This window comes from Acidaminococcus nyctereutis, assembly GCF_052216985.1.
GTDB lineage: Bacteria > Bacillota > Negativicutes > Acidaminococcales > Acidaminococcaceae > Acidaminococcus > Acidaminococcus fermentans_A.
The window spans coordinates 1-100,498 of sequence record NZ_JBQOUY010000006.1; the positions used below are offsets into that span (position 1 = coordinate 1).

83 protein-coding genes, 7 tRNA genes, 1 riboswitch and 1 other annotated feature are annotated in these 100,498 nt (G+C 54.1%); of the genes, 17 read left to right on the plus strand and 73 right to left on the minus strand.

Annotated elements, in window-relative coordinates:
- A partial coding sequence (locus tag ACTUHY_RS04570) for a hypothetical protein (protein WP_442826751.1) occupies positions 1–184 on the plus strand: 184 nt, incomplete at its 5' end.
- Here the strand turns inward: ACTUHY_RS04570 and ACTUHY_RS04575 are convergent.
- From ACTUHY_RS04575 to ACTUHY_RS04605, 7 genes are all read right to left on the minus strand, one after another.
- Positions 172–759 (minus strand): hypothetical protein, encoded by a 588-nt coding sequence (locus ACTUHY_RS04575; RefSeq protein WP_442826752.1) that lies wholly within the window; start codon positions 757–759, stop codon positions 172–174. The two genes, ACTUHY_RS04570 and ACTUHY_RS04575, sit on opposite strands and share 13 nt — an antisense overlap.
- A 202-nt stretch (positions 760–961) precedes the next feature.
- Complete coding sequence (locus tag ACTUHY_RS04580; protein ID WP_442826753.1) at positions 962–1,405, minus strand: hypothetical protein; 444 nt, start codon at positions 1,403–1,405, stop codon at positions 962–964.
- Between the two features lie 105 nt (positions 1,406–1,510).
- Complete coding sequence (locus ACTUHY_RS04585) at positions 1,511–4,426, minus strand: DEAD/DEAH box helicase (RefSeq protein WP_442826754.1); 2,916 nt, start codon at positions 4,424–4,426, stop codon at positions 1,511–1,513.
- A gap of 3 nt (positions 4,427–4,429) precedes the next feature.
- Positions 4,430–5,833: an EH signature domain-containing protein gene (locus ACTUHY_RS04590; RefSeq protein WP_442826755.1), complete on the minus strand. Its 1,404-nt coding sequence runs from the start codon at positions 5,831–5,833 to the stop codon at positions 4,430–4,432.
- Positions 5,826–6,533, minus strand: a complete 708-nt coding sequence (locus tag ACTUHY_RS04595; protein ID WP_442826756.1) for an OmpA/MotB family protein — start codon at positions 6,531–6,533, stop codon at positions 5,826–5,828. The genes ACTUHY_RS04590 and ACTUHY_RS04595 overlap by 8 nt, the downstream gene beginning before the upstream one ends.
- Before the next feature lie 12 nt (positions 6,534–6,545).
- The gene (zorA, locus tag ACTUHY_RS04600) at positions 6,546–8,345 is read right to left on the minus strand and encodes an anti-phage ZorAB system protein ZorA (protein WP_442826820.1); all 1,800 of its coding nucleotides are present in this window, start codon (positions 8,343–8,345) and stop codon (positions 6,546–6,548) included.
- Positions 8,285–8,509, minus strand: coding sequence for a hypothetical protein (locus tag ACTUHY_RS04605; protein WP_442826823.1), 225 nt, complete (start codon positions 8,507–8,509; stop codon positions 8,285–8,287). The genes zorA and ACTUHY_RS04605 overlap by 61 nt, the downstream gene beginning before the upstream one ends.
- A 12-nt stretch (positions 8,510–8,521) precedes the next feature.
- Between ACTUHY_RS04605 and ACTUHY_RS04610 the strand changes: the two genes are divergently transcribed.
- The gene (locus ACTUHY_RS04610) at positions 8,522–9,397 is read left to right on the plus strand and encodes a hypothetical protein (protein WP_442826757.1); all 876 of its coding nucleotides are present in this window, start codon (positions 8,522–8,524) and stop codon (positions 9,395–9,397) included.
- Between the two features lie 402 nt (positions 9,398–9,799).
- On the opposite strand, the gene ACTUHY_RS04615 is transcribed toward ACTUHY_RS04610, so the two are convergent.
- From ACTUHY_RS04615 to trpS, 4 genes are read right to left on the minus strand one after another with little or no spacing between them, the layout of a single operon-like run.
- Positions 9,800–10,228, minus strand: a complete 429-nt coding sequence (locus tag ACTUHY_RS04615) for an FKBP-type peptidyl-prolyl cis-trans isomerase (RefSeq protein WP_442826821.1) — start codon at positions 10,226–10,228, stop codon at positions 9,800–9,802.
- A gap of 25 nt (positions 10,229–10,253) precedes the next feature.
- Positions 10,254–10,874: a DUF2271 domain-containing protein gene (locus ACTUHY_RS04620; RefSeq protein ID WP_442826758.1), complete on the minus strand. Its 621-nt coding sequence runs from the start codon at positions 10,872–10,874 to the stop codon at positions 10,254–10,256.
- A 52-nt stretch (positions 10,875–10,926) separates the two neighbouring features.
- Positions 10,927–12,285: an MATE family efflux transporter gene (locus ACTUHY_RS04625; protein WP_278675289.1), complete on the minus strand. Its 1,359-nt coding sequence runs from the start codon at positions 12,283–12,285 to the stop codon at positions 10,927–10,929.
- Positions 12,286–12,298: 13 nt separating this feature from the next.
- Complete coding sequence (trpS, locus tag ACTUHY_RS04630; protein ID WP_278675287.1) at positions 12,299–13,360, minus strand: tryptophan--tRNA ligase; 1,062 nt, start codon at positions 13,358–13,360, stop codon at positions 12,299–12,301.
- A 199-nt stretch (positions 13,361–13,559) separates the two neighbouring features.
- Between trpS and sstT the strand changes: the two genes are divergently transcribed.
- Positions 13,560–14,825 carry a serine/threonine transporter SstT gene (gene sstT / locus ACTUHY_RS04635; RefSeq protein WP_442826759.1) on the plus strand — a complete coding sequence of 422 codons (1,266 nt, stop codon included), beginning with the start codon at positions 13,560–13,562 and terminating at the stop codon, positions 14,823–14,825.
- A gap of 243 nt (positions 14,826–15,068) precedes the next feature.
- Here sstT and ACTUHY_RS04640 read toward each other — a convergent pair whose 3' ends face one another.
- From ACTUHY_RS04640 to ACTUHY_RS04655, 4 genes are all read right to left on the minus strand, one after another.
- On the minus strand, positions 15,069–16,076 hold the full coding sequence (locus ACTUHY_RS04640) for a bile acid:sodium symporter family protein (RefSeq protein ID WP_442826760.1): 1,008 nt from the start codon (positions 16,074–16,076) through the stop codon (positions 15,069–15,071).
- A gap of 46 nt (positions 16,077–16,122) precedes the next feature.
- Positions 16,123–16,365 (minus strand) — a binding site (T-box leader).
- Between the two features lie 110 nt (positions 16,366–16,475).
- Positions 16,476–17,870 (minus strand): magnesium transporter, encoded by a 1,395-nt coding sequence (gene mgtE / locus ACTUHY_RS04645; protein ID WP_278675281.1) that lies wholly within the window; start codon positions 17,868–17,870, stop codon positions 16,476–16,478.
- A 90-nt stretch (positions 17,871–17,960) separates the two neighbouring features.
- Positions 17,961–18,293, minus strand: a complete 333-nt coding sequence (locus ACTUHY_RS04650) for a hypothetical protein (protein ID WP_278675280.1) — start codon at positions 18,291–18,293, stop codon at positions 17,961–17,963.
- Between the two features lie 38 nt (positions 18,294–18,331).
- The gene (locus ACTUHY_RS04655; RefSeq protein WP_442826761.1) at positions 18,332–19,561 is read right to left on the minus strand and encodes a class I SAM-dependent rRNA methyltransferase; all 1,230 of its coding nucleotides are present in this window, start codon (positions 19,559–19,561) and stop codon (positions 18,332–18,334) included.
- A gap of 389 nt (positions 19,562–19,950) precedes the next feature.
- Here ACTUHY_RS04655 and ACTUHY_RS04660 point away from each other — a divergent pair, with 389 nt between their 5' ends.
- From ACTUHY_RS04660 to ACTUHY_RS04670, 3 genes are read left to right on the plus strand one after another with little or no spacing between them, the layout of a single operon-like run.
- The gene (locus ACTUHY_RS04660; RefSeq protein WP_278675278.1) at positions 19,951–20,925 is read left to right on the plus strand and encodes a TAXI family TRAP transporter solute-binding subunit; all 975 of its coding nucleotides are present in this window, start codon (positions 19,951–19,953) and stop codon (positions 20,923–20,925) included.
- Positions 20,926–20,943: 18 nt separating this feature from the next.
- Positions 20,944–21,501: a DUF1850 domain-containing protein gene (locus ACTUHY_RS04665; RefSeq protein WP_442826762.1), complete on the plus strand. Its 558-nt coding sequence runs from the start codon at positions 20,944–20,946 to the stop codon at positions 21,499–21,501.
- A 4-nt stretch (positions 21,502–21,505) separates the two neighbouring features.
- Entirely contained in the window at positions 21,506–23,458 is a 1,953-nt protein-coding gene (locus ACTUHY_RS04670) for a TRAP transporter permease (RefSeq protein ID WP_442826763.1), read from the plus strand.
- Positions 23,459–23,694: 236 nt separating this feature from the next.
- On the opposite strand, the gene ACTUHY_RS04675 is transcribed toward ACTUHY_RS04670, so the two are convergent.
- The 3 genes from ACTUHY_RS04675 to ACTUHY_RS04685 all read right to left on the minus strand — a co-directional run bounded on the left by ACTUHY_RS04675 (position 23,695) and on the right by ACTUHY_RS04685 (position 26,553).
- Complete coding sequence (locus ACTUHY_RS04675) at positions 23,695–25,140, minus strand: serine hydrolase domain-containing protein (protein ID WP_442826764.1); 1,446 nt, start codon at positions 25,138–25,140, stop codon at positions 23,695–23,697.
- Between the two features lie 205 nt (positions 25,141–25,345).
- Positions 25,346–26,101, minus strand: a complete 756-nt coding sequence (gene yaaA / locus ACTUHY_RS04680; RefSeq protein ID WP_442826765.1) for a peroxide stress protein YaaA — start codon at positions 26,099–26,101, stop codon at positions 25,346–25,348.
- Entirely contained in the window at positions 26,098–26,553 is a 456-nt protein-coding gene (locus tag ACTUHY_RS04685; RefSeq protein ID WP_442826766.1) for a peroxiredoxin, read from the minus strand. Before ACTUHY_RS04685 ends, yaaA begins: the two co-directional genes overlap by 4 nt.
- A 294-nt stretch (positions 26,554–26,847) precedes the next feature.
- Here ACTUHY_RS04685 and ACTUHY_RS04690 point away from each other — a divergent pair, with 294 nt between their 5' ends.
- Together ACTUHY_RS04690 and ACTUHY_RS04695 are read left to right on the plus strand one after the other, a co-directional pair.
- The gene (locus ACTUHY_RS04690) at positions 26,848–30,033 is read left to right on the plus strand and encodes a DEAD/DEAH box helicase (RefSeq protein WP_442826767.1); all 3,186 of its coding nucleotides are present in this window, start codon (positions 26,848–26,850) and stop codon (positions 30,031–30,033) included.
- Positions 30,034–30,336: 303 nt separating this feature from the next.
- Positions 30,337–30,714 (plus strand): RpnC/YadD family protein, encoded by a 378-nt coding sequence (locus tag ACTUHY_RS04695; RefSeq protein WP_442826768.1) that lies wholly within the window; start codon positions 30,337–30,339, stop codon positions 30,712–30,714.
- A gap of 101 nt (positions 30,715–30,815) precedes the next feature.
- Here ACTUHY_RS04695 and ACTUHY_RS04700 read toward each other — a convergent pair whose 3' ends face one another.
- From ACTUHY_RS04700 to ACTUHY_RS04720, 5 genes are all read right to left on the minus strand, one after another.
- Positions 30,816–31,853, minus strand: a complete 1,038-nt coding sequence (locus ACTUHY_RS04700) for an NAD/NADP octopine/nopaline dehydrogenase family protein (protein WP_442826769.1) — start codon at positions 31,851–31,853, stop codon at positions 30,816–30,818.
- An 83-nt stretch (positions 31,854–31,936) separates the two neighbouring features.
- Complete coding sequence (locus tag ACTUHY_RS04705) at positions 31,937–33,295, minus strand: sodium/glutamate symporter (RefSeq protein WP_442826770.1); 1,359 nt, start codon at positions 33,293–33,295, stop codon at positions 31,937–31,939.
- Positions 33,296–33,324: 29 nt separating this feature from the next.
- Positions 33,325–34,611, minus strand: coding sequence for an L-cysteine desulfidase family protein (locus tag ACTUHY_RS04710; RefSeq protein WP_442826771.1), 1,287 nt, complete (start codon positions 34,609–34,611; stop codon positions 33,325–33,327).
- Positions 34,612–34,865: 254 nt separating this feature from the next.
- Positions 34,866–36,293 (minus strand): YfcC family protein, encoded by a 1,428-nt coding sequence (locus ACTUHY_RS04715; RefSeq protein WP_442826772.1) that lies wholly within the window; start codon positions 36,291–36,293, stop codon positions 34,866–34,868.
- Positions 36,286–37,494, minus strand: a complete 1,209-nt coding sequence (locus tag ACTUHY_RS04720) for a M20 metallopeptidase family protein (protein WP_442826773.1) — start codon at positions 37,492–37,494, stop codon at positions 36,286–36,288. Before ACTUHY_RS04720 ends, ACTUHY_RS04715 begins: the two co-directional genes overlap by 8 nt.
- Positions 37,495–37,778: 284 nt before the next feature.
- On the opposite strand from ACTUHY_RS04720, the gene ACTUHY_RS04725 reads away from it, so the two are divergent.
- The gene (locus tag ACTUHY_RS04725; RefSeq protein WP_442826774.1) at positions 37,779–38,729 is read left to right on the plus strand and encodes a LysR family transcriptional regulator; all 951 of its coding nucleotides are present in this window, start codon (positions 37,779–37,781) and stop codon (positions 38,727–38,729) included.
- On the opposite strand, the gene ACTUHY_RS04730 is transcribed toward ACTUHY_RS04725, so the two are convergent.
- The 5 genes from ACTUHY_RS04730 to ACTUHY_RS04750 form a co-directional block, all read right to left on the minus strand.
- Positions 38,707–39,894: a M24 family metallopeptidase gene (locus ACTUHY_RS04730; protein ID WP_442826775.1), complete on the minus strand. Its 1,188-nt coding sequence runs from the start codon at positions 39,892–39,894 to the stop codon at positions 38,707–38,709. The two genes, ACTUHY_RS04725 and ACTUHY_RS04730, sit on opposite strands and share 23 nt — an antisense overlap.
- 27 nt (positions 39,895–39,921) lie before the next feature.
- Positions 39,922–40,920 carry a uroporphyrinogen decarboxylase family protein gene (locus ACTUHY_RS04735; protein ID WP_442826776.1) on the minus strand — a complete coding sequence of 333 codons (999 nt, stop codon included), beginning with the start codon at positions 40,918–40,920 and terminating at the stop codon, positions 39,922–39,924.
- A gap of 256 nt (positions 40,921–41,176) precedes the next feature.
- Complete coding sequence (locus ACTUHY_RS04740; RefSeq protein WP_442826777.1) at positions 41,177–42,562, minus strand: C69 family dipeptidase; 1,386 nt, start codon at positions 42,560–42,562, stop codon at positions 41,177–41,179.
- Positions 42,563–42,575: 13 nt separating this feature from the next.
- Positions 42,576–43,967, minus strand: a complete 1,392-nt coding sequence (locus ACTUHY_RS04745; protein ID WP_442826778.1) for a YfcC family protein — start codon at positions 43,965–43,967, stop codon at positions 42,576–42,578.
- Between the two features lie 213 nt (positions 43,968–44,180).
- A complete protein-coding gene (locus tag ACTUHY_RS04750; protein ID WP_442826779.1) occupies positions 44,181–45,152 on the minus strand; it encodes a LysR family transcriptional regulator in 972 nt (323 codons plus the stop codon).
- A 173-nt stretch (positions 45,153–45,325) separates the two neighbouring features.
- Between ACTUHY_RS04750 and ACTUHY_RS04755 the strand changes: the two genes are divergently transcribed.
- From ACTUHY_RS04755 to ACTUHY_RS04775, 5 genes are read left to right on the plus strand one after another with little or no spacing between them, the layout of a single operon-like run.
- Positions 45,326–46,345, plus strand: coding sequence for a C45 family autoproteolytic acyltransferase/hydrolase (locus ACTUHY_RS04755; protein WP_442826780.1), 1,020 nt, complete (start codon positions 45,326–45,328; stop codon positions 46,343–46,345).
- Positions 46,346–46,401: 56 nt separating this feature from the next.
- The gene (locus ACTUHY_RS04760; RefSeq protein WP_442826781.1) at positions 46,402–47,778 is read left to right on the plus strand and encodes a YfcC family protein; all 1,377 of its coding nucleotides are present in this window, start codon (positions 46,402–46,404) and stop codon (positions 47,776–47,778) included.
- Positions 47,779–47,814: 36 nt separating this feature from the next.
- Positions 47,815–48,627, plus strand: coding sequence for a hypothetical protein (locus tag ACTUHY_RS04765; protein WP_442826782.1), 813 nt, complete (start codon positions 47,815–47,817; stop codon positions 48,625–48,627).
- A gap of 7 nt (positions 48,628–48,634) precedes the next feature.
- A complete protein-coding gene (locus ACTUHY_RS04770; RefSeq protein WP_442826822.1) occupies positions 48,635–49,228 on the plus strand; it encodes a Na+/H+ antiporter NhaC family protein in 594 nt (197 codons plus the stop codon).
- Between the two features lie 29 nt (positions 49,229–49,257).
- On the plus strand, positions 49,258–50,598 hold the full coding sequence (locus tag ACTUHY_RS04775; RefSeq protein WP_442826783.1) for a M20/M25/M40 family metallo-hydrolase: 1,341 nt from the start codon (positions 49,258–49,260) through the stop codon (positions 50,596–50,598).
- Between the two features lie 368 nt (positions 50,599–50,966).
- Here the strand turns inward: ACTUHY_RS04775 and ACTUHY_RS04780 are convergent, their stop codons facing one another.
- The 21 genes from ACTUHY_RS04780 to ACTUHY_RS04880 all read right to left on the minus strand — a co-directional run bounded on the left by ACTUHY_RS04780 (position 50,967) and on the right by ACTUHY_RS04880 (position 75,246).
- Positions 50,967–51,914 (minus strand): hypothetical protein, encoded by a 948-nt coding sequence (locus tag ACTUHY_RS04780; RefSeq protein ID WP_442826784.1) that lies wholly within the window; start codon positions 51,912–51,914, stop codon positions 50,967–50,969.
- 478 nt (positions 51,915–52,392) lie between these two features.
- Positions 52,393–53,829, minus strand: coding sequence for a Na+/H+ antiporter NhaC (gene nhaC, locus ACTUHY_RS04785; protein ID WP_442826785.1), 1,437 nt, complete (start codon positions 53,827–53,829; stop codon positions 52,393–52,395).
- Between the two features lies 1 nt (position 53,830).
- Entirely contained in the window at positions 53,831–54,385 is a 555-nt protein-coding gene (locus tag ACTUHY_RS04790; RefSeq protein ID WP_442826786.1) for an L-2-amino-thiazoline-4-carboxylic acid hydrolase, read from the minus strand.
- A 204-nt stretch (positions 54,386–54,589) separates the two neighbouring features.
- On the minus strand, positions 54,590–54,712 hold the full coding sequence (locus ACTUHY_RS04795; protein WP_442826787.1) for a hypothetical protein: 123 nt from the start codon (positions 54,710–54,712) through the stop codon (positions 54,590–54,592).
- Positions 54,713–54,856: 144 nt separating this feature from the next.
- Positions 54,857–57,616: a magnesium-translocating P-type ATPase gene (mgtA, locus tag ACTUHY_RS04800; RefSeq protein ID WP_442826788.1), complete on the minus strand. Its 2,760-nt coding sequence runs from the start codon at positions 57,614–57,616 to the stop codon at positions 54,857–54,859.
- Between the two features lie 259 nt (positions 57,617–57,875).
- Positions 57,876–58,037: riboswitch (M-box (ykoK) riboswitch) on the minus strand.
- A 67-nt stretch (positions 58,038–58,104) separates the two neighbouring features.
- Positions 58,105–59,100 (minus strand): hypothetical protein, encoded by a 996-nt coding sequence (locus ACTUHY_RS04805; RefSeq protein WP_442826789.1) that lies wholly within the window; start codon positions 59,098–59,100, stop codon positions 58,105–58,107.
- 564 nt (positions 59,101–59,664) lie between these two features.
- Positions 59,665–60,951: a glycosyltransferase family 2 protein gene (locus ACTUHY_RS04810; protein WP_278675621.1), complete on the minus strand. Its 1,287-nt coding sequence runs from the start codon at positions 60,949–60,951 to the stop codon at positions 59,665–59,667.
- A gap of 22 nt (positions 60,952–60,973) precedes the next feature.
- The gene (gene pssA, locus ACTUHY_RS04815; protein ID WP_442826790.1) at positions 60,974–61,663 is read right to left on the minus strand and encodes a CDP-diacylglycerol--serine O-phosphatidyltransferase; all 690 of its coding nucleotides are present in this window, start codon (positions 61,661–61,663) and stop codon (positions 60,974–60,976) included.
- On the minus strand, positions 61,660–62,307 hold the full coding sequence (locus ACTUHY_RS04820) for a phosphatidylserine decarboxylase (protein WP_442826791.1): 648 nt from the start codon (positions 62,305–62,307) through the stop codon (positions 61,660–61,662). Before ACTUHY_RS04820 ends, pssA begins: the two co-directional genes overlap by 4 nt.
- A gap of 129 nt (positions 62,308–62,436) precedes the next feature.
- Entirely contained in the window at positions 62,437–63,180 is a 744-nt protein-coding gene (locus ACTUHY_RS04825) for a WecB/TagA/CpsF family glycosyltransferase (protein ID WP_442826792.1), read from the minus strand.
- A 12-nt stretch (positions 63,181–63,192) separates the two neighbouring features.
- Positions 63,193–64,803 carry a peptide chain release factor 3 gene (locus ACTUHY_RS04830; protein ID WP_442826793.1) on the minus strand — a complete coding sequence of 537 codons (1,611 nt, stop codon included), beginning with the start codon at positions 64,801–64,803 and terminating at the stop codon, positions 63,193–63,195.
- Positions 64,804–64,957: 154 nt separating this feature from the next.
- A tRNA-Pro gene (locus ACTUHY_RS04835) sits at positions 64,958–65,034 on the minus strand.
- A gap of 60 nt (positions 65,035–65,094) precedes the next feature.
- A complete protein-coding gene (locus ACTUHY_RS04840) occupies positions 65,095–65,676 on the minus strand; it encodes a flavodoxin family protein (protein ID WP_442826794.1) in 582 nt (193 codons plus the stop codon).
- Between the two features lie 91 nt (positions 65,677–65,767).
- Positions 65,768–65,938, minus strand: a complete 171-nt coding sequence (locus tag ACTUHY_RS04845; protein WP_442826795.1) for a hypothetical protein — start codon at positions 65,936–65,938, stop codon at positions 65,768–65,770.
- Entirely contained in the window at positions 65,895–67,055 is a 1,161-nt protein-coding gene (locus ACTUHY_RS04850) for a M20 family metallopeptidase (RefSeq protein ID WP_442826796.1), read from the minus strand. Before ACTUHY_RS04850 ends, ACTUHY_RS04845 begins: the two co-directional genes overlap by 44 nt.
- Before the next feature lie 15 nt (positions 67,056–67,070).
- Positions 67,071–68,240, minus strand: a complete 1,170-nt coding sequence (locus ACTUHY_RS04855) for a hypothetical protein (protein WP_278674983.1) — start codon at positions 68,238–68,240, stop codon at positions 67,071–67,073.
- A gap of 9 nt (positions 68,241–68,249) precedes the next feature.
- Entirely contained in the window at positions 68,250–69,548 is a 1,299-nt protein-coding gene (locus ACTUHY_RS04860; protein ID WP_278674981.1) for an amidohydrolase, read from the minus strand.
- A gap of 58 nt (positions 69,549–69,606) precedes the next feature.
- On the minus strand, positions 69,607–71,178 hold the full coding sequence (locus ACTUHY_RS04865; protein ID WP_442826797.1) for a DUF4127 family protein: 1,572 nt from the start codon (positions 71,176–71,178) through the stop codon (positions 69,607–69,609).
- Positions 71,179–71,320: 142 nt separating this feature from the next.
- Entirely contained in the window at positions 71,321–71,647 is a 327-nt protein-coding gene (locus ACTUHY_RS04870; protein WP_442826798.1) for a hypothetical protein, read from the minus strand.
- A 99-nt stretch (positions 71,648–71,746) separates the two neighbouring features.
- Positions 71,747–73,489 (minus strand): ABC transporter ATP-binding protein, encoded by a 1,743-nt coding sequence (locus ACTUHY_RS04875; protein WP_442826799.1) that lies wholly within the window; start codon positions 73,487–73,489, stop codon positions 71,747–71,749.
- Positions 73,489–75,246: an ABC transporter ATP-binding protein gene (locus ACTUHY_RS04880; RefSeq protein ID WP_442826800.1), complete on the minus strand. Its 1,758-nt coding sequence runs from the start codon at positions 75,244–75,246 to the stop codon at positions 73,489–73,491. The genes ACTUHY_RS04875 and ACTUHY_RS04880 overlap by 1 nt, the downstream gene beginning before the upstream one ends.
- Before the next feature lie 108 nt (positions 75,247–75,354).
- On the opposite strand from ACTUHY_RS04880, the gene ACTUHY_RS04885 reads away from it, so the two are divergent.
- Complete coding sequence (locus ACTUHY_RS04885) at positions 75,355–76,209, plus strand: LysR family transcriptional regulator (RefSeq protein WP_442826801.1); 855 nt, start codon at positions 75,355–75,357, stop codon at positions 76,207–76,209.
- 4 nt (positions 76,210–76,213) lie between these two features.
- Here the strand turns inward: ACTUHY_RS04885 and ACTUHY_RS04890 are convergent, their stop codons facing one another.
- From ACTUHY_RS04890 to ACTUHY_RS04935, 10 genes are all read right to left on the minus strand, one after another.
- Positions 76,214–76,483, minus strand: coding sequence for a helix-turn-helix transcriptional regulator (locus tag ACTUHY_RS04890; protein WP_442826802.1), 270 nt, complete (start codon positions 76,481–76,483; stop codon positions 76,214–76,216).
- A 10-nt stretch (positions 76,484–76,493) separates the two neighbouring features.
- Entirely contained in the window at positions 76,494–77,318 is an 825-nt protein-coding gene (locus tag ACTUHY_RS04895; protein ID WP_442826803.1) for a MetQ/NlpA family ABC transporter substrate-binding protein, read from the minus strand.
- 272 nt (positions 77,319–77,590) lie between these two features.
- Positions 77,591–78,841, minus strand: a complete 1,251-nt coding sequence (locus ACTUHY_RS04900; RefSeq protein WP_442826804.1) for an NAD(P)-dependent malic enzyme — start codon at positions 78,839–78,841, stop codon at positions 77,591–77,593.
- Between the two features lie 18 nt (positions 78,842–78,859).
- On the minus strand, positions 78,860–79,360 hold the full coding sequence (locus ACTUHY_RS04905) for a metallophosphoesterase family protein (RefSeq protein WP_442826805.1): 501 nt from the start codon (positions 79,358–79,360) through the stop codon (positions 78,860–78,862).
- Positions 79,339–79,932, minus strand: coding sequence for an RdgB/HAM1 family non-canonical purine NTP pyrophosphatase (rdgB, locus tag ACTUHY_RS04910; RefSeq protein ID WP_278674613.1), 594 nt, complete (start codon positions 79,930–79,932; stop codon positions 79,339–79,341). The genes ACTUHY_RS04905 and rdgB overlap by 22 nt, the downstream gene beginning before the upstream one ends.
- A 183-nt stretch (positions 79,933–80,115) precedes the next feature.
- Positions 80,116–80,760 (minus strand): coenzyme F420-0:L-glutamate ligase, encoded by a 645-nt coding sequence (locus ACTUHY_RS04915; RefSeq protein ID WP_278674612.1) that lies wholly within the window; start codon positions 80,758–80,760, stop codon positions 80,116–80,118.
- On the minus strand, positions 80,753–81,292 hold the full coding sequence (locus tag ACTUHY_RS04920; RefSeq protein WP_442826806.1) for a hypothetical protein: 540 nt from the start codon (positions 81,290–81,292) through the stop codon (positions 80,753–80,755). Before ACTUHY_RS04920 ends, ACTUHY_RS04915 begins: the two co-directional genes overlap by 8 nt.
- A complete protein-coding gene (locus tag ACTUHY_RS04925) occupies positions 81,289–81,690 on the minus strand; it encodes an acyl-CoA thioesterase (RefSeq protein WP_442826807.1) in 402 nt (133 codons plus the stop codon). Before ACTUHY_RS04925 ends, ACTUHY_RS04920 begins: the two co-directional genes overlap by 4 nt.
- A 180-nt stretch (positions 81,691–81,870) precedes the next feature.
- Positions 81,871–81,945, minus strand: a tRNA-Arg gene (locus ACTUHY_RS04930).
- 65 nt (positions 81,946–82,010) lie between these two features.
- Positions 82,011–82,448, minus strand: coding sequence for an Rrf2 family transcriptional regulator (locus ACTUHY_RS04935; RefSeq protein ID WP_442826808.1), 438 nt, complete (start codon positions 82,446–82,448; stop codon positions 82,011–82,013).
- A gap of 248 nt (positions 82,449–82,696) precedes the next feature.
- Here ACTUHY_RS04935 and ACTUHY_RS04940 point away from each other — a divergent pair, with 248 nt between their 5' ends.
- Positions 82,697–83,842 carry a M20 metallopeptidase family protein gene (locus tag ACTUHY_RS04940; RefSeq protein WP_442826809.1) on the plus strand — a complete coding sequence of 382 codons (1,146 nt, stop codon included), beginning with the start codon at positions 82,697–82,699 and terminating at the stop codon, positions 83,840–83,842.
- 5 nt (positions 83,843–83,847) lie between these two features.
- A complete protein-coding gene (locus ACTUHY_RS04945; RefSeq protein WP_442826810.1) occupies positions 83,848–85,197 on the plus strand; it encodes an MATE family efflux transporter in 1,350 nt (449 codons plus the stop codon).
- 48 nt (positions 85,198–85,245) lie between these two features.
- Here the strand turns inward: ACTUHY_RS04945 and ACTUHY_RS04950 are convergent, their stop codons facing one another.
- The 14 genes from ACTUHY_RS04950 to ACTUHY_RS05015 form a co-directional block, all read right to left on the minus strand.
- Positions 85,246–85,809 (minus strand): chromate transporter, encoded by a 564-nt coding sequence (locus ACTUHY_RS04950; protein WP_442826811.1) that lies wholly within the window; start codon positions 85,807–85,809, stop codon positions 85,246–85,248.
- A complete protein-coding gene (locus ACTUHY_RS04955) occupies positions 85,806–86,390 on the minus strand; it encodes a chromate transporter (RefSeq protein WP_442826812.1) in 585 nt (194 codons plus the stop codon). Before ACTUHY_RS04955 ends, ACTUHY_RS04950 begins: the two co-directional genes overlap by 4 nt.
- Positions 86,387–86,710, minus strand: a complete 324-nt coding sequence (locus ACTUHY_RS04960; protein ID WP_442826813.1) for an ArsR/SmtB family transcription factor — start codon at positions 86,708–86,710, stop codon at positions 86,387–86,389. The genes ACTUHY_RS04955 and ACTUHY_RS04960 overlap by 4 nt, the downstream gene beginning before the upstream one ends.
- 237 nt (positions 86,711–86,947) lie before the next feature.
- Positions 86,948–87,982 (minus strand): threonine aldolase family protein, encoded by a 1,035-nt coding sequence (locus tag ACTUHY_RS04965; protein WP_442826814.1) that lies wholly within the window; start codon positions 87,980–87,982, stop codon positions 86,948–86,950.
- An 83-nt stretch (positions 87,983–88,065) separates the two neighbouring features.
- Positions 88,066–90,579 (minus strand): excinuclease ABC subunit UvrA, encoded by a 2,514-nt coding sequence (locus ACTUHY_RS04970; RefSeq protein ID WP_442826815.1) that lies wholly within the window; start codon positions 90,577–90,579, stop codon positions 88,066–88,068.
- A gap of 414 nt (positions 90,580–90,993) precedes the next feature.
- Positions 90,994–91,947 carry a DUF542 domain-containing protein gene (locus tag ACTUHY_RS04975; RefSeq protein WP_442826816.1) on the minus strand — a complete coding sequence of 318 codons (954 nt, stop codon included), beginning with the start codon at positions 91,945–91,947 and terminating at the stop codon, positions 90,994–90,996.
- Between the two features lie 555 nt (positions 91,948–92,502).
- Positions 92,503–94,047: a glutamine-hydrolyzing GMP synthase gene (guaA, locus tag ACTUHY_RS04980; RefSeq protein WP_442826817.1), complete on the minus strand. Its 1,545-nt coding sequence runs from the start codon at positions 94,045–94,047 to the stop codon at positions 92,503–92,505.
- A gap of 78 nt (positions 94,048–94,125) precedes the next feature.
- Entirely contained in the window at positions 94,126–95,394 is a 1,269-nt protein-coding gene (uraA, locus tag ACTUHY_RS04985; protein ID WP_442826818.1) for a uracil permease, read from the minus strand.
- Positions 95,395–95,507: 113 nt separating this feature from the next.
- A tRNA-Leu gene (locus ACTUHY_RS04990) sits at positions 95,508–95,596 on the minus strand.
- Between the two features lie 8 nt (positions 95,597–95,604).
- Positions 95,605–95,678: transfer RNA gene (locus ACTUHY_RS04995), tRNA-Cys, on the minus strand.
- Between the two features lie 9 nt (positions 95,679–95,687).
- Positions 95,688–95,762: transfer RNA gene (locus ACTUHY_RS05000), tRNA-Gly, on the minus strand.
- A gap of 8 nt (positions 95,763–95,770) precedes the next feature.
- Positions 95,771–95,846 (minus strand) — tRNA-Phe (locus tag ACTUHY_RS05005).
- A 2-nt stretch (positions 95,847–95,848) separates the two neighbouring features.
- Positions 95,849–95,925: transfer RNA gene (locus tag ACTUHY_RS05010), tRNA-Asp, on the minus strand.
- Positions 95,926–96,114: 189 nt separating this feature from the next.
- A complete protein-coding gene (locus ACTUHY_RS05015; protein WP_442826819.1) occupies positions 96,115–100,173 on the minus strand; it encodes an autotransporter outer membrane beta-barrel domain-containing protein in 4,059 nt (1,352 codons plus the stop codon).
- Between the last annotated feature and the right edge of the window lie 325 nt (positions 100,174–100,498).

Consider the following 100,498-nt stretch of genomic DNA (forward strand, 5'->3'; position numbering starts at 1 on the left):
GATTCCGTTCTCGGATTTTACTGCTTTCGATGGTGAAATTAAAATAAAAACAGACGTGAGCAAAAATCGCTCACGTCCGTGTGTGGTAGATGAATTGGAGCTTACCCCAACATTTGACAAAGAACCAAAAAAAAGGACGGATGCATGTTTTTTGCAGCCGTCCCCTCTTTGTCACTCCGCCTGATGGATATGGATTTCCCGGATGACGCCCCTGGTTACCCTGAAGGCCAAGGTGGTGGTTTTGTTGGCGTGGTATTCGTAGATGGTTTCATCCAGCCTGGCGTGGTTTTTGGCGTTTTCCTCCGCCGGAATCTTGGGAGAATCATACTGCCGGGTCCATACGGAATCCGCCTGGCCGTACACATCATTCAACACCGTTTCCCCCATGCCCACCTGCACCCCGTCAGGAGTCCCATCTCCCCATTTGGACGTTTTCAGGTCCGTCAGTACATAGGGCCTCTCCGGACTGAAATGCACCAGCAGCAAGGTCCTGGAGGGATAGGAATATTCCATGGTCCCCCGGCCGTATTGCACGGACTGGGGCATACCCAGGATCTCTTCTACCTGGCTCTGGGTGGATCCAGTGGTCACCCCTGCCACGGCAGCCTGGTCCCGGTGGATGGAACAGCTGATAGCCAGGCCTCCCAGATTAGACGTAATCACCGGCTCCCGGGCCAGGACCGTCCGCCCTGCCCCAAGAGAAACCAGCAGGCAGCCCAGGAGCAGCCCCCGCCCCACGATTCGGTTCACTGTCAGCATAGGAAAACACCTCTTTCTATAAGCAAGATGTCAGATCGGCCCGCCAGGCCTTTCAGGGATCAGAAATCAGACCAACCCTGGCGGGTCTTTCAGGAGTCAGATGAAAGCTTGTTGGCGATAAGCAGTCCGGACCTGCTGCTAAATCGGACAAGGCTGACGTCTGATGTCTCAAGGCCCGTCAGGACCGTGTCTGACGTCTTAATCAGCCCCTCTCATCGAGCCGTTTCAGCTGCAGGGCCACAATATTGCCGAAATCACACTGGTCTGCGATGAAGTCACAGGTCACATGCAATTTCCCCTCCGGGTCCATTTTATCGATGAAGTCCAGCGCCCTGCCTTCCTCCATCCAATCTCCATCGATGGCCACAGGCCCTAAGAGACAGGCGGTGAACACGATGGTCCCCGGGTTTTCCTCGTCCCCTTCCCGGTAAATGGCCTGTTCCAGAGGTCCGGACTGGGGATCCAGCTTCTGCAAAACACCGTTAAGCCCAGCCAGTGCCTCATCGATTTTATCTATAAAAGGCCGTGCTGCCTCCGGACTCATCCGGAATTCATAGAAATCCGGTCCCTGGCAAAAATTCACATACCCATAGACCGCCGTTTCCACCGTACCAAAATCCATATCCTCCGCCAATACAAAGCTCATGATAACCCCCCCTTTTGTTTTCCTGCTTCCAGTATAGCAGAAGAAGTGGGGAGAATTGGGTACAGAATATCGTTTATCGTTACGGAAAAGATGCTCTGTTGCTTTTCACCCTGCGGCCTTTTCGATCCGCTTCAGGATGGCCATGGCATTTTCTTCACTGGCTTCCGTGGGATACAGGGCGCTCCGGCTCAAGTCCCGCTTGTACTGCAGCAGGGCATCCAGATTCAGATCGAAAGATGCGTCTTCCGGAAAATCCGTATCCACAGCCATGGGCAAATATACGGTCACAGCCTTTTTCTGTCCGATCCGGTACGCCCGGTCCGTGGCCTGATCTTCCTTGGCTGGATTCCAACAACGGCTGAGATGGATCACATGATTGGCTCCGGTAATATTCAGTCCTACCCCGGCTGCTTCCGGGGACAGCAGCAGCAACTGGAACCCTTCGGACCGGTTGAACTGGTCCACCATTTTCTGTCTGGCCACAGCCTGTGTGGTCCCGTTGATGGGAGGCTGCACCTGAACTCCATAGGCCTTTTCCAGAAAAGTCCTGAGCAGCAGCTGCAGTTTCCTGCTTTCCAGAAAAATCAGGGCTTTTTCCCCTTTGGCCCGCACCTCATCCAGGATTTTTCGGGTCCGCATCAGCCGGGCGGACGATCCGAAGAAAAGATCCGGATCGCCGAGAGGATAGTTCTTTGTCTTCTCCCTGCCAAGGAAAGGACACAGAGAAATATCCCGCAGCCTGGCAATGGCCTGAAGCATGGTCATGGAATTTTCTCCAGGCTGAATTTCCTGCCGTGCCGTCCGGACCACTTCCCCATACATTTTCCGCTGTTTTTCCGGCATGGGATCTTTGAACCGAAGGATTTCTTTGGCAGGAAGCCCTAGATTTACATCTTCCTTCAGCCGCCGGATGAAACAGGGATCCAGATTCTTCCGCAGTTGGTCCCCCAGCTCTTTCAGCAGGGCTCCATCGTTTTCCATGTTCTTCAGCTGGCTCTGGTAATGGCTGTTGAAATCCTTCAGGGATTCCAGCTTGCCCGGTTCCACAAAGTCCATAATGGTCCACAGATCCGTCCAGGAGTTTTCCACAGGAGTCCCTGTCAGCGCAAGACCAAAATCGCAGTTCATGGCCCGTGCTGCTACAGAGGTCCTGGTGGCCGGATTCTTGATTTTCTGGGCTTCATCCAGGATCATAACGCTCCAGGCCACCCGGCCGAAAGAAAGCTGCAGTTCCCGCAGAGTTTCATAGGTGGTCAGAATCAGATGGTTATGACTGTAATCAATCTGCCGTTCCCGGTCCTGAAAATCCAGCATGGAAACTTCTTTCAGATTGGGGTCCGGGGGCCGGAAATAACAGCGGCTTCCGTCCGGATTCCGGGCCCAGTGTTTTTTCAGCTCACTGCCATACATGGGCACAATACCATCGAATACGCCCTCTGCCACAAATTTCCGGTATTCTTCCATCCAGTTCTGGAGCAAGGAAACCGGTGCTACGATCAATACCGATGCCATGTCCCTGCTGCCATAGGCTTTCTTCAGTGCTGACAAGAATCCAAAAGCCTGCAGGGTTTTCCCCAGACCCATATCATCTGCCAGCAACACCCCATGACAACCACTCTCCCAGCAGGCCGCCAGTTGTTCCATTCCCACCTGCTGATGGGGCATGGGGCGGATACCCTCTTTGAGTCCCTTGCCCAGAAAGCTTCCCAGACGGTTCCCGTCTAGCTGCTTTTCCCGTTTTGCTTTCCGGAAATGATATTCCTGAGAAAGGAAATTCTCCTGGATTTGCAGAGACGCGTCTTTTTTCTTTTCTCCGGTATTTTCTAGTCCCTGTACCTGTTCCGTTTGTTTTTCTGCAGCTTTTGCCTTTAGCTGATCCACATAGTCCAAAAATTCTGGTGTCAGTTCCACTTCCTGACTGCCCAGGACAATCCGTTTTTCTCCCCGGTCCAGAGCATCGCTGACCTTCAGGAACAATTCCGGATAGTCCTTTTCCTCCAGATGAAGTGTCTCCGTCTTATGGACTGAACCTTTCCGGCCATCTTCTTCAACGGTTCCTTCCGGAGGCAGCCAGTTCCGTCCGGAGCTAAGAGAAAAAGGCAGATCCGGAGCCAGGAATTCCCCAATGGAAACCACCCTGTCCCCGTACACACCCAAATCAAAATCAAAGGCTTCAGAGCCGAAAACCTCCCGGGGATGTTCTGCCACCTGTCGGGCCGCCTCCGGAGAAAGCCGCTGGCACTGGCGCATTTGACGGATGCCTTCCGCCTGTTCTGGAGTGAAAACATACTGGGTCTTATCCGGCCCATAGATTTTCCGTGTGTTGTAGGGATTGCTCCGAAACCCCTGGTCCAGCGAATCTGCTTCGATCCGGGTATAGGAATCCCCATCCCTCCGCAAGAGGACCGGCAGTACGGAAAAAGAACCGTCCGGATTCTTTTCCAGCCGCACGGAAAGCTTGTCAGCCGTAACAACTTTCTGCCGTTCCATGAATCGGTCCAGGGTGGCATGGATTTTTACCGCCCGTTCCTTGATCCGGGCCAGCTGAAGAGTATTGTACTGACTGACTTCCCCTCTGTCCTGGATTTTCTGGCTCTCCCGGTTGCTTTCTTCCACCAGGCTCAGCAAATCATACTGGTCACGGTTGAACCGGTAACAGGTTTCCCGGCTCAGCTCCACAAAGGAACCCACCACTTTGATTCCATAAAAAGGTGTTCCGTCCGGACGCAGATATTCCTCTTCATATCGAAAGGACGGGGAGCCCAGGCTGCCATGACTGCGAAGGGTGATTGTATAAGGGAAATAATCCGGCAGTTCCAGGATTTCCGAAATTTCCGGATCAAGGTCCACCGCCTGGACATGGGGCAGCAGGAATCCTTCCGATTTCTCCTCCACTTTCCCTTCAGAGGCCAGGATTTCCAGCTGTCCCTGGATCAGTGGCCAGTCTCCTGCAGGTTCTGTTTGGTGACAGGGATAAAAATATCCTTTCTCTTGGGCTATCCAAAAGTGGTGGTTGGTCATATTTTACCTCCATCGGCTTTCTTTGGGCTGTACTCCACAGTGTCTCCGCACCCATTCATTGACCTTCCGCTGCCAGGAACCGGTTTCTGAACTGGAATGGACAAAATCCGCCTCCACATTGGAAGCCTGTGTTACGTCCGAATAAGAAAAACCTTTATACGTATATTTCGCCTGATAAAAAGGCAGGGGCTCTTTTCCCCTTTTCCAAATTCTTAGTTTGCCATTGTGACTGGCTTCTATAAAAACATAATCTCCAATGCTGAACATCAGCAGACTTCTCATTGAATCTCCTGACCCGTTTAGCCGTCCAAAGCCCATTCCCTGTTTGGCCAGCTCCATGCGCCAGGCGATCCGTTCTGCATCGGGGCCTAGGAACACCCGGGTATAGTACATGGCATCCAGATACTTTTCCCAAAAGTTTTTCCGGTATTTCCACATGTTTTCCGATGTGGCCACCTGGCGTACCGTCTTGGAAATAATGGTAAAGAACAGGTTCAGATCGTTCTTTTTCAACCAGGACAGGAAAATATCCCGGGCTCTTTCCTCCACATCCACCCAGTTCAGGCTGGCACCCGGATCCCGGGGATCTCCCAGCGCCTGGAACAGCAGGATCCGCACTTCTTTTTCCCGGTTTCCGTCACCGGATCGGTCTGTCAGGTAAATCATCTTTGCCGCAGCATAAGGGACCATGTTCCCACAGGCTTTGTCCTCACAAATTTCTTTCAGCACGCCGAACAGTTCATCCCAGTCGTCCTCTTCCTCCAGCTGGAAAAAATCTTTGACGGCCCACTGGGAAAAGGATCCATACCACAGGTTCACCGGCCAGCAGAATTCCTCCAGCGCCTTCCGGAAGCTTCGCTGTTTCTGGATTTCCCGGGTCAGCAGCTTGTGTCCGTTGGGTTTCAGCAGCTGCTTCCGGTTCCGGAGATACAGCACCGATTGCAGCAGTTCAGGATCTTTCTGGAGAAACAGGGAGATGCATTTCTGCAGCCGTTCCCCCTTGTAAGGCTGTCCGTATACGGTGAAGTAGGCAAATACCAGATTCCGGAAGGTGTTCCGCCGGGCGGAACGGGGAGTTCCCTCTTGGATGACCTTCAGGATGTCCTGGAGCAGGGCTTCATAGAAACGGGGTTTTTCCTTCTTATCCTGAGTCAGCAGGACCGGCAGAAAAGGGACTTCGCGTTTCAAGTCCAGCGGCACTTTCTTCCCTCTTTCCTGTCCTTTCACCTTGGTATAGAGTTCTTCCATGGTCACCGGATCCAGTGCCGGCCGTCTTCCGGAATCGGATACGGTCTTTTTCAGCCATTTTTCCAGTTCCACCGGCTTTCCGGGATGCTGGCAGACTTCGGGCAGGAGGATTTTAAAAGATTTCAGCCGTTCCAGACTGTTCCGCAGCGATTTATCCATGGCCGCCTCCGGAAGGCTTTTCCCTGGGATCCTGAGGAGGCATCATGACGAAACGGATGTCGATCCGCCGGTTGGCGGCTCTTCCTTCTTCCGAATTGGGATCCAGCCCGTTTTCCCGTACCGGCCGAGTTTCCGCATAGCCGGAGCAGGAGAAGATGGGCTCTCCCCGGGGATTCACCAGCCAGTTGAATTCCGGTACATCATTCCGCATAAGGTTCCAGGTATTGATAGCCCGCTGGGTGGAAAGTTCCCAGTTGGACTGGAAAAACTCGTTGTGGATGGGTACATTGTCCGTATGGCCTTCGATGAAAACTGTTTCCAGAGCTTCCCGGTATTCCGGACGGGTCATGGTTTTCAGCAGGGACTGGCTCAGCTTGCCCACAGCCGCCTGGCCCTGGTCCTTGATGTTGGCTTCCCCAGATTCAAACAGCACACTTTCCGGAATCCGCAGCACCCCCTGCTTGGTATCGATCCGCACCTGGAGCCCCTGGGCCTGGAGATCCTTCCCCACGTCCTTCAGCAGTTGGTTCCGCAGTTCCGTATTCCCGGTGTATTTGTTGGTCACCGTCTGGAAATTCAGCATGAAATAGCACAAGGCCAGGATAAAGATGCTCAGGAGCCCGGCCATCAGGTCACTGACCGAGGTGGTAAAGGCATCCCCCTGCTGTCCTGCCCGTTGTTCCTTCTTTTTCTTCCACATTCAAAAGTCTCCTTAATGCCGTCTGTTCTTTTCCATGGCGTCTGACAGATCCTGGATGGAATCACTCAGGCTCTGGTTGATGGTGGACACGGAATTCATAGCCTCTTTGATGCTCTTGTCATACTGACTGAGGGTTTCAGAAAGCCATTTGCTGGTGGAGGTATTGTACTGTTCCAGAGAATGGCCCAAGGTTTCGGTGGCTTCCCGCATTTCCCGGCTGACTCCCTGGAAGGTCTGCTGATAGTTTTCCCAGGCACTGCGTATGGTGCTCATGGAATCCCGGATCAGTTCCAGGTCTTTCTGGTTGCTCTGGCTGGCCTGGACCAGCTTCTGGACATTCTGGTCCACATGGCTGTTGAACTGGTTGCTAGCGCTGACCACCAGGTTCAGATGACTGCCCAGGGTATCCGCCACCTTCTGCATGGGTGTGCTGGCCAAAGCAAACTTGTCCGCCGTTTTCCCGGCCGAATCCATGATTTTCCGGTTGTGGCCCAGCATTTCCTTCAGCCCGGCCATATAGGCATCCATGGTCCGGTTCCGTTCCTGCATATCGTGCTGGAGCTGTTTCAGCACTTCCAGTACGGAATCTTTCATATTGGCCGTCACCTGGAGCATTTCTTCCTTCTGGGTCCGGGTGCTCCGGCTCATGGTATCCGTGATTTCCTGGATGGTACCCCGGGTGGCTTCCGTGGTCTGGAGCAGTGCCTGGTTGGCTGTCCGGCCAGCTTCCACCATCTGGTCCAGAGCTGCTTTCAGGTTGGCATTCATTTCTTCCACTAGCTGCTTCATGGCAGCCTGGCTGGCATCGCTGGTACTGGCTTGTTTCTGGATATTGGCGTCCATGGCTTCGTTCAGCTTGGTCACCATCAATTCCACCGAACTTTGGAGACGGGCTGCATTTTCCGCATTCAACCGTTCAGAGACTTCCATCATATTGCCCATTTTCCCCTGGAAATCCTGGAGGGTCACGGCCAGTCCCTGGATCTGGTCCCCTGCACCCTGTTCGATGGATTTGGACAGGGTATCCCCGGCACTGGTGCCCAGTTTGTCAATGGACTGGTTCAGATCCTGGAAAACCGGTTCCAGACTCTGGGTGAAGGATTCTTTCAAATTGTTTTTCAGAGCTACATCGATGCTCTGGCTCAGTTTCACAAACATGTCTTCCAGACGGCCCACCAGTTCTCCGTTCAGTTCCCGCATAGCATCGGTCTGTTCTTCCGCCTGCTCTGCCTGATGGGACAGGAATTCTTCCAGGCTCTTGGAGGGAAAAAGGGCGTTGAGCTGATCGATCAAGGCATCCAGCTTTTTGGTGTAAGGACGGTAAATCCAGTTGTCGAGAAGACTGTAGCAAAGCGCCAGAATCAGGCCGACAACAGAAGTCAGGAAGGCCGTCTTTGTCCCGCTGAGCAAAACTTCAATCCCATTTTTCATGGTTTCCACATTGCCCAGATCGATACCACTGATCCCCACTGTAATCCCGGCAAAAGTCCCCAACAGACCCAGGCCGGTAAAGATTCCTGGCATAGCCCGTAACAGGTCCAACGGCAGATTCTCCAGCAAAGTTCTGTCGTTGTAAAAGGTTTCCGGATCCTGGGTCATCAGTACCCCTTCAAAACGGGTTTTGAACAGGGTCCGTTCCAATTTCTTCCAGAGATTCCCATAGGGTGCCTTTGCCATTTCCTCCTGCAGATTCCCATAATTTTCCCTGATGGATTCCAGAGAATACTTCTGCAGTACCGAAAGCACCTGGTCTATGGAAGCCCCTGCTTTCCGGATTCGGTAGAACCAACGATAGCAGAAAACAGCGCCCACTGCAAATAAAAAACAAAAGCCCCATAAAATCCAAGAAAGCCAATTCCCCATGAAAAATTCCTCACCTTCATTTTTTTAGCTAATTTATCGTATATAAATTCATTATACACGGAAATGTCTATTTTTTCTCCATGATTCTTTCTTATTGGCAGGTATCCAATCAAACAGTTTTTCTCATGATGATTCTAGATGTGCCTTCCAAAAGGTCATTGCTGCAGATGATATTTTTTACGGGATGCCCTTTGCGTATCGCTGTAAATCAGCATCTTTTCCACCTTGTTGACACCTATCACCTCCCAACGTTGCTGCAGGCAGAAAAACATGGTAGAATGAAAAAAACTCTTTACGGAGAAATCCCCATGCGCTATTTCAATTTAACAGAAAAAAGATTAGCCGAAGAATATCACCATATGAAGCTAGGTACTTGCAAAATCTGTGAAGGATGTCACAAAAAGCAGAGTTTATCCATGCCGATTGGCTGCTGGTGCATAGGTTGCGATTTCAATAAAACTTCCAAGAGGATCCTATTTGTCGGTAAAAATGCCAGAAACAATCCCGGTACGATTGAATCCGGTTTTCGCAATCCCTTTCAATATACCCGTGAATCTCTGTGGAACAAAAGCTGGCCGTATTGGAGCTATACCCGTGCTATCACTCAGAAGATATTCGGTGACGATTCCATAGAACACATTGCATTTACCAACATTGTCAAGTGCAATAATTCCGGGGGAAAGGATACTACCTCAGATTTTATAAAAGACAGCTGTATCCTGAACCTGAAAGTCCTTCAACAAGAATTAAAGGTCATACATCCTACTCATATCATTTTTTATACATCCTGGTATTATGACGATTACATCCCTAAAGTATTTGACAGCTATAATATTCATTACAACGGTTTTAAAAATATAGGAAAAAGAAAAATGCCCTGGCAGGAAGCTGCTTCCACTCTGGGCCATCAACTCTTCCATGTGCTTCGTGTCGGCCATCCCCAATGCAAGAAAAAAGACAGCTTTGTCAATGAAATAGCTAATTGGATTGAGACTACCTGATGATTTCATCCCAGCTGGCCGTATCTTCAGCATGTAATCTTACAATGCTGAAGATACTTTTTTTATTGCATCCTTCCACCTCGATCATTAACAGTAATTCCATTAATGTATTTTGGATTTTTTAGCTCCCTTCTTGCGTCTCATTGCCCCTGCCGTCTCTTTTCCTGATTTCATTATACTATACGTACTGTATAGATTTTGGGACAGTTACTCCGTATCCCCTCTCATTCCCTCTTCAATCTTTTGTTAGAATAAAAAGGAGCTGCTGCATGAAGCAACAGCCCCCCAGAAATATCATTTCGTCCACGAAGGCCACTGTGTAGGGCCATCGGCCGATTTCTTCCAACATCTCCTCCTTAGCCATCAGGGGGTACTGCACCGATCATGCAGCACCCCCTGTCTTCAGTCTTCCACAGAGACCAGTTCGATTTTGAAATTCAGTTCTTTGCCGGCCATTTCGTGGTTGGCATCGAAAGTGATGGTGGTATCGGTCTTTTCCGTGACCCGCACCGGGATCTGCTGGCCGTTGGGAGTGCTCAGAGCCACCCGCTGGCCCACTTCCAGCGCCTCTGAGCCGGGCATCTGGGCAAATTCCACCGTAAGGATGTTCTGGGGATTGGGCTGTCCATAGGCCTCTTCCGGCATCAGGTGGATGTTCTTCACTTCCCCCACAGCCATATCCCGGACAGCGTCATCGAATCCCTTGATCATCATGCCGGCCCCCACTACGAATTCCAGGGGCTCGCCCCGATCGTAGGAAGAATCGAAGCGGGTCCCATCGTTCAGGGTCCCTTCATAATGGACTTTCACTTTCTTGTTCTCATTGCTCATATCTTGCTCCATTCTATTTTTTCTCTTACGGCTTGTACACCGCTTTCACGTTGGTGACCATATCTTTGTTGGCCGCCTGGTCCGGGTCTTTGGTGCGTTTTTCTTTCATCGCTACGGTCTGTTCCTTGCCGCCTTTCTGGAAGGTGCCGGTGTACACAGCGTCGCTGTCCTGGAACAGGGTGGCTTCCAGCACCACTTGATAGGTGCCGTCGGGAGCGGTCTTGCCGCTGTCATCCTTGCCGTCCCAGGCCACTTTCACCTGGCCGGACTGCGGGGTTGCCTGGGTAAAGGCGTCTACTTTCTTTGCGTCCAGCTGGGCCACGCCGGATTTCTTCACCCATACGGGCAGGGCCTGGTCCCGTTTCTTGAAGCCGCCTTTGGCTACGAATTTGGTGGCGAACAGGGTCCGGACCACTTTCCCATCCTTGTCCTCGATCCAGGCAGCCATCTGGTTAGCTGCTTTGCCGTCTTTCCGGCTGTAGGTATATTCCAAAGTCAGAGGCCCTTTGGCCTGAGCCGCTGCGGGCGCCTTTTCCTGGGCTGCCGGAGCGGTCTTCTTTTCACTGCCGCAGCCGGTGAAGAGCCCCAGGGCCGTCACGCCGGCCAGCAGCAGGCCCGTCAATCTGCGATCCAATTTACAATCCATAAACAATTCTCCTTTAGGCAATTTTCAGAGTTTCTTTGCCCGACCTCATCCTTCAGGCGCTTTCCAGCCGGGTGATCCGCTTCTCCCACCCGCTCTTGTTGTAATAGAGCCACTGGAGCAGGTTGCACATCATCCAGCCCATGGGATAGCCCAGGGCGATGGGGATGACGCTGGGGGTCAGATGGCTCACCACCAAGAGATACAGCTGCCGGAACAGCACAAAGGAAAACAGCATGATCACCATGGGAGCCCGGGCGTCCCCGATGCCCCGCAGCATCCCGGCCAAGATCTGGTTCATGCAGGCGAAGATATCGAAGAGACACACACAGCGGATGAAGAGCACGCCTTTTTCCACCACCCCCGGCTCCTGGTTGAACAGCCGCACGATGTGGGGAGCCAGGAAGAATTCCGGGATCACCAGGCAGGTGGTAGCCGCAAAGGCCATGGCCATAGCCACCCGGATCCCCTTATGGATCCGGTCCGGATTCCCGGCACCGGCGTTCTGTCCCGTAAAGGTGGTGATGGCCAGGGCGATGCTCTGCATGGGCATGATCACGAACATATCCATCCGGATATAGATGCCCCACCCTGCCGTATAATCAGCGCCGAACGCATTCACATAGGACTGGACGAAGATGTTGGAGAAAGCCGTCAGGGCCATCTGGACCCCGGCCGGCAGCCCCACATCCACGATCCGTTTCAGCATCACCGTATCTAGGCGCATTTCCTTCCAGGTGAGGGAATAGATCTCCTGGCTGCGGAAGAGCACTACCAGCACCAGCACCGCCGAGACGAACTGGCTCAGGATGGTGGCATAAGCCACACCGGCCACTCCCCAATGGAGCCCGATGACGAAATACAGGTCCAGGGCTACGTTCAGGCAGGAGGTCAGGGCCAGGAAGTACAGCGGACGTTTGGAATCCCCCACTGCCCGCAGGATGGCGGACCCCATGTTGTAGATCATCAGACCAGTGATGCCGGAGAAATAGATCCGCAGATAGGTGATGGAATGGGGAGCCACCGTAGGCGCCGTCTGCATGCTCTTGACCAGGAAGGGGGTGATGGCCCAGCCCAGGGCCATGAATACCAGGGACAGGAGGAACGTCCCCACCAGGGAGGTATGGACCGCCCGGCGCAGTTCCGGCCCCAGCTTCGCCCCGAAATACTGGGCGATCACCACGCTGGCCCCGGTGCTCATCCCCAGGAAAAAGCCCACCAGGGTATTGATGCAGGGCATGACAGAAGTCACCCCGCCCAGAGCAGCGGATCCCACGAAATTCCCCACTACCACAGAATCCACCGCATTGTACAGCTGCTGGAACAGATTCCCGAACAGGAGAGGCAGGGCAAACCAGAACAGATGGCGGAAGATCCCGCCTTGGGTCATATCCTTCGTGGAAGTCTTGGCCAAGGAATCACTCCCTTTATTTCAGCAGGTTATCGTTCTCGAAGTAATTGATCTTCATGGCCGCGCGGACTTCAGCCAGGGTCTGGGCCGCTTTGGCTTCCGCCCGGGCCGTACCTTCTTTCAGGATCTCTACCACTTCCGGTTTCCGGGCTTCCCAGTATTCCCGGCGTTCCCGGATGGGCTGCAGCACGGACTGGAGCACTTCGTTCAGGAAGCGTTTGATCTTCATATCCCCCAGGCCGCCCCGCTGGTAATGGGCCTTCAGTTCATCCAGGTTGGCGTATTCCGGCAGGAAGGCAGCGAAGTGTTCCGGTTTGCTGAAGGCGTCCAGGTAGGTGAACACCGGGTTCCCTTCCACATGGCCCGGGTCGCTGACCTGGATATGGGTGGGATCGGTGAACATGCTCATGACCTTCTTCTTGATGGTATCCGCATCGTCGGACAGGTAGATGCAGTTGCCCAGGGATTTGGACATCTTGGCTTTCCCGTCCAGGCCGGGCAGGCGCAGGCAGGCTTTATTGGAAGGCAGTACGATATCTGGTTCCGTGAGGGTTTCCCCATAGACGCTGTTGAACTTGTGGACGATTTCCCGGCACTGTTCCAGCATGGGTTTCTGGTCCTCCCCTACGGGCACATGGGTGGCATGGAAGGCTGTGATATCCGCTGCCTGGCTCACCGGATAGCAGAAAAAGCCCAGGGGTACGCTGGCTTCGAAGTTCTTTTGCTGGATTTCTGCCTTGACGGTGGGATTCCGCTGGACCCGGGCCACTGTGACCAAGTCCATATAATAGGTAGACAATTCGAAGAGCTCTGGGATCAGGCTCTGGATGAAGATGGTGGCTTTCTGGGGATCGATGCCCACCCCCAGGTAATCCAGGGCTACCTGGAGCACGTTCTGCCGGACTTTTTCCGGGTTTTCCGCATTGTCCGTCAAAGCCTGGGCATCGGCGATCATGAAGTAGATTTCATCGAATGTGCCGCTGTCCTGGAGCAGGACCCGTTCCTGGAGCGAGCCTACGAAATGGCCTACATGGAGATGACCGGTAGGACGATCCCCGGTCAGGATGATTTTTGACATAGTGATACCTCTCCTTCTACGATTGTTACAGATTGGAAAAATCTGGTGCACTTCTTATAAATATACTATGAAAGGAGATTTTGTTCAAGTGGAGGGAAAAGTACATCCAGAAAAAACACTTGTTTTTTCCATGTGAATTCATTATACTTAGAAACGGTGAATTGTCATTATTTTCTCAATCCTAGAAAGGAAGTCTAGTATGAACTCTATGATCCGCACACTCCGTAAAATCCCATTGATCCACCAGATTGCCGTGGGCCTCGTCATCGGCATCCTGATCGCCGTGTTCCTGCCCGCTGCCGTCCCTGTTGTAGGCATCTTCGGTGACCTGTTCGTCCGGGCCCTGAAGGGGGTAGCCCCGCTCCTGGTGTTCGTCCTGGTGATGAATGCCATGGTCCAGCGGAAAGAAGGGGGCGACACCCAGATGAAGCCCATCATCACCCTCTATGTGATCGGCACCTTTGCCGCTTCCATCGTAGGCGTGGTCCTTTCCTTCCTGTTCCCCCAGACCCTGATGCTCCAGCTGGGGAACGCCAAAGTGAACCCGCCCAGCGGTATCGCGGAAGTGGTCCACAACCTGGTGCTGAATATCGTGGACAATCCCCTGAACGCCATCCTGAACGCCAACTACATCGGCATCCTGGCCTGGGCAGTGATCATCGGCCTGGCCCTCCACAAATCCGCCAGCCCGGAGACCAAACAGGTGCTGGAAGACCTGTCCGGCGGCATCACCAAGGTGGTCACCTGGGTGATCCATTTCGCTCCCCTGGGGATCATGGGCCTGGTGACCCAGTCCATCAGCGCCAGCGGCCTCTCCGCCCTGATTTCTTACTTCAGCCTGCTGGGGGTACTGCTGAGCTCCTATTTCCTGGTGGCTCTGGTGATGAACCCCCTCATCGTATACCTGAACGTCCGGAAGAACCCCTATCCTCTGGTCTGGGCCACCATCAAAGAAAGCGGCATCTATGCCTTCTTCACCCGTTCTTCTGCAGCCAACATCCCGGTGAACCTGACCCTGTGCAAACGGCTGGGGCTGAACCCGGATACCTACACCATCTCCATTCCCTTGGGGGCTACCATCAACATGGCCGGGGCCTCCATCACCATTTCTGTGCTGAGCCTGGCCGCCGCCCATACCCTGGGCGTATCTGTGGATCTGCCTACCGCCCTGCTCCTGTGCATCGTTTCTACAGTCGGTGCCTGCGGAGCGTCCGGTGTGGCCGGAGGTTCTCTGCTGCTGATCCCGGTGGCCTGCGCCTCCTTCGGCATCAGCAATGATATCGCCATGCAGGTGGTAGGCGTGGGCTTCATCATCAGCATCATCGAAGACGCCTGCGAAACGGCCCTGAACAGCAGCAGCGACGTGCTGTTCACCGCCACCGCCGAATACGCCAAACGGGCCCGGATGGGGACCCTGAAGGCGGAAGATATGGTACCGAAGGAATTGGAAGAAGACGACGAATAAAAATGGGGTGTTGCCCGTGTGAAAATCACACACGGGCAACACCCCATTCGTCATACGTCATTCGTCATACGTCATACGCTTTTGGAAATCAATTTATACAAATTGATTTTGAAATTTCAAAACCTGTTCCAAAAATCAACTGATTTCCTCAAATTCAGAGCCAGCAGAGCGGGCTTCCATCGGCGTATGACGTATGACCTATGACGTATGACGGTGCTGCTGCACTTGCAGCAGCACCTTTTTTCATTTCACCCTCACCGCTACCGGTTCCATTCCTTCTTCTTCATACTGGGAATCGAACTTTTCATTCAGGTAGTTGCTGTAGAGGTAGGCCAGGACGGCGCCGGAGATGTTGTGCCAGGCGCTGAAGATGGCTCCCGGGACGCCAGCCATGGGCATAGCGGCGAAATGGGCTTTGGCCAGGCCGGTGGCCAGACCGGAATTCTGCATCCCCACTTCGATGGAGAGCGCCACCATCTGTTTCCAGCTCATGCCGGTGAGCTTGCCGATGGCAAAGCCCAGCAGGTAGCCCAGCACATTGTGGAGCACTACCACCAGGAGGATCAGTCCGGCACTGTTCAGGATGGCATTCCGGCTGGCTCCGATGATCCCGGCGATCAGGAAGCTGATCACCAGGCTGGAAACGGCGGGCAGATAATCCACTGCTTCTTTGGCGAATTTGGGGAAGAAGTTCTTCACCGCCAGGCCCACGCCGATAGGTACGAATACGATCTGGAGGATGGAAACGAACATGCCCATAGGATCAAAGGCGATCTGCTTGCCCACCAGCAGCCAAGTCAGAAGCGGGGTCATGATGGGACTCAGCACCGTAGAGCAGCTGGTCATGGTCACGGAAAAGGGCACATCCCCATGGCTCATGAAGGTGATCACGTTAGAAGAAGTCCCGCCGGGGCAGGTGCCCACCAGCACTACCCCCACCGTCAGGGCCGGATCCAGATGGAAGGCCTTGGACAGCAGGAAGGCCAGGAAGGGCATGACGAAATACTGGGCGCAGACCCCGAAGAAGATGTTCTTAGGCTGCTTCAGCACCAGGGCGAAATCGTGGAGACTGGTTGTCATCCCCATGCCGAACATGATGATCCCCAGCATCACGCTGAGGATGGAGACCCCGTAGGCCTTCCCCAGCACCCAGGCAAAAGCGTGGGGGGCAAAGAGCCCGATGCCCAGGAACACCACGGCGATGACGCCGAAATACTTGCCGATCAATCCGCAGACTTTCTTTAAATCCATTTTCCTCATCCTTTCTTTTTCCGGAAACAAAAAAGCCCCGTCCCTCGAAAGGGACGGAGCATGCTCCGCGATACCACCCAATTTCCCGCAGACTTGGCAGTCCACAGGCTCTCTCAACGTACCAACATACGCGTTTCCACTAACGGGGATCAGCCGTACGGACTTAATCTTGCTTCAGTCCGTCTCTTCCGGGAGGATTTTCCTTTCGGCCAGGCCGCCGGTTCACACCATCCACCGGCTCTCTGGAGGCACGCATCCAGAAAGTACTCTTTCCCATCATCAGATTTCCTTATGCAATTGAGCTGCTTCTCTTTGAAAAGCATGCCCTTATCTTACGAGGATAGGGGCAGTTTGTCAAGGAAATTTTCTTTTTTTAAGAAAAACTTTTTTATTCTTCCGTTATTGTAACAAATATGGCAAAAACACCTTGGCCAGGCCCAAGAAGATGAAGAACCCGCACACATCGGTGAAGGTGGTGATGAAGATGCTGGAGGCCACGGCCGGGTCGTAGTTCAGGGCCTTCAGGATCACCGGTACCAGGAAGCCCACCAGGGCCGCGATCATCAGGTTGCAGATCATGGCCACCAAGATGATGAGGCCCAGGGCCAGGTTGTGGTTCATCCACACGATCACCGCTCCGGCGATCACCCCGTTCACCAGGCCATCGATGAAGCCTACGGTGATGCCCCGGAGGATCCGGACTCCATTGCCGTGGAGCTTGATATCCCCCAGTGCGATGCCCCGGACCACCACGGCCAGGGTCTGAGTCCCCGCATTGCCCCCCATGCCAGCTACGATGGGCATGGCGGCGGCCAGGGCCACTACCTGGCTGATGGTATCTTCGAACAGGGATACCACCGAGGAAGCCAGGAACGCCGTCACCAGGTTGATCAAGAGCCAAGGCAGCCGGAGCTTGACACTTTCCAGCACGGTGCTGTCCACATCTTCTTCCTTGCTGACACCGCCCATCTTCAACATGTCTTCGGTATTCTCTTCTTCGATGACGTCGATGATGTCGTCAACGGTGATGATCCCCAGCATGCCCTTCCGCTTGTTCACTACCGGGATGGCATGGAGGTCATATTTGGATACCAGCCGGGCCACGTCTTCCTGGTCCGCTTCCGGCTCCACGGAGATCACGTTATCCTCCATGATGTCCTGGAGGGTGTCATAGTTCTTGGCCACCAGGAGTTCCCGGAGGGATACGGTCCCCACCAGCTGTTTCTTTTCGTTGAGCACATAGAGGATATTGATTTCTTCCGTCTTGGGAGCGATTTCCTTCACTTTTTCCAGGGCCTGGCTCACGGTCAGGGAGCTGCGCATGGAAATGTATTCGGTGGTCATGATCCCGCCGGCGGTGCTTTCCCCATAGCCCAGCAGGTTCCGGATCACTTCCTGATCGCTGGATTTCATCAGCTTGACCAGCTCTTTCCGCCGGTTGGCGGGCATATCCCCCAGGATATCTACGATATCATCCTTGGACATATGCTGGAAGATCCGGATGATCTTGTTCAGATCGAACAGCTTCATGATCCGGACCTGGAGCTCGTCATCGGCCTGTTCGATGATCTCGGCCATCTGCTGGTCCGGCAGGATGGCGGCCAGGAACACGATATCGCTGTCGCTGGCTTCTTCCAGAGCATAGGCCAGGTCGATGGGGTGGGAATCTTCCACCAGTTTCAGGACGGCCTCTTGATCTTTTCGGTTCAGGGCGGAAATCAGTTCATTCTCTACCCGTTCTTCCAGTTCTTCCTGTTTTTCTTCTACAGAATGGTTCTCTTTCTGTTCATCCATGCTGCACACTCTCCCCTCATGGGTCCCCGTCCTCCCCGGGGCCCGGATGGTGGGAAAGGCCGACCCTCGTCAGTCAGCGTTCCCCCGCTTTTACTTCCGCGTCAAAGCCACGTCGTCCGACGAAAGCCATCCCACGGCACCGTCAAAGCGGATGCATAGATTATAGACTTTATTTTCCACCGTATTCCGGGTCTGGTTGATGGGCACGAAAATCGTCCCTTTGGGATAGAAACCCAGGGTCAGGCTGTCCTTCCCCGGTTCCGCATAGAAAGGCACACCGTTGCGGGTGGTCATCATGATGATCTTGGACTGCTGGAACCGTTCTTCCGTGGAGGCAGCATGGGCCGTACCGGAAAAGACCGGCAGGGATCCGATGCCCGCCAGGGTACAGAACGCCAGCATCAGGCTGATTTTCTTGAACATGGGACACCTCGTTTCTCAGGCAGCCGCCCCCAAAGGGCTTACACCACCTGGAAGATATAGAATTTCAGATAATCGGTTTCCGGCACATTGTACAGAATCGGATGATCCGGTGCCTGCTGCCGGGCTTCCACCTGCCGGAGGGATACCGCCGCATCCCGGGCCGCCTCATGGAGCATCTCCACGAACAGCTCGCTCTTCATGAAATGGCTGCAGCTGCAGGTGGCCAGGTAGCCTCCCCGGGGCAGTAGCTTCATGGCCTTCAGGTTGATCTCCTTATAGCCCCGGAAGGCGCTCTTCACCGTGTGGCTGCTCTTGGTGAAAGCGGGCGGATCCAGGATGATGAAGTCGAAGGGATGCTGCTTCTTTTCCTCCAGTTCCGTCAGATATTCGAACACATTGGCTTCCACGGTCTGGATCTTCTCCTCGTAACCATTGAGAGCGAAATTTTCCCGGGCCCGTTTCAGGGCTTCCCCGGAGATATCCACCGCTGTGACGCTGGCAGCGCCTCCTTTGGCCGCATTGAGAGCGAAGGGACCGGTGTGGGTGAAGCAGTCCAGCACGTGTTTCCCGGCACAGATCCGGGACACCGCCAGCCGGTTGTATTTCTGATCCAGGAAATAGCCGGTCTTCTGGCCGTCCACCACGTCCACCTGGTATTTCAGGCCATTTTCCGTGATGATGGGCATCAGGTCTTTTTCCGTCAGGGTGCTGCCGGGGATATCCGCGATGCCCTGGCCTTCCGTCAGGCCTTCCAGTTCCCGGATCTTCACATCATTCCGTTCGTAGATGCCCTTCACCTCTTCGCCCATGGCCCGGAGAAGCTGCAGCAGCAGGGTGAAGATCAGCTCCTTCCGCTGCTCCATACCCAGGCTCAGCACCTGTGCCACCAGCACATCCCCGAACCGATCCACGGTGAGCCCCGGGAAACCGTCCGCTTCCCCGAAGATCAGCCGGCAGTCCTTGAAATCGTCTCCCGGCATGACGGTCTTCCGGTAATCCAGGGCGTACTGGAGCCGCCGTTCGAAGAAGGCCTCGTCGAACTTGTCATTGGCGTTCCGGGACAGGAGACGTACCCGGATCTTGGAATGGTCGTTGTAGAAGCCAGTGCCGATGTATTTGCCCTTCTTCTCGCTGACCACATCCACCAGATCCCCGTTTTCCACAGGGCCGGCCACGTCCAGCACTTCATCCCCGAACACCCAGGGATGCCCGCCCCGGGCCATTTTCTCCCCCTTGCGGGTGATGGTCACTTTTGTATATCCACGCATGCGCTTATCCGTCCTCCCGGTTGTTGTCGTATAGTTTATTGTACCATAGGTTACGGTTGATGGGAACAGGATTCGGCAGGCAAAAGTTGTCAGTACCGCAGCTCTTTTTCCTTTATGGAATCAGATAAGTGTGAGTTTCCTCCGACAGCGCTGAAATTCCAATTTTAACCTCTTTTGCTATTTTGCAGACTATATTGAATATTGTATACAGTATAATCTAATGTAAATTGTAACCTTTGTAACGTTACACCTTCACATTCTTGCCTTGACAAAATGTTACACCGGGGATATACTTTAATTGTAAAATGAAAGAAGGCTGGGGTTCGTAGATGCAGGCCTGATTTCCTTTTGTAGTCCTGTTCAAATTTATTCAAATGGAGGAGAGAGCTATGAAAGCAAAGAAACTTGTACTTGCGGTATTAGCGATGGCTACAGCAGTTTCCCTGTTCGCCGGCTGCGGCGGCGGCGGGGGCACCAAGAGCGGCGGCGGTGAAAAGAAATTCATCAATATCGCAACGGGCGGCACTTCCGGTACTTACTATCCCCTGGGCGGTGCCCTGGCTGACATCCTGAACAAGAACGTGAAGGGCGCCAATGCTTCGGCTCAATCCACCGGCGCATCCGTGGCCAACATCAACCTGCTGAAAGAAGGCAAAGTGGACATCGCCTTCGTCCAGAACGATATTTCCTACTATGCCGTCAAGGGACTGGAAATGTTCAAGGGCAAAGAAGTCAAGAACCTGAAAGGCCTGGCTACCTTATATCCGGAAACCATCCAGATCGTGACCACGGCTAAGACCGGCGTCAAGACCCTGGCCGACATCAAAGGCAAACGGGTGGCTGTAGGGGCTGCAGGCTCCGGGACGGAAGCCAACGCCCGTCAGATCCTGGAAGCTGCCGGGATCACCTATGATGACATCAAAGTCCAGTATCTTTCCTTCGGGGAAGCTGCTTCTGCCCTGAAAGACGGCAACGTGGACGTAGCGTTCGTAACCGCTGGGTTCCCCACCGCTGCCATCCAGGATCTGGCGACCCAGCATGATGTGGTCCTGGTCCCTGTAGATGCCGCCATGGCGGATAAACTGATCAAGAAGTATCCGTACTACACCAAGATCAAGATCCCCGCAAAGACCTACAATAAGCTCAATGCTGATGTAGAAGCCGTAGCCGTGAAGTGCATGCTGGTAGTCACCGACAAATTCAGCAACGACCTGGGCTATGACGTATTGAAAGCCCTGTACGGCAACCTGGACCGGATGAAAGCAGCCCACAACGTGGCCAAAGCGATCACCAAAGCATCCGGCAAAGATGGGATGTCCATCCCTCTCAATGGCGGGGCTGAAAAGTTCTTCAAAGAAAAATAAAAAGCCTGCGTGATTGCCATGGACAATCGGATAGACCGGACGCCACCCTCCCGTGGGGTTCGGTCTTTTTTTAAGAACCAATTGAAATCCCTGCTCCTGCTGCTGGTCCTGCTCCTGGCTGGCTCTCTCTGGTATGCCAGCCAGCTGGTGCTGGCCATCCTGCCGGAAAACGGTCAGGCCCTGGCGGTCCCTGTGCGCCCTGGAGACGTGTGGCGCTATCATTATAAACATTCCGTCCAGCAGACCCCCTGCGACGAATATTTCCGGGTGGAGGGACCCCACGCTATGACCATGACCCACACCATCTATGAATCCTTCGGAGTGGGCCTCCCCTATGATGCTTCAGAAGGCCAGTTCGTCTCCCTGAAGGAAAAAGGGAAGTTCGAGATGATCCTCAACCGTCCCTACTCCTCAGTGACCTTCCGGACTGCAGTCCAGGCCAGGCCGGCCCTGTACTGCAAGGACCGGGCCTATGACCTCTGTACCCTTTACGGACAAGGAACCAAAGTCAGTGTAACAGTCATGGAGCGTTATGCATTCTGGCTGTCACAGATTTCTACCCATGGAAGGATGTGATTGTATGACTGAAGAAGAAAAAAAGACCCAAGCGGCCGGTATGTCTGCCGAAGAGGTCATGCAGAAATTCGACAAAGAATCGGACAAACGGGATCCTGTAGGGATCTGGCACTACATCATCTGTGCCGTCTGTATCCTGTTTTCCTGCTTCCAGCTGTATACCGCCATCTTCGGCGTGCTGGATGCCCATCTCCAGCGGACCATCCACCTGTGCTTCGGCCTGGTGCTGATCTACCTGCTCTACCCGGCCCGGAAATCCTGGTCCCGGAAAAAGATGAATCCCCTGGACGCGATCCTGGCCATCCTGTCAGTGGTAGCCACCATGTATCTGGTGATCAACTATAAGGAACTGGTCACCCGGGCCGGGATGAACACCCCCACGGATATCGTGATCGGGGTCATCGGCGTCCTGCTGGTGTTCGAAGCTACCCGCCGTACCGTTGGGTGGCCCATGCTCACCGTAGCCCTGGTCTTCCTGGCCTACGCCTTCCTGGGTCCCTATATGCCTGGGATCCTGGCTCACAGAGGCGTTTCCTTTGACGAACTGGTGAGCCACCTGTATTTCACCACCGAAGGGATCTTCGGAGTCCCCATGGGGGTCTCCTCCACCTTCATCTTCCTGTTCATCCTGTTCGGGGCCTATCTGGATGCCACGGGCCTGGGCAAGTTCTTCATCGACTTTGCCAACGCCCTGGCCGGCTGGGCCGTAGGTGGGCCCGCTAAAGTGGCCGTGCTCTCTTCCGGCCTCATGGGCACTGTATCCGGTTCCTCCGTGGCCAACGTGGCCGGTACCGGTTCCTTCACCATCCCCATGATGAAGAAGCTGGGCTACCGTCCTTCCTTTGCCGGAGCCGTAGAAGCCGCCGCCTCCACCGGCGGTCAGCTGATGCCCCCGGTCATGGGCGCCGCCGCCTTCCTGATGGCGGAATTCGTAGGCGTCCCCTACATCGATGTGGTCAAGGCAGCTGTGATCCCGGCCGTTCTGTATTATACTGGCATCTGGCTCAGCGTCCATTATGAAGCGAAGAAATACGGCCTGAAAGGGACCCCTCGGGATGAACTGCCCAAGTTCGGTCCTCTGCTGAAAGAAAAAGGCCACCTGGCCCTTCCCCTGATCGTCATCGTCTATCTGCTGGTCACCGGGTACACCCCCATGCGGGCTGCCCTGTACGCCATCGGCCTGACCATCGTCTGTGCCTGCCTGCGGAAGAACACCCGCATCACCTTCAAACAGTTCGTGGATGGGCTGATCACCGGCGCCCAGTCCGTACTGGGTGTGCTGATTGCCTGTGCCTCTGCTGGCATCATCATCGGCGTGGTCACCAAGACCGGTGTGGGCTTGAAGCTGGCCACCGCCCTGCTGGATCTGGCAGGCGGGCAGATGCTCCCGGCCATGTTCTTCACCATGGTCACCTCCCTGATCCTGGGCATGGGCGTACCCACCACTGCCAACTACGTCATCACCTCCACCATCGCCGCTCCGGCCCTGGTCCAGATGAAGGTCCCTGTGCTGGCCGCCCATATGTTCGCCTTCTATTTCGGGATCGTAGCTGACGTGACGCCTCCTGTGGCCCTGGCTGCCTATGCAGGCGCCGGGATCGCCGGTGCCAACCCCATGAAGACAGGGGTCACCGCTGCGAAACTGGCCATCGCCGCCTTCGTGGTGCCCTATATCTTCGTCCTGGCGCCCCAGCTGCTGATGATCAATGCCACCGCGCCCACCATCCTCATGGCCATGATTACGGCCATCATCGGCATGTGGGGCTTGTCCCTGGCTATGATCGGCTTCTGCCAGCATCCGCTGAACGCCTTCCAGCGGATCGTGTTCTTCATCGGAGGGCTCTGCCTGATCATCCCCGGCAACATGACCGACTTGATCGGCATCGTCATCCTGCTCCTGGCCTACCAGTGGCAGAGAAGGAACAGCGGCGGACCGCTGCCTAATGTGGGAGAATAAAAAAGAAGGGGGTGTTGCACTTTCTGTGCAGCCCCCCTTCGTCATACGTCAATCGTCATACGTCATACGCTTTTGGAAATCAATTTTCACAAATTGATCTTGAAACTTCAAAACCTCATTCCATAAATCAATTGATTTTCTTAAATTCGACGCCAGCAAAGCTGGCTACTATCGGCGTATGACGTATGACCTATGACGTATGACAGGGCTGTTGCGCATGCAACAGCCCCTTTTTTTCATTTTCTCCAAACCAACGTAGGCCGGCTGGTATCTTGGGAATTCATATTCACCCATCGGTCGATGAGCACCTGGTTTTCCTGGAAGGAAATCTTCACCTGGTCGAAGAAGGGCATCCCCGGGTACCGCCATTTCAGCAGCAGGGTCCTGGCATCTTGCCAATGGGCCTCCGCCCAGACCGGGAGGTCCTCATTTTCGTATTGGTGGTGGAGATAGGCTCCGGTCATGGAGGTGGTCCCCTGGATCCAATGGTCCCACCCATGGAGGATCCTATGGATGCCCCGTCCGTCTTCCATTTCAAATGAGAACGTCTTCTCCTTGGACTCCAGCCAGATGCGCCGGATCCCGTCCGGATTCTCTTCCGGTTCGAAGACCAGGGTATCCGGCAGTTCCAGGTGGTTCTCCACGGAAATATCCTGGTCCAACAGGGAAAGCCGCAGTCCCTTTTCCCGCAGCACCTGTTCCATGGCCGTTTCTTCCTGGGAAACCGCCTTTTTCTGTAGGGGATCCATCCGGTCCAGGATCGTTCTCTGGAACAATTCTTCCGCCTGGTAGGATTCATCGGCTGCCGTCATGGCAAAGACCATATCATACTTGGGGATCACCCCGCAGATCTGGTCGAACATCCCTTTAGCCGCCCAGATATCCAGTCCATCCTTCCGTTCCCAGTGGAAATTGTACTGTTTCCCCTCGAACGAAGGCAGGGGATCCCGGAACCCGAAGGCATAGTCCACCCATGCAGCAGGCAACAGCTGCTCTCCCCGCCAATTGCCCTTGTGGAGGTACAGCAGCCCGATCCGCAGCATATCCTCCACCGTCAGTTCTGCTCCCGTTCCCCCGGAACAGACTCCTTCCGGGCTCTTCATCCAGGGGAAGTCTTTGATACCGATCTTCCTCCCTATCCGTTCCTGGAACAGTTCCTGGGCCGTCCTGCCCTCCACCTGCTGGACGATATAAGAAAGGATGTAGGAATTCCCACTGGAATACAGGAAAGTCTTCCCCGGTTCCTTGTCGAAAGGCACCTGGAAATACGCATCTTTCCAGCTGGTCTTCAGAGGCCGCCATGCATTGCCTCCGATGGACCGCTCCTGCCCGTTCCGCATGGTCAGAAGGTCCCGGAGGGTGCATCTCTGGAGATATGCATTGGCACCTTGGGCCTGTTCCGGAAAGTATTTCAGCAGTGGATCATCCAGCTGCAGCAGTCCGTCTGCAAAAGCCAGCCCCACCGCCGTATTGGTCAGTGTCTTGGTAAAAGAATGCATGATATGGGGCGTTTGGGCATTGTAAGGTGCGCTGTACCCCTCGAAGATGACCCGGTCATGGACGGCGATCATAAGGCCATGGACCTCCAGCTGCGTCTTTTCACAGGCATTCAAAAAATCGATGATATGCTCTGGATCCACCCCTTCCTGCCAGGGCCGTACCCGTTCCAATGGTTCTTGCATGGAAACACCTCATTTCAAGACTGAATCTATCTGACTGTTCTAAAAAAAATAATATATCTTTACAAAATAGATTAACAATCCCTATCTGCATTTTTTTAATCCATAACATCTTCTTTGCACATAATGACAGTCTTTTTCAAATGAGGCAAACTCCAAAGTCAGACCGACCCCTTCAGAACTCAGCTTTAAGAAGTCAGACTTCTTTTCAATTCTCTTCTTTCTGCCGGATAAAGACATACTTGTTTTCCTGAGACAGTTCCGGACTCCAGGCATAACCGCTCCAGCAGAACCCTTTCATGTCCTCTGGCTTTGTGGCTCCTTTTCCGGCCAGGTACCGGACCATTTCTCCCCGGGCCATTTTCACATAGACCCCTTTCTGAACCACCCGGTCTCCTTCCCGTTCTCCGAAAACCACCTGGATCATCCGGTCCCCTGGCTGCAGATAAGGCGCCACTGCCCGGCTGTATTCTTTGGAGGCCAGATCGATGATCACCCCGTCCTCATCCCGGCAGGCCCTGTATAGCCGGTCTCCCCAGAATCCATAGAGGTTCCGGAACCCTTCCGGGGCCCCCTTGGCCTGCATTTCCAGCCGGTAGGGCACTACGCCGTCGAAAGGCCGCAGGACACCATAAAAACCCGAAAGGATCCGGACCCGTTCTCCCACCCAGTCCATCTGTCCGTCTTCGAATACCGCAGGAGCCATGTACTGGTACTGGATCCCCTCATAGGCCAGCAAAGCCGGCGTAACGCCCCGGTCCAGATCCATCTGCCGGAGCCGTGTATAATTTTCCTCCACCAGAGCCCGGCTGCAGGCCCACAATGCCTGGAGCTCCTCAAAGGAAAGCCCCCGGAGCCAGGTCAGCAGTTTCCGGGTTTCCGGAAGAAAAGAAGGCGGGGTGCAGCTGCACCCCGATTCCAGATCCACCTGCATTTTCTTGGCCGGAGAAATGATCACCCTCATCCCAGTGCCTCCAGCATCTGGGCAGGATTTTCTGCCGGTTTCACTTTCCCCATAGCCTTGACGATGATTCCCTGTTCATCGATCAGATACGTGCTGCGCACCACACCCATGGATACCTTGCCGTACAGCTTCTTTTCTTTCCACACATCATAGGCCTGGAGTACGGTCTTTTCCGTGTCAGAAAGCAGGGGAAAAGGCAGGCCGTATTTCTCCTCGAACTTTTTATGAGAGGCCACAGGATCCTTGCTGACCCCCAGCACTACAGCCCCCTTCTCCTGGAACTGGGGATACAGATCCCCAAAGGCACAGGCCTGTTTGGTGCAGCCGGTCGTGTTATCCCGGGGATAAAAATACAGGACCACTTTCCGTCCCCGATAGTCGGACAAAGAATGCATCTCCCCATTTTGATCCGGAAGCGTAAAATCCGGCGCAGTCATTCCAATTTCCAGCATGGCAAACCCTCCTTAAGAAAAGAAATAGATCACTTTGTTTGGAAGATATTATAGCATAGATCGGGTTGGAAAAGGGCAATGATACAAGACGTCAGACTGGCCCTGCGGACCTATTAGATGTCAGACGTCAGCTTGTTGGCGATGAGCCGCATGGACCTGCTGCCAGGCCGGACAGAGCTGACGCCTGATGTCTCGAGGGCCCTTGGTCCGTGTCTGATTTCTTTACAAAGCCTTCTCCCCCGCCTCTCCCCCATCCATGCTATAATATCCCTATCATCACAGGGAGGCCGGGCCATGGACGAATACAAAGACGGACTGTATGAAAAAGTCATTTCTCAACGACTGGGACGGAAGCTGCAGCAAGCGTTAGACAGCCAGGAAATCTGGGCTACGATTTCTGACAAGGTAGATCCCCAAGAAGCCGTAGGCTATCTTTCAGACTATATCCGAAAGCTGGTCCATCTTTGCTTGAAAGACCTGGCGGATCAGAACGGGGATAGCCTGCTAGAACAGGAACTGGCCCTGACCAATGGGCTGATTGGCTATCTCACGGAAAAGGCCCCGGACCTAGCTGCCAATAGCCAGGTGGACCGGGAAGATTTTCTCCTGCTGGAACTCCAGCACCGGCTGAACCATCTGAAAGAAACACATCGTCCTCGCCCAGCTACGTCCCTGTCCCATTCGTTTCTTTTTACCAATAGCCAGAAGGATGTATCCATGGTGTCGGAACTCCGACGGGAAATTGCCTCCAGCGACCGAATCGATTTTCTGGTTTCCTTCATTAAATTTTCCGGTCTTACCCTGATTCTCCCTTACTTACGGACCTTTACAGCAGCAGGAGGCCATTTGCGGATCCTGTCCACCACCTATATGGGAGCTACGGATCCCAAGGCCATTGAACTGCTCTCCCAGCTGCCCAATACGGAAGTCCGGATTTCCTATAATGTGAAGGAAACCCGACTCCACGCCAAGGCCTATCTGTTCCAGCGGAACAGCGGATATTCCACGGCCTATGTAGGTTCTTCCAACCTGTCCCATGCGGCCATTGCCGATGGTCTGGAATGGAACATGAAGGTGACCCAGCAGGACATGCCGGAAATCATGGCCAAAATGAATGCCACTTTCGAAACCTATTGGCATTCCACGGATTTCCAGCCCTACACCTCCCAGGACCTGCCCCAGCTCCAGGAAGCCATCCGCCAGCAGCGGTATCAGGGAACAGCCAAGGGCAACAGTGTTTCCTATTCTTTTACTATCCGTCCCTACCCCTACCAACAGGTGATCCTGGATGCCCTGGATGTGGAACGGAAGGAACGGGGCCGCTGGCATAATCTGATTGTAGCCGCTACGGGAACGGGGAAAACGGCCATTTCCGCCTTTGATTACCGGCGTTTTGCCGCCAGCCGTCCAGAAGGGGCCCGACTGCTTTTTATTGCCCATCGGAAAGAAATCCTGGAGCAGAGCCTTTCCTGTTTCCGGCAGGTGTTGAAGGACCCCAATTTTGGCGAACTGGCGGTAGCGGGCAGCCGGCCGGAGCACCTGGAGCATGTGTTCATGTCCATCCAGACCTGCAACAGCCTTGCCTTGTGGGACCATGTAGCAGCGGATTTTTACGATATGATCATTGTGGATGAATTCCACCATTCGGCAGCCCAATCCTACCAAAAACTGCTCCATTGGTTCCAGCCGAAAATCCTGCTGGGACTGACGGCGACTCCAGAACGGGTGGATGGGAAAGATATCCTCCACTGGTTTGATGACCATATTGCCGCGGAAATCCGTCTCCCGGCGGCCATCGAACGGCGGCTGCTGTGTCCTTTCCATTATTTCGGGGTGGCGGACACGGTGGATCTGTCCCATGTGAAATGGACCAACGGCCATTACGATACAGGAGCCCTGACCAATCTGTACGTAATGGAATCCCATACTGCCAATAACCGGGCCCAGGCCATTCTCCAGGCTGTGGAACGCTATACCGCAGATTGGCAGGGCATCCACGGGGTGGGATTTTGTGTTTCCCAGGACCATGCTCATTTTATGGCGGACTATTTCAATGACAAAGGAATCCCCTCCCTGGCCCTGGATGCCCATTCTTCCGAAGAGGACCGGCAAAGTGCCCGGCAAAAGCTGGAAAGCGGAGCCCTGACCTTTTTGTTTGTGGTGGACCTGTTCAATGAAGGGGTAGACATTCCCTGCATCAACACCATCCTGTTTTTGCGGCCCACCAACAGTATGACGGTATTTTTGCAGCAACTGGGTCGGGGACTTCGCCTGGACCAGGGAAAAGATTGCCTGACCGTTCTGGACTTTGTGGCTCAGGCTAACCGGAAGTATGATTTTGCCAGCCGGTTCCAGGCCCTGGTGGGACGAGAGACGGTTTCCGTACCCCGGGAAGTAAAGGAAGGGTTCCCCCACGTGCCTAAAGGCTGTTCTATCCAACTGGAAGAAATCGCCCAGAAACGGGTGCTGGACAATATTCGCTCCCGGCTGCGGGGAGATGCGTTCTATCAAGAATGTATCCGGGAGCTGTACGAAGCCACTGGCCACCAGGTTCCCACTCTGGCTCAGTTCTTGAAAGCCGCCAATATAAAGCCTGAAGTCTTTTACAATGGCAAGCGGACTTATGCCCGGCTGTGTGCTCAGGCCCAGGTGATCCCGGATTTTCCGGAAACCCCGGAAGAAAAAGTATTGGAACGGGCCTTGCCCCGGTTGTTGGGTATGGATTCCCCCCATTGGCTGGAATTCTTACAACAGGCTTTCCAGAAAAACACCCACCCCGTTGCCCTGGAGCCTGTGACCCAGCAGTATCTGCGGATGTGGCAGTTTACCCTATGGGGTAAAGACTGGCAGGACGCCGATCTTGCTGATCCCTGGGAAGCGGTGACCCTGTGGAAAAAGACCCCGGAACTGGCCCGGGAAATCCAGGCCGTACTGGCTTTCCAGTTCGACCGGTTCACCGTGCTGCCCCAAAAGCCCAGGCTACCCTATCCCTGTGCTCTGGAAGTATACTGCAATTATTCCCGGGACCAGATCTTCGCGGCCCTGGGGCTGGCCAAACCCAACAGCGTCCGGGAAGGGGTGAAATACCTGCACCGAGAAAACAGCCAGGTGGTCACCCGGGATACGGATGTGTTCCTGGTCACGTTGAACAAATCCGAAAAAGAATTCTCCGAATCCACCCGGTACGAAGATTATTCCATCAACGACCGGCTTTTCCACTGGCAAAGCCAGAACGCCACCACCCCCGATTCTCCCACCGGGCAAAGGTACATCCACCAGCGGGAAAAAGGAAATATTGTGCTGCTGTTCGTCCGGGAACAGAAAAAAGACGCCCAGGGAACATCCCAGAATTACACCTTCCTGGGAACCGCCCAACTATCCAGCTGGAGCGGCAGTCAGCCCATTACCATTCTCTACCACCTGGACAACCCCATCCCGGCCAAGTATATTACGACCACAGATAGCAGTGGAGTGTTGTGAAAAAAGCAGACATCAGACCAGCCCTTTCGGACCTATCAGATAACAGACTTAAGAAGTCAGACACGGCCCTAGCGGGCCTATCAGATGTCAGATTTATGACGTCAGAACCGGCCCTTGCGGGCCTCTCAGAAGTCAGACGTCAGATTGACCCGCGATAAGCAAATCGGGCTACCGTAGAAGACTACCAGGCCTGTTCTATTGAGGAAATCATGGACTGCAGCCTGGCAGAATACCATTACGGTATTTTCTCTGGAGCCAAAATCTTTGGTCGGTGCGGGGAAATATGATAAAATGGAGTATGATATGGAAACAGTAGCAGTCCTTGGATTGGGGAACCATGAAAGCCCCCGGAAGGGTATCCTGAAACTCCTGAGCGTACTGCTGACGCCGAAAATAGAACCTGAAGAAAAACGGAAAATCCTGGAACGGGAATACAACATTCCCATGACCGTTGAAATGAAGAAGGAGGCGGACACCATGTGTACATACGGACAATCGATTTTAGAAGAAGGCATGGAAAAAGGCATGCAGAAAGGCGAGCAGAAGGGCCGCCTGGAAGAACGGGAATCCAATATTGTTGCCATGCTGAAGGAAAAAATCCCCATGGAAACCATCTCTCGGATCACCCACTACTCCCTGGACCAGATTCAGGAACTGGGAAAATTGCATGGACTTCTTTAGGTTGGGGGTGTTGCGTATGCAACACCCCCTTTTTTATGGAAAAAGCTCATGCTATGAGATTTCAGGCCGACCTTGTCGGCTTTATTCCACAGCCCTTTTTCCTATTCCATATACTTTTTCAAATCCACCCCAGCCAGATCCGGTTCTCCCCGGCCGAATCCATCTCCCAGTACCAGCTGATACAGGTTCAGCATGGCATCGATATAGGGCGTTTCTACCCCATGTCTTTGGGCCAGTTTCTGGATCGGCAGGATGCCGAAGGGGATATCTTCTGTAAAATGGCGGGACGCAAAATCGGTGGGTGATTTGGCCGTCTGATAGCTTTTGATTTTCTTGAACGCGGTGTAGAGATCCGTATAAGCGCTCTGCCAGGATTTATTGAACAGCTGCAGCAGGCTCTGGCCTTTGACGCCGATCCTTTGCAGTACGGCAAGACGTTCCCGATCCACCTGTTCCGTGTAGGCAACTCCCCTGGGAGAGGTATATTCTGAAGCAAACATCAATTTTTCCACCCCGGCGTCGATATCTGCCAGATTGAACAGGTCCAAAGGACAGTGGGCCACCGGGTTCGACATATTCAAAGAGGTTTCCAGCACATTGCCCACTGGGTGCAGCTGGGGAAATACTGTAGACAGTTCGGTGCTGACTGCTTCTGCACAGGAAGCCGGGTAGGTACTGAAATCGACGGCTTTCTTCAAGGATTTCAAATAGCTCTGCCCCGTCGTTTTGAGAGAAGCAGCAAAGATCTGTGCCCCCGTCTCTCCCAGGATGATCTTTTTTTCAGCAAGTTCTCCTCCCAGACATTCCGCAAATTCTACGGCACCCCAATTCCCGTTGAAGATCAGGATCCGCTGTCCTCGCTGCAGTTTTCCCTTTACCGCTTCCGCAATGGGCCGATGTCCGATTGCCGTGGTGAACACCAGGAGATAACGGCTCCCTCTGATGGCTTCTCCGATATCCTGGCAGGCTCCAGGACGGAATTCTCCAACGATCTGCCCATAAATAGAGATTCCATTTTCCTGCAGCGCTGCAATCTTATCCGGATTCCGGTCCCAAACAGTGACCTTATGGCCCTGCTGCAGCAAGTAACAGGCTGCTGCATGGCCGGTCTTCCCCATACCTAAAATCGTAAAATCCATGATCCATCCCTCCCATGGCTGAAAAGAGGTGTGAATCCCATGGCTCACACCTCTTCTTGTCCAACTTGTTTTTCAATGCTCCATCAAGCAGCTTGTTTGGTAAACTTCAGCAGTCCTGCCGCCCGGGCAATCAGGACGATTCCCACGAAGGCTGCGGTCCAGGCAAGGCCCACAGTCAGGTTGCCATACTGGGCGATCAGGTTCGGCATCATACTGGTCAGGATACCGCCAGCAATGAAGGGAGAACAGAAAGGCCGGCTGGCGGCAAAGGCTTCAGCGGATTCCGTCTTCAATTCCGGATCCACCAGACGTAGCAGCAGGAAACCGGTTGCCACTACGCCGCAGGCCGTGCCGAATACCACGATGGTATTTTCGAACCAGTTAGTCTTGAACAGACGAGGTCCGAAGAAGAACAGCAGAGCCGGCATGATGATCATGAAGGCCCCCTGCTGGATGATCAGCGGCAGGGCATATTTCACGATGACGGTAATCTTGACGGAAGCGATAGCTCCGGCTACCAGGAATTCCAGAGCCAGTCCCTGGATCCGGCTCATGGTAGGACGGTCGATGCATTTGTTGTATTTCGTCTTGATGATCAGGGCCTGTACCACCAGTCCGCCCAGCATGGCGGCGATGAACCAGTACAGATTGAAATTGAAGAACAGTTTCATGGCCCGCATCAGCAGATAGCCGATGACGATAGCCCCGCCCACCAGTCCGGCATGGAAAGCAAAGATATCGATGACGTTCCGGCTGATGGTGATGTTGGAGCCGACTTCACTGTGCTCATGGCCCAGCAGTTCATCCACTTTTTCATCATGGGTGGTGACATTATGGATGTACCCTTTCCGGGCTGCATAGTTGATGGCAATGGTCCCACCGATGACCCCGTACAGCAGACCGACGGTAGCAGAAGTAATGCCCAAAGAGGACCCGTCCATATACTGCAGGGATTCGAACACCATCTTCATGCCGCCAGCCGTACCATGGCCTCCGGCCCAGCCTTCTTCCAGGATAGAAGCAAACAGAGGATTCACCCCCATGAGCGGCGTGAAGAGCAGGGCACTCATCAGGCAGGGAACTGCATATTGGGCGGAAGTGGCCAGCCAGGACCAGACTGATTGAGAGGCCGTGACCCGTCCCAGTTTCCCTAATTGGGGGAAGCCCCCTGTGATCAGCATAGGAGCCAATACCACGATGATCAGCCGTCCGCTGAGAGCTCCCCAGGAGCTGATGACCTCTTTAGGGATGACTCCCAGGACTTCCGGCCCCAGGATGAGGCCGATGAGACCGGCAATCAGTGAAGCTGAAATATAGTACTTTTTCAAGAATTGGAAGCGTACCCGGATAAAGGTCGCAAACAACAGCAAAATCCCCAGCAAAGAGGCTGACCACAATAAGGAATCGATCATCGCCCCCGTAATCGGTTTCATTCCAAACATTTTTACTCCCCCTTTATTTTCTGCAGCTGCTATACTTTCTTTTTGTCCAGCATCAGGTTCAGGATTTCTACATCAGTGGCTTTCATGCCGACCCGGCCCATGTCCCCGATGGTGGCAATGGTTTCTTCGACGTTTCCCTTGACCAGGCCTTCCCCATCTTTAAAGGCTCTGTGCTTCTTGGCCATGTGGACGGCCACCAAAGCTGCCTCCACAGAAGCCGCGATTTTGGCTGCACAGGAAGATTTGGCTCCATCACAGACCATCCCGCCGATGGTAGCGATGCTGTTGGTGATCACATCACAGATTTCTTCGTAGGACATGCCAAGGAGATAGGCGATGCCGGCGCCGCTGCCGCAGCCTGCACTGGTGGCACCGCAATAGGCGGACAGGCTTCCGATGAACCGTTTCTGATGGATGGAGATCAGGTTGCTGACACAGAGAGCCCGGTAGATCTTTTCCTGGGGCAAATGGTAATAACGACCGTATACAATCACGGGGAGGGAGGCGGTGATCCCCTGGTTCCCGCTCCCGGAATTGATGACCACAGGCAGCGGACAGCCGCTCATCCGGGCATCAGAGCCGGCTGCTGCAAATGCCTTGGCTTGGAGCTTTACATTGCTGTGATCGAAATCTTCCATCAGCGTCCGGCCAATTTCTGCTCCATAGGGATGCTCCAGCCCTTCCTGGGCTATGGCCATATTGTATTGGATCTGCCGGTCCAGGAGTTCTTTCACATCGTCGATCTGCACAGTATCGGCAAATTCCAGGATATCCTTTACATTCAGCAGCGTCTTATCCGGTTCGCCGGGATCCGGTTGCTGATTTTCTTCCTCTTTGGCAAAGATCACCTCTCCATTTTTCACGATCTTCGTGATGTTCGAATGGTACTCTTTGACTTCCACCTCTGCAGATCCATCGCCTGCCGTGGCTTTGATGGCAACGTACAGATTGGCCACATCTTCCACCAGATGGGTATCCACGAAGTTTTCCTGTAACAATTTCTTGCAGAGCTGGATATCTTCCGGTTTGACGGATTCCAATACCGCCAGTTCCAGAGATGCATCCCCGCCGATGACCCCTAAAGCAGCAGCCACGTCGATGCCCCGCTGTCCATCTGAATTGGGGACCACCACGGCTTTGACATTTTTCACGATATTCCCGCTGCAGTATACATCGATATGCTCCGGCATCTTGCCCAGGACTTCCCGTACCTTCGCTCCCACATAAGCGATGGCAATGGGTTCTGTACAGCCCAGAGCGACCTTTAATTCATTTTTCAGGATGGCAACATAAGTGTCATAGACTTTTTGTTCCATCGGACTCCCTCCCGCTCAAGCGTCTAAAATCGTATTATTTTCTGATTTCACATTCAGTTTACTTAAATTCCAGCGAGACTTCCAACGGATATTTTTCTCCCTATTAACAGGTTTATACCTGTTAATAGGGTTTTTTTAACGAATCTTACTATAACGTTACCGGACAATTTTCACATAAAAATTGTCTGTGCCTCCTTTTTAAAAGAAGGACACAGACAACTTCTGAAACAGTGACAGGAACATCTGCTTTTTCATTACAACCCAGTCCAGCCAATATACTGGAGGTACATGGTAATGATGGACGCAATAATGACCTGTGTCCCTATCACTTTAATGGCATATTTGAAATATCGTGGGAATTGGACATGGACCATTGCAAGTCCTCCCATCAGCGTTCCATTTAAAGGCGTAATCAGATTCGTCAAGCCATCACCGAATTGGAAAGCTTGGACAGAAACCTGGCGAGTGATCCCGATGATGTCCCCGATGGGTGTCATTAGTGGCATGACGACTGCCGCTTGTCCCGATCCAGAGGGAATCAGGATATTGATGAGAGCATTGACATAAACCATAAATCCTGCCCCTGCAACAGCGCCTAAACTTCCTAAAGGCATACTGAGCCAGTTGACGATCGTATCCAAGATTTTACCATTCTTCAAGATCAGGGACACAGCGCTGGCAATCCCTACCACAAAAGATGCATTGACCATGGGACCGCAGCCCTTAATGATTTTCTTTGCAATTTCATTCATATCAAATCCTGACATTATGCCTGTAAGGATTGAAAGAAATAAGAAGAAAGATGCAATTTTCGAAGATTTCCAGCTGAATTTAATAGTACAGAATACACATATTACAACCCCGATCAGAAAAGTCCCCACAATCAACAGCTGTCTTCTGGAAATCTTTATGGAGTCTGGATTAATATGCTCTCCATCTTCGGTTTCTACGTTTCCGACTATTTGATTGGGATCCACACCGGGTTCATAGTTCAGGCTCTTGGTAGGATCTTTCTTGATGGTCTTATAGTAATGCAGCGTAATCAAATACAAAAAGATGATGTTCGTGATTGCACAAACTGCACGCACACCTGTACCGGAAAAAATCGGTACTTCTGCAAAGGTCTGGGCCACTCCCAACACATTTGGATTGGCAAATCCAACAGCAAATCCCGACTGCATGGCAAAATAAATCAGCATGAAGCCCAGGAAATCATCGCCTCCCAAGGCTCTAGTCAAGTACATGCCAATGGGGATGATCGCAAGTCCAATGTTGCCAAATACACCTGCCGTATTTCCCAAGCCCAAGGCAAAGAAAATCAGTGCTATCGTAAGAGCTTCTTTTCCACGCAGTTTCCGAGCCATTACTGTAAAAGCAGTGGATAGCGACTTTGTTTCTTCCAGCATATGGATAGCGGCTCCTACAAAGAAAATCATAAAAATGGTCGCTCCAGCTTTCACATAGCCTTGAAAAATTGCCTGGAACATGTCCCATGGTGTCTGAGGATTCCCGTCGATGTAGTGAAAACTGCCGGCGATAACTCTGCTGATATTTCCGACAGCCACTCGTTTAAAGGTCCCTGCCGGAACAATCCACGTCAACAACATGGCAAAGACACATAATAAAAAGAGCAGTGCATATACATTAGGAAAGCGTACTTTCGTTTTTTTATCTTCACTCATGATGTTTTTTTACCTCCTGATTCCACTGGATTTCTCCCCCACAGTACTGAAAAGCCCACCATGCCTGCAAGGCACTTCCGAGAGCGATACACTTTTCATTGAAAATCACTTTGGCATTGTGCTGTCCGTAACGATACCCTTCTTCAGGAGAAATACCGGCTCCAATGGACATGCTAGCAACTTGTTTCATTTGGGAAGCGATAAATGCAAAATCTTCCGAGCCATACTTGATTTCGGGCGCAGGTGCAATCTGATTCTCAGGGATAATATCTTGGGCCTCTTTCAGCATTTTATCAACGAAATCAGGGGTGGTAGACAGTGAAGGAATCGTATTGATAACATTGTAATCAATCTGGGCATTGAAAGCCTTGGCCATACCCGCAATCACTTCCTGATAGCGTTTTTCCAGATAGATCCGATTTTTTTCATCATAAGTCCTCAGGCTGCATTTCATAGTCACCGTATCAGGAATTACATTATAGGAATCCCCTGTCAGCAATGAAACGATAGAAAAAATATTATGGTCAAACACATTGGTTTCGCGTGCCGTGACACTGTTTAAGAGGTTATACAGCTGAACAGCCATGTTGACAGGATCTTTTCCCTCGAATGGTCTTGCCCCATGAGACCCTTTTCCGTGGATGACTACATCAAAAGAAGTATTGGAAGCAAACATCTTGCCTTTCCCATACCCGAGACGTCCCAAAGGGGCTTTTGCGTTGACATGCATCCGCATCCCCGTATCGATTCCATATTTTTCCAGGAAGCCTTCGTCCACAAGTCTCTTGGCCCCCTGCCCTGTTTCTTCTGCAGCCTGGAAAAGGCCAATGATACGGCCCTGCACACAGCTTTGTTTCAGCAGTATCAAAGCTCCCAAGAGCATGGATGCATTGAGATCGTGACCACAGCAGTGTGCTTTGCCAGGGATTTTCGAAGAGAAAGGAAGACCACTTTCTTCGTCCATCGGCAAGGCATCCATCTCAGCCCTTATCATGTAAGTCTTGCCAGGACCATTCTCAATCACAGCGATCAGGCTCCCTGCAAATTCTTCCCAATGGATCCCGGCTTGATCCAGTTCCTTTTCAATTGCACTTTTCGTATGACTCAATTCAAATCCTATTTCCGGATGAGTATGGATTTTTCTTCTAAAAGCAATCAATAAAGGTTCAAGTTCCTGAGCTTTTTTTAAGAACTGATTCATGATATCCCCCTCTATTTCAGATGCTCATTGTTAAAGTTTGATCCGTAAAAAGAGCATTTAACAAAAACTGTTTTTAATGGTTTGGATTGTTTCATTTTCAACTTCACATAAATTTTACATATTTTTGTTTTAAAGTTCCAACATGTATTTCTCTTATCTTTCTACAGGCTTATACCTGTTAAAGACTTTGTAAAAAAATCTGCCAAAAAAGGCAAATCCACGATGATATTATGATAAAACAAGCAATATGCTATAATAAATAAAACCAAGAAGGAGGAAAAACCTTGATCAGCTTTCTGAATCTCCAATATTTTCTTCTGCTGTCAGAAGAACTAAATTTCAATAATACGGCGAAAAAGCTCCATGTGACCCAGCAGACTTTGAGCGGACATATCAAAAAGATGGAACACAGTCTGGGTGTAAAACTATTTAATTATGGACCGCCCCTGGAAATCACACCGGCAGTGCTTTTGTTGAAGACCCATGCGGAAATCCTGCTGAACCAGAAGAAAAAAATGGAGATGGATATTGCCAAATTCAAGACATCCCAAAGCGGTTCACTGAAACTTGGCTGTACGTATTCACGGGCTCAATTCATGATGCCTCAAATTATCCGAGACTTCCAGCAAAAATACCCTCTTGTCCAGTTTCAGATGTTCGAAGGGAATACGCCGGAAATCGAGGATTTGTTGCTCAAGAAGCATTTGGATGTCACCATCGGCTATATCCCGGAAACACAAAAAGGGATCACCAGCCTCCCGCTCTATGATGATCCCTTTATACTCGTTGTCCATCCTTCTGTACTCAGCAAAAGTTTCCCCAGCCGCAATTCCAATCAATTCCGTTTTTACAATGAGCAATATATCCGAGATATCCTTTCCCATTGTCCCTACATCACCATGTCCCAAAATACCTTAGTGGGGGAAATCGGGCGGGACTATATGAAAAAGCTCGGGATCACTCCCGTCCAGGAAATGGAGGTCCGGGATGTGGGGACCATGCTGTCCCTATGTTATGCAGAAATGGGCTTTATGCTGTGTCCGAAGACACTGGCGGCCTGCTGCCATTATCCTTTTTCCAAAGAGCATATCATCTATCCGCTTCCCGGCCATATCGGTAAGACCCTGGCCATCAACTTTCCTTCAGAAGGAGCCAATAATCCTATATTGAAAGCATTTATCCAGATTGTCCGAGAAAATCTCCATGATTACCTCACCGATGTCGAGAAAGGATGATTTTCCCCGCTTCGAACTGTGTCAGTCTTTCATACCCGTCTTCCGTAATAAGGACCGTATCGGAATGGCGGACGCCGCCCCATGCTTTATCCATCAGCCCTGGCTCCACCGTGATGACCATTCCCGGAGCCAGGGGAATTATATTTTGAGGATCCAACGAGGGGAACTCGTGGGCTGAACACCCTACCCCATGACCCACACGGCCAGGGAGGATTTTTTCAAAGCCCGCCTCACTGTACACTTTGGCCGCTGCAAAATACAGGTCTTTGAACAGGGTCCCTGGCTTCAAAATTTGGAAAACCGCTTCCCGCGCCCGCAGCATACTGTCATAGGCATGCTGTTTGAATCCATCCAAATGCCCGATGATGATGGTCCGCTCGTTTTCTGCATGGTAGCCATCCGTCTTGGCCCAGGCCATGGGAAGCGTCAAATCGCCTTCTTTGGGGTAATAATGTCTGGGACAGTCACAGCCATAAGCAATATGGCCTTCTGACAGGCACCACACATGGAGGCTGTCGATCATCCCGCCTTCGCTGGTCCCATAGCCGCAGACTTCGCTGTCCCGGAATTTTTTGTGCCACAGTTTCCGCATGGCATATTGGCCCTCAGTACTGGCTTCTGCTTCTGAATACCCCTGACTGAGATATTCAATCGCTGTTTTTACACCTAAATCTACCAACTCAGACGATCTGCGGATCCTGCTGATTTCATAGGGATCTTTGATCAATTTATGATGGTCGAGGATGGAGGAAATGGCTTGGATCCCCTCCGGCTTGATCTTCTGCAAGATATTTTTATATCGGGTAAAGGAGATATAATCCGTCTCCAGCCCTAAAATCCCTTGGCATTTTCCCAGCAGCAGATGGATGGCTTTCTCCGGTTCCTTGGCCAAAGAAGGGACATCCCCCCACATGCCATAAGTCTCGATCCGATCGATGCAGCTTTCTTCCCGTGCATGGTTCATCCGGAGACAGTGGACCAAAAGGATCGGTTCACCATCCTGTTCCATGATGAAAAAGACGGGCATGGAATTCAGCACTGGATTGAAACCCGTAAAATACATGATATTCTCTGGCTTTTCCAGGATAACGGCTCCCATCCCTCGAGAGATCATTGTCTTCCTAAGCTTATCAATCCTTTTCTTGATAAATGCTTTTACTTCCACAATGATCCCTCCCTGCTGTTTTATTTATTATACCAGCAGGGCCTGTTCGATTTCTACCTTTACTTTTTTCACATAAGCCAGCATCTCTTTATCCAGCGGATACCGGATGACGCAGCCAGGTGCCAGGATCAGATGCCGGCCGCCCGTCTGTTTGATGGATTCATAGATTTCGTTGCGGATCTCGTTCTTTCTGTGGTTCGTGATGTCCATCCGTTCGATCCCACACATCAGGGTCTTGCCAGTACAAACCTGGGCTTCTCCCATGGACGGAAGGCTCTGCCAAGCATGGTAATTGAAGATTTGGACCGGGTAATCCTTTAACAAGTCGAACATGATCTCATCCCCATGGGCGTGGAGCACATTGCACCATCCCGGGGAAGCCTCCAGGACCGCTTTGTCATAGGGAGCCCCATATTCTTCATAGAATCCCTCATCGCTCTTTGCATAGGAAGACAATTGGGTGGCAAAGAAAATCCCATCAGCCCCCATCTCGATGACTCTCTGGACCAATTTGCAGGTAGTCGCAGTGATGGCTTTCAGCGCCTGATGGACTTCTTTCCCGTACCCATTTTTTATGTATTCCTGTACTTTGTTGCCGCACAGTTTATTGGCCGTAGTGATCGGGCTGAACGCCGTGAAGACCACAGGGACTTCCTCCCCCTGCAGTTTTTCCAGCAGCAGGGCCAAATAAGTCTGTTCCCGTTTCAAGGCCCCTTCTTCAATGGAGACTTCCCGGATCTTCAGCCAGTCCTCCCCACTGTGTACAGGCGTGGTGACGATCTTGGCTACCCCGCCGGAAAGGACTTCGGAATAGTCGATCTCACAGCCATAATCCTCAATGCTGTACATGCCATTGTTCATGGTTTTGATGATATCTACATCGTATTCTTTGTAAAAACGATACGTTTCTTCTGCAATGGCTTCCGGATCCCGATCCACTCCCGGCACATGGCTCCACATCGAATAGGGGATATGATCTGTCTTTTCTCCCTTTAAAACGGCCTGGATCAATTCTTTCTTCGTCATCTAAACTCCCTCTTTCCAATTCCATTCGGCTTTCAGAATAAGAAATTATCTATGATTTAATGTTAATTAAATATTCTTTTTATTTCCAACGGTATTTTTTCTGATTCCTTACAGGTGAATGCCTGTTGCAGCAGATTGGAAACGAAAGAGTCCTCTCGCTGAAACAAAGGATACTTTTACAAATAAAAAGGACGGATAGAAATGATTCACTCTATCCGTCTATATAAAACATTGGCGGCTTATTCTGCCCCCATCCTTACAGGATGTCCATCTTTGTCACTTCTGCATACTTTTTCAGGAAATCTGCCCGAGGGCCGCACAGTTCTCTGACGCCGATAGCCTGCAGCTCTTCCTTGATCCGCCCGTATTCCTCCCGGGCGAAACGACCTGCCTTGGCGGAGCATTCTGCCATCACCTTGGATAGGATCCGTTCCTTCTCTGCGTCCTCTGCCCCGGCAGCCTGCTTTTCAGCAGCAGAAGCCATCGCTTCGATTTCCGCTTCGATTTCCTTTACCTTCTCCTGGACCCTGGGCGCAAAGCGGTCATAATCGATCCCGATGATCTTGGCCAGCTGGTCCATCTGCCACCACAGGGAGTCTTCTGAAAAAGTCCCTTCCGCAAAAGCCATTTCCGCAGGCAGGGGAACCCCCGGATAAGCCGGGAGATAGAGAGAACAACAAGGCTGGGAATAGGCTTCTCTCACCACGGTACCAATGCCATCCTGGTACCAAGCAATCATGGAAGAAGCGGTCTGGCTCATATCCCATTGGAGGGCATGACGGCAGACGGTGGGCAGATAGCCGGTGGAAGCGCCGTAACGAGGCTGCAGCACCGGGTCATCTTCGTAATGGTCCCGGAAGATTGCCTTCAGGCTGTCCAAATCATGGAGCTTCTTTTCCTGAGACAGCTGTCTGACCCGCCGCCACCGAGGGATAGCCAGGGTCTGTGCTGCAAAATCCTTCATATAAGCTTTGGAGAAATTGAAAGGTTCATCCGGCAGCAGCCACCCGTTTTCCCGTGCATGGGCCTCCAGGTCGGGAGACGCCAGTTCCAGATCCTTTTCCAGGGTATAGCAGTTCCCGATATTGAAGACCCCCGTCGGTACCCGTTTGGCGGCATACCGCCGGCCGGCCGTTTCCAGCACCCAGATTTCCTGGGGGTCCATGATGATGTAGGAGTTTTCATAATGGGACTGGTACAGGACACTGGCATTCCTCAGCTGGCCATATTCTTCCAGCAGAGCCACGATTACATCCAGGGCTTCCCGGGCAGTCGCTCCTCTCTCCAGTCCCAGCCGGAGCAGATCCATCCCCAGGATCCCTTCTGCCTTTTCGCAGTCCTTATCCCGGGAATTTTCTGCCTCGTTGCCGATCACCACGCCCTGGTCATTGACCCCCATTTCGAATCCATACATCCAATAGGGTTTCGATCCCAGGACCCCATAGGTATGGCTGACTTGCGGGATCTCCATCCCTGTGATCGCCAGCATTTCGCCGGCTGCGTGGTCAGCCGGAGGGAACCACTGCAGAGGCTGGGCTTCTCCTATGGGACGGTCACTGTTCTTTGCCATCATATGGCTGCGGCAGGCACTGCTGTCGGCAGCTACAGCCAGGGTATCGCAGGAAAGCAATTCATGCATCATTTATCCACCTTTCTTAAAACGGACCATAATTCATGGTCACTGCAATATAGAGGAACACCAATTGCAGCAGGAAAAATACGACTTGCAGAGGGATGATGAACTTGTACCAGATCTTCAGGGGCACTTTGGCCAGGCCGCAGTAAATCAGCAGGGTACCATTGGTGAACCAGAACGTGTTAGAAATCCCATCGCCGAACTGGAACGCCAGCACAGCCGTCTGCCGGGTGATATGGAGCATGTCCGCCAGCGGGATCATGATGGGCATCACGGCCATTGCCTGCCCGCTCCCAGAAGGGATCAGGGCATTGATGAACAGATTGACGATGAACATCCCCACCGCTGAACTGTACGTGGAGGCCGTTCCCATCAGGCTGGACAAACCATGGACAAGGGGATCCACCAGGCCCCCGTCCGCCATGACCACCTGGATGGAACGGGCCAGGCCAATGATCAGTGCACCGGGGAAAGCATCCTGTGCTCCCTTGACCATGGCATTGGTCATATCCGTTGCACTCATCCGGTTGATGATGCCAACGGCAGTGGCACCGATCAGGAAGATCGCCCCCATTTCATTGAAGGACCATTTGTAGGTCAAGAGGCCGAAGATAGTGAACGCAAAGCAGGCTGCCATGATCAGCAGAGAGAGGGTCTTGGTCCCGTCCATATGGACATCGTCCGGGATGGAGATCTGTAAGCCGCTCTGGTCGATATCTTTCATCAGAGATTGGGACGGATCTTTCTTGATTTTGGCTGCATAGCGCAGGACCCAGAACATGCTGAGGGCCGTGATGATTACCAGGACGGCCAGCCGCAATTCCCACCCGGAAAACATAGGTAGTTTGGCAATGACATCGGCCGTTCCCACAGTATACACATTGAACGGTCCCACGGCGAAAGAAACCAGGCAGGCATACCCTGAAATGGCCATCCCCACCAGGGAATCATAGCCCAGAGCCAGCGACAGGGAAATGATGATCGGTACAAAGGGGATGATTTGTTCCGACCAGCCCAGGATACCGCCGATGACACAGAAGACTCCCATGACCACAGCCAGGATCCACTGGCTGGAAATCTTGTGGGACAGCAGCAGCAGCGATTTGATGCCCGCTCCGATGGCTCCCGTCCGGTTGTACACCTCGACGACGCCCCCAATGATCATGACCACGAACATCATGGTGGCGGCGCCTTCCAGCCCTTTAGGAATGGAACGGTACATTTCCAGGAAGGAAACAGGCGTCCTCGGGACCGGATGATAGCTGTCCGCGATGACCACGCTCAGGCCATTGATCTTCTCCCGGTCATAGGCCCCCGGTGCCACAAAATAAGAGACAATGGTGCACAGAAGGACAATCACCAGCAAAACCAGATAGGGATTGAAATTGACCCCATCTTTCTTTTTCCCCATAACAAAAACCTCCCCAATAGAATAAGATAATTTTTATTATACCACTCTTTATAATTTTTCGATATGATTCATAATTTTCTTAATTATTGTAAAGATTCGATAGGCCTATAATAAAAAAGAACCATTGTGTCCATCTATCAAAAAAATCTCTCAGGCTCCGATGCTGAAACCTGGGGGAATCTCAAAAACCGGCAGTCAGGGAAGCTGCTCTTTTCACCGGAGGATCGCATCCACCACGTGAAAACTGCAGGGATCGTCCTGTCCCACCTTCTGTGCCACCGCTTTGGCCAATCCGATCAGCTTCTTCTCTTCTTTGGATAGTTTCCGATCCTTCAGCCAGGCGATGATGACCTGGCGGTTGACCAGTTCCCTTTCTGTCGTGAAAAAGCACATATCGTCTGCGATTCCCAGCTGCAGAGGAGTGTGGCAGGGGGTAATGCAGAGCTGATCGGTTATGGAACAGATCCGGACCAGGGTCTGGTGGCGGTCGTATTCCTGGTACACAGCTGGATGGATCTTAGCCACCGCGAAGATCTGTTCTGCGATCCGCCGGGTGCCCCGGCCTTCTTTCACCAAATTGAATTCGGTCCCCTTCAGCATCTGGGGCGAAATATAATAGGGGGAATACAGGGAATTTTGTGACAGATCGAATTTACGGGCAAACGAAGAGTGCTTGGAGGCTCCGATTACCACGTAATCATCCGCCAGTTTCTCCCATGCCAGGGACTCCGTGTTCACCGGAAGGGTATAGAGAGCCAGGTCGATGGTGCCATCCAGCAAATAATTTTCCAGCATCTCACTGTAGCCTTCCACCGTTTTCAGCCGATGATCCGGACAGGCGCTGTGGAACAGAGGGAGCAGGAGCGGCAGTACATTGGCCCCTCTTTCCCCGGGAATCCCCAGCGTAACGGTCTCTTTCTTTGCCTCCGACATGGCCTCCATATTCTTCAGCAGGATGTCTTCCAACGCCAGGATCTTCTCTCCATCTGCCAGGAACACTTTTCCTGCTTCGGTAAGGATCATGCGCCGTTTCTCTCTGGTGAACAGTTTGATTTTCAGTCTGGCCTCCATTTTGTTGAGCGCCTTCAGCAAAGCCGGCTGAGAGATGAACAGGGCTGCCGCGGCCCGGCTGACATTGCCTTCCTGGGCGATCATCTTCATGTAGCGGATGTAATCTGTATTCATGGTACCCCCTCCCTTCCTCTTATTATAACCATCGGTTATGATTTTTCTAACTAGAATATAGTATCTTTCTCCAAAGGATATTCCTATAATAAAACTGACAATAGTGATAAATGTCGCGCAATGATTCTTTTGTATTGTAAGCTAGATGAAAAATCATGAGGGAGGATTTCGGCATGTTCAAGACCATTTACATGGATGCGGCCACCCCTTTTGAACGGGGAGTCCAGTACGGCCAGCAGGCGAAACCGGAAATCGAAACGGCCATCTGCTATTATCAGGAAAAATTTGCCAAAAAGTTCACCTGGGACCAGGTCCTGACCTTCGCAGAAAAGTTTAATCAGGCCACTGAAGCCTTCTCGCCGGAAATCATGGAAGAACTGAAAGGGATCGCTGCCGGCGCCGGAAAGGATGTAAGGGAGATCATGGCGGTCAATGCCCGTTACGAGATTTCCCAGTTCGACTGGCAGCATGAATGTACCACCGGCGTATTCATGGACCCGGAAAGAAAGAAAAAATTCATATTCAAGAACTGCGATCTGGGAAGAGGTGTCAGCCGTCATCTGGTGATCCTGCACATCGTCCGTCCTGACGGATTCCGGGCCCTGGGGGTGGCCGAAGCAGGCCAATTGATCCGAGATGGGTATAATTCCAAAGGAGTCGCCCTGGTGAATTCAGCGCTCCGCTCCCATATGGATCATGCAGGTGTTGCCGTACCGGGTACGGTCATCCGGAAAAGAGTCTGGGAAGCATCCTCCTTTGAAGAAGCCTGCGCCATCCAGAGGAATCGGTTCCGGACCGTATCCACCAACATGCTGCTGGCCAGCCGGGAAGGGAAAGCGCTGGACTTTGAATGTTATCCGGGAGGCGAAGACGAAGTCCTCCCCACCCAGGGCATGATCGGGACTGGGAACCGCTTCACCGTGGATCCGACCCGCAATCGAGCCTTCGACCCGGCCATCGACCGGGGAAAGCAGCTGAAAAAGCTCTTGGCAGAGAAACGGGATGAGCTGGATACCGACGCCATCATGGAAATCCTGAAGAATCATGAGGGATATCCGGAATCCATCTGCCGTCATGCAGACGATGTGGGCCATTCAACGGTCTATTCCATCATCATCGATCTTTCTACCGATCAAATCTATATCTGTTTCGGAAATCCCTGCTGCAATCCCTATCAGGAATATCAGTTATGAAACTGTAGAATTTGCAGCCGCCGACATGGAGTTCTACGTCAAACAAGGAGGATCATATGGAAGCAATAAAAAAAATCCGTATCCCGCACTCTCTCCTGATCATCATCGGAGCCATGGTGCTAGCCTGTATCTTAACCTACCTGATTCCTGCCGGCAGTTATACCCGGATCAAAGTTGCAGGGAAGACCGTGGTCGATCCCAGCACTTTCCATTATGTTGCCCAGCACCCGGTCAACCCACTGACCATCTTTAACTTCATCTATCCGGGCATGGTCAAAGCCAGCAAGATCATCTTTGCCCTCATGTGTGCCGGAGGTGGTCTGGGGATTGTCCTGGATTCCCAGGTCCTACAGGGAGCCGCCGGTTCCATCAGCCAAAAAGTCAGAGGAAAAGAATGGGTGGTGGTTGCCGGGATTATGGTCATGTTCGCCATCATCTGTGTCCCTGCCGGGTTCAACTCCTGGATTCCTTTCTCTGCCGTCGGCCTGGTGATTGCAAAGGCCCTGGGCTTTGACGCCATCGTAGGTGTTTCCATGATCATGCTGGGAGGCGCCGTAGGCTTTTCTTGCGGAGCCATGAACCTGTCCAATACTGGTACGGCCCAGACCATTGCGGAACTTCCGATTTTTTCCGGGTTGGGGTACCGTCTTTTCTGTATGATCCCGTTCCTGATCGTCACCATCTTGTACGTGGTCCATTATGCCCTTTCCATCAAGAAAGATCCCTCCAAAAGCTATGTTTATGGCATCGACCTTGGCCTGGATGATCTGAACCTGGATCATATCCCCACCTTTCAAAAGAAAAATATCCCTGGGCTGATCACCATCTCACTTTGCATCCTGACTATGATTTATCTGGGAGTGAAAGGGAAGCTGGATCTCCAGACCTGCGGCACCATGTTCATCTATATGGGGATCTTCACCGGTATCGCCTGCCGCATGGATTCCAACCATATGTGCAAGACCTTTATCAAAGGCACCAAAGGGATGGCGGGGACGGCTATGATGATCGGCTTTGCTTATGGGATCACCCTGATCATCAACAAGGGGATGATCATCGATACTATCGTCTTCAACCTGGCTCAGATCCTGAACTATGTGCCGAAGGCTTTCCAGGCCCCAGTCATGTTCTACATCCATGTCATCATCAATTTCTTCATCACCAGCGGTTCAGGCCAGGCGGCCACCACCATGCCCATCATGATCCCCGTCGCCGATCTGGTTGGAATCAGCCGGCAGACAGCCGTCCTTGCCTTTAACTTCGGGGATGGATTCTGCAACTTCATCCTTCCCCATGCAGCAGCCACCATGGGATTCGTAGGTTCCGCCAATATCCCCTTTGACCGTTGGTTCCGTTTCGCCATCCGGCTTTTCGGGATCTGGGTCATCGTAGGTACGCTGCTCCTGATGCTTGCCGCTCAGATCGGCTATTGAATCCTGGCACTTTTCTCTGTCTATAAAGGAGGAAATATGAAAATCTTTGAGAGAAAAAAAGATGGTTCTGTAAAGATTCCCCACACGTTCGTCCTCCTGTTCCTGATCTTGATCTGTTCCGTAATCCTGACTTGGCTGATACCTTCCGGTGCGTATACAAGGATTACGGGAGCCAATGGAGTCAAAGTCGTCCAGCCTGATCAATTCTCCTACATCGCCAAGACATATGTCCACTTATGGCAGATTCCCACGCTGGTCGTAAAGGGTTTTTCATCCCAGAATGTGCTGATTTTCAGTACATTGATTGCTGGTGGAGGTTTCCATGTGCTGCTGATGACAGGCTCTATCCACTCTCTCATTTGGATTGTGGTCAAAAAGTTCGGCAATCAGGAAGCCATCTTCATCCCTCTTTTGATGCTGATCTGTGCTCTGATTTCTACAACTCAGTCTGTTACCATTTTTATGGCGTTCACACCCATCCTAGTCATGATGGCGAAAGCCATGGGCTTTGATTCTCTGACAGGAGCTGCCATTCCCATCCTGGGAGGCGCCATCGGTTTTTCCACTGGGACTTTGAATCCCTCTTCTACGATTGTGGCTCAGACCATAGCCGGTCTTCCTCCCTATTCAGGTATCGGCTACCGGTTCATCTCCCTGTTTGTCTTCTGGTTTTTCACGGCTCTCTTTGTCGTCCACTATGCAAAAAGGATCAAAGACCATCCGGAACAAAGTCCTATGTATGATTTGGATCAGACTGCCCAGGATAAAGCAGTCCTGGAAGGAAATTCTCAGGAGCCGCTGAACTCCAAGAAAAATTCTTTGTCTCCTGACGCTTGTGATTTCTCTTAGCATCCTGGTGTACGGCTGTATTTATTGGAAGTGGGAGACTCAGCATCTCTCCATCGTATTTATCTGGATGATCATCATCGTCGGATTTATCGCAGGATTCTCCCCCAGCACAACCGCCCGTTATTTCGTGGATGGCTGCAAGGAATTCCTGGCAACGGCCATGATTATCGGAATTGCCAAAGGTATCACTTTCGTCTTTTCCAACGCCCATGTCATGGATACCATCATCCATTCCCTGTCCCTCGTCATGTCCCGGATTCCCTTGGGGGCCAGAGGCGCAGCCATGTACTGGGCTAATCTGCTGATCAACATTCCCATCACTTCTGCCAGCGGTCAGGCAGGAGCTGTCATGCCGATTTTCGCCCCTCTGGCAGATATGGTCGGGATTACAAGACAGACAGCCGTCCTTGCTTACCATTTCGGCGACGGCTTCTGCAATTACATTTTACCTTGGTCCAGTGCACTGATGGGAAATCTGGGGGTGGCAAATATTCCCTATGACCGTTGGATGCGTTTCATGTGGAAAATTTTCTTTCTCTGGATTCTTGTAGGCAGTGTCCTCGTCTTTATTGCCCAAATGATCCACTATGGGCCTTTTTAAACCTGTAACAAAAAGAAGGGTGCATAAAAATGGCAAATTCACTTACAGAAATACAGGATTATATGGATCGGAACCGTTCTCTTCTCCTAGAAGACTGGTTTTCGCTGATCCGCCATAAAAGCATCAGTGCCACTGGAGAAGGAATCCCCGAATGCTGCGCCTGGTTGAAAGATCGGATGGAAGCTTTGGGAATCCAGGTTATAAAGGAACCTGTCGAACCCTATCCGCTGCTGATCGGAAGGCTGGGACAAGATCCCTGCAAAAAAACGGTCCTGATCTATGCCCATTATGATGTAAAACCGGCAGGTGATCTGGCTAACTGGCATTCGGATCCCTTTGAACCGACGGTCCGGGACGGCAAGGTCTTCGCCAGAGGCAGTGCGGACAATAAATCCCCCCTGATGGCCCACTTGGAAGCCGTACGGTATTATCAGGAAACCGGAAGGTCCCTGCCAGTCAATCTCCTCTTCGTCTTTGAAGGCTGCGAGGAAGAAGGCAGCACTGGACTTCCGGAATTTCTCCAGGAACACAAAAATGATCTGAAGGCGGATCTGGTATTCTTCAGTGATGGGCCAAAAGATCCCAGCAACCGTCCCATCATCGCTCTGGGAGCCAAAGGGGACATCAACATCCGCCTCTCTGTAAAAACCATGAACCGCCATGTCCATGCCCGTTATGCCCCGGTTCTTCCCTCTGCAGCTTGGAAGCTGGTAGAAATCCTCCATGGGATGAAGCAGGGGGACAAGGTCCTGATTCCCGGTTTCTATGACGGCATCCTCCCCCTGTCCGATGCGGAAAAGCATCTTTTGGAAAAATTGCCCGCCTCTGAAGAAGCTTTGGATGAGATGTATGATGCAAAGCCTCAGCATCTGGGCAAAGACTTCTATCCCCGTCTCCTGGGGCAGCCTACCTTCAACATCTGCTGGATCAGGAGCGGTGCCAATGGAGTCGTCCCTGCCGAGGCAGAAGCCCTGTTGGATATCCGCCTGGTCCCCGGGCAAAAACCTCTGGAGATATTCCAAAAAGTCAAGGACTATATCGCTGCACTGGATGACCCTACCGTAACGGTCACCTTGGAAGAGGGATATCTGGAGCCTTCCAAGACCCCTGTGGATACCCCGTTCCTGCCGGCCATCGAAGAAGTCACCCGAGAAATCTATGGATCCTATGTGATCTATCCCTGCCGGCCCTCCTCCGCCCCGGATTACCTGTGGACCAATATCCTGGGCCTGCCAGCCATACAGGTCCGCTGGAGCGACGCGGATTCGGACAATCATGCCCCCAATGAGCATCTTTCCATAGATGAATATTTCAAGGGGATTGCCCTGACCATCAAAGTGCTGGATGCCCTGGGATCAGACCGGCCCTGACGGGCCTATCAGAAGTCAGATGTCAGATTGTCTGCGATAAGAGCAGCACCGACCTGCTGCTTGACCGAACAAAAGCTGACGTCTGACGTCTCAAGGCCATTCGGGCCGTGTCTGACTTCTTATCATCCCCTGCTATGTGGATGGATAAGCGTCAGAAGGTTATTTTGTAGAAAACCTGGACCAGAAAGTCCATTTTGTGAAAAGTTAGGACAACACAAAAACCAGGTCTGTAGAACCTGCCGATTTATTTTGTCGGCTTTGTTCCACAGCCCTGGTTTGTATTTAATCATAAGAATCCGGATCCTAACTGAGGAGCCGGTTACAAGGCTCCTATGATCCAAACGGAGTCCCTGATCATTTTACTAGATTCATTTCTTCCAAAAAGCCGGGACCCCAAATAATTGAACAGGATCTTCATCGGGTTTGAGGCCCATCAGCTGTTTCAGCTGAGAAGAGATCCCGTCCCATTTTTCTTTGGCCATGGCTTTTCCAATGGGAGTACGGGCTTCTCCATACAGCCGGTCAAATACGTAATAGACTACATGAGCCTGGGATTTGGCAGATTGATCAGCCCCCCAGCGGTTAGTCGCCAGGTTCCGCCATTTGCTTCCCTCTGGGACAACAGAAGCCGGAACAAACTGGGATACCAAATCTGCATCATGGATATAGTCAGCCAAGCGGTTTTCAGGTTCCGGATAGACATATTTCCAGGCCTCTGGTACATCGGGGAACATCTTATCCACCTGATCCCTAAAATACCAATACCCCGTTGAATGTTCAACGATACATGCCTGAAGCAGGGCAATGTCTTTTGGTTTGAAGCCTTCTTTCTGCAAAAGTTCCCCGGCCAGGACAGCTCCTGTCAGATGATGGATCAAGCCCCGATTATTTCCCAATTTGGGATTTTGGAAGATTTCCGGTTTTTCCATGAATTCACGGGATTTTTTCAGATATCCTCTTTTCCGAAGATCTGCTGTCGTCTTTACCGTACTTTCCAGCAATATGGGATTGCTCAGCACATACTCCTTATCCTGTTTGGCGATATTATGCAGCAGGTCCCCGGCAATGGCCAGCCGGGTTTCTTTTTTAGAAAGCTTATCGTGCTTGGCCATCTGGTACACCAGAGCCGTACAGATCCGATTGTGAAGGATATCATTCTGGGGTTTCGCCATTTGTTTCTCTGTAGTCAGGACCATGTCATCCATGGTCTTCTGCAGCTCAGGATATTCCTGCAGGTACTGCTTTTCCAATTGGGCATAAGGAGCCGGAAGCGGATATTTATCCTGTACAGCCGCCTGGCAAGTTGAAGAAATCATGAAAAGACAAATCCCCATCAGAAAAAATCGCAAAATACGTTTCATAAAAATCCTCCTTCATCCTTGAGAAATCCAGTCATGACAGTCTCTGCAAAAACTACACGATTCCTTATAACGTGTTATCCAGCTCCTTTCTTCCAGGCTATGATCATCGACAGCTTTATTTTACTACTTTTCTTTTGAAAAATATGAATTTTCTTAAAAACAATCTGCCAACATTGTCTGCCATAAGCCGTAGAAACCTGCTGCTTGGCCGAACAAAAGCTGACGTCTGACGTCTCAAGGCCATTTGGGCCGTGTCTGACTTCTTATCATCCCCTGCTATGTGGATGGATAAGCATCAGAAGGTTATTTTGTAGAAAACCTGGATAGTGCAACATAAAAAGCCGGCAGGCGAGGATACCATCCCCACCTGCCAGATTTTTCAATCCATATTCACATAACGACTCCTGCAATGATATAGGCTATCGTCGCAATCTTACTCCTCTTCCCCATCCTTTGCCTTGATCAGGAAGATCCCGGTATAGCCGTAGATCAGGGCGAAGATCATGCTGCCGTAGCACAGCACGGCGTAGGGCATGTACTGGACGGTGGGGACGCCCAGGGTGGCAGCCATATAGGTCCCGGCCACGGACCAAGGGACGATGGGGACGGCGCAGGTCCCGGCATCTTCCAGGGTACGGGAAAGGGTTTCTGGGGCCAGCTTGAATTTCTTATACAGGTCCTGGAACATTTCCCCAGGGATCAGGATGGCCAGGTAGGAGCTCCCGGTCACGATGCTCATGAACAGGGTGGAACCTACGGTGGCGGCGATCAGGTTGCCCACAGAATTGATGGAGGACTTCACCCGTTCCAGGATCACTTCGATGCAGCCGGCCTTACTGAAGACGCCAGCAAAGGCGAAGGCGCAGAACACCAACAGTACGGTCCCCATCATGCCCATGAGACCGCCCCGGTTCAGCAGGGTGTTGATGACTTTCAAGGTCTTGACCCCTCCGGCCACAGCGGGCAGCATGGACACGTTGAAGCCTTTCACGAAGGCGTTCAGGGCCACTTTCAGGGTGAAGCCCTGGAAGATCATGCCCATGGCCAGAGCGATGACGGAAGACAGGAGCAGCATGGGGATGGTGGGCTTTTTGGTATAGGCTCCCCAGAACACCAGTACCGGCGGCAGCAGCAGCATGGGGTTGAAATGGTACAGGGCTTCCAGGTTGGACAGCATGGCGGTCACCTGTTCCGGATTGGCCAGGGCGCTCACATTGGTGTTGAAGCCCAGGATGGTGTACACCACGATGCAGGCAATGGAAGCAGCCCCGGTGGTGTAGATCATGCTGCGGATATGTCTGTACAGGGTGGTCCCTGCTGCAATGGGGGCCAGGATGGTGGTGTCGGACAGGGGAGACAGTTTATCCCCGAATACCGCACCGGACAGGACGGCCCCGGCGGTGATATCCAGCGGCAGGCCCAGGGCGATGGCGATCCCCATGATGGCCACCCCAGCGGTCCCGGCGGACCCGAAGGAAGTCCCGGTAAAGGTGGAAATCACGGCACAGACGAAAAAGGCAGTGACATATAAATAATGAGGATTGATGATCTGGATGCCGTAGTAGATCAGCAGAGGGATCGTGCCGGAGACCATCCAGCTGGCAATCATGCCGCCTACGCAGACCATGACGAACAGGGACCCCATGCTGCTATGGATCTTATCGGTGATGCCGCCGATCATATCTTCCCAGCCGTACCCCACCCGCTTGGCGATCAAGGCCGCTACGAAGGCAGCTACGATCAGTAGGGCCTGGATGGGCAGCCCGAATTTCCCATAACCTACGCCCAGGAGGACGAGCATCCCCAATAAGGGCGTCAGCGCTTCCCCGAAGGTGGGTTTGCGGATCAGTTTCTCTTTTTTTTCTGCCATCTTATTTTTCCTTCTTTCTGGTAATGGTCATGGCGCAGCCCTTCCCTTCCCCGTCAGCGATGGTGGTGGGGAAATCGATGTCTACATGGGGGAAAGCCGCGCAGATGGCGTAATCGCAGTGGCCCAGCATATCCCGGCAGAACATCTTGATGTCTTCCGGGGAGAGGCCCAGTTCTTGGAGGGCTTCCACATGCGGGCAGTGATGGAAGATCTTCACCGCTTTGTCATCATCCAGTTCAGTGATTTCCTGCTGGAATACCTGCAGGCCGCCCCGGGAAGTCTGCCCCAGCAGGGCTTCCTTAGGCCCAACATTTTCCGCCCCGTATTTTTTGGCGATCTGCTGCCCCTGGTAATACCCGAAATCCCAGCTTCCTTCCCGGATGACCCGGTTGGCATCCACTTCGGGATACAGTTCTTTCAGCTTCCGCCAGATGAAATAAATCTGCCGGGCCCGGTCCTTGTAAGCCCCCAGGACCGCTTCCCGGAATTCTTCTGGAGTGGCAGGTTCATTGATCCGGCTTTTTTCCATAAAATCCGCGATTTCTTTTTGACTCATACAAATCTCCCCCTTGTTGTGAATACAGACTATTATACAGGAATTTCACATTTTTGTGTATAATATTTTCAAATTGCTTTTTATGTTAACCATCGTCTATTTTATGCTCCTATTTGTAGGTCCCCAGCCCCCAACAAAAAACGCCATTGCAGAAGGAACGTTCCCATCCTTCCCAATGGCGTTTTTTCGTTTACCCATCGTCGGTCATCCATGGCGCTGGGCTTTCGGTGCCTGGCTCCAGCAGACGATCTGCATAAGGCAGATCACAGCTGCCACCGCACCCATCCCGATCCAGAACAGCGGTTCTATATCCATCAATTTCGGCATGGCCCGTCCCTCCTTTCGTTGGTCGTTCATCGTTAGTCGTTCATCGTTCATCGTTAAGGAGAGAATCTGCTGCCGCAGATTCCTTCTATCGGCCGCTGACCGTTGACAGCTGACCGCTGACAGGGCTGCTGCAGGCAGCAGCCGTCACAGCAGACCCCCATAATGGCGGATATAGGCTTTCTTGATGCTGGTGGCCAGGAGCATATAGGCCAGCACCACCAGGGCCAGAAAGCCGAAATACATCCCTGGCAGAGGCAAAAATCCCAGGGCCCGTCCCATTTCCCCAGCAAAGGGAAGCAGTGTGCAGAAGGCGATGCCGCCCCAGGTCATGGCCGTAAGCATAGCCGAAGCATGGCTCTGGATAAAGGGGATCTTAGGGGTCCGGAGCATGTGGATCACCAGTGTCTGGGTCCACATGGATTCCACGAACCACCCGGCTTGGAACAGGGCTTCATAGGCATCCCGTACGTCCATCCCTGCAAAAGCCCCGCTGGCCGCCACCGCGTCCGGGGCAATGTGGCTGTAGGTGACTCCCCCGGAAACCACCTGAGGGCAGATCACGAAATACAGCACCAGGTAGGTGATCCAGTCGAACACCGAGCTGGTGGGCCCCAGCCACAGCATGAAGCTGCCGATGCTGGAGGCATCCCAGTTCCGGGGCACTTTCAGATACTCTTCATCCACATTGTCCCAGGGAATGGCCAGGCAGGGGAATTCATACATCAGGTTCAGGATCAGCAGCTGGAGACTGCTCATGGGCAAAAACGGCAGCAGGGCGCTGGCCGCCAGTACGGAGAACATATTCCCGAAGTTGGAAGAAGCGGTCATCTTGATGTATTTGATCATGTTGGCGTAGGTCTTCCGGCCTTCCACAATGCCTTCTTCCAGCACCATCAGGCTCTTCTCCAGGAGGATGATGTCCGCGCTTTCCTTGGCGATATCTACGGCGCTATCCACGGAGATCCCGATATCTGCCATCTTGAGAGCCGGAGCGTCATTGATGCCGTCCCCCATGAACCCCACCGTATGGCCTTTGGCTTGGAGGGCTTCCACCACCCGTGCCTTCTGGTCCGGGGAAAGTTTGGCGAACACGGTGGTCCGTTCCACTTCCCCTGCCAGCTGCTGTTCATCCATCTTTTCCAGGTCGCTGCCCAACAGGATGTGTTCCACCGGCAGCCCCACCTGGCGGCAGATGCACCGGGTGGTCTTTTCATTGTCCCCGGTAAGCACCTTGGTGGCGACCCCGTGATCCTTCAGCGCCTGGATGGCCCGTCCGGCGCTTTCCTTGGGAGGATCCAGGAAAGCCAGGTACCCCATGAGCACCATATCCTCCTCGTCCTTCACCCCGAAAGTCCCCACTGGAGAAGGGTTGATCTTCCGGGCTAGGGCGATGACCCGCATGCCTTCTTCATTCAGATGGTCGGCCACGGACCGGATGGTTTTCCGCAGTCCGTCCGTCAAAGGCACTGGTTCATGGTTCCGTTCTACAAAGGTACAGACAGAGAGCATCTCTTCCACGGCCCCTTTGGTGATCATCTGGGTACGGCCTTTGGGGTCCGTCACCACAACGGACAGCCGACGCCGGGCAAAGTCGAAGGGGATCTCGTCCACCTTCTGATAATTTTCTGACAGGTCCACCAGCTGGGGGTCGGCCTGTTCCTCGTCTTCCGTCTTTTCGATGATGGCCCGGTCCATGAAGTTCTTGTAGCCGGTCTGGAAATAGCTGTTCAGGTAGGCATACCGGAGCACCCGCTGGCTGGAATGTCCGTTGGGGTCCAGGTGGTATTCCAGCACCACTTGATCCTGGGTCAGGGTACCGGTCTTATCCGTACAGAGCACATCCATGGCTCCAAAGCTCTGGATGGAGTTCAGGCTTTTCACCACCGTCTTCTTTTCCGACATAGAAACGGCCCCTTTGGCCAGACAGGTGGTGACGATCATGGGGAGCATTTCCGGAGTGAGCCCCACCGCCACAGAAATGGCGAAGAGGAAGGCGGAGATCCAATCCCCTTTGGTAAACCCGTTGATGAAGAACACCAGGGGCACCATTGCCATCATGAAGCGGATCAATACCCAAGATACGGAGTTCACCCCTTTGGTGAAGTTGGTTTCCGGAGCCTCTTGGGCCATGGAACTGGCCATGCTCCCGAAAAGGGTATGGTCCCCGATGCCCAATACCAGGCCGGTGGCAGAGCCGGAGATCACGTTGGTCCCCATGAAGGCCAGGTCCGACAGTTCCGTCACGGCCTTTTCTCCGGCCGCTTCCACCCTGCAGGATGTTTTTTCCTGGGGCGCGCTTTCCCCAGTCAGGGAAGCCTGGCTCACGAACAGGTCCCGGGATTCCAGGATCCGCAGATCCGCCGGCACCATATCCCCGGTGGACAGGAACACCAGGTCCCCCATGGTCACATCCTGGAGAGGGATCTCCTGCTTTTGGCCTCCATCCCGGATCACCGTGCAGGTGGTGGTGATCATTTCCAGGAGTTTCGCCGCTGCATCTCCGCTCCGGGCTTCTTGGATGAACCGGAGTCCTCCGGAAATCAGCAGCAGTGTCAGGATGATGCATACCGTTGCCGGCTGGAAGTCATCCAGGTTCCCGCTCCGGAGAGGCAGGACGATGTCCGTGACCGTGGACACCCCCGCCAGAACGAACAAGATCACCGTAAAGGGATTCACAAAGGCCTGGATCAGCCGGGTGGCCAGGCTCTTCTTCTTCTCCCGGGTCACCTTGTTGGCCCCATATCTGTCCTGAAAGGCTTCTGCCTGGCCTTTTGTGAGCCCCCCTGGACCGGTTCCGTACCGATCCATCACGTCTTTCCCCTCCAGGGCAGCCGCCTCCAGGAGCCATGCCTGTGCCTTCTGGGCCGCCAGCTGGAATTTTTTGTCCCTATTTTCTTTTTTCATACTATCCTCCTAAAGAAATCCGGGGGCCGTTCCCCCTCTTTAAGAGGCCGTCAGCTCAAAACTGCGCAGCAAAACTGGACCGGCACTGCCAGTCTGTAAAAGTCCCGCTGCCCAAACTGTGAGGATGACTGCCTCCACTTGCGCCGTCCATGCTTTGCCACCACCTTTCGAGGACTCAGATCAGATATAACAGAAAAGCCGTCCGGGGCTTCCCCGAACGGCGACAAAGACAAACACTTCTTCAATGGAAACTGCCTGCATCCACTGCCACCGTACGAGCTTTAACTCTACAGGGCGGTGAAACTGCATTATGCGGCGCCTTCTTATTTGACGCAGCCTGTTCAGACCTACGCGGGATGTCTCCATCCTGTTGCGGCAGCAGTCCATATCCCTGTAGGAGCCTGGCCTACCGGAACTATTCTGTTGATATCCATACTATAACAAGTTAAGAGGATTTTGTCAAGGATGGCACAAAATGGGCTGTCTCTTCATTCCATCCACTGAACCTGATCTTCAATCATGCAATCCAGATACTCTTTATAGTATTTCTCCGATTTCTCATCTTTTTCCTCTTGAAAATGTTCTACAGCTGCATAGAGAATGGCCATGACTTCCTGATTGTAACCCAGTGGCAGATGATTTTTCCTGGCACATTCCTTAAGTCGTGTACAGTCAGGTGCTTCGAATTTTACACCTGCCGTTTTAAAGATATAGAACAGCTCTGATTGAGCCTGTTTCGAGTTTTCATAATGCATACTGAGGAAATAACAGTCTGCTGCTGTCCTATATTCTCCCTTTTCTACGAAATAATAACCTATATTCCGATAGGCTCTAGCCATTCCCTCCGGAGTATAAAGCCAGGAAAAAGCTTTCATGGTTTCACGGTGGAACATGTCCAAATCACCCAGCATTTTATAGGTCTCCACATATTCAAAGTAGATTTCCTCGGAGAGAGGATTCCATTGTACCGCTTTTTTCAGTGCCTGCTGTGCTTCCTGCACTCGATGGCAGTCTATAAGCAGCGATCCATAAGAAAAGTAGACCTTATCATACGGAAGTGCACAGCAGCGAGTCTTTTTCTCGTTTCCATATAAAAAGTCATATAAAAGGAATTGCAACGGTTCCCTGAAGGTATGATACCCACTGACAGAATCATCCTTCAAAAAAGATGTTTCATCCACATCCTTGACAACCGGTTCTAGCATCTCCAGTGCTTCCTGGTATTTTTTCTGATACTGAAGGAAATTGGCCTGTTCCACTTTTCCTTCCATCTCTTCGATTGCCTGTTGTGAAAGTCTTTCCGTCTCTTTCTGTACATCTTCTGGCAGCATTTGGGTAATCATCCGTCCGCAAGCCCGGGCAATTTCCAGATGCAGCGGGTGGGTCCGATACATTTCAGCACATTTCTCCAGATACCGGATATCTCTCTCCGTATCTCCAGTCAAACCATCCCGGATCTTTCCCATGATTGCGTCCAGTTCCATATTATCCCCTCCTGGATTTCTTCTTTTCCTTAACTATAACAAAGAATGTGGGTATTAGTCCGGACAGAATCATATTTATCCCCATTTCCAGTTCTCTCGTACCATCCACTGTTGTCCCTTGCTCCTGCAAAATATCGGCTATCGCTGATGCCCCCACCACCGTGCTTGCGCCCGGTCCCCCTCCCCTCACAGGGAGGACTGGGGCCGTGCATACCGTGTGTTAGCTTTAGACGCCCAGCTTTCCGTAAAAAGGGGCTGTGAAAAAATGAAGAATCATTTTTCACAGCCCTGTCATTGGTCACTTGTCACTGGACGAAGGAAGGCAGCCGGGTTACGGCTGCCTTTCATTGTATGATGCTGGCTCGGACGCGCCTTTGTCTTGTCCTTGCTTCTCCAGAAAAACGCTAGACAAGCAACGGATTAAAAGAAAAGTATAGTCCTATTTTTATTCGAAAGAACCCGCCAGCCACGGGTTCTTTCCATCGGCCAGTGACCAGTGACGGGCAGCTTTGCTGCCCCTAGACAGAGGGGGTGTTACACGCAACGTGCAACACCCCCGTTTTCTCATCTCTTCTCTTTCGGCAAAATGATCTGCTTCGGTCCGGTCTCTGCGCTTTCCGGCACCAGCACATCGTTGAAGCTGATGCTCCGGGTGTGGATGGTGTGGCTCCACACATGCTCATGCCTGTGCAGGAAGCCCAAGATGGTGATGGGCACCCAGCTGTAGAGCAGGAGTGGATAGAATAGGGTGTAGAACCAGGATTTCGGCGCTGCGTTGATCTTGAACAAGATGATGGCCGGGATCAGATACTGGGCTACCCCGATCACCTGCCACACATGGTAGGGCAGCAGGGCATAGAGCACATTGGTGTAGAAAGGCACGAAATTATAGATGGTGCTGCAGAGCACGAAGAAGGTGGAAATCAGCATAAAATAGGGCTGGAACACATCGATGACCCCATCCAGGATCACGATATCCCGCTTCCGGATCCCTTCTTTCAGCAGTTTCCCCATATACCGGCCTGCCACATCGAACTGGCCCTGGGCCCACCGCTTCCGCTGGTTCCAGGAAGCCTTGAAGGTCTGGGGCTTTTCGTCGTAGATGATGGCATCCTGGCACCAGGTGGTGGGGATGCCTTCCAGCAGGCATTTCATGGTGAATTCCATGTCTTCTGTGAGGCAGGTGGCCTTCCAGCCATATTTTTTCAGCACTTCCGTGGCAATCACCATGCCGGTGCCCCCGAACACGCTGGAGAGCCCGATGGTGTATTTGGCCAGGTGCCACACATGGTTGACGATCCAGAAGTTGATGGCAAAAGTGCCGCTGACCCAGCTGTCGTTGGGGTTCTTCACATCCAGATACCCCTGGATCAGCTTCTCTCCTTTGCAGAATCGGTTGTTCATTTCCTTCAGGAAATCCGGGTGCACCAGGTTGTCCGCATCGAAGATGGCTACGGCATCATACTGCCGGTCCAACGCGAACAGCTGCCGGAACATCCATTCCAGGGCAAACCCCTTGCCCACTTCCTCCTGGTTGAACCGTTCGTATACCAGGGCGCCCGCTTCCCGGGCCACTGCTGCCGTATGATCCTTGCAGTTGTCCGCAATAACGAAGATATCGTACAGTTCATCGGGATACCGGAGCATATGGAGGTTCTCCACCAGTTCTCCGATGACTTTTTCTTCATTGTGGGCAGCGACGATCACAGCAAAAGTGGTTTTGGGAGTCAGGATCTTCTTTTCTTTTTTCCGGGGCAGGATGCCGAATAGAGAAATCACGAAATAATAGATGGTGAAAAAGACGATCAGCACTTGGAGGGGAACCATGATGATATCAAAATACGTGCTCATAAAAACCTCTAGCTTCCTCCTCTTATTTAAAGACGGCCTGTTTCCCCGTTATTTTCACATACACAGCATTGAGTACCCCGCAGAGGGTATAGGTGAACATGATCACAAAAGGCCAGGCCTTCACATCGCTCCAGAGCACCAGGGCCCCCAGGATGAAGGCGATGATCACCGGCACCCGGAACAGAGGGTTCCCATGGCCCTTGAAATCCGGATACTTCACATCGCTGTACATGAGGCAGGCCACGGCTACGGTGAGCAGGGCCGTGAGCAGCGGGCTGATCTGCATCCCGCCCAAAACGAAGGTGACGATGACGCAGGCCCCGGCCGGCGCCGGCATCCCCTGGAAATACCCGTGGATGGCCGTGACGTTCACATTGAACCGAGCCAGCCGCATGGCTGCCCCGAAGGCAAAGAGGCCGGAGATGATCATCCCAGGCACGCCCAGCTGCTGGAGGGAATAAGTATAGATCAGTACGGCAGGCGCCATCCCGAAGGAACACACATCGCAGAGGGAATCCATTTCCACGCCGAAAGGTCCGCTGACCCCCAGGGCCCGGGCGGCACGGCCGTCACAGGAATCGGCCAGGATGGCCAGGATGATGAAAATCGCTGCCAGGTTGAAGCTTTTCTCCATGGACAGATAAATGGAAATGAGTCCCAGCATCTGGCTCAGGCCACTGATGCTGTTGGGGACCATGCGTTTGTAGTTCATTCTGCTCTCTGCCTCCCGATGATACTGATGCCGCCCTGCACTTTGTCTCCCTTGCGCACCATGATTTCCACCGAACGAGGGACCACTAGTTCCGTGCAGGACCCGAACTTGATCATCCCATAGCATTCGCCCTGTTTCAGCCGGCTGCCCAAGCTGGTCCAGGATACGATCCGGCGGGCCAGGATGCCGGCGATCTGGATCACCAGGATCCGGTTGGTGCCGTTGTCCAGGCCGATGGCCATCCGCTCATTCACCACCGGGGCTGAATCCTTGAAAGCCGGTTCATACCCTCCGCAGGTATAGCGCATATACTTGATCAGTCCGGTCATGGGCGACCGGTTGGTATGCACATTGAATACGGACAGGAAGATCGTCACTTTTTTGGCAGGTTCGTTGAGGAATTCTTTATCGAAAAATTCTTCCACTCCCATCACCGTGCCGTCCGCCGGGGAATACAGGATATCAGGATCCTGCTTCACATCCAGCACCCGGTTCCGGAAGAAATAGATGAAATAAACCATCAGGACCACCGGAGCCACGGCAAATACCGGCCCGGCCACGTACCCGGCCAGTACAGCCACGGCCAGCATGGTCCCAATGAAAGGATAACCTTCTTTGACAACTCTATATTTGTATTTCGTCACGACTTCACCTCCACCCATCGTTTCATTATACCTTATCTCCGTTCCTTTGTCCAAGATTCCCTCCCGGTCCCACGCTGGGTCCGACGGCTCTGAACGGCTGTGAAACGGTGGGGGCAGACACCCCATGGTTCATTTATGGCAATGTTTGTATTCCAGCACCTTCACCACGAACTGGGGCAGGGCCATCATCCGGCCCAGGCGGCTGGGCTGCTTGTACAACCGGAACAGCCATTCCAGGGACGCTTCCTGCATCCACTTGGGGGCCCGTTCCATCTTGCCGGCCAGCACGTCGAAGCTGCCCCCTAAGCCTACCCGCAGGGCCGGCTTCAGGGCATCCCGGTGTTCTTCCAGCCAGAACTCCTGTTTGGGGGCTCCCAGGGCAGCGAAAAGTACCTGGGCGCCGCTTCCGTTGATCTGCTGGATGATCTCCGGTTCGTCGGCCTGGGTGAAATAGCCGTTCCGGGTGCCCACGATCTGGACCCCGGGAGCGATCTCTTCGGCTTTCTTGGCTGCCGCTTCGGCGATTCCCGGAGCAGCACCGAACAGGAAGAATCTTGTCCCCCGCCGGGCTCCGTCTTTCAGGAGCTCCAGGAACAGATCGAAACCGGCCACTCGTTCCGGCACCTGGTGCCCCAGAGTCCGCCCGGCCCATACGGTGCCGGCCCCGTCAGCCAGGATTAAATCCGTCTTCTCCAACAATGCCTTGTAAGCCGGCAGCTTCTGGGCCATCATGATGATCTCTGCATTGGCCGTGACCACCTGGGTAGGCTGTTCCTGCTCCACCCGGTCCATGAGCCAGGCTACCGCTTCTGCCATGGAGAAAGGCGTCACCGGGACCCCCAGGATATCCATGGCAGATTTCTTGTTGTCCATATATTCAGCTCCTTAAATCGCCCTTGCTTCGCTGGGCACCTGGGTGAAATTGATTCCCGGGTTCCGTTCCAGGATCCAGTTCAAGTTCCATTCGTTGGAGACCAGCACCACAGGACGGTCTAGTTTATCGTACACCAGCATCCCATTATCCAGGCCCTTGATGTTCCGGATCAGTTCCGGATCGTCTGCGTAGACCCACCGGGCCACCGAATAAGGCAGCTGGTCCATGAGCAGTTTGGCGTTGTATTCGTTCAGCAGCCGGTATTCCAATACTTCCAGCTGCAACACGCCTACCACACCCACCACGAAGCTTTCCATCCCGATATCCTTCTGCCGGAACACCTGGATGGCCCCTTCCTGGGCCAGCTGGACGATGCCCTTCTCGAACTGCTTCCGTTTCATGGAATCCTTGGGCTGGACCTTGGCGAAGATTTCCGGCGGGAAAATGGGAAAATCCTCGAACTGCACCGGGTGTTTCTCATTGCACAGGGTATCCCCGATAGTGAAGATCCCTGGATCGAACACCCCGATGATGTCCCCAGGATAAGCTTTCTCCACCGTGGTCCTCTCCTGGGCCATGAACTGCTGGGGCTGGGCCAGTTTCACCGGTTTCTGTCCCTGGACATGCCAGACGGTCATCCCCTTTTCGAACACCCCGGAACAGATCCGCATAAAGGAGATCCGGTCCCGGTGGGCCGGGTTCATATTGGCCTGGATTTTGAAGATAAAGGCTGTGAAATCTTCGTCGCCGGGATTCACCACACCCCCGTCCTTCAGTTTCCGAGGCTGGGGTTCCGGAGACAGTTCCAAGAACTTCTCCAGGAAGCTCCGGACCCCGAAGTTGGTCATGGCAGACCCGAAGAACATGGGTGTCAGTTCCCCTGCATCGACTTTTTCCAGATCGAATTCATCCCCAGCCATATCCAGGAGTTCGATATCGTCCATCAGGGTCTGGAGATTGGCTTCTCCGATGGCATCCCGGATGGCCGGGTCGTCCAGGCTGCCGGTGGTGCTCTTCAGGATCTTGGAGCCGTGGCTGCTGTCATTGTCGAACAGTTCTACCTGCTTCTTCAGCCGGTCGTAGACCCCGATGTAGTGGCCGTCCGTGCCGATGGGCCAGTTGATGGGATAGGCGTTGATGTGCAGCACCTTTTCGATTTCGTCCATCAGATCCATAGGAGCCCGGCCGTACCGGTCCAATTTGTTCACAAAAGTGAAGATGGGCAGTTTCCTCCGGTGGCAGACCCAGAACAGCTTCTTGGTCTGGGGTTCCACCCCTTTGGCCGCATCGATCAGCATCACGGCGCTGTCGGCAGCGATCAAGGTCCGGTAGGTATCTTCTGAGAAGTCCTGGTGCCCCGGGGTATCCAGGATATTCACCCGGTACCCGTCATAATCGAACTGCAGTACCGAAGAGGTGACAGAGATCCCTCTCTGTTTTTCGATTTCCATCCAGTCCGAGACGGCATGTTTATTGGCTTTCCGGGATTTCACGGAACCAGCCAGATGGATGGCCCCTCCATAGAGCAATAACTTCTCCGTCAGCGTGGTCTTCCCGGCATCCGGATGAGAAATAATGGCAAAGGTCCTTCTTTTCGCGATTTTATCCTGCAGCTCAGACATGCAAGGCATTCCTCCTGTACTCAACTTACGATTGGCTCAAAGATTTCCATGATAATTATAGCATGGCTGCCGGATCCGGTCACCTGTCCCCAGCAGCTTTTACATATGAAAAAACGCCACAAAGCTGACCTTTGTGGCGTTCCGTTCGATTAAATGGTCGGAGCGGCGAGATTCGAACTCACGACCTCTTCCACCCCAAGGAAGCGCGCTACCAAACTGCGCTACGCCCCGAACACAAGAGCTATTATACGGCAAATATCAGGAGCCGTCAAGCACTTTTTTGGATTTTTTTCAGCGGATGAAATTGGTCATCACTTTCACCGGTTTGGCCGGTCCTTCCACCCCTGCTTTTTTGCCGGCTTCCAGACATTGCAGCAGCCAGGCCATGTTCTTCCCCAGGGTTTCCATGATCTGGACGCCTTCCTTGTCCTGGAGCACATCTTCCGGCTTGCTCCCATGGACCATGTTCCAGTAATTGGAAGACACCACCGGCATTTCATTGTACATCAGGTATTTGTTCAGCACATCCAATGTGGTGCTGGTGCCAGCTCTCCGGGCAGAAGCGATGGCTGCCGCCGGTTTCAGACGCATATCGGCCCCCGCCACTCCAGCGAACCGGTCCAGGAACACCTGGATCTCTCCGGTGGGAGAAGCGTAATACACCGGGGAACCGATGACCAGCCCGTCTGCTTCTTTCATCTTGGTGGCACATTCCTTCACCAGCTCATCCAACTTCCCGTTCACGGCATTGAGGCCGATATAGACGATCTCCGTATCGATCCCGGCTTTTTCCAGTTCCTTGGCCACCAGGGACAGGGCTGTATAAGTGCAGCCGTTTTCCCGCCGGCTGCCGTTGAGCAGTAAAACTTTCATTCCATCCGTCTCCTTTGAAATGTAATATTTTTTGATACATATTTATTATACCACGACCGGTCAACATTCCCGGTCAAGCTGTCAGATCCTTTCACTGTTTCCGCACCACACAGCTCAGGGCAATCAGCCCTGCCCCCAGGAAGAATTCCTGTTGGACCAGGGCGATGCAGCCGAAGCCCAAGATCACATTGGCGATGACTCTCCGGTCCATGGCCGCCTCACAGGGTACGGACGGCAGCGGCCGCCAGGAGACACCGCTCATAAAGAGATTCCACCTGGGCATATTCCCGGTCCGTATGGGCCCCTTCGCCCCGGACCCCCATACCGCACAGGGTGGGGATGCCGCTGCCGGCTGGGATCCCTGCGTCGGACAGGCCGCCCACTTGGATACCTTCGATCCGCCCCATGCCCAGGGCCTCCCCTGTATCTGCCACATGGGTATAGAGAGCCTTTACCCCCTCAGTGGTATCCATACACTGCATCACCCGGCTCACATCCAGTTCCGCCCAAGTCCCTTCCACGGTACACTGCTCCGTCACCTGGCGCAAAAGGGCAAAGATCTCGTCCCCGATGGCCGCATTCCGGTAGCGGATGCCAATCCGGATCTTACAGGAATCCGGGATGGTGTTTTCCCCGATGCCCCCTTCCACGGCCCCGCAGTTGATCAATTTCCCCCGGGGGATATCGTTGGCCGCTTCCAGTTCGATGATCTTATGGGCTGCTTCCAGCACTGCCGATCGGCCCTTTTCCGGAGCGCTGCCGGAATGGGCTGCCACCCCGTGTACCGTGATAGAGACCGGTCCTCCGCCATAGCGCCCGATGACCAGCTTGTTGCCCAGGGGACCCGGTTCGAAGTTGAAGACGGCCCCAGCCCCCGCCGTTTCCTGAGCGATCAGGGCCTTGGCATTGGAGAACATGTGGAGGGTCTCCTCATCCGGGACCCCCAGGAACCGGATGGGACGCTCCTTCCAGCCGATGGACTGGAGGGCCTTCAGGGCATAGAGGCCGATCACCAATCCTGCCTTCATATCCAGGACCCCGGGACCATGGGCATTTCCCTCCTCATCCACCCGGAAGGGGTTCCGCTCTGCTTCCCCTGCCGGGAACACCGTATCCATATGGCCCATGAAGACCACCGGCTTCCCGGGCGCCTCCGGATTCCAGTCCCCCACAATCAGGTCTCCGGCCTGTTCCGCTGGCACCCGGCGCACGGCTGCCCCAGCCTGTTCCAGTTCCCGCTGGAGGAGGGTCCCCACTGCATTCACGCCGGCGATCTGTTTCGGGCCGCTTTCCGTGTCCACGATTTCTTTCCACAGGTCCAGCATCTCCTGCCGGTGCCCGTCGATATATGCTTTCAGCTGCTGATCCAGTGCTTCCATGCTATCCTACTCCTTTTATAAGATATTCACTACAAATCCTGCCAGGACCACGGAGGTGATGGTCACCGTCACGAACCCGGCTACCAGCATCTTGGGCAGCAAGAAGTTCAGGAGCGCTTTCCGCTGTTCCTCCGTCTCCCCCATGGCCTCTGCCACTTCCTGGGAAATCAGCATGGTAGTGGGGAACCCGAAGGTACAGGTGATCCCCAGAGAGACGGCCAGGGGGAAAGGCATCCGGAACAGCCGGCTGCACAGGGCCGCCGCCAGACACAGACCTGCCACCCCCAGGACGGCGGACCAGACCAGAGGAGGCAGCACAGAAAGGACCTGCTTGGGAGTGGTAGCCCCCAGGTTGGAAAAGATCACGATGGTCACGAAGAAGATGATCAGCCCACTGGACTGGGTCTTGGCCAGGATCCCTTTATCCAAAAAGCCCAAGGCAAAGAACAAGGTCCCCAGGAGCAGGCACATCACCAGGTAATGGATATGGCCCCCGGTGAGTTTGGCGGCATAGAAGGAAAGAGTGGCCACCAGCCCCAGCTTGGCCAGGTAGACGGACGGCTTAGCAAAAGCAGAAGGCAGGGCCAGGGGACGCTTCTGGGCGGCAGCGGCTGCTTTTTCCGCCTCTTCGCTGTACCGGTTCACAAAATCTTGATCCAGCCGCAATTGACGGGCCAGATGACGGAGGGCAAAAGAAGCGATGGGGATCCCGAAGAATTTCTGGGTCACCAGCAGCACCAGACAGAACGTCCCTACATAGGACAGCCCCTTCTCCTTGGCCGCCGCCAGCATAATCAGGGTGGCCGCATTGCCCCCGGCGAAGATGGGAGAACCGGAAATGGCAATCTTGGGATCCATGACGAAAGAGCCCAGGAGGATGATGGCCGCCACCGCAAAGACCACGCAGAGGATGGAAGTGACCACCACTTTCCACTCCTGCTTCAGCTCCGCGAAATCGATGGTGGTCCCCATGGAAACGATGAGCATCCCCACCACTCCCATGCCGATGCCGGATACCTGGGCGTCCTTGATAATGGTCTGGGGCAGGATGCCGGACCAGAACCCGGCCAGGAGGATCACCGAGATCCCCAGCACCGTGGACAGGATGGCCCGGGTGCGCATGGCGATCAGTTCACTGATCGCATAGATACAGAACAGTGCCGTTAACGAAACAATGCTTCCCATGGATTTTCCTCACTTATTCCCGAAATGCTCTACCAAAAGGGCGATGGTCCCGGCAGTCCGGGGCAGGACGTCTTCGTTGAAGTCGAAATCGCTCTGGTGATGGCCGGCGGCTTCTTCGGTGCCGTACAGCATGTATACGGCCTGGCCCCCATGTTCCTGGACCCGGCTCATGAAATAGCAGCAGTCCTCGCTGCCGCTGACTTTCTGTTCCTTCACCACATGGTTGTACACGTGGAGAGGCTCGATCAGCCCATAGATCTCTTCACCCATTTCCGGAGAGGAATTGGAAGAAGTGGCACTGCCCCGGGGCAGGAGCTCCACATCCACATCATAGAGCTGGGCGGTGGCCCGGACCATCCTCCGGGCTTCCCGGACCATGAAATCGTTGATTTCCGCGGTTTCGCCCCGGGTCTCGAATTTGATCAGCCCGTTGGCCGGGATCACATTCCGTCCCGTACCGGCTTCCAGGACCCCCACATTGATCCGGGAAGCTCCCCCGCTGTGCCGGCTGATGGTATGGAGGGAGATGGCCGCCTGGGCCGCTGCCAACAGGGCATTCTTCCCTTTTTCCGGTTCAGCTCCGGCGTGGCTGGGGGCGCCGGTGAACACCGCATCCAGCTTGTCCGTGGCCAAAAAGCCCCGGGTCATGCAGACCAGGGAACCGTCACGGTAATCCCCCAGGCCGATGTGCCCGCTGAGGAAATAATCCACATCGTCCACGATGCCGCTCTGGACCATGCTTTTGGCCCCGACCACCCCTTCTTCACCAGGCTGGAAGCAGATCTTCAGGGTACCGGCCATCCGGTCTTTATGGGCGGCCACCAGTTTGGCCACGGCCAGGCCGATAGTGGCATGGCCGTCATGGCCGCAAGCGTGCATCAATCCCGGATGGCAGGACTGGAACCCCAGGGCGCTGGGCCGGTGGCTGGGAGCCGGATCTTCCGCCACGAACAGGGAATCGATGTCGAACCGCAGGGCTACGGTCTTCCCTGGTTTGGCAAAGTGCATGATCCCCACACAGCCGGTCATGCCCCCTTTCATCTTATCCACCAGGATGGGATTGGCGCCTTCCTTGATGGCCCGCTGGGCACACTGCTTCAAGGTCTTTTCATCGGGCACCATCATCCGGGCCCCCTCATCCAGTATGTCGCTGCCCATCAGCACTTCATACCCCAGATCCTGCAGCTCTTCGGCGATGAGGGATGTGGTCCGGAATTCGGTCCAGGCCGTCTCCGGATGGGCGTGGAAATCCCGCCGCCGCCGGATCATCTCGTCCTTCATCCCCATGGCTTCCTCGTAATACGTCATCTCTTTCTCCTCCCTGCATGTGTACTTGGATTGTCAGCGGTCCGCTGCTCTCTCCTCTTCACTCTGCACTCTTCACTTCAACCTCGAACGTCCGGTGCCAGGGCAGCCGGTAGCGGTATCGTTCCGGCCGCTTGCCCAGGAGAGATGCTCCTTCCTGCACCATCTTTTCCGTCACCATTTTTTCCGCCTGTTCCGTCTGGCTGGCGGTGAGCTTCCCATCCGGCCACTTTTGGGGCCAGATCAGTTCCTTCCGCACTTCTTGGCGGACCCGGCTCTGGTACAGCCAGTCATCCAGGTAGCGCACGGTCAAAAGATCCTGCCGCTCCCGGTCACCCAGATCAGGCCGGAGCATTCCCTGGCCCAGAGCGTATCCCAGGCTGTTGCTGGCGGTATTCCAGCCGGCATAGGACCCCAGCTGATACCCCAGGGGTTCCCGGCCGTCTTTCTCTTCCAGCAGGGCATGGACCAACCCCCGGCTGCTCCCGTTCCCGAAGGCCACGTCGGCGATTCCCACATTGGCCCCCCGCTGCACATAGTCCCGGGTCTTTTCCAGGAACCTCCCCCCTGCAGCATCCAGGGTTTCCCCATTCCGAGTATCATCCGCCCCCAGGGTCACCCCGTCTGCCGGAGTGTAGATTCCCAGCACCAGATCCGCCCGTTTGTCCCACCGGGCGGGATAACCGCCGGCAGCCAATACATGCTGCCGATAACTGGTCCGGATAGGGCTGTCCTCATAGCTGGCCACCGTATCCGGTCCTTTTCCTTCATGGTAGTACGCGTAAACCAGAGGGGTCTCTCCCCGGGCTTTGTTCAGGGCCCGGTTCAGCAGCACCATCCCCAGTTCATCGGCTCCAGAAAAGCTCCGGAACTTGTACCGGCAAGCCGGATCGCTGAATTTCTCCAGGTCCCGGGCATCCCGATGGGCTTCGGAATACGGAGCGGAATCATCCCGGCCGATCAGGAGATAATCCAGCTTCCCTTTTTCCAGGCCACGGACCAGACCCTTCAGCACGAACAGGTTCTTTTTCCGCCGTTCCAGCACATCCCGGCGGATTTCCAGAGGCAGATCTTTTTCCAGCCCGGCCAGTTCCTTTTTCTCCTTCCGGGTCAGCAGTCCTTGTTCCTGCCGGTCCCGGAGGGCTCCCCACCGGAAGATCTGGGGCCCGTACTGGGCATAATAGACCGGTTCTGCCGGGGCACTGCTCCATCGGGGAGACCGCATGATGGTACCGAAGCCATAGATCGGGACCCCGGGGTGTCTCTCCTTGAAGGCCAGCAGCCCTTCTGCCCGTTTGGCCAGTACCCAGGGATCCATTTCATGAGTCCGGGAAGGGACCAGGCCCCCGTAAATCAGGGAATCCAGGGAAACCACCGCTCCGTCCGCTCCCCTGGCTTCCTGTTCCAGCCACTTAGCAAGCTTCACCGGGTCCCCGGCCTGCCGGTCACTGGCCAGGTATTCCCTGGGCGGGATCGCCACCTGCACCCCTGCCTTCCGGAAACTGTCCACCGTATAATCCAAGGAAACTGGCCGGTTGTCCAAGGGGATGAAGAGCAGTTTTTCTGCTGCAGCAGGCGCACAGAGCCCCACCAGCAGTGCCACAGAAAGTCTAACACCTTTACACCAGCCCAAAATGCCACCTCTTTTCCTTTGAATAGTGTCATTATACCATAGAGGCCGGGACCTGAGGAAACAAATCCCCAGGTCCCGGTCTCTTGGTCCGTATACTAGCTCTGCAGTTTGATGGGATCGCTGCCTGAGCAGCATCCCCTTTTTACTTCCCAAACAGTCTATCCAAGAACCCCTGGATCCCGGACGCCTTTGTCTTGGGTGCCGGCTGCTCCGGTTTGGGTGCCGGCGCTTCCGGTCTTTCCATGGCTTTCCGGGTATTTTCGCCCAGCTTCCCCACCTGTTTTTCCAGGCTGGCCAAGCTGTTCTTCAGATTGGTGTCATCATACCGGGTCCCCAAGATATCCCGTTTCATGCTGCGGACTTCCTTTTCTAGCAGCAGCTCCTGGCTGTCCAGGCGCAGATACAGGCCCACGGTAGCCAGCATATTGACGGTCAGCAGGGCAACGACGATTTTCTGGAATCGAGTCATACCGGACCCTCCTTCAAGATTTTCCCCATTGTAGCACGCTGGAGGAAGGAAGACAAGAGGGCTGCTGCAGGTGTGTAAACCACATGCAGCAGCCTTCTCTCACCCCGCAAACTGGCTGTTATACAGTTCCTTATAGAACCCGCCCTGGGCCATGAGGCTTTCGTGGGTCCCCTGTTCGATGATCCTGCCGTCTTTCATCACCAAGATCCGGTCGGCACTGCGGATGGTGGAGAGCCGATGGGCCACGATGAAACTGGTCCGGCCTTCCATGAGCTTGGCAAAGGCGTTCTGGATCTGGATCTCGGTCCGGGTATCGATGCTGGAAGTGGCTTCATCCAGGATCAGCATAGGAGGCAGCGCCAGCATCACCCGGGTGATGCACAGGAGCTGCTTCTGGCCCTGGCTCAGGCTGTCGTCATCCACCACCGTATCCAGCCCCTGGGGCAGCCGGCGGATGAATTCCCAGCTATGGGCTTCCTGGGCGGCCCGGATGATTTCTTCTTCCGTGGCTCCCGGCTTCCCGAAGGCGATGTTCTCCCGGATGCTCCCCTGTTTCAGCCAGGTTTCCTGGAGCACCATCCCATAGGTCCGGCGGAGGGAATGGCGGTCCACTTTCCCCGTATCCTGGCCGTCGATGGCAATGGTCCCCCGGTCCACATCGTAGAACCGCATGAGCAGATTGATGAAAGTGCTCTTCCCGCAGCCAGTGGGCCCTACGATGGCCGTGGTCTGGCCTGGTTCTACCTGGAAATTGAAATCTTCGATGAGGGACTTCTTTTTGTCATAGGAAAAATACACGTGGCTGATATCCATCCGGCCTTCCTGGAACACCAGCTTCCGGTCCGGATCGGCGCTCTGGGGCGTCTCCTCGATCAGGGCGAACACCCGGGCAGCACAGGCCAGGGCATTCTGGAGCTCGGTGACCACGGAGCTGATATCCGTAAAGGGCTTCATATATTGGTTGGCATAGTACAGCAGTACCGTAAGCCCTCCCACGGTGAGACCCCCGGCCAGGATCTCCCAGCAGCCCACCAGGGCCACCAAGGCATAGATGGCATTATTCACTGCCCGAGTGGAAGGATTGGTGAGGGAACTGTAGAACAGGGCTCCCTGAGTGGCCTGCTGCAGGTCTTCATTGATGGCTTGGAACTGAGCGGAAGAACGGGCTTCATGGCTGAAGGCCTTCACCACTTTTTCATTGCCGATGGTTTCGTTGATGAGGGCGGTCTGCTTTCCCCGGATGGCTGTCTGAGCCTGGAACAGCTTGTATGACCGGCTGGCGATAAATCTCGCCACCAGGAAGCTGAGGGGAGTCAGGAGGATCACCAAGAGGGAAATGTTTCGGTGGGTAGAAAACATGAAGTACAGGGTCAGCCCAATGGTCACCAGCCCGGAAAACAGCTGGGTGAACCCTAGGAGCAGCCCGTCCGAGATCTGATCCACATCGGCGATCACCCGTTGGACCAGGTCCCCGGTGCTGTGGCTGTCCAAAAAGGACAGGGGCAGCTGCTGGATCTGGCGGATGGCCCGGCTGCGGATATCCTGGACCGTATGGAAAGCCAGTTTGTTGTTGACGAGATTCATAGCCCAGGTAGCCAGGCTGGAGAGGATCACCAGCAAGAGGATCTGGGTGGTATAGCGGCCCACCTGAGCGAAATCCACCTGCCCCGGCCCCAGGATCCCGTCGATGACCCGGCCGAACAAGATGGGCACATAGAGCTGGAGAGCGACGGAGGCCCCGGCCAGCACCAAGCTCCCCAAAAGGAGCAGACGATAAGCGTCGATGATCTTCCAGACTTTTTTCAGGGTGACCCAGCTGGACTTGTTTTGATCCATGGACATCAGGCTTCCTCCTTTCCCTGGCGGATTTCTTCCGCTCGCCGGCCGGGATACTGGGAATCGAAGATTTCCTGGTACACCGGACAGGTTTCCAGCAGCTGGAGATGGGTTCCCTGGCCCACCAGTTTCCCGTCGTCCAGCACCAGGATCAGATCCGCCTGCCGGACACTGCTGGTCCGCTGGGATACGATGAAGACGGTCATCTCTCCTTCCAGGGACTTGATGGCCTGGCGGAGATGGAGATCGGTGGCAAAATCCAGGGCGCTGGCGGAATCATCCAGGATCAGGATCTCCGGGTGTTTCACCAGGGCCCGGGCAATGGTCAGCCGCTGTTTCTGGCCTCCGGACAGGTTCCGTCCCCCCTGTTCCACCAGGGCGTCCAGCTGTCCCTCCTTCCCCAGCACCACATCTTTGGCCTGGGCGGTTTCCAGGGCCTGCCAGAGTTCTTCATCGGTGGCATCGGCCTTGCCCCAGCGCAGGTTGTCCCGGATGGTGCCTTCAAAGAGTACGGCTTTCTGGGGCACCAGGGCAATTTTTTCCAGGAGACGGCCAGCAGGATAGGCCCGCACGTCCCGTCCTCCCACTTCCACCCGTCCCCGGGTCACATCATAGAAATGGGGGATCAGGTTCACCAGGGTGGTCTTACCGCTGCCGGTACCCCCGATGATCCCGACCGTATAGCCTTTGGGAATGGTAAAATCCAGACCTGTGACGGCTTCAGCGCCCCCTGCATAGCCAAAGGATACGTGATGGAAAGCCACGGCCGGTCCCCCGCTTACCGGTTGAAGGGATCCGTCAGCAGAAGGACAGGTCATGGAGCTTTTCACCTCCAGGATACCCTGGATGCGGCTTGCACAGGCTGCCGATTTATTCAATGTGATCACCATACTGCCCAGTTTCACCAGTTCGATGATCATCTGGGCCATATAATTGTACAGGGCCACCACATCTCCCTGGGCCATGGCTCCCATCTCCACCCGGAGGGCTCCCTGGCGGATCAGCACCACAGTAGCCAGGTTCACCAGGAGATAGGTGCCCGGGGCCATCAATGCGGACCAGCGACCCACATGGAGGTTCTTCCGGGTCAAGTCGGTGTTCCGGCTGTCGAATTCCTCCACCTCTGCCTTTTCCCGGCAGAAAGCCCGGATCACCCGGACCCCGGTGAGGTTTTCCCGGGTAGTCTGGAGCAGCCGGTCCAGGGCTTCCTGGACCCGTTTGAACAGGGGGATGCTCCGGCTCATGATCCCCAGCACCACAATGAGGAGCAGAGGGATGGAAATGGCGAACACCAGGGCACTGGGCACATCGATGAAGAAGGCCATGACCATGGACCCGAAGACGATGAAGGGGCTCCGGAGCAGCAGCCGCAGGGCCAGGTTCAGTCCTGTCTGGACCTGGGTCACATCACTGGTGAGCCGGGTGATCAGGGTATCGGAGCCCAGGGTATCCAGTTCCCGGTAGGACAGTCCCTGGATGTGGTCGAACAGGGCCTGCCGGAGCCGGGTCACCACCCCCACGCTTCCCCGGGCAGCAAAATACTGGGCGGTGAAGGAAAAGCCCATGCCCAGGACCATGAGTCCCATGAGCACCAGGAAACAGCGGAACAGGAAGTCGGTATCGCCAGTGGGGAGTCCCCGGTCGATCATAGCCGCGATCACCAGGGGCACCGCCAGATCCATCAGAGCTTCCAGCAGTTTGAACAGAGGGGCCAGGAAGCAATCCCGGCCATAGCCCCGGAAATAGGGCTGGAATTTTTTCATGTTACGCACCTCATTTTTTGGACTGCCTTTATCTTACCACCTGGATTGCTATATAATAGATATTGAATTTATTTGTAACCATATATTTTTAATATAGGAGGATGCAGTATGAACCTGGAACAGCTGAACTGTCTCATCGCCGTGGTGGAAGAAGGGTCCATCTCCGCCGGAGCCCGGCGGCTGAACCTGACCCAGCCCCCAGTGTCCCTCCAGCTCCAGCGGCTGGAAGCCCAGTGCGGGGTCCGTCTCCTGGAACGGGGCAGCCGGAAGATCCGCCTCACCGAAGCAGGAAAAAGCCTCTACGACACAGCCAAACGGATCCAGAGCCTGACCTTGGCCGCTCAGGAAGACATGAAGAATTTCCAGCTGGGGAAGAAAGGCAGCCTCCACCTAGGGATGATCTCCTCCGGATCCGGGGAACGGTTTTTCCGGGGAGTCCGGTATTTTCTCCAGAAATATCCCGAGATTTCTTTCCAGCTGTACGAAGGGAATACATACCAGCTGCTGGATGCCCTGGAAAAAGAGACCATCGACCTGGCCTTGATCCGGACGCCTTTTTCCCTGTCCCGCGTGGACCGGAAGATCCTTTGCCAGGAAAATTTCTGCGCTGTGGGGATCCGGGATCTGTTTCCCTCTCCTCTGCCGGATTCCCTTACCCTGGAAGCCCTCCAGGATCTGGCCCTTTTGGGCTATCGGCGCTGGGAACAGATCATCCAGGAAAGCTGCCGGAAGCGGAACTTTTCCTTGTATTTCCGCTGCCTGGCCGATGATGCCCGCAGCTGCCTCCAATGGGCCCAGGCGGGGCTGGGAATCGCCCTTGTGCCGGAATCGGTGGTCTCTCTGAGCCATGGGCTCACAGCGGTGCCGGTGGAAGAAGCCGCTCTGGCCAGCCAGGTCTGCCTGGTGCGCAAAAAAGGGCGGCCTCTCCACGAGACCGCCCGTCTGTTTTGGACGAACTATTGAACTGTTATTTCTTGTGGGCTTCCACTTTCTCATCGAACATGAACTGCAGGTTCAGCCAGGCTGCCGCACTGATTTCCGTGGCTTCCTCCAATTTGCTGGCCAGTTCCAAGTCCACTGGAATGACCCCTTCCAGCAGCTGCTCGACGGTTTCCACCGGTTTCCCCAGCTTATGGGCAAACTGGACCGGCGTCATCTCCCATTCGGTAAGCAGGTCTTCCAGATAGGAACCTGGATGGAAAGCCGTTCCGTCTTCATAAACGATGGTGTTGGGCATGACACGGACCTCAGAATGCCGGAACTATGGCACCCTTGTATTTCTCTTCGATGAATTTCTTCACTTCCGGGCTGTTCAGGGCTTTCATCAGTTTCTGGATTTCCGGACGGTTTTCGTCCCCTTTGCGGACGGCGACAATGTTGGCGTAAGGAGAATCTTTGGCTTCGATGAACAGAGCATCTTTGGTGGGATTCAGCTTGGCTTCCATGGCGAAGTTAGAGTTGATTACGGCTAGATCCACATCATCCAAGGTCCGGGGCAGCATGGCAGCTTCTGCTTCGGTGATCTGGAGGTTCTTGGGGTTCTCCACGATGTCGTTGGCGGTGGCCAGTACCCCGACCCCTTCCTTCAGTTTCAGGAGACCGGCCTTTTCCAGGATGGCCAGAGCCCGGCCCCCGTTGGTGGGATCGTTGGGGATTGCTACTTTCGCGCCGTCAGGTATAGCTTTGATATCTTTGATTTTCCGGGAATACACTCCCATGGGTTCGATGTGGACTTTGCCCACAGAAATCAGGGACAGGTTCCGGTCTTTGCAGAACTTTTCCAGATACGGCAGATGCTGGAAGAAGTTAGCATCGATTTCCTTATCGCTGAGGCTCAGGTTGGGCTTTACGTAATCGGTGAATTCAACCACCTGGAGATCCACTCCGTCCTTGGCCAGGAGCGGCTTCACTTTTTCCAGGATCTCCGCATGAGGAACCGGGGATGCGCCCACCTTCAGGACCACTTTCTTATCTCCCCCTGCCGGCTTGCTGCCAGTGGAACTCCCGCCGCAGCCCCCGGCGATGCCGGCCAGAGCCAGGAGCCCGGCCAGTACCAGTGCCATTTTTTTCATCGTTCTTTTCCTCCTTTAGAGGCTGCTTTCTGCAGAAAGCAGCCGTTCGCGGGTCACGAGCCATGAGTCGCGGGCCGGTCCCTGCCATGGCAAAAGTCCGGTCTGTTTCTCCAAGGATACGCTTCCCGTTCTGTGTTTCCATTTGATTTTTATGCGTTATCCTGTCTTCCTGTCGCTCTGGAAGACAAGAAACGGAGCTAACGCTTTCAGCAATCTAAGCCCGGGACCCGTGACCCGCGGCTCGCGACCCCGGCTGTCACTTCGTGACAGCCTCATGCATTCCAGTTCCGTGCCACCCGTTCTGCGGCTTCTTTCCGGATGTCTTCCGGGTCCCGTTTGATCCGGGCGATTCCTTGTTCCATGGCCACTTTGGCTACAGCAGCGGCGATGGCCGGGACTATCCGCCGGTCGAAGGCGCCAGGCACCACATAGTCTTCCCGGAGTTCGTCATCAGGGATCAAGCCAGTGATAGCTTTCACCGCAGCCACTTTCATCTCTTCCGTGATGGCAGAAGCCCGCACATCCAGGGCTCCCCGGAATACTCCAGGGAACACGCACACATTGTTCACCTGGTTGGGCGCATCGCTCCGGCCCGTCCCGGCTACGGCAGCCCCGTCTGCTTTGGCTTCTTCATAGGTGGTTTCCGGCACCGGATTGGCCAGGGCGAAAACGATGGCATCCTCGTTCATGCTCTGGATCACTTCTTTGGTGAACAGCCGGGGAGCCGAAACTCCCAGGAGCACATCGGCTCCCTTTACGGCCCCTTTCAGATCGCCCTGGTAATGGCGCTGGTTGGTGACACTGGCCAGATACGCGGTGGCCATGTCCATCTCTCCTGGACGGCCTTCATAGACAGCCCCGTGGACGTCGATCATGGTCAGGTTTTTCACACCCAGGCGCACCAGCAGTTTGCCGATGGCAGAACCGGCAGCACCGCAGCCGTTGACCACCACTTTTACCTTTTCGATGTCCTTCTTCACATAGCGCAGGGCCCCCAGGACAGCTGCGCAGGCGATGATGGCCGTCCCATGCTGGTCATCATGGAAGACAGGGATCTTGCAGCGTTTGATCAGTTCCGCTTCTACCGCATAGCATTTGGGAGAAGAGATGTCTTCCAGGTTGATGCCCCCGAAAGAAGGCTGGAGTCTTTCCACGATATTGACGAATTCGTCAGGATCCTTTGCATCGATGCAGATGGGCACGGAATCCACATCCCCGAACTTCTTGTACAGCACGGCCTTCCCTTCCATGACGGGCATGGCCGCTTCCGGTCCGATATCGCCCAGTCCCAAGACCCGGGTGCCGTCACTGATCACAGCTACCATATTGCCCCGCCAGGTATATTCAAAAGACAGATCCGGATTTTCTTTGATCTTCCGGCAGGGTTCGGCTACCCCCGGAGTATAGGCCAGGGACAGATCATGGCCGTTCTCCAAAGGCACCTTACAGCGTACTTCCAGTTTCCCGTGGTTTTTGGCATGGAGTTCCAGTGCCTCTTTGTTCAGTTCTTCCGTATTTGCCATTTTACGAAGCTCCTTTCCTTACACACGCAGTGTATGTACTTCAAACACCGGCTTTTTCCCTGCTTCCAGTGTCAGGATGCCGAAACTGGGCACCCCGTTCCGGGGACGGCTGGGGCTTCCCGGATTGATCAGCAGGATCCCGTCTTCTTCCCGGTCCACCGGGATATGGATATGGCCGAAGATCACCACATCCGCCTTTTTTTCTTCCCCCCAGTAGAAGAGCCGGCTCCAGTCATTGTACCGGACATACCGGTGGCCGTGGGTCATGGCCAGGGTGAACCCCAGCTGTTTCGTCACCAGTTCCGCCGGAGCCCGGTCCTCATAGCTGTCACAGTTGCCGCAGACTGCATAGACCGGGATCCCGGAAGCCTCTTCGAGGAAAGGGGCGTCCTGGCTGTAATCTCCGGCATGGAGCCAGAGATCCACTTCCCCGGCCTGATCCAGGACGGCCTCCAGGGCGTGGAGATCTCCGTGGGTATCACTGACCACGCCGATCTTCATTTGTTCATCCTTTTCCATTGGTTCACCAGCTTCCGGATAGCCTTGGCCCGGTGGCTGATGCCATTCTTTTCTTCCATGGTAGCTTCTCCCAGGGGCTTATGGAGTTCTGTGGACCAGAACAGGGGATCATAGCCGAATCCATTGGTCCCATGGGGCTCATGGAGGAGGATCCCGTCACAGATCCCGGCACTCTCCGCCAGGATCCGTCCTTCCGGATTGGCCATGGCCAGGGCGCAGAAGAACCGGCAGTTCCGCCGGACCTGCATCTTCATATTGGCCAGGAGCAGATTGTTGTTCTCTTCATCCGTGGCTTTTTCTCCAGCATAGCGGGCGGACCGGACACCGGGGGCTCCTTTCAGGCTCAGGACTTCCAGCCCGGAATCGTCAGCCAGGCATACCTTGCCCAGGGCTTTGGCATAGTACCGGGCCTTCAGCCGGGCATTGGCCGCAAAAGTCCTGCCCGTTTCCTCCGGTTCCGGGACGGGCGGATAATCACTGAGGCAGGTAAAGGTGATGCCGAGTTCATCCATCAGCGACTTGAATTCCTCTACTTTGCCCAGATTATGGGTTGCGATTACAACTTCCAACATCGTTTCACCTACCTTTTCTACAACTGTTATTGTACCTGTTATGGGGGGATAAATCCAGAGGGAAAAGTTCCATTTATGCAAAAAAGGGGCTGTCGCATACGCAACAGTCCCTTTTTGAGTTCTCGGGCCACGAGGCTCGGGCCCGAGCCGCTATGCGGCTCATCGATTAACCTGCTCCGCAGGTTAATCGATATAGTTCTTGATCACACAAATCGGCGTCTTCTGGCTGTCGTTGCCGAAGGGGTTGTCGATGAGGATCTTTTCTACCAGACGAGGATCCACTCCTTTGGTGCAGCCCAGGCAGCAGGACCGTTTCAGGTCGTTCACGTCCGCTACCGCCGCCCCGAAGCAGCCCAGCCCCGCTTTGATGCTTTCGGAGACCCGTACCGGGTTCTTGGGGCCCAGGACGATGTGTTTGTCATAAGGAGGCATGGTGCCGGTGATGTCGTCGATGAGCCGGGCCTGTTCCCCGCCCAGCTGGTAGAACACCCCGTTCCTGCCCAGGCATTTGGCAAAGAAGCCCACCACCACGGCGAACAGTACTTTCAGGGTGCCAGATTCGTTGAGCAGGCTCTGCATAGCAGACCAGTTCCCGATGCTCCCCACTCCGGGGAAGAGCTGGCTCAGGACTTTGGCAGCAAAGGAAATCTTCAGGGTCTCAGGACGGATGGCCCGGTTCTGGGTGATGGCCACCACACTTTCTGCCACACAGACCACGTCCCGGGGACCGATCTTGTCGCCGCCGAACTCCCGTACCGCGTCCACGATATTATCGTGGACGGTGAGGATCCGGGTAGGAATAGGAACGATTTCATATTTCTCAGCCATTGTAGGCACCCCCTGCCAGTTTTTTCAGTTCATCCGCAAAGACGGTGAAGAAATATTTCCGCACATAATGGGCTTTCCGGCCTACACCGCAGAGGAAGATGGCCGCATCCACATCCACCATCCGGTTCAGGATGTCCCGCATATCCTTGCCGTTCCGGGCCCGGAGGGTCAGGGTGACGATCAGGGTCCATTCGGACCATTCTTTCAGTACCAGGGCTTCGAAATAATGGTCGTTCCGGCGCCGGTCGCTTTTTTCCACGTTGCCGGTGCACCAGGCATCCGGGAACTGTTCCTGGGGCAGATAGGGACGGACGAAACAATCCGTCACGGCAGCGCTTTCCGGACTCTTGTTCCGAAGAGGCACCTCAAAAGACAGTACGGCTTTGTCATGGTCCAGGTACTCCAGTTTTAGCGGAGTCTTCTCCTCCACCACCACGCGGGTGGCATCGGTGGGCTTCAGAGCCGCGTAGACGGTCATCACCAAAAGGCCCAGGACACACAGTCCCAGGATCAGTAAAATCACATTGATCATGCTTGGATCTCCCTTTCTTGTGCAGCCAGCTGCTGCAGTTTTTCATAATACTTGGGTGCCAGCCGTTCCACTTTCCCCTCCAGATTCACGAAGGCGTTCTTGGAACGGCCTTCCGCCAGCAGCGCACCATCCGCTTTCCGGAGGACCCGGTAGCTGAACTGGATCATGGCCCGGCTGCAGGCCGTCAGCGTGGTCTGGATCTCATACACATCATCGAAACGGGCTGACTGACGGTATTTGCATTGGACTTCGACGATGGGGACCATATACCCAGCTTCCCGCAGCTGATTCAGGTCGATGCCGGCCTGACGGAAATAGGCCACACGCCCCATTTCGAACCAGCGCAGATAATTGGTATGATGGACCACTGCCATCAAATCAGTTTCTGAAAAGCGCACACGATCTGTGATACTAACCACGGCATAACCTCTTTTCTCCCTCATGGGGCATCTGCTTCCCATGGATTGACAGCTTTTTTATTATAGCACTTTTTCCTTTGCCCGGTTATCTGAAAAAAGAACCCAAGATAACAAAAAACCTCATACCCCGCTGACGCGAACTATGAGGCAAGTTTCAAATGGTACGCCCGAGTGGAATCGAACCACCGCACACGGCTCCGGAGGCCGTTGCTCTATCCACTGAGCTACGGGCGTGTTTACCGAACGAATATTATTATAGCAGAGTACCCCAAAAGATGCAAGGGATTTTTCTACTTTTTTTATGATTCCTTCCTGATGGCATTTTCCAGGTCCCCCACCACTTCCGCCAGATTGTGCCTGCGGAGTTCCTCTTCGAACTGGTTCTGGATCTCCTGGAGCTTTCCGTCCAAGGCCTGGTGGATGTTCCGGCCTACTGGGCATTGGGGATTAGGGCTGTCGTGGAAATTGAACAGCTTGTCTTTGCTGGTTTCCACCGCTTCGTACACATCGTAGAAAGTGATCTGTTCCAAAGGACGGGTCACTTCCACCCCTCCCGGACCCCGGCGGACGGAAATCAGCCCGGCCTCCTTCAGCTGTTTCATGAGATTCCGGACGATCACCGGATTGCAGCCGATACTGCCGGCCAGGAAGTCACTAGTTACCTTATAGTCTTTCCTAAAATAAACAGCCACAGCCAAGATGTGGATGGCTATGGTGAATTTGGTCGATACCTGCATAGAGGGTCCGTTCCTTTCGTTGGTTTCTGTCCTTATTATAGCAAGCCGGGGCCCGGAATGGCAAATGAGACCTTTTCCAGCAGCAGAGTATCGTTTACAAGGAATTACATCTCTTCTCTCTTTTCTTTTATCTGAAAATAAGGAATCTGTATCTTTTCCCCTTCTTTCGTAGTACTATAATGATACGAAATCGATGGGAAAAGGACAGGATCCCTTTTCCTGTTTTGACAGAAAGGACCTATCCATTGATGGAACAAGAAATACTCAATCAGATCGACTGGCATAAAATCATCCAGCTGCGCCATGCCCTCCACGCCCATCCGGAACTGTCCGGACAGGAAAGAGAGACAAAAAAACGCCTGATGGATTTCATCAGGGAACATACAGATCTGCAAGTAATCGACCAGGGAGACTGGTTCTGCGCATTGTACGAACCAGCTGTGCGTAACGGGAAGCCGCCCATCGGATTCCGGGCAGATATGGACGCCCTGCCCATCCCGGAGACCCTGTCCCTGCCCTATGGGTCCCAGGCTGAAGGCGTCGCCCATAAATGCGGCCACGACGGCCATTCTGCTGCGCTGGCGGCCCTGTCTCTGCTCTTGGAACACGACAGGAAGATCCAGCGGCCAGTGTATCTCATCTTCCAGTCAGCGGAGGAAACCGGTGCCGGGGGAAAGCCCTGTGCAGACTTTCTCCAGGACGCAGGGATCGGAGAAGTCTACGCCTTCCACAATCTCAGCGGCTATCCGGAAAATGCCGTGATGGTCCGGGATGGACTGACCCAGTGCGCCTCCAAAGGGCTCACCATCCGATTCCTGGGCAAGGAAACCCATGCCGGTGCTCCGGAAAATGGCAAAAACCCGGCTCCCCCTCTGGCCCGGATGATCCTTTTGGCCGATCGTCTGGCAGAAGAGGCCCAAAACGGGCAGGAAAGGACGCTCCTCCTCACCATTGTAGGAGTCAATCTGGGGGGTCGCAATTTCGGCATTTCGCCAGGAGAAGGGGAAATTTCCTTCACCTTCCGGGCGGATGCGGAAGAAGACCTGGCCCAGATGGAAAACCGTCTCCGAGAGGAAGCACTCCGGTTGGGCAAAATGGCTGCTCTCTCAGTTGCCTTCACAGAATCCGATCCGTTTCCGGCTACGGTCAACGACTCCGACTGTGCAGAACGGATCCGCACCGCCGCCCGCAGCCTGGGCCTGGAGCTGGCTCCCATGGATGAGCCCTGGCGGCCTTCCGAAGATTTCGGCTGGTATCTAAAGGTCTGCCCGGGCGCGATTTTTTACGTCGGCAATGGCGAAGACTGGCCCATTCCCCACCGCCCGGAATATGACTTCAATGATCATATCCTCCGGACCCCGGTTTCCCTGTTCCTGAAGCTGGCGGAGGATTGAATCCTATGAGAAATGACTATCTGATCACCGAAAATCCCCTGAAGGCCCTGCTCTATTTCGCGCTCCCCATGATCATCGGGAATTTCTTCCAGCAGACCTATACCATGGCCGATTCCGCCATCGTGGGCCGGTATGTGGGGGAACAGGCCCTGGCTGCGGTGGGCGCTTCCTATGCGTTCACCAACATCTTCATCTGGATCGCCATCGGGGGAGGCATCGGAGCTTCTGTCAAAGTCAGCCGGTATTTTGGGGCGGGACAATATAAAAAGATGAAGGAAGCTTTATATACGGCCCTCCTGGCTTTCCTGCTCCTGAGCCTGGTGTTGGGCGGCATCGGCCTCTGGTTCAGCCTGGACATCATGGAACTCCTGGATACCCCGGCAGATGTCCTGGGACTGGCCGATGTGTATCTCCGGGTGTATTTCCTGGGTCTTCCCTTCCTGTTCATGTATTCCGTCCTGTCCGCCATGTTCAATGCCCTGGGGAAATCCCGGATTCCCCTGTTCTTCCTGATTTTTTCTTCATTGTTCAATGTGGTGCTGGATTGGATCCTGGTCACCCAGTACGGCCTGGGAGTCGCCGGCGTGGCCTGGGCCACCCTCATCGCCCAGGGAATCGCCGCCGTCCTTTCCTTCGGGGTCCTCACCTGGGTACTCGGGCACATGTCTTCCGAAAGGCCCCGTCTCTTCGCCCCGGAAGAACTGTTGCCCATGGCTCAAATCGCCCTGCCTTCCATCCTCCAGCAGTCCACGGTCTCCATCGGCATGATGCTGGTCCAGTCAGTGGTCAACGGTTTCGGCTCGGAAGCCCTGGCGGGTTTTTCCGCTGCCATGCGGGTGGAAGGACTGTGTGTGGTCCCCATGTCCGCCATCGGCAACGCCATGAGCCCCTATACGGCCCAGAATCTGGGAGCTGGACAGCCGGAACGGATCCCCGCCGGTCTCAAAGCTGCCTTCCGCCTGGTCTTTATCTTTGCCTTCCTGAACTGCCTCCTCATGGAGCTAGGGAGCCACTCCCTTTCCGTCTTTTTCCTGGGCAGTGAAGGGTCCCCTGTCGCTTTCCAGACAGCGGAAGGTTATTTCCGCTTCATGGGCTTTTTTTTCTGCTTCATCGGCATGAAGATGTCCGTGGATGGGGTCCTCCGAGGAGCCGGAGATATGCAGATGTTCACCATCGCCAACTTGGTGAACCTGGGACTCCGGGTCAGCCTGGCCATGGCCCTGGCTCCCCGCTTCGGCATCCCCTTCGTCTGGTACGCCGTCCCCCTGGGCTGGTTGGCCAATTTCCTGCTTTCCGGCTGGGAATACCGGCGGGGGAAGTGGAGAAGAAATACAATGGATCCGTCGGTCGGATGAGTGGCTGAAAGGGAGCTGCCCTGTTCCGGCAGCGTCTTGCCCTCCTTTCTACCCTCCATAGACGATGACGCCCAAGACAGCGGAAGCCATAATCAGCCCAATGGGAGAGAGCTTCTTTTTCGTGACCCGTTGGTAACCCCTTTTTCCCAAAACCAAGCTAAAAATCACGAAAAGTGCCTGGAACGCCTGTTGGGGAAGCTTCCCGGGGCTGAGGCAATGCTGGAAAGTCATATAGAGACCGGTCGCCAATACGATACCCGTCACGCAGGGTTTCATCCCTCGGAGAAGGCTCTGGATATACCGGTTGTCCAGCAGGTGATGGAGCAGCGCCGTGACCAGGAGGATGATCAGGAACGAAGGCAGGACAACGGCGGCCGTGGCGGTGACGGCTCCCAGGAAGCCCCCCTGGCTGCTCCCCACATAAGTCGCCAGATTGACCATGATCGGTCCCGGTGTACTTTCACTGACAGCAATCATATAGGTCAGCATGTCGTCATTCAGCCAGCCGTAGGACAGGACCACGTCCCGGATCAGAGGGATCGCACCGTATGCACCTCCGAAGGCAAAACATCCGACTTTCAAAAATCCTGCAAATAACTCCAGATAGATCATTTTCCACCACCGCTTTCTTGATGGGATGGCGCCTGGAGCCTGGAAGATACCAGACTGACCCCTGCTGCCAGGAGCATCAGCCGGATGGAAGAAATCGGCAGGCCAAAGATATCGCTGCAGAGCATGGCCAAGCAGGAACCTAAGAGGATGCCCCGTGACAGCCTCGTCCTGGCGCCTTTTCTCAGCATCATCATGGCTGCCTCCAAGATCAAAAGCCCTACAGCGATCTTGATTCCTTGGAAAGCGGCAGCCAGAAGTTTCCACGTAAAGAAATCATACAGGAACAGCGAAGCGGCCAGAATGACCAGAAAAGGAGGGATGACGATCCCAAAAGTAGCCGCCAGAGCTCCCGCCATTCCGGCCTGCTTATATCCGGTAAAGGTGGCACAGTTGATGGCGATGGGACCGGGCGTGGATTCTGCGATCACGGTGATATCCATCAGTTCCTCATGGGTGATCCAGCTCTTTTCTTCCACACAGCTGTGCTCGATCATGGAAATCATGGCATACCCGCCCCCAAAGGTAAACAGTCCGATTCGGGCAAAAGACAAAAACAAATCCCTGAGCTGATCCCGTTTCATGCTTTTCTCCCCCGATATTCACATTGGCAGGCTTTTTGCTCACGGTCCACCTGCAGAGAAGTCCTCCGCATCCGTTCCACCTGCTCCGCCAGGAAGTCGATGGCTCCTTGGTCTGGCAGATAGTGCATATGATAGCCGTACTTTTCTCCATAGACCAAACCTGCTTCTCTCATGATCTTCAGATGCTGGGAAATGGCCGATTCCGAGATCCCGAACTTTTTGGAAAGAGACCGGACGCAGTGCTTCCTTTCCAAAAGTGCCTGATAGATCTTCAGCCGCATGGGTTCTCCCAGTGCTTTCAATATACGGTCAAGTTCCATCGTTCCGCCCCCTTTAATTTAGTATTTACTTAATTATAATCGATGGTTTTGATTTAGTAAATACTGAATTAAATTTTGATCCCGTGAAGCAGATGGCTCCGACTTTTTCCCTAAGCGTCAGAGTAGGTCAGATGCGCGAAAGGAGGGATTTGGAAGTTGGGCATAATACATAATCGTATATGCCCGGCTTCCAAATCCCTCCTGCCAAAGCAGATGGCCTGCTATGGCGCTCAGGGGTTATGCGTCAGCCAGGTCGGAGATCAGTGCCTCCACCTCCCCCTCCTGCGTACTCCAGGAAGTACAGAACCGGACGATCAGCCGGCCATCTTCCAAATTCCCTTCTCTTTCAAAGGCATATTTCTTTTCCAGATGGGCAGCCTGTTCCAGGGTCAGGATCACGAACTGCTGGTTGGTGGAGCTGACTACGTATTCCGGGATCCCCTTTTTCCGGAAGGCATCCCGGAGCCGGAGGGCAAAAGCATCCGCCTGGGCAGCCAGTCTGAAATACAGGCCGTCCTGGAGCAGGGTATAGAACTGGAGGCCCAGGAGCCAGCCTTTAGCCAGGACGGCTCCGCTCTGCTTCATATGGGCCTTGAACCGGCGGACGGCTTCCGGATGGGTCAGGACCAGGGCTTCCCCGAAGAGGGCGCCGCATTTGGTGCCGCCCAGGTAGAAGGCGTCGACGAGCCGGGCCAGGTCCGGCAGAGCCAGATCGTTTTCAGGAGAAGCCAATCCATAGGCCAGCCGGGCCCCATCCACAAAGAGAGCCATCCCATATTTCCGGCAGACTTCCGAGATGGCAGTGAGTTCGGCTTTGGAATAGAGGGTTCCGTATTCAGTAGTAAAAGAGATGTAGACCATAGACGGCCGAGTAAGCCATTCCGGTTCACCGACATCGTAATAAGACCTGACTTCCTGTTCGATCTGGGCAGCGGTGATTTTCCCGTCCTTTTGGGGCAGGGCCAGGATCTTATGGCCCGTATTTTCGATGGAAGCGCATTCATGGCCGTTGATGTGGCCGGTGGAAGCGCAGATCACACTGTCACAGGAACCTAAGAAAGCAGCGATGGTCACCAGATTGGCCTGGGTAGCCCCCGGGAAAAAATACACCTTCCCCTGGGGACATTGGCACTGGTCCAGGATCAGTCTTGCTGCCTTGTCACACCATTCATCAGTGCCATACCCGCTGAACTGGGTATCATTGGTACGGGTCAGGGCTTCCAGGATGTTGGGATGGGCCCCGTGGTTGTAGTCGTTATTGAAACGGATCATGATAAGTCCTCCCTGAAAAGATGATTTATCTCTTGATTTTATCATAAATCCAGCTGGTTTGTCCTAGAGAAACACGCCCTGGGTTATTTGTCAGCTTGCAAATAGGATCCGGTCCGGCTCTCCTTGCACTTCTCCACCTCTTCCGGCGTCCCGGCAGCCACAATCCTTCCGCCTTGGAAGCCGCCTCCCGGCCCCATGTCGATGATGTAATCGGCATTCCTGATCACATCAAGGTCATGTTCGATGACCACTACCGTAGCTCCATGGTCGATAAGGGTCTGGAAAACTTTTAAGAGCGTCCTTACGTCCTGGGGATGGAGGCCAATTGTCGGTTCATCGAAAACAAACACGGAATCACTCTGCCCTTTCCCCATTTCACTGGCAAGCTTCAGCCGCTGGGCTTCACCGCCGGAAAGTCCAGGCGTTTCTTCTCCCAGTGTCAGGTACCCCAAGCCCAGATCGTGCAAGACCTGAAGCCGCTGCTGCAGGAGCTTTAATCCCCCCAGTGCCTGCAGCACCTGATCCACGCTCATGTTCATGAGTTCAGGCAGACTGTAGACGTTTCCATCTTGCGCTTTGCGGCGGATGCGGAAAGCTTCCTGGCTGTAACGGGAACCTCTGCAGTCCGGGCAAGGAATCTTTACATCTGGCAAAAACTGAACGTCCAGCGAAATCTCCCCTGTTCCATCACAGGCCGGACAGCGGAGTTTCCCTGTATTATAGGAGAAATCACCTGCCTTGCAGGAGTGTTCCTTAGCATCTGCTATCCTAGCATATATTTTTCTCAGCCCATCATGTACATTGGCATAGGTAGCTACAGTGGAACGCACATTCATACCGATTGGCGCAGCATCGATCAGCTTGACCTGGTTGATTCCTTCTGCCACTATGCTTTTGATATGTCCCGGCAGTTTCTGTCCGCTGATTTTTGCCTGAAGTGCCGGGATCAAGCTCTCCAGGATCATTGTGGTTTTGCCAGATCCTGAAACACCTGTTACAACTGTGAGCCGTCCCATAGGTATCCTCACATCCAAAGGATGTACCGTGTGGATTTTCCCTGTTTCCAGATGGATAGTGCCTTTTTCAAATAAAGATCCTTTTCCTGTCACTGGACGGATCCTCGATTTGTATTGATTCGAAAGAAAGGGTCCTATGACCGATTCCGGATTTTTTGCCACATCAGTGACGCTTCCCTGGGAGATTACCGTGCCTCCTTCTGCTCCCGCACCCTTTCCCATCTCGATCATCCAATCAGCGTTTTTCAGGACCTGGGTATCATGATCTACGATTACAATGGAGTTTCCGTCTGCCAGCAGGTCGTCCATGACCCCTGTGAGACCCTTGAGGTTAAAGGGATGGAGACCGATGGATGGTTCGTCAAGGACATACAGCACACCTGTCGTGCGGTTCCGTACGGCCCTGGCAAGCTGCACCCGCTGCCGTTCACCGGTGGACAGCGTGGACGCTGCCCTGTCAAGAGAAAGGTATCCCAGTCCCAGGTCCATCAGCCGCTTAGAGACATCCAGGAAAGAATCACAGATGCTTTCGGCCATGGGGCGCATCTTTTCCGGCAAAGAAGCCGGAACCCCCTGCACCCAAGGGATCAGTTCCGAAAGTGTCATAGCAGCCGCCTGGTCCAGCCCGATCCCTCTGAGCCGCGGTGCACGAGCAGTTTCTGACAGTCTTGTGCCATGGCAGTCCGGACAGACGTCCTCTTCTAGATATTTTTCCAGCCGCTTCATCCCCTTTTCATCTTTGACCTTAGCCAGGGAATTCTTCACGGAATTGACCGCACTGTAGTAGTTGAAATCCATCTCTGTTGGCTCCAGGGTATTAGGATTAACATAATGGATATGATGTTTCTTCAGCTCGCCGTGATAGACGATTTCCTTTTCCTCAGGGGTCAGGTCACGAAATGGGACATTTGTCCGGACCCCCATGGTCCGTACGATATCTTTCATTAACGACCACATAAGGGTTCCCCAAACAACCACTGCTCCTTCATCGATCGTTTTGGAATCATCCGGCACCAAGGCTGCCTCTTTTATATTTTGGACAATTCCCGTTCCGCCGCAGGTGGGACAAGCACCTGTACTGTTAAAGGCAAGTTCCTCCGCCCCGGGACCGTAGAATTTCTCACCGCATACCGGGCAAGTAATTTCCTGCATGGCCGCCACAGCGAAAGACGGCGGGCAGTAATGGCCATTAGGACAGCGGTGACTCCCCAGCCGGGAAAACATGAGACGCAGGCTATTCAACAGTTCAGAAAGAGTCCCGAAGGTACTGCGGATGCCAGGAACACCCGGGCGCTGATGGAGGGCAAGGGCAGCTGGAACATACCGTATCTCTTCTACGTCTGCTCGTTCCACCTGGGTCATCCGACGCCGGGTATAGGTAGAAAGGGATTCCAGATACCGCCGAGACCCTTCCGCATACAGGATCCCTAGGGCCAGGGAGGATTTCCCGGATCCGGACACCCCGGCAATTCCCACGATTTTGTGGAGGGGGATATCCACGTCGATATTTTTCAGGTTATGGACCCTGGCACCCCGGACCTCAATATGATCAGGAACGGAAGGGACGTATTTTTCGCTCATGCGACATGCCTCCTTACAGAAAAGCGGTTTTATTTATCATAGCACAAAAAGGTACCGTCGCGTAAAATAAGACCGGCCCTTACGGGCCTCTAAGAAGTCAGACTTCAGCTTGATTCGCTTTGGATGCAGTACTGGACTTTCTGCTTCCAACAAGCTGAGGTCTTTCCTTCTTCCCCCGACTCCTTCCAGGCGCGGGAGATGTACCCAGATACGTGAAAACAGCGGATTTTGGCTGGAATATAGTATCTCCCGATTCTTGCCATGCGCACGAGATGGGTCCAGATGCGCGAAAGCGAGGATTTTGGTTCATAGCATAGTACATGAACGTACATGCCGCGGACCAAAATCCTCGCTGACAAAGCAGATGGGCCCATATCGTGCGCATGGGTCATGCGCCAGCCCTTTTATTGCCTACTAGTCCTGATTCGGATTCCAGCTGCTTCCGGAATATTCCAAAGAATGGGCGTGGCTGAAAGAGGCGCCGCAGCTGGGGCAGCCGGTTTCTGCGCAGTCGTTGCAGTAAAGGGCACCGCAGTTTCCACATTCGTAGAGAACGGGGCTCTTTTCCGCTTCCCCTTCAGCGCTTTCACAGTAGCCACAGGAGTTGCTGTTCTGGCCTGCTTCTTTTTCCAGGGACACTTCCACTTGACGGTCCAGCCCTTCCTGATTGGGTGCCTTTTCCGCATATTCCGGGAAGACGATGGAATTTTCCTTGAAAATATGGACGAATACATCATTAATGAATGCTTCCAGCAGCTGATAGGTCCGTTTGAAGGTGGCACAGGCATCGGCTGGTACGGTGAAATGATCGGTGAGGGCTTCGATTTCCTTGATGATGTCCCCGGCGGCAGAATGATCGGCTTCCAGGTTCTGGACCAGGGTGAGGATTTCCAGGTTGGGCTGAGGATAGGTCCGCATCAATGGGAACACCAGCCGTTCTTCCCGGGCAAAATGTTCTTCCAAGTCGGTTTTCAGGGTCCCGTACAGATGATGGAGCCGGGTGAGCAGTTCCCCGTGATGGACATAATGGACCAGGAGGATCTTGTTCAGATCCGCTTCGATTTCCGCCATGTATTTCCGTTCATCCACATGGTGGGTGGCTTCCAGGTCCTGGAGCATGTCCGGAATGGAAAGCTGCTTGAACCGGTCCAGGGATTCCTGCTGGCTGCCGGTTTTGGCGCTGTGGCTGGCAATGTATCCGTTCAGATCCGCCACCACTTTTTGGGCATCCAGGTCCGTCCCTTTTACCGCTTCTTCCAGAGGGATTCCCCCGCCGCAGCAGTAATCCAGATGCAGTTCATTGAAAAAGGGGATGGTCTGGGGATAATCCCGCACCACTTCAGCCAGGGTATTTTTTACAGTAATCATGGAGCATTCCTCCCGTAGTTGTTTGATGGTTTAAGTATAGCGGAATGCTGGGATTACGTCCGTTGGTATGACAACGAGATGAAGAAAGATATCAGAACCGGCCCTGACGGGCCTCTCAGAAGTCAGACTTCAGCTTTGTTGGCTTTGGATGCAGTACCGATCTGCTCATCGCCAACAAGCTGACTTCTGACATCTGTAGGCCTCCGGCCGTGTCTGACATCTTTCTTCTTCCTCCGGCTCCTTCCAGGCGCAGGAGATGTACCCAGATACGCGAAAGCGGGGAATTTGGTTCGTGGCATAGTACATGGACGTACATGCCGCGGACCAAATTCCCCGCTGACAAAGTAGATAGGTGCATATCCCGCGCCTGGGTTATGCGTCAGCACACCCTCCCCCCGACTCCCTCCCTGAGCGTCAGAGTTGGTCAGATGCGCGAAAGGAGGGATTTGGAAGTTGGGCATAATACACAGTGGTATATGCCCGGCTTCCAAATCCCTCCTGACAAAGCAGATGGCCTGCTATGGCGCTCAGGGGTTATGCGTCAGCCTCTACAACTTATTCCCACTCAATCGTCGCCGGCGGCTTGCTGGTAATATCATAGACCACCCGGTTCACCCCAGGGACTTCGTTGACGATCCGGCGGGAGACGATATCCAGCACATGGTAAGGGATATGGGACCAGTCGGAAGTCATGCCATCGGTGCTGTTGACAGCACGGAGGGCGATGGTGTTGCTGTAGGTCCGGAAGTCACCCATGACCCCGACGCTGCGGATGTTGGGGAGACAGGCGAAATACTGCCAGATGGACCGGTTGAGCCCGGCTTTAGCGATTTCTTCCCGGAAAATGGCATCGGCTTCCCGCACGATGTGGAGCTTTTCTTCGGTCACTTCACCCAGGACACGGATAGCCAGGCCAGGGCCCGGGAAGGGCTGGCGCCATACCAGTTCGGAGGGGATGCCTAATTCTTCGCCTACGGCGCGGACTTCATCCTTGAACAGTTCCCGGAGGGGTTCGATGAGGCCCAGTTTCATGTCTTTGGGCAGGCCGCCTACATTGTGGTGGCTCTTGATGGTGGCAGAGGTTCCGGTACCGCCGGATTCCACCACGTCCGGATAGATGGTCCCCTGGACCAGGAAGTCCACATGGCCGATCTTTTTGGATTCTTCTTCAAAGACCCGGATGAATTCTTCCCCGATGATCTTCCGTTTCTTTTCTGGGTCGCTGACCCCTTTCAGTTTGCTGAGGAAACGATCCTGGGCATTGACCCGGATCAGGTTCATGTCGAAATCCCGTTTGAAGACCTGTTCTACCTGGTCCCCTTCGTCTTTCCGCAGGAGGCCGTGATCCACGAACACACAGGTGAGCTGCTTGCCTACGGCCTTATGGACCAGGACGGCAGCCACGGAGGAATCCACCCCGCCGCTCATGGCGCAGAGTACGTTCTTATCCCCTACTTTTTCCCGGATCTCTTGGATCTTGTTCTGGGCAAAGGAAGACATGGTCCAATCCCCGGACAGATTGCAGATATTGAACAGGAAGTTGGAGAACATCTGCTTCCCAAAGGGAGTATGCATGACTTCCGGATGGAACTGGACGCCGTAGAGTTTCTTGTCCTCATTCTGCATGGCAGCGATGGGACATTCTGCGGTATGGGCGATGACAGTGAAGCCTTTCGGGGCTTTTTCCGCATAGTCCTGATGGCTCATCCAGCACACATTGTTCTTTTCCAGGCCAGAGAAAAGACGGGTTTCGTTATCCAGGACGACAGCCGTCTTGCCGTATTCCCCGCTGCCTGCATGGGCCACCACGCCACCCAGGGCTTTGGTCATGAACTGGTCGCCATAGCAGATGCCCAGGACGGGGATCCCCATTTCGAAGACCCCGGCATCCACGCTGGGGGTATTTTCCGCATAGACACTGTTGGGCCCGCCAGACAGGATGATGGCCTTGGGATTCTTGGCTTTGATCTTGTCCAGGGTATAGTTGTAAGGAATGATTTCACAGTACACACCGCATTCACGGACGCGTCTGGCAATCAGCTGGCTGTACTGAGCACCGAAGTCGACCACCAGGACAACCTCATGCTGTAAATTCTCCATAGTCTGCCTCCCTTTGGTAGTTTGTAATATTTAAAACAATATACCATACTTCACAAATTCTTTCAATTCCAAATCCGATTATTTTTCGTTGGACAAGCCCAATTTTTCGAAAATCAGGAATGCCAGGCTGGCCAGGATAGCCACCACCGTAGCCAGGCCCATGCCTTTGAGCTGGACGGGCCCCAGGTGCACTGCCGCCCCGGAAAGTCCGCTGATCATAGTCACAGCCGTGAGGATCAGGTTCTTGGGCCGGGTGAAGTCCACCTTCCGTTCCACCATCATCCGCAGACCGGACGCAGCGATAAACCCGAACAATAAGATGCAGACCCCGCCCATCACCGGAGTGGGGATCCCGTGGATCACCGCGGCGACTTTCCCGATGAAGGAAAACAGGATGGCGAAAATGGCCGCCCCCCCGATGACCCAGGTGCTGTAGACTCCGGTGATGGCCATGACCCCCATATTCTCCCCATAGGTGGTGTTGGGAGTAGAACCCAGGAACCCGGAGAGCACGTTGGACAGGCCATCGGCCATGAGGGACCGGTGGAGCCCGGGATCCTTGATCAGGTCACGGCCCACGATGTCGCTGGTGACGAAGAGATGGCCCAGATGTTCCGCCAGCACCACGAAGAGAGCAGGCAGGATCATCATGATGGCAGAGAGGTTGAACCGGGGCTGGTAGAAGGTGGGGAAAGAGAACCAGGCGGCAGTTTCCACCGCAGAGAAGTTCACCACTCCCATGCACCAGCTGAGGACGTAGCCGGACACCACCCCGATGAGGATGGGGATGATAGCGATGAAACCCCGGCCCAGGACGGTGGCCAGGATGGTGACAATCAGGGTGAACATGGAAATGGTCATGGCCTGGCCGTTGGTCATCCCCTGGACCGGATCCACGAACCCGCTCATGTTGAGGGCCAGAGGCGCCAGTTCCAGGCCGATGATGGCCACAATGGACCCCATGGCCGCCGGCGGGAACAGCACATCGATCCATTCTGTGCCGATCCGTTTCACCAGAAGGCCGATGAAGATGAAGCAGAGGCCGAAGGCGATGAAACCTCCCTGGGCATCTCCGTAGGTCATCCCCGGGGTGGCACAGACGGCCAGCACAGGGGAAATGAAAGCAAAGCTGGAGCCCAGATAGGCAGGAAGCTTCCATTTGCAGATGGTCAGGTACAGCAGGGTGCCCACCCCGTTCATAAACAGGGCTGTGGCAGGGTCCACGTGCAGGAGAAAAGGCACCAGTACGGTGGAGCCGAACATGGCAAACAGATGCTGCAGGCTCAGGGGAATGGTTTCCAGGACCGGAAGCTTTTCTTCCACGTGGATGATTCGTCGTTCTTCCATGGGTCATGACTCCTTTGTGTTCTTTTTGATCTCCCTTATTGTACCATATCTTTCTCCAGATTCGGCACACAAAAAAAAGACTGCTGACTATGCAACAGTCTTTCAAATTCCAATGGTGCCGGGGACCGGAATCGAACCGGTACGGAGATCACTCTCCGAGGGATTTTAAGTCCCTTGCGTCTGCCAGTTCCGCCACCTCGGCGAAAAAGTTGGAGGCGACGCCCAGAATCGAACTGGGGATAAAGGTTTTGCAGACCTCTGCCTTACCGCTTGGCTACGTCGCCATATAGAAATGGAGCGGAAAACGAGATTCGAACTCGCGACCCCCACCTTGGCAAGGTGATGCTCTACCACTGAGCTACTTCCGCATGAAGAATGGTGCCTCAGCGCAGAATCGAACTGCGGACACAAGGATTTTCAGTCCTTTGCTCTACCAACTGAGCTACCGAGGCATTGGCGACCCAGGACGGACTCGAACCGACGATCTCCGCCGTGACAGGGCGGCATTCTAACCAACTGAACTACTGGGCCATTGTCTGTCAGCACCCTCAGGCGCTGTCGACTTGATTAGTATACTGTATAGTGAGGGAAATGTCAAGGGAAAAATTGGGGCTGGAAAAATACTTTCCCCAGCCCCGTCACTGGTCCCTGGTCACTGGTCTCTGGCCTCAGGAAGGAACCCGGGCAGCGGGTTCCTTTTAATTTATGAATGCAACTTCCTCAGAACTTCCATCTCACTCCAGCGTTCCAGCTCCAGTTCTTCCGGTAGGTGCCGGTACTGCTCTTTTCGCCTTCCAGGTAGAACTGGCTTTCCGGCGACAGCTGTACGGCCATCCCGATGCCGTATTCGAACCAGTTGTCCCCGTAATCCCGGTCCAGCTTCAGGAACCCTTCGTCATCGGTGAAGCGGACTTCTCCACTGCCCCCGAATTCGTGGAACCAGTCCGCCTTCAGGAAGAACTGGGCCCGATGGTCTTCGTACCCGGCCCGGAACCCGGCCCGTCCCACCGCGCTGTGGATGTTATTTTCCTCATAATGGACCCCATTGGCCAGGTCCTCCGACGCTCCGTGGAGCCAGCCCAGGGTGAACTGGGCCCGGGGTTCCAGGAACCAGCCGCCGGAAAAGGCCTTCTTCCAGCCGTATTCCGCTCCTGCCGTGAAGCCGTTGTTGTCCAGGGTCCCTTTGGCCCCATAACGGCCGTACACCTCATTGGAGAGATGCTGGCCCTTCAGGACGAAATCCCAGTACTGACCATCTTTCTTCACATGGGTATCGTAGAGACCCAGGCTGATGCCGGTGAGATCCGAAGTCCCTCCGGAGAAGGTCCCCGTACCCCGGCTGTATCCCAGGCCGATGCCCTGGTAATGGCGTTCTTTCCCGTTCTCACCCAGGAGCTTATCGTAACCCACCTGGTACTGATGGTGCTGGAGGGTAAAGCCCCCTTCTTCCCCGCTGCGCTGGCTCCGGGTCCCGGCCGCTCTGGCCCAGACCCCTTCCGGTGCCGCATCCTGGGTATGCAGGTCCCCCATCCGTTTGAACAGGCTGTCCATGTCTTCCCGCCACATCTGGTAATCCATGCCCGGAAGCCCCATCATGGTCTGGACGAAGTGGGTATGATGGCCCTTGTCATCAGTGGGAAGGTTCTGGAAGCCCTTCAGGTACCAATCGGTATTATAGCCGTCGGTGACCGTATCCCCCTGGCTCTTTTCATGGGTATCCAGCACGATCCGATGGAAGAACAGCCGGTCTTCCCGGTCCGGCACATAGAATTTTCCCTGTTCGTCCCCTACACTGGCCAGGACGGACCCGATGGCCCCGTCAGTCCAGGCGCCATGCACGGCATGGAGCTGCAGCTGGGTGGTCCCCGTATGGGTCCCTTTCACATAGAGACGGTCATTCACCTGGGCATCCCCCTGGTGGCCCATAAGGACAGCCGTCCCGTCCCCGGCGAAGTTCCCTGTATACAGGCTCTGATCCGTGGTATCCTGGTTCAGATGGATGGTTCCCTTAGCGGCCTGGAGATAGGTGACTTTGGAATCCCCGTCCAGGTTCCAGATGGCACCGTCATTGAGATGAAGGGTGATCCCCGCATCAGAACGGATGCCATAATCGAGATTTCCATCCTCCACGGTGCCATCCAACCGGGAGCCGCTGCCTTTCAGATACGCCTCCAGAGAGCTGCCGGCATCGGCCGTCAGTTCCCCGTCGATGATCCCGGTACTGCCGTCATGGCCTAGGGTGATAGAGCCGCCCCCGGTGGACCGGGCCGCATAAGTGCTGCCGTTGGCGGAAAGGGCATATTGACCGGCATCCACCGTAATGGGGGCCTTGCCGCATACGGACCAGATTTCTCCATTCACTACGGCATTTTCCGTGGCGCTATCCCCGATTTCCACCGGCATGGCATTGGCCTGGACGGCCCGCATACCGCTGGCCGGATCGATGCGGATGTCCTTTCCTTCCAGATCCACTTTGTTGGCAGAATCCCCCAGGGCCCAGATGCCCCCGTCGATCTGGAGCAGACGGGTCCCATCATGGCCCAGGTTCACGGCGCCTCCGGTGGTGAGGATCAGGTTCTGGTCTTTATTGGCTCCTTCATAGATGTGGATGGTGTCCCCGTCCACGGAATACCCTCCATTGAGGCCCACCAGACGGCCGTCGATGCTCACATGGGAATCCGGTTCCCCGATGACCAGAGCATTGTCTGCTGCCTGCTGGATCACCAGGGCATCATGGGTATGGCTGTCCGGTTCCGTATGGCTGCCATCTGCGTTCGTCTTCACCGTAGTACCCAAGGTCCCGCTGTCCGGCGCCGCTCCGTCACTGAGGGTGATATCCTTCCCCACTACATCCATCCGGGCGACCCCGTTGACCAGCAGCCGCCCTTTGATGGAAACCGTATCGGAAGTACTTCCCTCCGGCGCAGTCCGGCCGATTTCCACGGACCGGCTGGAAGCGTTGGCATAAAGGGCCGTATGGCCGGCGTTATCTAGGAGGATATCCTTGCCGCCCACGTACAGGACCGTATCCACGCCCGTCAGGATCTCTCCATTCACGGTGGTCAGGGCCGTATCTGCATCCCCGATCTGGATGGAAGAATGGCCCCGGTCGATCAGGGAAAAAGCGTTCTGGTTGTGTTCGAAATCCCCTTTCAGTCCGTTCAGGGTGACCGCTTTGCTGCCGTTCAAGACAAAGGCATTGGAGCTGTTGGTGAGGATATGGCCGTTTACCGTAGTGGTCTCCGTGGTATCAGGATTGCCGGACCAGAACTGGGAATCGGTGAAATCCAGGGCAACGGCCTTGTACATATCGGAAGATGAATCCGTCAGAGACGGTGTTTTTAAAGCATTGAATGCCAGATTCTTCCCGTTGAACCAGACCCTTTCATCTTCATTGGAACTTCCTACCACAGCGGTGGAACCGTTTACCGTCACCTCTGCCTGGCTGCTCCCACCATATAATTGGCCGGTACGGGTTTCCCCATAACTGCCAAAGGTTAGACGGATTGCACTGGTATCATAGGCATTTTCGTGCAAGGCATTCCCGATGGTCAGCTGATGGGCGGTCTTCAGATCCAGTCTTGCCGATCCGTTGAAGCCGATGCCCGAAGGCAGGTTGATCTCATCTGCATCCATGGTCACGTGGCAGTCCTGCACCTGAAGGGACCGGTAGGCGCCATAGTGCTTGCCATCGGGAGCCAAGGTAATGGTCTTCCCTGTCAGGGATGCCGTCCCCTGGCTGTCCACCTGGAGTTCCTGGGCCTGGATATCCCCTTTGTTGCCATCTGCGTCTTCCGCGGTCAGGGTGATGTCTGCCTTTTCCCCTGTGGCATGAAGTATCCCTCCTGTGGTAATGTTGGCCGCTTCGACATGGATATGGCCGTCCCCCACGGCCAGGAAATCCCCTGAAGCCGTCATCTTTCCCCCGGCGGTCACATCGATTTTGGCATGGTTGTGTGCTTCCATAGAAGTATAGTCACCGCCCACGCTGACATCGCCCCCGGCCTTCACCGTCAGGGCCGTATAGGGTTCCTCTGTGGTGTGGTAACCGTCGCCAGTGACCATCCATTGGGAATGGCTCGCCACGCTGCCCCGGGCATTGAGTTCGATGTCCGCAGCCGATACATTCCCAAATTGTTCAATGTGGATATCGTTCCCGGAGAGAGTCACGTGATTCAAGATTCGATCATCATCATCCGACCACATGGCTCCTCCCACGCTGAAGCGGCCAACGGATAGATCCCCCGCCCCGGCATTGCCGATTTCTACGGTACTGGAGTTGGAAACGTTCACATCCACCAGTTCCAGTCCGCTCTTCATGTACTGGTTCCCCAGATGGATGGTCCCGCCCATCGTGGCGCTGACCGCATCAGCCGATATATCCCTGGCATCCAGGGCAATGCTCCCAGCTTCTTTTTCTCCCCCCATCCTGACAGCCTGGATGTTCCGGAATGTCAAGCGGTCCGTGGCATCATTGCCGGCAGTGATCTTGCCGCCGGTGACAAAATTGCCAGTAAAAGCGATGTTCTTCCCCTTGACGGTGGCCTCGCCCCCATTGCTGCCGCCGTAGTCGGCGATGGTCACCTGACTGGTTCCATCCGTCCCTACCGTGACCTTGTCCTGGTTCCAGCCCTGGAGGTAGTGGACCGTGATGGGGTCCCCTTCCACAGCATCCCCACTCCATTTGTTCACCCATTCATAGTGGTGTCCAGCGGCCTGTCCATATCGCTGGCCGGCAAAGAGAGACAGCAGCACAGCAGCCGTCAGTCCAAAAGTCATTGGCTTCGAATCGTATTTCTTCACGTACAATCAGACTCCTTGCAATTGGGATCAGGGACCTAGTATATAAAGTCCTTATATTTTCTATAAATTATATTTTATCACATTTTTGTGACTTTGGGTAAAATCTATGGGAATCGCTGGATTATTATGAAGGTATTCTGCGATTTTATCCACTTTATTCTGGAAAGCCAGATAAAAAAAGGTTCTATAATAAATGTTGGGGTCTTGTGGACACTCCTGTTCACAAGACCCCTTGTCTTACGATAAAATAAAGACATATCTAAGCTACATTTCACCTCAACCACCACGAAGAACTGAAAGG

What these genes read in the sequence shown, in the direction of transcription:
- trpS (WP_278675287.1), bottom strand. Translation starts at nt 13,360, where the DNA reads ATGTCAAAAATCATCCTGACCGGGGATCGTCCTACCGGTCATCTCCAT.
- ACTUHY_RS04955 (WP_442826812.1), bottom strand. Translation starts at nt 86,390, where the DNA reads ATGAAACGGGATCAGCTCAGGGATTTGTTTTTGTCTTTTGCCCGAATC.
- ACTUHY_RS04745 (WP_442826778.1), bottom strand. Translation starts at nt 43,967, where the DNA reads ATGGGGAAAAAGAAAGATGGGGTCAATTTCAATCCCTATCTGGTTTTG.
- ACTUHY_RS04720 (WP_442826773.1), bottom strand. Translation starts at nt 37,494, where the DNA reads ATGAATCAGTTCTTAAAAAAAGCTCAGGAACTTGAACCTTTATTGATT.
- yaaA (WP_442826765.1), bottom strand. Translation starts at nt 26,101, where the DNA reads ATGAGGGTGATCATTTCTCCGGCCAAGAAAATGCAGGTGGATCTGGAA.
- ACTUHY_RS04870 (WP_442826798.1), bottom strand. Translation starts at nt 71,647, where the DNA reads ATGACTCGATTCCAGAAAATCGTCGTTGCCCTGCTGACCGTCAATATG.
- ACTUHY_RS04790 (WP_442826786.1), bottom strand. Translation starts at nt 54,385, where the DNA reads ATGAGTCAAAAAGAAATCGCGGATTTTATGGAAAAAAGCCGGATCAAT.
- ACTUHY_RS04840 (WP_442826794.1), bottom strand. Translation starts at nt 65,676, where the DNA reads ATGAAAGTTTTACTGCTCAACGGCAGCCGGCGGGAAAACGGCTGCACT.
- ACTUHY_RS04685 (WP_442826766.1), bottom strand. Translation starts at nt 26,553, where the DNA reads ATGCTGGAAATTGGAATGACTGCGCCGGATTTTACGCTTCCGGATCAA.
- ACTUHY_RS04845 (WP_442826795.1), bottom strand. Translation starts at nt 65,938, where the DNA reads ATGAGCGGTGTCTCCTGGCGGCCGCTGCCGTCCGTACCCTGTGAGGCG.
- mgtA (WP_442826788.1), bottom strand. Translation starts at nt 57,616, where the DNA reads ATGAAAAAAGAAAATAGGGACAAAAAATTCCAGCTGGCGGCCCAGAAG.
- guaA (WP_442826817.1), bottom strand. Translation starts at nt 94,047, where the DNA reads ATGGAGAATTTACAGCATGAGGTTGTCCTGGTGGTCGACTTCGGTGCT.
- ACTUHY_RS04735 (WP_442826776.1), bottom strand. Translation starts at nt 40,920, where the DNA reads ATGACGAAGAAAGAATTGATCCAGGCCGTTTTAAAGGGAGAAAAGACA.
- ACTUHY_RS04620 (WP_442826758.1), bottom strand. Translation starts at nt 10,874, where the DNA reads ATGGATTGTAAATTGGATCGCAGATTGACGGGCCTGCTGCTGGCCGGC.
- ACTUHY_RS04590 (WP_442826755.1), bottom strand. Translation starts at nt 5,833, where the DNA reads ATGGATAAATCGCTGCGGAACAGTCTGGAACGGCTGAAATCTTTTAAA.
- ACTUHY_RS04825 (WP_442826792.1), bottom strand. Translation starts at nt 63,180, where the DNA reads ATGGACAACAAGAAATCTGCCATGGATATCCTGGGGGTCCCGGTGACG.
- ACTUHY_RS04965 (WP_442826814.1), bottom strand. Translation starts at nt 87,982, where the DNA reads ATGATCCGTTTCAATAACGACTACAACCACGGGGCCCATCCCAACATC.
- ACTUHY_RS04705 (WP_442826770.1), bottom strand. Translation starts at nt 33,295, where the DNA reads ATGTTTGGAATGAAACCGATTACGGGGGCGATGATCGATTCCTTATTG.
- ACTUHY_RS04615 (WP_442826821.1), bottom strand. Translation starts at nt 10,228, where the DNA reads ATGAGCAATGAGAACAAGAAAGTGAAAGTCCATTATGAAGGGACCCTG.
- ACTUHY_RS04610 (WP_442826757.1), top strand. Translation starts at nt 8,522, where the DNA reads ATGATGATTCTAGATGTGCCTTCCAAAAGGTCATTGCTGCAGATGATA.
- ACTUHY_RS04710 (WP_442826771.1), bottom strand. Translation starts at nt 34,611, where the DNA reads ATGGAACAAAAAGTCTATGACACTTATGTTGCCATCCTGAAAAATGAA.
- ACTUHY_RS04945 (WP_442826810.1), top strand. Translation starts at nt 83,848, where the DNA reads ATGAGAAATGACTATCTGATCACCGAAAATCCCCTGAAGGCCCTGCTC.
- ACTUHY_RS04760 (WP_442826781.1), top strand. Translation starts at nt 46,402, where the DNA reads ATGGAAGCAATAAAAAAAATCCGTATCCCGCACTCTCTCCTGATCATC.
- ACTUHY_RS04880 (WP_442826800.1), bottom strand. Translation starts at nt 75,246, where the DNA reads ATGAAAAAATTCCAGCCCTATTTCCGGGGCTATGGCCGGGATTGCTTC.
- ACTUHY_RS04640 (WP_442826760.1), bottom strand. Translation starts at nt 16,076, where the DNA reads ATGGATTTAAAGAAAGTCTGCGGATTGATCGGCAAGTATTTCGGCGTC.
- ACTUHY_RS04575 (WP_442826752.1), bottom strand. Translation starts at nt 759, where the DNA reads ATGCTGACAGTGAACCGAATCGTGGGGCGGGGGCTGCTCCTGGGCTGC.
- ACTUHY_RS04700 (WP_442826769.1), bottom strand. Translation starts at nt 31,853, where the DNA reads ATGGATTTTACGATTTTAGGTATGGGGAAGACCGGCCATGCAGCAGCC.
- ACTUHY_RS04670 (WP_442826763.1), top strand. Translation starts at nt 21,506, where the DNA reads ATGACTGAAGAAGAAAAAAAGACCCAAGCGGCCGGTATGTCTGCCGAA.
- ACTUHY_RS04890 (WP_442826802.1), bottom strand. Translation starts at nt 76,483, where the DNA reads ATGCCCAACACCATCGTTTATGAAGACGGAACGGCTTTCCATCCAGGT.
- sstT (WP_442826759.1), top strand. Translation starts at nt 13,560, where the DNA reads ATGAACTCTATGATCCGCACACTCCGTAAAATCCCATTGATCCACCAG.
- ACTUHY_RS04920 (WP_442826806.1), bottom strand. Translation starts at nt 81,292, where the DNA reads ATGATCAATGTGATTTTACTGATCCTGGGACTGTGTGTCCTGGGCCTT.
- ACTUHY_RS04690 (WP_442826767.1), top strand. Translation starts at nt 26,848, where the DNA reads ATGGACGAATACAAAGACGGACTGTATGAAAAAGTCATTTCTCAACGA.
- ACTUHY_RS04740 (WP_442826777.1), bottom strand. Translation starts at nt 42,562, where the DNA reads ATGATGCATGAATTGCTTTCCTGCGATACCCTGGCTGTAGCTGCCGAC.
- ACTUHY_RS04675 (WP_442826764.1), bottom strand. Translation starts at nt 25,140, where the DNA reads ATGCAAGAACCATTGGAACGGGTACGGCCCTGGCAGGAAGGGGTGGAT.
- ACTUHY_RS04655 (WP_442826761.1), bottom strand. Translation starts at nt 19,561, where the DNA reads ATGCGTGGATATACAAAAGTGACCATCACCCGCAAGGGGGAGAAAATG.
- nhaC (WP_442826785.1), bottom strand. Translation starts at nt 53,829, where the DNA reads ATGGCAGAAAAAAAAGAGAAACTGATCCGCAAACCCACCTTCGGGGAA.
- ACTUHY_RS04895 (WP_442826803.1), bottom strand. Translation starts at nt 77,318, where the DNA reads ATGAAAAAAATGGCACTGGTACTGGCCGGGCTCCTGGCTCTGGCCGGC.
- ACTUHY_RS04915 (WP_278674612.1), bottom strand. Translation starts at nt 80,760, where the DNA reads ATGGCTGAGAAATATGAAATCGTTCCTATTCCTACCCGGATCCTCACC.
- ACTUHY_RS04750 (WP_442826779.1), bottom strand. Translation starts at nt 45,152, where the DNA reads ATGAATACAGATTACATCCGCTACATGAAGATGATCGCCCAGGAAGGC.
- ACTUHY_RS04830 (WP_442826793.1), bottom strand. Translation starts at nt 64,803, where the DNA reads ATGTCTGAGCTGCAGGATAAAATCGCGAAAAGAAGGACCTTTGCCATT.
- ACTUHY_RS04695 (WP_442826768.1), top strand. Translation starts at nt 30,337, where the DNA reads ATGGAAACAGTAGCAGTCCTTGGATTGGGGAACCATGAAAGCCCCCGG.
- ACTUHY_RS04875 (WP_442826799.1), bottom strand. Translation starts at nt 73,489, where the DNA reads ATGTCCATGGATCAAAACAAGTCCAGCTGGGTCACCCTGAAAAAAGTC.
- ACTUHY_RS04860 (WP_278674981.1), bottom strand. Translation starts at nt 69,548, where the DNA reads ATGACGTATTACGAGGAAGCCATGGGGATGAAGGACGAGATGATCCGG.
- ACTUHY_RS04940 (WP_442826809.1), top strand. Translation starts at nt 82,697, where the DNA reads ATGGAACAAGAAATACTCAATCAGATCGACTGGCATAAAATCATCCAG.
- ACTUHY_RS04970 (WP_442826815.1), bottom strand. Translation starts at nt 90,579, where the DNA reads ATGAGCGAAAAATACGTCCCTTCCGTTCCTGATCATATTGAGGTCCGG.
- ACTUHY_RS04715 (WP_442826772.1), bottom strand. Translation starts at nt 36,293, where the DNA reads ATGAGTGAAGATAAAAAAACGAAAGTACGCTTTCCTAATGTATATGCA.
- ACTUHY_RS04810 (WP_278675621.1), bottom strand. Translation starts at nt 60,951, where the DNA reads ATGAGCACGTATTTTGATATCATCATGGTTCCCCTCCAAGTGCTGATC.
- ACTUHY_RS04855 (WP_278674983.1), bottom strand. Translation starts at nt 68,240, where the DNA reads ATGGGAAGCATTGTTTCGTTAACGGCACTGTTCTGTATCTATGCGATC.
- ACTUHY_RS04775 (WP_442826783.1), top strand. Translation starts at nt 49,258, where the DNA reads ATGGCAAATTCACTTACAGAAATACAGGATTATATGGATCGGAACCGT.
- ACTUHY_RS05015 (WP_442826819.1), bottom strand. Translation starts at nt 100,173, where the DNA reads ATGACTTTTGGACTGACGGCTGCTGTGCTGCTGTCTCTCTTTGCCGGC.
- uraA (WP_442826818.1), bottom strand. Translation starts at nt 95,394, where the DNA reads ATGGAAGAACGACGAATCATCCACGTGGAAGAAAAGCTTCCGGTCCTG.
- ACTUHY_RS04795 (WP_442826787.1), bottom strand. Translation starts at nt 54,712, where the DNA reads ATGCCGAAATTGATGGATATAGAACCGCTGTTCTGGATCGGGATGGGT.
- ACTUHY_RS04850 (WP_442826796.1), bottom strand. Translation starts at nt 67,055, where the DNA reads ATGGAAGCACTGGATCAGCAGCTGAAAGCATATATCGACGGGCACCGG.
- pssA (WP_442826790.1), bottom strand. Translation starts at nt 61,663, where the DNA reads ATGAACTACAAACGCATGGTCCCCAACAGCATCAGTGGCCTGAGCCAG.
- ACTUHY_RS04650 (WP_278675280.1), bottom strand. Translation starts at nt 18,293, where the DNA reads ATGTTCAAGAAAATCAGCCTGATGCTGGCGTTCTGTACCCTGGCGGGC.
- ACTUHY_RS04885 (WP_442826801.1), top strand. Translation starts at nt 75,355, where the DNA reads ATGAACCTGGAACAGCTGAACTGTCTCATCGCCGTGGTGGAAGAAGGG.
- ACTUHY_RS04975 (WP_442826816.1), bottom strand. Translation starts at nt 91,947, where the DNA reads ATGATTACTGTAAAAAATACCCTGGCTGAAGTGGTGCGGGATTATCCC.
- ACTUHY_RS04595 (WP_442826756.1), bottom strand. Translation starts at nt 6,533, where the DNA reads ATGTGGAAGAAAAAGAAGGAACAACGGGCAGGACAGCAGGGGGATGCC.
- ACTUHY_RS04665 (WP_442826762.1), top strand. Translation starts at nt 20,944, where the DNA reads ATGGACAATCGGATAGACCGGACGCCACCCTCCCGTGGGGTTCGGTCT.
- rdgB (WP_278674613.1), bottom strand. Translation starts at nt 79,932, where the DNA reads ATGTTGGAAGTTGTAATCGCAACCCATAATCTGGGCAAAGTAGAGGAA.
- ACTUHY_RS04780 (WP_442826784.1), bottom strand. Translation starts at nt 51,914, where the DNA reads ATGATTTCTTCAACTTGCCAGGCGGCTGTACAGGATAAATATCCGCTT.
- ACTUHY_RS04960 (WP_442826813.1), bottom strand. Translation starts at nt 86,710, where the DNA reads ATGGAACTTGACCGTATATTGAAAGCACTGGGAGAACCCATGCGGCTG.
- ACTUHY_RS04755 (WP_442826780.1), top strand. Translation starts at nt 45,326, where the DNA reads ATGTTCAAGACCATTTACATGGATGCGGCCACCCCTTTTGAACGGGGA.
- ACTUHY_RS04580 (WP_442826753.1), bottom strand. Translation starts at nt 1,405, where the DNA reads ATGAGCTTTGTATTGGCGGAGGATATGGATTTTGGTACGGTGGAAACG.
- mgtE (WP_278675281.1), bottom strand. Translation starts at nt 17,870, where the DNA reads ATGGATGAACAGAAAGAGAACCATTCTGTAGAAGAAAAACAGGAAGAA.
- ACTUHY_RS04765 (WP_442826782.1), top strand. Translation starts at nt 47,815, where the DNA reads ATGAAAATCTTTGAGAGAAAAAAAGATGGTTCTGTAAAGATTCCCCAC.
- ACTUHY_RS04950 (WP_442826811.1), bottom strand. Translation starts at nt 85,809, where the DNA reads ATGATCTATCTGGAGTTATTTGCAGGATTTTTGAAAGTCGGATGTTTT.
- ACTUHY_RS04905 (WP_442826805.1), bottom strand. Translation starts at nt 79,360, where the DNA reads ATGGAAAAGGATGAACAAATGAAGATCGGCGTGGTCAGTGATACCCAC.
- ACTUHY_RS04900 (WP_442826804.1), bottom strand. Translation starts at nt 78,841, where the DNA reads ATGGCAAATACGGAAGAACTGAACAAAGAGGCACTGGAACTCCATGCC.
- ACTUHY_RS04935 (WP_442826808.1), bottom strand. Translation starts at nt 82,448, where the DNA reads ATGCAGGTATCGACCAAATTCACCATAGCCATCCACATCTTGGCTGTG.
- ACTUHY_RS04805 (WP_442826789.1), bottom strand. Translation starts at nt 59,100, where the DNA reads ATGGAACTGGACGCAATCATGGGAAAGATCCGGGATGGTTTGACTGGA.
- ACTUHY_RS04585 (WP_442826754.1), bottom strand. Translation starts at nt 4,426, where the DNA reads ATGACCAACCACCACTTTTGGATAGCCCAAGAGAAAGGATATTTTTAT.
- ACTUHY_RS04660 (WP_278675278.1), top strand. Translation starts at nt 19,951, where the DNA reads ATGAAAGCAAAGAAACTTGTACTTGCGGTATTAGCGATGGCTACAGCA.